The organism is Lentzea sp. NPDC058436 (genome assembly GCF_042721515.1).
GTDB lineage: Bacteria > Actinomycetota > Actinomycetes > Mycobacteriales > Pseudonocardiaceae > Lentzea.
Genome location: NZ_JBHXLF010000006.1, coordinates 57672 through 171447, shown reverse-complemented (window position 1 = coordinate 171447; position 113776 = coordinate 57672). Strand labels below are relative to the sequence as shown.

Below are 113776 nucleotides of genomic sequence, written 5' to 3'. Positions count from 1 at the left end.
CGGCACGGCCACACGCCGCCACAGCACCTCGCAGCCGACGAGCCCGAGGATGTCGCGATACAGCGTGTATGCGGTCCGCACACAGGGCCTGGACGCCGGCGACAGCATCCCGATGCCCGGTTCCGCCGACTGATATATCGCATATGAGTGCGCGACGAGGTCGTCGAGCACCCGCCGCACCCGGTCGTCCGCGCGACGATGACGCCGGCACCACAGCAGGAGGTCGCGGTCGACGCCGTGCGCGCCGAGGACGTCCTGCGGCAGGTACACGCGGCCGCGGTCGAGGTCCTCGCCGACGTCGCGCAGGAAGTTCGTGAGCTGGAACGCCACCCCGAGCCGGGCCGCGTGCGGTGCGGCCTCCTCGCGGGGCACGACGGTGCCGAGCACCGGCAGCATCTGCAGCCCGATGACCTCCGCCGAGCCGTGCACGTAGACGCCGAGCGCGTCGAGGTCCGCGTACTCGGTGACGTCGAGGTCCATCCGCATCGACGCGAGGAAGTCGGCGAACAGCGCCCTGTCGATGTCGTAGCGGCGCATCGTGTCCGCCAGCGCGTGCAGGATCGGGTTCGACGGCGCCTTCTCCAGGAGCCGTTCCAGCCGGTCTAGCTCACCCGCCCGGTCGGTCACCCCGGCCGCGTCGACGATCTCGTCGGCCCACCGCGCGAACGCGTACAGCGCGTGCACCGCAGGCCGCTGATCAGGCCGCAGCAGTGTCGTCGCGAGGAAGAACGTCCGCCCGTACCGGGCGTTCACCCGGCGGCAGGCGGCATAGGCGGAGCCCAGGTCCACTGTGGCGGGGCTCATTCGTAGCGGGAGGACAGGCCGAACGGGTCCGGCTTCACCAGCGACCGCGCCGCGAGTGCCGACACCAGCAGCGCGAAGAACAGGTAGCCCCACGAGTACAGCGCCGTGTCGCCGTTCGGGAACGTCACCAGCAGCAGGAACAGCGACGCGACCGTCATCGTGACCAGACCGGCCGTGCTCCACGCGAACCCGGCGGCGAGCGCCAGCGGCCAGCTGAAGTACCAGGGCAGCGTGGCGGGTGACAGCAGCGCCACGGCCAGCATCGTCAGCGCGCCACGCCGGATAGCGTCGCGCACCTCGCCGTCACGCGACGCCCACCACTGCGTGTACGCGATCCAGATCAGCACCACGGAGCCCAGGGCCCGCGCGACGCCGATGAAGATGCCGCCGTCGACGTAGACGAACCAGTTCACGATCATGCGCACGAAGTCGCCGACCGCGCTCGGCACCGACAGCCAGTTGATGATCATCGACGAGCTGCGCAGCGCCGGGATCCAGCCGAGGTTCACCCCGGCGACCACGGTGCACACGGCGAACGTCCCGAGGAACGCGGCGAGGCCCGGCAGCAGCGCCTTGCGGAACTGGGCGCGCTTGTCGCCGTCCAGGCGCGCAGCCCAGATCCAGACGAGGAACGGAACGACCACGACCGCCGTCGCCTTCACCGAGAACGCGAGGGCGAGCAGCACGAACCCGAGCACGTGCCTGCGGTCGAGCACCAGCAGCACACCGGCCGCCATCAGCCCGACCATCAGCAGGTCGTTGTGCGCCCCGCCGATCAGGTGGATCAGCACCAGCGGGTTCGCCGCGACCAGCCACAACGCGATCGCCGACTTGCCGCCCAGGTGCCTGCTCAGGCCGGGCAGCGCCCAGCACAGCAGCACCAGCCCGCCCGCGAGGGAGAAGCGCATGGCGACGACGCCGAGGATGACGCTCGCGTCCGTGATCCACACGATCGCCTTGGCGACCAGGATGAACAACGGCCCGTACGGCGCCGGCGTGTGCTGCCACACCCAGCTGACGTTCTCGGACAGCGTGCTCTGCAGGACGGCGGGCCCGACCGTGTACGGGTCGTAGCCGCTCAGCGCGAGCTGGCCCTGTGCCAGGTAGCTGTAGATGTCCTTGCTGAACAGCGGTGGTGCGAACAGCAGCGGCAACGTCCAGACCGTCACCGCGACCAGCACCGCGAAGTCGCCGATCTCGCCCCACCGCACGAGGCGGCCGAGCCGGATCCACGCCCAGATGACGAGGCCCAGCCCCAGGTACAGGACCATGCTCGCGAGGTCGCGGCCGTGGCCGTAGCGCAGCCAGCTCAGGCCCACCTGGGCGAGCAGCGGGTCGCGTTCGAGGATCGCGCCAGCGCCCATGCCCCCGAGCGCGATCAGCGCCACGCCCAGCAGACCGAGCATGGTCGTGCGGATGGGGATGGCGTAGGTGTTCGCGCGCACGACTGGTTGAAGCTCCTGTATCGACGCCTCGGAGCTCGTGCGGGGGAGGGACGGAGTTGCTGACATCGCCCGAACATCGTTGCACAAGGCGCGGAAGCGTCAGCAGGCAACGGGCCACACGGTGACGAGGAGTTAACCAACTCTCAGGAACCGGGAGTGGCGCCCGGAGCGGGGCTCGCGGTCACGACCGGCGTGATGATCGACTTCAGAAGGTCCGCTTCGTCGAGCTGATCGCGAGGTCGGCGAGCTTGGTGGCGGCCGGCTCGGCCACGGGGGCGGCGTCGAGAGCGGCCAGCGCGCTCTTCGTCAGCTCCTCGATGCGCTCCTCGACGGCGTCGACGGCGCCGACCTTCACGAGCGTGCGGCGGACCTCCTCGACGGTGTCGAGGTCGAGGTCGGGCTTGCCGAGGGCGATATCCAATATATCGGCGCCGAACTGCATTCCCAGCGCCACGAGCAGCGTGCGCTTGCCCTCGGCGAGGTCGTCACCCGCAGGCTTGCCGGTGACCTCGGGGTCGCCGAACACGCCGAGCAGGTCGTCGCGCAGCTGGAACGCGACGCCGATGTCGGCGCCGAACGCGCGCAGCCCGCCGATGAGCTCGGGGGAGCCGCCCGCCATCGCCGCGCCCATGTGCAGCGGTCGTTCGACGGTGTAGGCGGCGGTCTTGAGCCGGTCGATGCGCAGCGCGGCGTCGGTGGACGAGTCGCCCCGCGCCTGCGTCAGCACGTCGAGGTACTGGCCCGCGAGCATCTCGGTGCGCATGTCCCGCCACGGCTCGCTCATCCGCCGCAGCACCTCCGGCGGCAGCCCGGCGGCGAAGAGCATGTCGTCCGCCCACGCCAGCGCGACGTCGCCGATCAGCACGGCCGCCGACATGCCGAACCGCTCCGACGAGCCCAGCCAGCCCTGCTCGCGGTGCCGCGCGCCGAACGCGATGTGCACGGTCGGCTTGCCCCTGCGCACCGACGAGGCGTCCATCAGGTCGTCGTGGATCAACGCGCACGCCTGGATCAGCTCCAGCGAGCTGACCGCCGTGAGCACCTCGTCCGCGAGCTCGCCGTCGGGGTCACCCCCGGCCGCGCGCCAGCCCCACCACGCGTAGGTCGGGCGGATGCGCTTGCCCCCGCCCAGCACGAAGTCGGAGAGCGCGTCGACCGCGCTCGCGAAACTCGGGTCCATCGCCTCGCCGGACGCGCGCCGGGAGGCCAGATAAGCGGTCAGAGCTTCTTCGACGTGCTGGGGCAGGGCGACGTCGATCGGGTGGTGGGACACACGTCCATGGTCCGCTGTGTCCGGGGCCACCCGCATGTCGGGGCATCCGTACCACATGGTGAGCGCGTGTCCCACCTGGCGGACCTACCACTAGGCTTGGCCCCATGACGTCGGTGGTCGAACGGCTCCAGGGTGAGTCGCCCAAGTTCTCGGTGGAGTTCCTGCCACCCCGGGACGCGGAGGACGAGAAGATCCTCTGGAGGGCCGTCCGCGAGCTGGAGGGCCTCGACCCGGCGTTCGTGTCGATCACCTACGGCGCCGGCGGGTCGCGCCGCGACCGCACGATCCGCGCCACGGGCCGCATCGCGCAGGAGACGACGCTGCTGCCCGTCGCGCACCTCACCGCCGTCGAGCACTCGGTGGCGGAGCTGCGCAACGTCATCGGCTGGTACGCGGCGATCGGCGTGCGCAACGTCCTGGCGCTGCGCGGCGACCCTCCCGGCGACCCGATGGGCGAGTGGGTCGCGCACCCCGAGGGCCTCAGTTACGCCGACGAGCTGGTGCGGCTGGTCCGCGAGCTCGGCGACTTCTGCGTCGGCGTGGCGGCGTTCCCGTACGGGCACCCGCGCTCCGGCGACCTCGACACGGACCTGAAGTACCTGCTGCGCAAGCTCAACGCGGGCGCGGACTACGCGGTGGCCCAGCTGTTCCACGCGCCGGAGCCGTTCCTGCGGATGCGCGACCGGGTGGCGGAGGCGGGCTGTCCCGCGGCGATCCTGCCGGGGATCATGCCGATGCTGTCGCCGCGCGGCCTGTCCAAGATCGTGGAGCTGTCCGGTGCCGACCTGCCGCTCGACGTCTCGCGCAGGCTGGAGCCGTACGCGGACGACGTCGCGGGGTTCCGGGCGACCGGCATCGACATCGCGACCGAGATGTGTCAGCGGCTGCTCGACGAGGGCGTTCCCGCGCTGCACTTCTACACGATGAACAGGGCGAAGGCGACGCGGGAAGTGCTGGGGCGCCTGGGTCTGGTCACCCGCGCCTAGGCCCTGTCCTAAGCAAGTGCACTGCGTTTGTGCGCGATGAGGGCGAGCACGACGACGATCAGCGCGGCACCGCCGGTGAGCCCGGCGACCAGCAGCGCCCAGCCGAAGAACGACTGGGAGTTCTCGCCCGCGTACTGCACGGTGGCCTGCAGCATCGACGCCTGACCGGGCTTCGGAGACCACGCGATCGTGTTGTTCTCCTCCTCGCGGCCGTTGCTGTTCACGATCTGGCCGGGGAAGCTGACCTTGATCTGGATGTCCGCGCGTTCCACCGGAACCTGGGTCAGGTCGACCGACCCCGACAGCGTGACAAGATCACCCGACCGGCGGAAGTTGAGGCTGTAGCGGCTGTTCGACGAGCTCGTGGCCATCGACAGCGTCCGCATCTCGTCGAACGTCAGGCCGTTGAAGAACAGCTGCGTGCCCGCGTACGACTCCACCCGGTACGGCTTGGTGGTGACGCGGCTCTCCAGCTCCGGCGGCACCTTGAGCTGCGGGCCAGGGTCGTTGTCCTGCGTCGGCGGTGTGGCCGCGACGATCTCGCCGGAGATTCTGTCGTCCTCCGAGACGGCCATGGCGGCGTAGACGCGAACGCAGCCGCTCAGCGAGAACAGGGTGAGCAGCAAGAAGACCGGCAGCAGAAGTGCCCGGGAACGACGCACGGCGGACATCCTGCCAGCACGGCCCGGACGACGCAGGTCCCCTCCGAAGGTCGTGAGCTTGACTAACTACCTTTTGGCGCCGAGAAGCGCGAGGTAGCGTCACGAAACATGGCATCCGTGCACGACATCAGCAACAACTTCGTCCGCGACTACGTCGCGCTGGACCCCATCGTCGCGACCAGTCTCGGCTTCCCGGGAGCCGACGACAAGCTGACCGACCTCTCGCCGGAAGGGCACGCGGCGCGCGACGAACTTGCCGTCCGCGCTCTCGCCGCCATCACCGCCGCGCAGCCCGCGGATGCCTCGGAGGAGGCGGCGCGCGCCGTCTTCCTGGAACGCACGGGCCTCGAACACGAGCTGTACGAGGCGGGGGAGACCGAGTCCTCGCTGAACGTCATCGCGAGCCCGATCCAGTCCGTGCGCGACATCTTCGACCAGATGCCGACCGACACGCCCGAGCAGTGGGCCACGATCGGCAGCCGCCTCGCCGCCGTGCCCGCCGCTCTGGACGGCCTGCGCGCTTCTCTCTCGCACGCGGCCTCCCGCGGCAACGTCTCCGCGCTGCGTCAGGTCACCAAGGTCGCCAAGCAGTGCGACACGTTCGCCACGACGTTCTTCGGCCCGTTCGTCGCGTCCGCCGACGTCGACGGCTCCGTGCGTTCCTCTCTCGACACCGGTGCCGCCGCCGCTTCCGCCGCGTACGCGGACTTCGCGTCGTTCCTGCGCACGACCCTGGCTCCGCAGGCACCGGAGAAGGACGCGGTCGGCGAGGAGCGCTACCGCCTCGGCTCGCGCTACTTCACCGGTTCGAAGCTCGACCTGGCCGAGGCCTACGCGTGGGGCTGGGAGGAGTTCCTCGGCATCGAGGCCGAGATGAAGGAGATCGCGGGGCGGCTCAGGCCGGGCGCCTCGCTGAAGGAGACCGCGGCGTTCCTCGACGAGAACCCGCGCTACCACGTGCACGGCCAGGACGGCCTGCAGGCGTGGATGCAGGAACTGTCCGACAAGGCCCTGCTCGACCTGCGCGACGTGCACTTCGACCTGCCGGACGCGCTCATGAACCTCGAGTGCAGGATCGCCCCGCCCGGTGGTGCCGTCGGTGCCTACTACACGCCGCCGACCGCGGACTTCTCCCGCCCCGGCCGCATGTGGTGGTCGATCGCCGAGGGCAAGTCGGTGTTCCCGACGTGGCGCGAGACCTCGACGGTCTACCACGAGGGCGTGCCGGGCCATCACCTCCAGTGCGCCACGGCCGTGCACCAGTCGGGGACCTTGAACGACTTCCAGAGCCTCATGTGCTGGGTGTCGGGCCACGGCGAGGGCTGGGCGCTCTACGCGGAACGCCTCATGCGCGAGCTCGGCTACCTCGAGGACGACGGCGACCTGCTCGGCATGCTCGACGCGCACCTGTTCCGCGCGGCCCGCGTGATCATCGACATCGGCATGCACCTGGAGCTGGAGATCCCGGCCGGCACCGGCTTCCACCCCGGCGAGCGCTGGACCCCCGAGCTCGGCCTCGAGTTCATGCTGACCCGCACGCTGTCCGAGGCCGCGCACGTCCACGACGAGATCGACCGCTACCTCGGCTGGCCGGGCCAGGCGCCGTCGTACAAGATCGGCGAGCGCCTGTGGCTCGCCGCCCGTGAGGACGCGCGGGCCCGCAAGGGCGCCGACTTCGACCTCAAGCGCTTCCACAAGGAGGCGCTGGAGATGGGCGCGATGGGTCTCGACACCCTGCGCGAGCGGCTTGCCGCCCTCTGATCCCCAGGCTGATATGCCAGACAGCTGATATATCGGGCAGCTGATATATCGGATATCAGTGGCGTGGCCGCCGTCGGGCGGTCACGCCGGATCGGCCCACCGGACGCGCACGCGGTGCGTGATCGGCTCGGGGTCGTCGGTCCGCACGAACTCGAGCCACGGTCCCGGTTCGGGGCGGACCGACGCGAACCGCTCGTCGCCGCGCACCACCGGGTGCCCGGTCGCGCGGGCCGACTCCAGCGGGTCACGCGAGTCGACGACGACGGCCGCGATCACACCTGGGTACTCGGGGCGGGGTTCGAGGACGCAGAACTCGTTGCCCTGCGGGTCGCGCAGCACCACCCACGGCACGTCGGTCTGGCCGACGTCGGCGTGCTCGGCGCCGAGCTTCAAGGCCCGCGCGACGATGTCGGCCTGGTGCTCGGGCGAAGTCGAGGCCAGGTCGACGTGGACCCGGTTCTTCTCGATCTTCGGGGCGTCGCTCCACACGAACGTCAGCTCGATCTCGTCGCCGGCGAACTCGGACCAGAACGCGGCCAGCGCCGGGGGATCTGCCGACTCGAACGTGATTTCCACCCGTGCGAGGGTACTGTCTCGCGCGTGGCGAAGCTGGTGCTCGGACCTCTCCTCAGGTATGTCGACGACACGTCCGCGACGTTGTGGGTCGAGACGGACGCCTCCTGCGAGGTGAAGATCGCCGGGAACACGGCGCGCACGTTCCAGGCCGGCAACCAGCACTACGCGCTCGTGCGGCTCGAGAACCTGGGCCCCCGCACGGAATACGACGTCGAACTCGACGGCGAGAAGGTCTGGCCGGAACCCGGCAGCCGTTTCCCGACACCGGTGATCCGCACCGGTCAGGTCCGCCGGATCGCCTTCGGGTCGTGCCGCGCCGCCCCGGACCAGCCGCTCGGCCCCGACGCGCTCGACGCCTTCGCGCAACGGCTCATGGCCGTCCCGGAGGAGGAGTGGCCGCAGGCGATGATCCTGCTGGGAGACCAGGTCTACGCCGACGAACCCACCGAGTCCACCAAGGAGTGGCTGCGCGACCGCAGGAAGGACACGGACGAGCCCGACGGCGAGGTCGTCCACTTCGGCGAGTACGCCCGGCTCTACCACGAGACCTGGGGCGACCCGGAGATCCGCTGGCTGCTGTCGGTCGTGCCGACGGCGATGATCTTCGACGACCACGACGTGCGCGACGACTGGAACACCTCCGCGGTGTGGCGCGCGGAGATGGCGGAGAAGCCGTGGTGGCGCGACAGGATCCGCGGCGCCATCTCGTCGTACTGGGTCTACCAGCACCTGGGCAACCTCAGCCCGGCCGAGCTCGCCAAGAACTCCTTGTACGCCAAGGTGAAGGCGCAGGGCACGGACGTGCTGCCGATGCTGCTGGAGTTCGCCGAGGCGGCGGACAGGGAGACCGCGGGCAGCAAGTCGACGTGGTGGAGCTTCCGCCGCGAGTTCGGCCGCATCCGGCTGCTCATGGTCGACACGCGCTCCGGCCGCATCCTCGAAGAGGGCAAGCGGCAGATGATCAACGACGCCGAGTTCGACTGGATCGAGCAGAACGTCGAGCAGGCCGACGAGTACGACCACCTGCTGATCGGCTCGTCACTGCCGTGGCTGATGCCGCACGCGCTCAGCCACTTCCAGTCCCTCAACGAGATCGGCGCGAACAAGCCGGGCTGGCAGGGCAAGGCCGCCGAGGGCATCCGGCAGGCGGTCGACCTGGAGCACTGGCCCGCGTTCCGCGAGTCGTTCGACCGGCTCTCGCGCATGATCGAGAAGGCGGGCAACAACGGCGCCGCGACGGTGTGCGTGCTGTCCGGCGACGTCCACCACAGCTACGTCGCCGAGGCCGAGTTCCCCACGCCCACCAAGGCGGTGGTCGCGCAGCTCGTGTGCTCGCCCATCCACAACGAGGCGCCGAAGGTGCTGCGGCCGGCGTTCCGGTTCTCGTGGTCGCGCGTGGCGTCGAAGATCTTCCGACGCCTCGCGACGATGGCCGGTGTGCCGCAGGACCTGGTGCACTGGCGCAAGACCAGCGGCCCGCACTTCGGGAACTCCATCGCGTTGCTGGACGTCGACGGCCGCCTCGCCCGCTACCGGTTGTTGTCGGCGACGGGCGAGGAGACCACGTCCGTCCTACTTGGTCGCGAGACGGAGTAGGGCCCACAGCTGCGCGATCGCGTCGTCGTCGCCGACGGTCGTGACCATGCGGTCGGGCAGCCGTCCCCACAGCCAGCGGTACATCGTCATCGGGCTCGCCGACACCTGCGCGTCGGCGGCGTGCGCGTCCTCCGGGTCGACCACGCGCCACGCCGACGCGCCGTGCGGGCCGCAGCGCGTGAGCCACAGGTGGTCCTCGACCTGGATGGCGACGAGGCTGTCCCGCGACCCCCGCACCCCGAGCACGTCGAGCTTGTGCCCCAGCCACAACGTGAGCACCTCGTCGACGCCGTCGACCGCGATCTCGTCGTCGACGGCACCGACCTCCATGCCCGCGGCGCCCTGCACGTCCATGCGGTGCACCGTCGTCTCGTGCGCGAGCCTGCGCCGCCAGAACCCGAAGTCCTGCCGGTCGGGCCACCACGTGGCGCACGGCTCGTCCTCGTCGTGCGCTTCGAGCTCCGCGATCACGGCCTCCGCGCCCGACCTCATGAACGCGAGCGGGTCCTCGTCCGGCGCCGGGTAGTCCTTCCACTCCCCGGCTTCCGGTTCGCGGCCGAGCCTGATCCAGGCCAGCGCGCCGCGATAGCCACCGCCGACGTGCCGCACGGTCTCCCCGAGGTTCAGCCCGGGACAGGCGGGCACGCCTTTGTGCGGTGGCTGGCCGATCGCGGACATGGCGAGCAGGTCCGCCTCACGGCGCAGTACGTCGAGCAGGTTCACCGCCTCGCCTCGCTCATCACGCGGTCGACGAGCGTCACGAACAGATGGGTCTGGCGCACCAGGTCGTCTGCCGTGCGCGCGTTGACGTGCCTGGTGATCCCCGCGAGCACAGCGGCCCTTGTGGACGACCACGACGCGAAGAAGGCGGCCCACTCACTCATCTCCGGCGCGATCGCGCCGAGCAGCACCCACGCGCTGGTCGGCCTCGACCGCCCGCGATGGGGCCGTCCGCGCAGGGCGAGCACCGCGGCGGCGGCGCGCAACGCGGCGAGGTAGGCGGTCGCGAACCGCTCCGGTGGCTCGGGTGTGCGCTCCGCCTCGGCGAGCGAGTCCCGCGCCTGCCGCAGCAGGGCGAGCGCGGACGCGGGTGGCAGCGGACTCGGGATGGGGACGGGGAAGGCTGCCGGATTCGAAAGATCGGCTGTCATCTCGGCCTCCTCGTGGCGTCGGTGAACGACGTCACCGCCGAGGGGAAGCCGGCGGCTCTCGGAGGTGGGGTGCTTCCCCCACCCCACCTCCGAGGCATGGTGAGACTCGAACACGTGTTCGAGTCCCCGCTAGCGTAGCTCCCGCCCGATGGATTCCTCAACCCGCCCCACCACGTGGGCGCGAGTCGTGGTCTGATGGAGACGTGAGCTCGCTCGAACACCCCGGAATCCGCAAGGTCGCGGAGGCCTTGCCGCCCGCCACCGCCGCGCGCATCGTCGTGCTGCCGGACGCGGTGCGGACCGCGGCGGCCGCGGCGCAGGCGGTGGGCGTGCAGGTCGGCGCGATCGCGAACAGCCTGGTCTTCGCCGCCGTGCGCGACGGCGAGGCGGCCCCGCTGCTGGTGCTGACGTCGGGCGCGCACCGCGCCGACACGTCGCTGATCGCCGAACTGGTGGGCGCGGACGCGGTCAAGCGCGCCGACCCCGAGTTCGTCCGCGAGCACACGGGCCAGGTCATCGGCGGTGTGTCCCCGGTCGGGCACCCGGCGCCGATCGAGACCGTCGTGGACGAGTCGCTGTCCGGGTACGAGGAGATCTGGGCGGCCGCGGGCCATCCGCACGCCGTGTACCCCACGACCTTCGCAGACCTGGTGGCGCTGACGGGCGGACGCGTCGCGGCGGTGGCGTCATGACGGCCGCGCCGCGCCTGGAGCGCATCGTCGAGATGACGGCCCCGGAACTGAACGAGCGGCTGGGCGAGGCGCTCGCGCTGTACGTGACGGCCATGAACTACCCGCCCGCCACCGTCGAGCAGCGCGCGCCCATGTGGCTCGCGCACATGATGCGTGAGGACTGGCGCTGCGTCGTCGCGCTGGGGGAGCAGGACGAGCTCGTCGGCATCGGCTACGGCTACCGCGGCGCGGCCGGCCAGTGGTGGCACGAGCAGGTGCGGCGCGGGCTGATGCAGGTGTCGCCGCCCACCGTCGTCGACGAGTGGCTCACCGACTACTTCGAGCTGACCGAACTGCACGTGCTGCCGCGCGCGCAGGGCCGTGGGCTCGGTGAGGACCTGCTGCGCGGGCTCATGGAGGGCGTGCCGTCCTCCCGCGTGCTGCTGTCCACGCCCGAGGGTCCGAGCAAGGCGTGGAAGCTCTACCGCCGCGTCGGCTTCGTGGACGTGCTGCGGCACTACCAGTTCACCGGCGACCCACGCCCGTTCGCGGTCCTCGGCCGCACGCTGCCGGTCACCTGATCTCATAGCTGAACTTCCGGCCTGCTCGACGCTGTCGAGCAGGCCGTTTTCGTTCGTGGACGGTTGCGATCACCCGACCTCGCCCCTACGCTCGCCAATATGCAATATATTGGATATGGGTCACTGAAGGAGCGGGCCGCGGCCGAGATCCGGTCGGCGATCGTGCGCGGCGACCTCGAACCGGGCACGCCCATCAAGGACGTCGAACTGGCGGAGCGGCTCGGCCTGTCCCGTACCCCGGTGCGCGAGGCGCTCGCGACGCTGACGGAAGAGGGCCTGGTCGAGACCAAGCCGCACGCCTACACCCGTGTCACCGCGCTGGAAGCCGAGCCCGTGCGCGACGCCCTCGTCGTCGTGCAGTCCATGCACGCCCTCGCCGCCGGCATCGCCGCGCCGCAGATGTCGGCCGAGGACATCGCGTCGATGCGCGCCGCGAACAAGGCCTTCAAGAAGGCGCTCGACGCCAACGACGCCGTCGCCGCGCTGGCCGCCGACGACGAGTTCCACGCCGTGGCCGTCCACCGCTGCGGCAACTTCGCGATCGCCGCGACCATCGACCGCTTCACCCCGCTGGTGCGCAGGGCCGAGCACAGCCGGTTCTCGTCGCCGAACGCCCGCCACTCCGTCACCCAGCACCAGCAGATCATCGAGGCCTGCGAGAAGGGCGACGCCGCGCAGGCGACCCTCCTGGTCGACGAGAACTGGAGCACCCTGAAGGAGGAACTGTGAACAGATTCCCGCTGCTCTTCGGACCGTCACCGGTTCACCGCCTCGACCGCCTCACCACCCACCTCGGCGGCGCCGCGGTCTGGGCCAAGCGCGAGGACTGCAACTCCGGCCTCGCCTACGGCGGCAACAAGACCCGCAAGCTCGAGTACCTGGTCGCCGACGCGCTGGCCACCGGCTGCGACACCCTCGTGTCGATCGGCGGGATCCAGTCCAACCACACCCGCCAGGTGGCGGCCGCCGCGGCCAGGGCTGGCCTCAAGGCCGTGCTGGTGCAGGAGAGCTGGGTCGACTGGGCCGACGTGGGCAGCGACCGCGTCGGCAACATCCTGCTCAGCCGCATGATGGGAGCCGACGTCCGCCTGGTGAGCGCCGAGTTCGGCATCGGCGTCAAACCGGCCTGGGAACAGGCGATCGAGGAGGTCCGCGCCAACGGCGGCAAGCCCTACCCGATCCCCGCCGGCGCCTCCGACCACCCGCTGGGCGGCATGGGCTTCGCGAACTGGGCCGACGAGGTCCGCCTGCAGGAGTCCCAGCTCGGCGTCTTCTTCGACACGATCATCGTCTGCTCGGTCACCGGCAGCACCCAGGCGGGCATGGTCGCCGGCTTCGCGAACGACACCGGCCGCCGCGTGCTGGGCATCGACGCCTCCGCCAAGCCGGCCGAGACCCTCGACCAGATCACCCGCATCGCGCACAACACCGCCAAGCTCCGCGAGGTCACGGTGTCCGAAGAGGACATCCTCCTAGACGACCGCTTCCACGCCGGCACCTACGGCATCGCCGACGAGTCCACCGTGGACGCCATGCGCCTGGGCGCGAGCCTCGAAGGCATGATCACGGACCCGGTCTACGAGGGGAAGTCGCTGGCGGGGCTCATCCACCTCGTGTCGTCGGGGGAGATCGGCCGCGACTCCACGGTGCTCTACGCGCACCTCGGCGGCCAGCCGGCGCTGAACGCCTACAGCTCGCTGTTCCCGCAGTAGAGGAGCAGTAGAGGAAAGGAAGGCGGGGGAGCGCGAGGAAGGCGGGGAAAGCGGGGAAGCTGCGGGAAGGCGGGAAGTCACGGGGGAAGGCGGAGCGGAGCGGCGAGGCGAGCTGGTTCGGGCGCGGGGCACAGCGGTTCGGCGCGCTGGGGTGGAGCTGTCGCACCGGGTGTGGCGGGACTGGATGTCGCGGCTGGGACGGGCGCCTCGCAGCGGAGGCGCCTCCTAGCGGATCTGACAGGTCGGGCGCGTGGGCACCCCGTCGAGTCCGCCGGGCCTGGCGCGGTGAGTGGAGCGGGTCCGCCGTGGCCGCCAGGCCAGGTCCCGCCCGAGTCCGCCGCACCACGTTCGCCGTGCCGAACCACCGCACCACGTTCGCCGTGCCGAATCTGTCGCGTCGAACCGTCGTACCGGGTGCGGTGTGGCCCTGCCCTGGCCCGAAGGCCCCGGTCACGCCCGCAGGCGCAGGCCCTTCGGGGTGGCGCGGAAGCCCGCCTCCTGCAGGACCGTTGCCAGGTGCGAGGTCAGCGCCACCTCGCCGTCGGCGCGCTGGACCGCCAGCTGGCCCAGCCAGCCGTCGCGGACGGCTCGGCTCAGGGCGTTCGCGGCGGTGCGGAGGGTCGGGTCGTCGTCGGTGAAGGACAGGAGGGACTTGCCTCCTCGTTCCACGTAGAGCGCCGGGGTGCCGTCCACCAGCACCGCGAGCGCGCCGGCTTTGCGGGCCGGTCTGTGCTTGCCCTCGCCCAGCGGGTCCGGCCAGGCCAGTGCGGCTCCGTAGGGCTGGGCCGGGTCGGCCGCGGCCAGCACGACCGCGGCCTGGTCGGTCTGTGACGGCTGGCCGGGTGGGCGGGACAGCGCCCTCAGGCGGTCGACCGCTCCTCGTGCCGCGAACTGGGCCGCGCCCAGGCCCTCCACCACGTAGCCGCGGATCACCTGGCCCGACTCCTCCATGGCCCGCAGCACCTTGTAGACGCCGCTGAACCCGCCCGTCACGCGCTCGGTGTCGAGGGCACCTCTGGTCAGCACGCCGTGGCGTTCCAGGAAGGCCTCGGCTCGCGCGTGGGCCCGGCGCGTCGGGTCCTCGGCCGGTGTCACCGCGAGCGACCAGCGGCCGGCTGCGGTCGGCGGGCCTGTTCGGGACGGCATATCCGGGCGGGAGCGCAGGCGGGCGTAGCGGCCTCGGGGGGCGCTGCGGCGGGGTTTGTGGGCCGCGCCGCCACCGGACACGAGTGCCCGCAGCGGTGACAGCGTGTCGTTCGTGATGAGGCCTGCCCACACCAGGTCCCAGAGCGTGCCGACGACCTCGGCGTCCGTGCACGTCACGGTGAGCGAGGCCCGGTCGACCACCTGGCGGAAGAACAACGCCCCGCCGGACAACGCCTCCAGTACCGCCGTGTGCAGCGGTGACTCCGGGATCGACTCCGGCACCAGGTCGGGCAGCAGCAGGTCGGCCACGTCCGTCGGGGCGAGCGCGATCCAGCCGTCGCCGCCGGCCAGCGCGCCGCAGCCCGTCCACGTCACCTCGCCGGACGCCGTCAGCTCGTCCAGCAGTGCCGGGTAGTAGCCCGGCAGCCGGGACGGCAGCAGCAGCGACTCCAGCGCGCTGGCCGGGAGCGGTGCTCCGGCGAGCTGCTCCACGACCGAGAACACGTCGTCGACCGTCGGTGCCGCGCGCAACCGGCGGCCCAGCCCGTGCCACTGCGGCAGGAACCGGCCCAGCGCGGCGGGTTCGACCGGCTCCACCTCGGACCGCAGCCGCGCCAGCGAGGCCCGGCGCAGGCGGCGCAGCACGTCCGCGTCGCAGTACTCGGTGTGCGTGCCGCCGGGACGGAGCTCACCGCGCGCCAACCTGCCCGTGGCGGCCATGCGTTCGAGCACACCCGTCACCACGGCCACGCCCAGACCGAAGCGGGCGGCGGGTTCCGAGGCCGGGAACGGCCCGTGCGTGCGGGCGTAGCGGCTCAGCAGTTCGCCCAGCGGATCCGCCACCGGTTCGGTGAACGCCTCCGGCACGCCGACCGGGAGGGCGACACCGAGCGCGTCGCGGACCTTGCCCGCGTCCTCGATCGAGATCGTGCGTTCCTCGCCGGCGATCCGGACCCGGATCACCCGGCGCTGCGCCAGCAGCTCGTCCAGCCACTCGCGGGGAACACCGCGTTCGAGCGCCTCCGCGTCCGAGAGATCTCCCAGGAACCGCACCAGGTCCGCCGCGTCCTCGGCGTGGCGCGGGCGGCGGTCCTCGGAGAGGCGTTGCAGGCTCTGCTCGACCTCGGCCACGACCTCCGGGTCGAGCAGCTCGCGGATCGCCTCCGAGCCGAGCAGCTCCGCGAGCAGCGTCGAGTCGAGCGACAGCGCCGCCGCGCGCCGTTCCGCCAGCGGGGCGTCCGCCTCGTAGAGGAACATGCCCACGTACCCGAAGAGCAGGCTGCGGGCGAACGGCGACGGTGACGGCGTCTCGACCTCGACCACGCGCACCTTGCGCGCGCGGACGTCCGCCATCAGCTCCTTGAGGCCGGGCACGTCGTAGACGTCCTGCAGGCACTCGCGCATCGCCTCCAGGACCACCGGGAAGCTCTCGTACTTCGCGGCGACCGACAGCAGCTGCGCCGACCTCTGGCGCTGCTGCCACAACGGGGTGCGCCGCTTCGGGTCACGCCGGGGCAGCAGCAACGACCGGGCCGCGCACTCGCGGAACCGGGCCGCGAACAACGCCGAGCCGCCCACCTCCGCGACCACGATCTGCTCCACCTCGTCGGGGTCGAGCAGCACGTCCTCCGCGCCCGCCGTCACCTCCGCGCCCTCGTAGTCGAGGGCGTCGGGCAGCCGCAGCACGATGCCGTCGTCGGAGTGCGCCGCCTGCACCTCGACCCCGCGCTTCTCGCGCAGCCTGGCCGCGATCGCCAACGCCCACGGCGCGTTCACCTGGGCGCCGAACGGGGAGTGCACGACGAGCCGCCAGTCGCCCAGCTCGTCGCGGAACCGCTCCACCAGAACGGTCCTGTCGTTCGGCACGTGCCGGGTGGCCTCCCGCTGCTCGCCCAGGTACGCGAGCAGGTTGTCCGTCGCCCACGCGTCGAGACCGGCCGACACCGCTCGCTCGCGCGCCGCCGAATCCTCCATCGTGGACACTTCGCGCAGGAACTTCCCCATCGCACGGCCGAGTTCCAGCGGACGGCCGGGAGCGTCGCCCTTCCAGAACGGCATCCGCGCGGGCTGCCCCGGCGCGGGCACCACGATCACCCGGTCGTGCGTGATGTCCTCGACCCGCCACGACGACGTGCCCAGCAGGAACGTGTCGCCGACCCGCGACTCGTAGACCATCTCCTCGTCGAGCTCGCCGACGCGCGAGCCGGGGCCGTTCTCCGACGGCGGCGTCATGACGGTGTACATCCCCCGGTCGGGGATCGTGCCGCCGGACGTGACCGCCAGCCGCTGCGAACCCGGCCGGCCGCGCAGCTCGGAGTTCACCCGGTCCCAGGTGACCCGCGGCCGCAGCTCGCCGAACTCCTCGGACGGGTACCGGCCCGACAGCATGTCGAGCACCGCGTTCAGCGCCGAGTCCGGCAGCCCGGCGAACGGCGCCGCCCGCCGCACCAGCGCCGTCAGCTCCTCGACCGTCCACGACTCCATCGCGACCATCGCGACGACGTGCTGCGCCAGCACGTCCAGCGGGTTGCGCGGGAACCGGACGGCCTCGATCGCGCCGTCCCGCATCCGTTCCGCCACCACCGCGCATGACACCAGGTCGCCGCGGAACTTCGGGAACATCACGCCCCGCGACACCGCGCCCACCTGGTGGCCCGCGCGGCCGACGCGCTGCAGCCCGGACGCGACCGACGGCGGCGCCTCCACCTGCACCACCAGGTCGACCGAGCCCATGTCGATGCCGAGCTCCAGCGACGACGTCGCCACGACGCAGGGCAGGCGCCCCGACTTCAGGTCCTCCTCGACGGAGGTGCGCTGCTCGCGCGACATCGACCCGTGGTGGGCACGGGCGACGGACGCGGTCTTCTGCACCGTCATCCCCGACTGGCCGATGGCCTCGGCGGGGAACGACTCCAGCTCTACAGCTTCTTCAGCGAGCTCGTTCAGGCGCGCGGTCAGCCGTTCCGCGAGCCGCCGCGAGTTCGCGAAGACGATCGTCGACCGGTGCGCCCGCACCAGCTCCAGCACCCGCGCCTCGACCGACGGCCAGATCGACGTGCGCTGCTCCGCTCCCGCCGCCGAGCCGGACACCTCACCGGTCGGCTGGCCGAGCTGCGCCATGTCCTCGACCGGCACCTCGACCTCGACCTCGATGACCTTCGGCGTCTTCGGCTGCACCACCGACACCGGCCGCCCGCCGGACAGGAACGTGCTGATCTCCTCGACCGGCCGCACCGTCGCCGACAGCCCGATCCGCTGGGCCGGCCGCTCCAGCAGCGCGTCCAGCCTTTCGAGTGACAACGCCAGGTGCGCGCCGCGCTTGGTGCCCGCCACCGCGTGCACCTCGTCGACGATCACCGTCTCCACACCGCGCAACGACTCCCGCGCCGACGACGTCAGCAGCAGGAACAACGACTCCGGCGTCGTCACCAGCACGTCAGGCGGGGTGCGCCCGAACGCCCTGCGCTCCTCCGGCGACGTGTCACCCGTCCTCATGCCGACCGCGATCGACGGCTCCGCGAGCCCCAGCCGCTGCGACGCCTGCCGGATGCCGGTCAGCGGCGCGCGCAGGTTGCGCTCGACGTCCACCGCCAGCGCCTTCAGCGGCGACACGTACAGCACGCGGCACCGCCGCTTCGGCTCCGACGGCGCGTCAGAAGAAGCCAGCTTGTCCAGCGCCCACAGGAACGCGGCCAGCGTCTTGCCCGAGCCCGTCGGGGCGATGACCAGCGCGTGCTCGCCCGCCGCCGCGGCCGCCCACGCACCTGTCTGAGCCTGGGTGGGCGCGGCGAAGGCCCCGGCGAACCACTGCCTGGTCGCCGGTGAGAATGCCTCCATCACGTCCATGGCGACCATCATGACGCCGGGGTCCGACAATTTCTGATTACGCAGGTCCGAGCACCCGGCGAACCCCTCTGTGGCACGATCACCCGGTACGTCCTTCGAGGGGAGCACGGTGCGCGTCCTGTCCGTCGACCTGGGCACCGCCAACACGGTTGCGGTGCTGTCCGACCACGGTGTCGTGGATGTGGACGGAGGGCCGACGATGCCCTCGTCCGTCTTCCTCGACGAGGACGGCTCACTGCGCGTCGGCAGGGAGGCGGAGCGGCGTTCGCGCCAGGACCCGTCGCGCTACGAGGCGAACCCCAAGCGCCACATCGACAAGCCGACGATCAAGCTCGGCGAGCAGAACCTGCCGACCAACGACGCGCTCGCGGCCATCTACGCGCGCGTCATGGAGGCCGTCACGGCGCTGCTGAAGGGCGAGCACCTCGACGAGATCCGCCTGACGCACCCGGCCGAGTGGGGACCGTCGCGGCGCAACAGGCTGCTGTCCTCGGCCAGGCTCGCGGGCATGACCGGCGAGCTCGTCTGCGTGCCGGAGGCCATCGCGGTGGCCTCGCTCGGCGGCGGCCGCCCGCTCGCCGTCTACGACTTCGGCGCCGACACGTTCGACGTCTCCGTGCTCGACTCCGAGCACCGCATCCTCGCCGACGGCAGCCTCAGCGACGTCGGCGGTCTCGACGTCGACCAGGCGCTGCTGGAGCACCTCGGCCGCATGGTCTCGCACAAGGACCCCGCCGGCTGGCAGCGGCTGCTGCGCCCCACCACCGTCGACGACCACCGCGCTCGCCTGGGCCTGCGCGAGGAGCTGCGCCTCGCCAAGGAGGACCTCTCCGAGCTGCCCCAGGTCGAGGTGCTGATGCCGGAGCCGTTCGAGAAGGTCGTGATCACCCGCGCCGAGCTGGAGGCGCTGGTCCGGTCGAGCCTGATCCGCACCACCGAGGTCCTGATCTCCGCGGTCCGCAAGGCAGGGGTGACGCCCGAGCACGTCTACCTCGTCGGCGGTTCCTGCCGGATGCCGCTCGTCGCGCAGATGATCGCGGAGAAGGTCGGCATCGTCCCGACCAACCCCGACCACCCGGAGACGATCGTCGCGACCGGCGCGCAGGTCGTGGACCGGGAGACGATCACGCTCAAGGCCGAGGACGACAAGCCCAAGTTCGTCGAGCCGCCCACGGTCGTGACCGCGCCGGTCAGCCCCGCCGTGACCGGCCCGCACCCGGTGAACCCGAACGTCAGCGGCTCCTACCCGAGCGGGTCGTACCCCAGCGGCTCCTACCCCAGCGGTTCGTACCCGAGCGGCGCCTACTCCGCGAGCGGCACCTACCAGCTCACCAGCCCGTACCCGAACCCGAACGTCAGCGGCAGCTACCCCGCGAACTTCCCGCAGCAGCAGGCGCCGAAGAAGGACAACAAGAAGGTCCTGATCGGTGCCGGCGCGGCGGTCCTCGTGGTGGCGGGCATCGTCGGCGCGGTCTTCGCGCTGTCCGGCCCGAGCCTGCCCAGTGCCGACGAGTGCAAGGACGACACCTCGCAGGACGGCCAGGGCTTCACGAAGTGCCTGCGCCAGCTCGCGGGCCAGGTGCCGGACGGCGGCGGCTGCGAGAAGGCCGACTCCGCGCAGATCACCGGCATGGAGGAGATCAAGGGCACGGTCGTGAGCTGCACGATCCGCGACGGCTACGCGGTGCAGTACATCCTCACCGACAGCGTCACGGGCGCGGAGAACAACGCCGACGCCATCGCGAAGTCGTTCCAGACCGACCGCGTCGAGGCCGACTGGACCGGCAACGGCCTGCAGGGCGCCTACCGCGTCGCCACCTCCAGCGGCACGGGCGTGCTCGTGTTCACCGCCAAGGACCGTCCCATGTTCGGCATCCTCACCAAGACCGCCGAGGAGAACGCGGACGAGCTCAAGGCCGACGAAATGGCCGATTTCTTCGAGAAGTCCGTGCAACCGGGGGAGTAACCACCCCTGATGGACCTGTCGGCGCGAGGTCCGGCCGTGCCACGATCGCGATCATGGTGACCGTCGCGCCGCAGGTCGAACGCGTGCAGCGCAAGGTCGTCCGCGTCCTGACCGGCACCCAGGTGCTGGGGTCGGCCGCGGTGACGATCGGCCTCGCGTTCAGCACGCTGATCGCCGCCTCGCTGTCCGGGTCCGAGGCCGTCGGAGGGCTCGCGCAGACCGCGGCCGTCGCCGGTGCCGCCGTGCTCGCCCTGCCCGGTGCCCGCCTCGCGCAACGCGGCGGACGCCGTCCCGCGCTCGTCCTCGGCTACGGCATGGGCGGACTCGGCGCTCTGGTCGCCGCCGTCGCCGTGGGCCTCGGCCTGTGGCAACTGCTGCTGGTCGGGCTCCTCCTGTTCGGAGGGGCGTCCAGCGCGAACTACGCGGCTCGTTACGCCGCAACGGATCTGGCGCATCCTCACCGCCGTGCGCGTGAGCTCTCGCGCGTGGTGTGGGCGGCCATGATCGGCGCCGTCATCGGACCCAACCTCGCCGACCCCGCCGGACGGGTGGCCGCCTCCCTCGGCCTGCCCGCGGGCGTGGGGCCGTTCCTGCTGGCGGCCGTCGTGCTCGCCGTCGCGGTGCTGGTGATCCAGTTCGGGCTGCGGCCGGACCCGCTGGTCGTCGTGAAGAGCACACGACCGGTTGAACCTTCGCACTGCGCGGGCGGGTCCGGCGCGACTCCCGGTGGCCTGAAGGTCTGGGGAACGCTCGGTCCCATGGCCAGACTTGCACTCGTTGGTGTGATGTTGTGCCACACCGCGATGGTCGGCCTGATGTCGATGACGCCCGTGCACATGAACCACGCCGGGTCGTCGTTGCGCGTGGTCGGCGTCGTGATCAGCCTGCACGTCGCCGCGATGTACGCCGCGAGCCCGCTGTTCGGGTGGATGGCGGACCGGCTGGGCCGCGTGCCGGTGCTCGCGCTCGGCGCGTCGCTCGTGGTGGCGGCGTCCGGGGTCGCGGGGATGGCGCCCTCGCACGACGCTCCGCAGCTCGCGGTCGGGCTGGCGCTGCTCGGGTTCGGCTGGTCGGCGGGGCTGGTGGCGGGCTCGGCGTTGCTGACGGAGTCCGTGCCGGTGGACGACCGCCCCGCCGCGCAGGGACTCTCGGACCTGGTGATGAACGTCGGCGCCGCCATCGGGGGAGCGGTCTCCGGGATCGTCGTCACGGCGTGGTCGTACGCCGCGCTCGGGCTGATCGTCGGGTTCACCGCGCTGCCGCTGCTCGTGGTGTGCCTCTTCGCGTCGCTGCGCAAGCCCGTTCGTTAGGGTCTGCCGGTGCGCATCACCATGTTCCGCAAACTCATGGCAGGGGAGTTCGGCCAGGTCAGGGCCGAGATGATCGCCCACGACCACGTGCTGTCGTCGCTCGGCGGCCGCACCGCCGACCAGGCACTGGAGGCCGGAATCGGCGCCAAAGAGGTCTGGATCGCGGTCTGCGAGGCGTTCGAAGTTCCCGGAAATCGCCGCTGAAGTGGCGGTTCGGAGTGTCACGTGTGCTCGAACACGTGTTCGGCTACAGTGGCCGCGACCCCCGGCTTCGCAGAATTGTCAGACCCCGCCAGTAGCGTCAGGTCCAACATGACGAAGCAACGGCAGCAGACGACAAAAGGTGGACCCAAGATGGCACCCGCAGCACCCGATCGGGACAAAGCGCTCGAGCTGGCCCTGGCGCAGATCGACAAGCAGTTCGGCAAGGGCTCCGTGATGCGCCTCGGCGAAGAGGGCCGTGCCCCGATCGAGGTCATCCCGACCGGCGCGATCGCGCTGGACGTGGCGCTCGGCATCGGTGGTCTGCCGAGGGGTCGCGTCATCGAGATCTACGGTCCTGAGTCCTCCGGTAAGACCACCGTCGCCCTGCACGCCGTCGCCAACGCCCAGAAGGCCGGCGGCATCGCCGCGTTCATCGACGCGGAGCACGCCCTCGACCCCGAGTACGCGAAGCGGCTGGGCGTCGACACCGACGCGCTGCTGGTCTCCCAGCCCGACACCGGTGAGCAGGCGCTCGAGATCGCGGACATGCTGGTCCGCTCCGGCGCGCTCGACATCCTGGTCATCGACTCGGTCGCCGCCCTCGTGCCGCGCGCCGAGATCGAGGGCGAGATGGGCGACAACCACGTAGGTCTGCAGGCCCGCCTGATGAGCCAGGCGCTGCGCAAGATCACCGGTGCGCTCAGCAACTCCGGCACGACCGCGATCTTCATCAACCAGCTGCGCGAGAAGATCGGCGTGATGTTCGGCTCCCCGGAGACCACGACCGGTGGTAAGGCGCTGAAGTTCTACGCCTCCGTGCGTCTGGACGTGCGCCGCATCGAGACCCTGAAGGACGGCGGCGAGCCCGTCGGCAACCGCACCAGGGTCAAGGTCGTGAAGAACAAGGTCGCGCCGCCGTTCAAGCAGGCCGAGTTCGACATCCTCTACGGCAAGGGCGTCAGCCGCGAGGGCTCGCTCATCGACATGGGCGTCGACCAGGGCATCCTGCGCAAGTCCGGTGCCTGGTACACCTACGAGGGCGACCAGCTGGGCCAGGGCAAGGAGAACGCCCGCAAGTTCCTGCTGGACAACCCGGACATCGCCAACGAGATCGAGAAGCGCATCAAGGACAAGCTCGGCATCGGCGCCACCCTCGACGCCGAAGAGGCCGCTCCCGCCGCGCCGGTCGAGTTCTAAGAGGTAGTGGGGTTTGGACGAGGCTGAGGAGCAGCGCAAGGCGCGGGACATCTGCTACGCGCTGCTCGCCGCCAGGGCCCGGTCCCGGCAAGAGCTGTACGACGCGTTGCTGCGCAAGGAGATCAGCGCCGGTGTCGCCGAGATCGTTCTCGGCAAGTTCGACCGCGCCGGCCTGATCGACGACGCGCAGTTCGCCGAGATGTGGGTGCGTTCCCGGCACACGTACAACGGTCTGGGCCGTCGTGCCCTGGCCATGGAACTGCGCCGCAAGGGCGTGGCGGACGAGGTGGTGGCCGAGGCCGTCGCCGCGGTCGACGGCGAGGCCGAGGAAGAACGGGCCCGCGAGCTCGTCCGCAAACGCCTGCGCACCCTGTCCGGCGTGGACGAGACGACGAAGATCCGCCGGCTCGTGGGTGCGTTGGCGCGCAAGGGTTATGCGGAAGGCCTCGCCTATCGCGTGGTGCGCGCCGAGCTGCGCGACGCGGGAGACGAGGCATCGGCACTGGACGAGCCCTGGTCGTAGGCCAGGGCCGGCCCTGTTCGCCGTGGCGCGCTCGATCACGCCGTCCCGCGGGTGCGCGCCGAGTAGCCTGAAAAGCGTGAGCACTACTCCCGACGCGCCGTCCGCCGTGACCCCCACGGTCTCGGACCTGCTCTGCTTCGACCTCTACACGACGTCGCGGGCGGTCACCGGTTTCTACCGCCCGATCCTCGACAAGGCGGGCATCACCTACCCGCAGTTCCTGGTGATGCTGCTGCTGTGGGAGCGGGACTCGCGGCCGATCCGGGAACTCGTGCGCGAGCTGGACCTCGAATACAGCACCCTCTCGCCGTTGATCAAGCGGCTGGAGAAGAGCGGTCTGCTGGTGCGCGTGACGCACCCCGACGACGAGCGGTCCGTGCTCGTCCAGCTCACCGACAAGGGTCGTGACCTGCGCTGGATCGGCGCCGAGATGTTCAACCAGCTCGGCGCGGCGCTCGGCATGACGCTGGAGGAGATCGCCATCCTCCGCAAGGCCCTGCAGCGGGTGAAGCACGGCGCCGAGCGCGAGGCGTGACGGCGCCGGTCATCTGAGGCCTGCCGTCGCCCTGCGACGAACGCCATCCGGCCCGCTGACCAGCGCGGATGGCGGCAACGTCCACGGTGCGGCTTCCCGGCTCCCGCCACCAGTGGCCTGAAACACATCGCGCGCGAGGTAACTCGTCGGGTAATTTACATCGTGAACGACCTAATCGAGCACGATGCACCACCGCCACGGTGCCCGACGAGAGAGTGAGAGACCGATGCGAGTTCGTAAGGTGTTCGCGGTTCTGGGGACGCTGCTGGCGCTGGCCGCCGTCGTTCCGTCCGGTGCGGGCGCCGCGGAGGACGCCGAGAAGCAGGACACGGGGAAGCAGGGCGCCAAGAAGCCGACCGTCGTGCTGGTGCACGGGGCGTTCGCGGACGCGTCCAGCTGGAACGGGGTCGTGGAAAGCCTGCAGCGCAAGGGGTTCCCGGTGGTCGCGGTGGCGAACCCGCTCAGGTCCGTGACCGGTGACGCGAACTACCTCAGGCAGGTGCTGGCCACGATCGACGGCCCGATCGTCCTCGCCGGACACTCCTACGGCGGCATGGTCCAGTCGCAGGCGGCGCTCGGCAACCCGAACGTGAAGGCGCTCGTCTACGTCGCGGCGTTCGCGCCGGAGAAGGGCGAGAGCGCCCTCGAACTGTCGAACAAGCTGCCCGGCAGCACGCTCGGTGAGGCGGTGCGGCCCATCGCCCTCGGTGACGGCACCACCGACCTGGTGATCGCACAGGACAAGTTCTGGCAGCAGTTCGCGGCCGACGTGTCCCGCAAGGACGCGACCCTGGCGGCGGCGACGCAGCGCCCGATCAACGACACCGCGCTCAACGAGAAGGCCGGCGAGCCCGCGTGGAAGACGATCCCGTCGTACTTCGTGGTGGCGGGCAAGGACAAGAACATCCCGATCGCCACGCAGAAGTGGATGGCCGAGCGCGCCCACGGCCGTGCGGTCGTCGAGGTCAGGGGAGCCTCGCACTCGGTGGCGGTGTCGCACCCGGACACCGTGGCCGACCTGATCGTGCGCGCTGCCCGGTAGTCGGGAAGCAGGGGAGTCGGGAAAGACCTGGGGAGTCGGGAAACGCCAGGGAAGCCGGAAAGCCCAGGGGAGTCGGGAAAGACGGAGGAGCCGGGACGCGGGCAGGGGCGTCCCGGCTCCTTCGCGTTCTAGGGCTTCGCGACCTCGCAGCCGGGAAGCGCCAGGTCCAGCCTGCTGCCGGGGCCGAAGCAGGCGACGAAACCGTAGGTCTGCTGGCCGTAGTTGACGCCCTTGCGGACGGTGATCCCGCCGGCGGCGTCGACCTCGCACGGGTTGTTCATCGTGCAGCGGCCGCCGCTCTCGTTGCCGGTGTTGTTGACGCCGACGACCTTGCCGCTGGCGTCGTCGACGATCGGCGAGCCCGACGTGCCGCCGATCGTGTTGCACGAGGGCGTGTAGCGCAGCGAGTCGCGCCAGGTCCAGCTCGCTTCCCTGACCTGGTGGACGAATCCGTCGACCTGGCAGGAGTAGATCTTCTTCCAGTAGCCGGAGACGATCCGGATCTCCGACTTCGCGACCGGACGTGCGGCCGAGAGTTCGAGCGCGCGGCTGCCGTGCTTCTCCTGGATCTGCCGGTAGGACTGGTCCAGCCGGTAGAGCGCGGCGTCGGTGCCGGTCATCGTCGCGTAGACGAGGCGGGTGCTCCGCAGCGTCGCGATCTGCGAACCGGATCCGCCGAGCAACGTGAAGGTGCGGTCCGACGGCTGGTCGACGAGCACCTGGCCGGGCTTCATCAACTCGACGCAGTGGCCGTTCGTGAGCACGAGCGCCTTGTCCGCGGGGGCCGAGGACGGCAGGCGGACGAGGGAACCGGAGCAGTTGCTGAGTTTCACCGCGCCGCCGAAGTCGACGGCGGCCTGCGCGGGTGCTGTTGCCACACCGAGAGAGGTGATCGCGGCCAGCAGGGTTCCGACGAGTCGACGTGCCATGCACTGATCGTAGTCAGTCAACTACCTTCGGCAGTCGGCCACCTGGCGGCATGTACTTCATTCGGGTGATGCCGTCGGATGGTGCTAACGGGTGAAGAGGACCAGTCGACGTGGTGGTCACATGTCGCCGCCGACAGGAGCCGTGATGACCTACCCGCCGCCCGTCTACGCCCAGCCCCCGGTCGCGCCGCCGAGGCCAGCGAGATTCGGTGCGCTCGCCTGGACGGCGGTGATCCTCGGCATCGTCGGCGTGGTCGGCTCGTGGGTCATCCTCCTCAACAACCTCACCGCGATCGCCGCGTTCGTCGGGATCGTGCTCGGTGTCATCGCGTTGTTCGGCACCCGCAAGGTTCTCGCGATCATCGGTGTCGCCCTGTGCGTCCTGGCGATCGTGCTGACGGTGGTCGCGCAGCAGGCCGCGGTGAAGGAGCTCGACAAGATCCTCAACGGGGACGTGAACCAGGGCCAGGTCGGCGCCCCCGCTGAGACCGCCAAGCAGAACGTGCTGGCCGAGAACCCGACCTGGGGCAAGAAGTACTCGTGGGAGAACGGCCTCTCGGTCGACGTCGCCACGCCGGTCGCGTGCACGCCCGGCCGGTTCGCGTCGCCGACGTCCATCGTCCGCGCGGTGAAGTTCGAGATCACCATCACCAACGGCACCACCGCGGCGTTCGAGACCGCGCTGATGTCCATCGGCACCGACGCGCAGTTCAACGGGCGCAAGGCCGACATGGTGTTCGACAGCGGCGGCGACTGCAACAGCACGTTCGACTCCGCGACCGTGTTGCCGGGCAAGACCTACACGTTCCACATCGCGTACTCGGTCGGCGCGCAGCCCGGTGAGATGCAGCTCGTGTTCGAGCCGACCTTCAACGCGGACAAGGCGGCGTTCGTCGGGCAGGCGTAAACCGTTCGCCTGCGGAGGCGCGGACGGGTTACAAATCGGGGCATGTTGCGCAAGTACCCGCGAACGCCCCACCTGGAGGGCTCGCGCCTGCAGCCGGGCGACGAGGACCTCGACCAGGTGCCGTTCCGCGCGATCGCGGGGCGGCACCTCGTCGTCGAGGAGAAGCTCGACGGCGCCAACTCGGGCATCAGCTTCAACTCCGGCGGAGTGCTGAAACTCCAGTCACGAGGCCACTTCCTGGCGGGCGGGCCGCGGGAACGGCAGTTCGCGCCGTTGAAGGCGTGGGCCGCGACCCATCAGGGCGTGCTGTGGGAGAGGCTCGGCACGCGGTACGTGCTGTACGGGGAATGGTTGTACGCCAAGCACACCGTGTTCTACGACGCGCTGCCGCACCACTTCTGCGAGTTCGACGTGCTCGACCGCTCGACCGGCGAGTTCCTGTCCACACCGGAACGTCGCCGGCTCCTCGAAGGCACGCCGGTGGTGTCCGTGCCGGTGCTGCACGAGGGGCCGTTGCGCCGCCTGAAGGACCTGACCGCGTTGATCGGCCCGTCCACGTGCCGCACCTCCGGCTGGCGTGACGCGCTGGTCGAGGCGGCACGTGTGGCCGGCCAGGACCCGGAAGTCGTTGTCGCGGAGACGGATTCCGACGACGACATGGAAGGCCTCTACGTCAAGGTGGAGGAGGACGGGCGCACGGTCGAGCGCTACAAGTGGGTGCGGCCGACGTTCCTCACCGCCGTGCTGGACTCGGGCAGCCACTGGCAGGACCGCCCGATCCTGCCGAACCAGGTGGTGGCCCGTGTTTGAGCGACTCTGCCCCTCCGGTCCGGAGTGGACGCTCGACTGGGACGCCGTGCGTTCGGCGTTCCCGTGGGTGCGGGCGATGGAAGGTGTGCCACAGGATCCGGTGCACCACGCCGAAGGTGACGTCGCCACGCACACCCGGATGGCGTGCGAGGCCCTGGTGTCGTTGCCTGAATGGCGTGCGCGTCCTCTCGCGGATCGTGTGCGGTTGTTCGCGACGGTGCTGCTGCACGACGCCGCGAAGCCGTTCCGCACCCAGATCGCCGACGGCCGTGTGACCGCGCACGGCCACTCGCGCGCCGGCGACCTGCTGGCGCGCAGGCTGTTGTGGGAGATGGGAAGCCCGATCGCCTGGCGCGAGCACGTCGCCGCGCTGGTGCGGCACCACCAGGTCCCGTTCTGGGCGCTGGAACGGCCCGACCTCGACCGCATCGCGTTCCGGGTGAGCCTGCTCGCGCGCAACGACGACCTGGCGACCCTCGCCCGCGCCGACATCCTCGGCCGGATCTGCGGCGACGCGGACTCCGTGCTGGAGAACATCGCGCTGTTCGAGGAGTACTGCCGCGAACGGTCGTGCCTGGACCGCCCGCGCGCCTTCCCGTCCGACCACGCCCGCTTCCAGTACTTCCGCACGCCCGGCCGCGATCCGGAGTACGCCGCCTACGACGACACGCGCGTCGAGGTGACCGTCCTGTCGGGCCTGCCGGGCGTCGGCAAGGACCACTGGATCGCCGCCCACCGGCCGGGCTGGCCGGTGGTGAGCCTCGACGCGGTGCGGTCCCGGCTCGGCATCGCGCCCGACGGCGACCAGCGCGCGGTGGCCGCCGCCGCGTTCGAGGAGGCCCGTGTGCTGCTGAGGGCGGGGGAGCGGTTCGTGTGGAACGCGACCAACATCTCCCAGCAACTCCGCGAGCGCTGCATCGGACTCGCCGCGGACTACCACGCCCGCGTCACCCTGGTCGGGCTCGAAGCACCGAGGAACGTGATCCACTCCCGCAACCGCGCCCGCCCGGAACCGGTGCCGACTGCCGTGATCGACCGGCTCGTCGGCAAGTGGGAGGCGGTCGACCCCACCGAGGCGCACGTCGTCGAACGCGTGGACACGGCACCTCCGACCCGCTAACGGCGGTGTTCGCCGTGGTGGCCCACCGCGCGGACGAGCCACAGGGTGCCCGCGCCGGCGACGACCAGGACGGCGATGCCGGTCAGGAAGCCGACGCTCGTGAACGAGTCGTCGGGCTGGGGTGGCGGGCTGCCGCCGGGGTTCGACTGCGCGATGGCGGGCACGTTCGTCATCTGCAGCGAGTTCGCCTTCACCAGGCCGGTGCTCTCCAGCAGGAGCATGTGCTTGAGCAGGAGGGTCAGGGCGGTCTGCGAGGCGATGCGCGAGGGCAGGTTCTTGGTCGTCGCGCGGGCGTGGGCGACCTGTGTGATGAGCGAGCCGTCGGCGGCGCGGGACAGGTTCGCGTACATGCTGTCGAGCTCCTCGCCCGAGCTGGACGAGATGGCGTTCGCCCACGACTTCTGCTCCGTCGTCGGTTCGGACGGCAGGTCCACGCCGATCTGCCAGGCGGCCTCCGCGACCGCCTGGGTCAGCTGCGTGTGCTCGGCGGCGAGCTGGCCCGCGACCCTGCGGACCTTCGCGTCACGGGCGCGGTCCGAGCTCTCGCGGCTCGCCGGTTTCTGCCACAGAGAATGCTGGGTGAGCAGCACGAGCAATTCCCGGTCCGACGGTTCGACGTTCTGACCGATTACCCGGACCGGGTTCACCTGCGCTTTGGCGGTCACGAGTTCGAGTGCGGAGGGGTCGACCTTGCCGGTGTTCTCCAGAACCGTCATTGTGCGAATCAGCGTCTGAACCGTCTGGTGGGAAAGCGTGCGAATTGCGGTGTTCTGTGTTGTGGCGCGCGTTTGCACGGCCATTGTCAGAAGGCTGCCCTGTGCCTGCCGGACGATCGTCGCGTAGGCGCGGTCGTGGTTGTCACCGGTGCGTTCCGCCATCTCGTCGATGAGTGACTGGTGTTCACCGCTGACGTCGTTCGGCATGACGACGCCGAGTTCCTGAGCGGATTTCCGGAGATCGACGTCGAGCCGGGAATGTCCCTCGAAGATGTCCCGCCCGGCATTGCTGATGCCCGCGTCGGTCGTGCGTGAGGGAACTTCTTTGCTCACCGGGAGGAGCCAGGAGTTCGCTTGGCGCAAAGTGACCAGAAAAGAACGGTCGGACGGTTGCGGATCAGTTGATTGTGCACTGGCCGGCACGGCTCCGATGAATGCCCCCAGAAATACGACAGACAAGGTGGTGAACAGCGCCGCGCGCTGCCCCAGCGTGCCCAGACGGTGACGCATAGTGCCCGTTCCTCCCCGCGATCGAGCTGCCTTCGAAGGTGATACGTGCAGGTGGGGTCGGGGTTCACGGCACCTCTGCACGGGTCGATGTGATGTGGATCACAGCACATTCCGCGAACCATTCGTCGTCGATTTACGTACCCGAGAGGTTTTCGCGTTCGCGCTGTACTATCTGGTGGATTCCACGCTCGGCCACCGAGTCGCTAGGACTGCCGCCCGAAGCGAACCCGTCGCCGATATCTGGGGAGGTCGTCAGCTTCATGGGTGATCAGGGCAAGGTCGCGCAAGCCCATCAGGACGAAGAATTGCTCGCGCTGCTCTACGGGCAGTTTCAGCGGATGCTGTTCTCGCAGGTCCTGTGCCTGACCAACTACGACCGCCAGTGGACGGAAGACGTCGTCCAGGAGACGTTGATCAGGGCTTGGCAGAACTCCGCGAATCTCGTCCGTGAACCGGGGATGTTGCGCGGCTGGCTTTGTACTGTGGCTCGTCGCATTGTGATCGACGGATGGCGCAGTCGTCAGGCGCGCCCGCAGGAAGTGGAATTGTTGCGACCGGACATCGCCGAATCTCCGGACGACACCGAACAAACACTTTCGGTGATGGTCATCACCGATGTAGTACGCCAATTGAGTGATGAACACCGTTCAGCTATCTACGAAACGTATGTCATGGGACGAACGGTGAAGGAGGCCGCGATCGTTCTCGGAGTCCCGGAAGGAACCGTCAAGTCCCGGTTGTACAAGGCGATGCACACGATCCGCCGGGCGCTGCAGGACAGGAGCTAGTGATGGTGATCCGTCAACCACATCACGGGCACGCGGAGCAGGACCAAGATCAGGAGAACCGCACGGGCCAGGAAGGTCCGTGCGGTGATGTGGCGGCGTTCGCGCTGGGTGTGCTCGACCCGGCGGAGCACGTTGGCTTCTCCCGGCACCTAGCCGGGTGTGAGAACTGCAGGCGGGACGCGGCCGACTTCGGCATGTTCGCGCCGGTGCTGAGGCCGGTGCTGCGCGAGAACCCGCCCGGCACGCGCCGGCCGTGCTCGATCGCTCGCAGCGTCCTGGTGGTGGCGGCGGGCGTGGTGGTGGCCATCGCCGCGGTGCTGTCGGTCGTGGAGTCGCTGGCCTCGCACGCCGATCCCGTCGACGTCAGCACCCTCGTCCGTGCCGCGCCCGTCCACGACGAGTGGTTTCCGCTGCTCGAACGCGGGTGAGTCCTGGTGAGAGGCGGAGAGCAGGCAGGCGAGGCGCAGCCACGCGCGCACCAGCCCGGCGAAGATCATCGCTCGCCCTCACCCTTCGACCGCGAACAGCTCACGGTTTCGTCGACCGTTACCTGTGGGTAAGTTTGCCCGACCACGAAGCGCAGGTCTCTACGGTCGCCACCGAAGGAACACCGGCACCTCCGGCCTGCGGTCCTCTCGGTACCGAAGGCAGGGAGTAGACAGAGGTGACATCTCCACTACTCGGCCGGGACGCGGAACTCGCGACTCTCGGACGCTTGCTCGACGACGCGGTCGCGGGAACCGGCTCGTGCGTCGTCGTCACCGGCGGGTTCGGCATCGGCAAGACGGCGGTCCTCGACGCGCTCGCCGCCGAGGCCCGCGACCGCGGCTTCACCGTGCGCCTGGCCAAGAGCGCCCGCCTCGAAAGTCACCTCCCCGGCGCGGTGGTGCGCCAGCTCGCGCCGTGCCTCGCGAACGTGCACGACCTCGAAGAGCTGTACGCGCGCGCCGCGAACTCCTCCCGCAAGGCGCCGATCCTCATGGTCATCGACGACGTGCACGTCGCCGACACCTTCTCCAAGCGCGCGCTCGCCTACCTGCGTCCCCGGCTGCGGCACATGCCGGTGGTCATCGCACTCGGCGCGTCCCAGGGATATCTGGCCACGGACGAGGTCACGCTGCCCGAGATCGCCGGTTCCCACCCGAACCGCCTCGACCTCGACGGCCTCGACGTCACCGCCATCGGCGCCCTCACCGAGAACCTCCCCGGCCGCGACCCTCAGCGCTGCCACGAGCTCACCGGCGGCAACCCCTATCTGCTGCAGGCGTTGCTGCGCGAGGAGGGCGAGGGTTCCGCGTCGGTCGGCGAGCTGATCGGCATGCGCCTGCGCGAGTACACGGGCGCTGCGGAGGTAGCGCGGTCCGCGGCCGTTCTGGACGGTGACGCCGGACTCGAACTGCTGTCCGCGCTCACCGGGTTCGACGCGCTGCCCGCCGTGGACATGCTCGTCCGGCTCGGCGTGCTGGCTGACACCGACCCGCTGACGTTCCGGCATCCGTTCGTGCGCAACAGCATTCTCGCCGACATGCCGATCGCGGTCCGCTCCGCCGCGCACGCCCGCGCCGCCCGGCTGCTGTTCGACTCCGACGCACCGGACGAGCGCGTCGCCGAGCACGTGCTGAAGGCCAGATCCGTGCGCTTACCGTGGTCCGTCGGCCTGTTGCGCGAGGCCGGCGGCGTGGAACACCTGGAACGAGCGCTGGAAGAGCATCTGTCCGAAGAGGACCGGCTCTCGATCGAGGTCGAGCTCGGACACACGGAACACCTGCAGGACAGCGCTTCGGGACGCGATCGGGTCCGCGACGCACTGATGCGGTGCGAGAACCCGCAGCTCGCCGCGAACGTCGCGCTGGCGTTGATCCAGCGCATGTGCACGGGCACGGACGCGCACTTCGCCGTGTCGCTCGCGATCATGGTCGTCGCGCGGCTGCTGCCGGAGGACCGCGACACGGTCTGGAACCTCGTCTGCACCACGTACCTGCTGGCCGCCAACCGCGACGCGCGCATGGCCAACTGCGCCGGCAAGTACTTCGAGGACCTCGTCGGCGAAACCCCGCGGGACCCGAACCTCCAGCGCGCCCGGTCGGCGTTGCTCGCGGTCGGCAACGCCCGCAGCGGCGACTCCTACGCCGAAGCCGTCGAGAACGCGCTCGAAGCACTCGAAGGCGACTGGGTCGACGTCTTCGGCGAGGCCTACCTCTTCACGTTCCTGGTGCCGGTGCTCGGCGACAACCCCGAGCACATCACCAAGTTGTGGCTCTCGCACAGCACCGCGCCCGTCTCGCACGACCCGCACCTGCGCCGCGGGATGCTCAGCATGATCGCCCGCGCCTGCGCGTTCCACAACGGCGGTGACCTGGCGCGCGCGTACACGTTCCTGACGCCGCCGGTGTCGACCGGCAACATGGACTGCCCCGCCGTCGTGCTCGCGACCGCGAAGCTGGCCGAGGTGTGCATCGAGATGGGGCAGTTCGACGAGGCGGCGCCGCTCGTCGCCGAGGACGGCACCCTGTTGCAGCACATCAACATCGTCTACGCCCGCGGCCGGCTCAAGCTCGCGTCCTGCCACGCGGAGGGCGGGCTGGAGGACCTGCTGGAGGCGGGCAGGCGCCTCGCCACGCGCGAGATGCCCAACCCCGCGCTGATGCCGTGGCGCCACCACGCCGTGCGCGCCCACCTGGCACTGGGCAACCGCGACGACGCGGCACGGCTCGCGCACGAGGAGCTCGACCTGGCCAAGCGGTGGGGTTCCCCGCGGGTGATCGGGACGGCGTTGATGAGCGTCGGCATCAGCACCGACGACGTCGACGTCCTCGCCGAGGCGGAGCAACTCCTCGCCTCGACACCGCACCGGCTGCTGCACGCCCAGTCGTCGTACTGGCTCGGTCACCACCTGCGCCGCAAGGGCCGCGCCGAGGAGGCGGCGGGGCACCTGCGGCAGTCGTTCGACCTGGCCCGGCACCTGAGCGCGCACCCGCTGGCCAAGCTCGCGGGCGACGAGGTCCGCGACGGCGACGACCAGGTGCAGGGCCTGACCAAGCAGGAGAACCGGGTCGCGCGGATGGCGGCGCAGGGCCTCACGAACCGGCAGATCGCCGAAGCCCTGCACCTCACCCGGCGGACCGTCGAGCTCCACCTGTCGAGCGCCTACCGCAAGCTCGGCATCACGGGACGCGCCGAGCTCGTCGCCGCCCTGTGGTCCTGAGCAGCTGGGGTCTTGAGCAGCTGTGGTTTCTAGCCGAGCTGGGACGCCTCGCGGGCGAGCGTCTCGATGCGATCCCAGTCGCCGGCCTTGAGGGCGTCCTTCGGGGCCAGCCACGAGCCGCCGACGCAGCCGACGTTCGGCAGCGCGAGGTAGTTCGCCGCGGTCTGCGGCGTGATGCCGCCGGTCGGGCAGAACCGGATGTGCGGGATCGGCCCGCCGATCGACTTGAGGTAGTCGACCCCACCCGCCGCCTCGGCCGGGAAGAACTTGAGCGCGTCGAGCCCGCGCTCGGCCAGCCGCATCACCTCGGACACCGTGGCCGCGCCCGGCAGGTACGGCAGCCCGGTCGCGTCGGCGGCGTCGAGCACGCGGTCGGTCGTGCCGGGGGTGACGAGGAACGCCGCCCCGGCCTTCGCGGCCTGCTCGGCGTGCTCCGGCGCCGTGACGGTGCCGGCGCCGATCACGATCTCCGGCACCTCGCGCGCGACGTTCTCGATCGCGGCGAGCGCGGCGGGCGTGCGCAGCGTGAGCTCGATGACGCGGACGCCACCGCGCAGCAGCGCCTGGGCGAGCGGCACCGCGTGGTCGGCGTCGTCGACCACGACGACGGGGATGACGGGCGAGAGCGCGAGCAGGTCGGCTCCGGTGGTCGCGCCGTGGGTCACTGGTCAACTCCTTGATCGAAAACCGATATATCGCATACTGCTCGGCCGCTCGGGGCGGCAGCCTGGGCCTTGCTGGGCGGGCCTTGCTGCGGTCCGTCGCACCGAGCCCGACGACTTCGTCGCACCGAGCCCGACGACTTCGTCGCACCGAGCCCGACGACTTCGTCGCACCGAGCCCGACGACTTCGTCGTGCAGGTCTGTCGTCGTCGAACCGCCCGCACCTGTGCGACGAGTTCGTCGCAGCCGCGTGAGGAGTCCGTCGACCTCGTCGTCAGACGGGCTCGCTCACGTGCGGCTCAGCGGTCGTTCCGGTGGCCAATATATTGCTCGTGGCCGCCGGGACTAGTGGTGTGTGACCGGCGCGAAGTGGTCGGCGGTGATGGGACCGAACACCGTCGCCCCGCGGTCGGCGGGCCCGACGCTGCGGCGCAAAGCCGCGAACAGCTCGCGACCGGTGCCCATCCACTCGCGGCTCGTCGGCGGGAAGTCCACCAGCGGGCGGGCGGCCAGCTCGTCCGCGGCCACCTGGACCTCCAGGGTGCCGGCGGTGGCGTCCAGACGCACGACGTCGCCGTCGCGGACCCGGCCGAGCGGGCCGCCGACCGCCGCCTCGGGGGTGAGCTGGATCGCGGCCGGGATCTTGCCCGACGCGCCGGACATGCGTCCGTCGGTGACGAGGCCGACCTTGTAGCCGCGGTCCATCAGCACGCCGAGCGGCGGGGTGAGCTTGTGCAGTTCGGGCATGCCGTTGGCCTGCGGGCCCTGCTGCCGGACGACGACGACCACGTCGCGGTCGAGCTCACCCGCCTTGAAGGCCTCCTGGAACGCCTCCTGCGTGGTGAAGACGCGGGCGGCGGCCTCGACGACGTGGTTCTCCGACGCCACGGCCGACACCTTGATGACCGCGCGGCCGAGGTTGCCGGAGAGCATGCGCAGGCCGCCGTCGGAGGCGAACGGGTCGGAGGCGGGGCGCAGGACCTCCAGGTCCAGGGAGCGGCCGGGGCCGTCGACCCAGGTCAGCTCGCCCTCGACGAGCTTCGGCTCCTGGCGGTAGAGGTCGAGGCCGAAGCCGGCCACGGTGGTGACGTCGGCGTGGAGCAGGCCGGAGTCGAGCAGGGTGCCGACGACGAACTGGACGCCGCCCGCCGCCTGGAAGTGGTTGATGTCGGCGCTGCCGTTCGGGTAGACCCGCGCGATCAGCGGCACGATCGCGGACAGGTCCGAGAAGTCGTCCCAGCTCAGCTCGATGCCCGCGGCGGCGGCGATGGCGACCAGGTGCATCGTGTGGTTCGTGGAGCCGCCGGTGGCCAGCAGGGCCACGACGCCGTTGACCACGGCCTTCTCGTCGACGACGTGCGCGATCGGCGTGTAGCCCTCGCCCTTGGCCATCTCGACGGCGCGGCGGCCGGCGTGCTCGGTCAGGGCGCGGCGCAGCGAGGTCCCCGGCGGGACGAACGAGGCGCCGGGCAGGTGCAGGCCCATGACCTCGACGACCATCTGGTTCGAGTTCGCGGTGCCGTAGAACGTGCAGGTGCCGGGGGAGTGGTACGAGGCCGCCTCGGCCTCCAGCAGGTCGTCGCGCGACGCCTTGCCCTCCGCGTAGAGCTGCCGGACGCGGGCCTTCTCCTTGTTCGACAGGCCCGACTCCATCGGGCCCGCGGGCACCAGGATCGACGGCAGGTGCCCGAACGACAGCGCGCCGATCAGCAGGCCCGGCACGATCTTGTCGCACACGCCCAGCAGCACGGCGGAGTCGAACATCTCGTGCGACAGGGCCACAGCGGTCGACATGGCGATGACGTCGCGGCTGAACAGCGACAGCTCCATGCCGTCACGGCCCTGCGTGACGCCGTCGCACATGGCGGGCACTCCGCCCGCGAACTGGGACACGCCGCCGACGGAGCGCACGGCGTCCTTGATCCAGGCCGGGTACTCCTGGAACGGCTGGTGGGCGGACAGCATGTCGTTGTAGGACGAGACGATCGCGACGTTGGACTTGCGCAGCGCGCGCAGCGCCGCCTTGTCGCCGCCGGTGATTCCGGCGAAGCCGTGCGCCAGGTTGCTGCACGCGAAGCCGGACCGGGACGTGCCGTCCTGTGCGGCGGCCGCCACTCGTTCGAGGTACGCACGGCGGGAGTCGGCGCTCCGGGCGGCGATCCGGCGTGTCACCTCGGTCAGGACAGGATGCGGTTCGGTCATGGGGGTCTCCGGGTCATCACGGGCCGTGGTGGGGCCCTCACGAGACGACAACGGTGGCGTCCCACGGACGGGCGTGACGCCACACACAGTAAGTCATGGCTGGTCGCAAGCACAAAAACGATTCAGTAGCTGGGAGGTGGCCAGTTTTGAATCTTGGCGTGTGGTGCTTGTCACATGGCTTGAGATTGGGCAGAGTGCGGGGCACGACCTTGGAACGGAGGTGTCCCATGAACTCCACGGAGATCGTCGAGCTGCGCCGGGTCATCGGTCAGATGCGGCACGCCGTCAGCAACCTGCGCGCCAGGTATGGCGACGTGGCGGCCGTGCAACGGCTGGCCAACGACGTTGAGCGCATGGACATCGACGCCACCGAACTCGTCGACCTGAGCACCCCGAGGCAGCGCGAAGCGCCTCAAGTGGAACGCGAGGTCGTGGTCGTGCCCGACACGCCCTACGACGAGTCGCTCTGGAAGGACGCGGACGACGAAGGACTCGGTGGGTACCGGCACCGGACCTGACCCAGCCCTACCTCACGGCCCTCGCAGTCAGCGGGGGCCGTTACGCGTTTCCTCCACAACGACGTGGACCCCCGGAAAGGTGACCAATGGCGAGGGCAGAGATCGCCGCCAGGACTCTGCGCACGGACCGATGGTGGCTGCCACCGCTGACGACGTTCGTCGGCCTGCTGCTCATCTCGATCTACGCGGCGTTCCGCACGTTCCAGGGGAACTACTACTGGGTCGACCAGTACCACTACCTCACACCGATGTACTCGCCGTGCCTCACCGAGGAGTGCGTCCCGGCGGCGAGTCACTTCGGCCAGTGGTTCCCGGCGCTGCCGGGGTTCCTGACACCGCCGCTGCTGATCATCCCGTTCCTGCTGGGATTCCGGATCACCTGCTACTACTACCGCAAGGCCTACTACCGCGCGGCCTGGGCGTCGCCGCCCGCGTGCGCCGTGGCCGAGCCGCACAGCAAGTACACCGGTGAGACCAGGTTCCCGCTCATCGCGCAGAACCTGCACCGCTACTTCTTCTACGCGGCCTCGCTGCTGTTGCTGGTCAACATCTACGACGCGGTCTCGGCGTTCAGCACCGGCCTGGGCCTGGGCAACATCATCCTGCTCGTGAACGTGAGCCTGCTCGCCGCCTACACGCTGAGCTGCCACTCGTGCCGCCACATCGCGGGCGGGCGGCTCAAGCACTTCTCCAAGCACCCGGTCCGGTACTGGACGTGGACGCAGATCTCGAAGCTCAACAACCGGCACATGCAGCTGGCCTGGGCGTCGCTGATCTTCGTCTGCCTCACGGACCTGTACGTCGCGCTGGTCGCCTCGGGAACGATCTCCGACCTCCGCTTCATCAACTAAGGAGTGGTTTTGCCCGAGCTGGAAAGGCATTCGTTCGACGTTCTCGTGATCGGCGCGGGTGGCGCCGGTCTGCGTGCCGCGATCGAGGCCCGTGAGCACGGCCTGCGCGTCGCCGTTCTCTGCAAGTCGTTGTTCGGCAAGGCCCACACCGTCATGGCCGAGGGCGGCATCGCCGCGGCCATGGGCAACGCGAACGAGAGCGACAACTGGCAGGTGCACTTCCGCGACACCATGCGCGGCGGCAAGTTCCTCAACAACTGGCGCATGGCCGAGCTGCACGCACAGGAGGCGCCGCAACGGGTCTGGGAGCTGGAGACCTACGGCGCGCTGTTCGACCGCACCAAGGACGGCCGGATCTCGCAGCGCAACTTCGGCGGCCACGAGTACCCGCGCCTCGCGCACGTCGGCGACCGCACCGGCCTCGAACTGATCCGCACGTTGCAGCAGAAGATCGTGTCGTTGCAGCAGGACGACTTCAAGGAGTTCGGCGACTACGAGGCACGCCTGCGGGTGTTCCAGGAGTTCACCGTCACCGAACTGGCCAAGGACGGCGACAGGGTGGCCGGCGCGTTCGGCTACTGGCGCGAGTCCGGCCGGTTCGTCCTCTTCGAGGCGCCCGCCGTGATCCTCGCGACCGGCGGCATCGGCAAGTCGTTCAAGGTCACCTCGAACTCCTGGGAGTACACCGGCGACGGCCACGCGCTCGCGATGCGCGCGGGAGCCTCGCTGATCAACATGGAGTTCATCCAGTTCCACCCCACGGGGATGGTCTGGCCGCCGTCGGTGAAGGGCATCCTCGTCACCGAGTCCGTCCGCGGTGACGGTGGCGTGCTGCGCAACTCCGACGGCAAGCGGTTCATGTTCGACTACATCCCCGAGGTGTTCAAGGACAAGTACGCCGACAACGAGGACGAGGCCGACCGCTGGTACACCGACCAGGCGAACAACCGGCGCCCACCGGAGCTGCTGCCGCGTGACGAGGTCGCCCGCGCGATCAACTCCGAGGTCAAGGCGGGCAGGGGATCGCCCCATGGCGGCGTCTTCCTCGACGTGTCCACGCGTCTGCCGGCCGAGGAGATCCGCCGTCGGCTGCCGTCCATGCACCACCAGTTCAAGGAACTGGCCGACGTGGACATCACCGCGCAGCCGATGGAGGTCGGCCCGACCTGTCACTACGTGATGGGCGGCGTCGAGGTCGACCCGGACACCGGATCCTCTTCCGTACCAGGGCTCTACGCGGCCGGTGAGGTCTCCGGCGGCATGCACGGATCGAACAGGCTGGGCGGCAACTCGCTGTCCGACCTGCTGGTGTTCGGGCGCAGAGCGGGCGCCGGAGCCGCGGAGTACGTGCGAGCGCTCAAGGAACGTCCCGCCGTCTCGGAGGACCTAGTCACCGAGGCACGGGCCACGGCGCTCAAACCGTTCCAGCAAGAGGGCGGCGAGAACCCGTACACGCTGCACATGGAGCTGCAGCAGTCGATGAACGACCTCGTCGGCATCATCCGCCGCGCCGGTGAGATGGAAGAGGCGTTGCAGCGGCTGGAGAAGCTCAAGGAACGCGCGCGGTCGCTGACCGTCGAGGGCCACCAGCAGTTCAACCCCGGCTGGCACCTGGCGCTGGACCTGCGCAACATGCTGCTGGTGTCGGAGTGCGTGGCGAAGGCGGCGTTGCTGCGCACCGAGTCCCGCGGCGGTCATACCCGCGACGACCACCCCGTGATGGACTCGGAGTGGCGCCGGAAGCTGCTGGTGTGCACGACTTCCGCCGAGGGCGTCGACGTCGTGGAGAAGCCGCAGATCCCGATCCGGTCCGACCTGCTGGATCTGTTCGACCGCACCGAGCTGGAGAAGTACCTCACCGCGGAGGAGTTGTCATGAGCTACCAGGGGAAGTTCCGGGTGTGGCGCGGTGACGACTCCGGCGGCGCGCTGGAGGACTTCACCGTCGAGGTCAACGAGGGTGAGGTCGTGCTCGACATCATCCACCGGCTGCAGGCCACGCAGGCGCCGGACCTCGCGGTGCGGTGGAACTGCAAGGCCGGCAAGTGCGGTTCGTGCTCGGCGGAGATCAACGGCCGCCCGCGCCTGCTGTGCATGACCCGGATGTCGACCTTCCAGGAGGCGGAGACGATCACGGTCACGCCGATGCGGACGTTCCCGATCATCCGCGACCTCGTGACCGACGTGTCCTTCAACTACACCAAGGCGCGCGAGGTCCCGTCGTTCACACCGCCGAAGGACCTGGCACCGGGCGAGTACCGGATGCAGCAGGTCGACGTCGAGCGCTCGCAGGAGTTCCGCAAGTGCATCGAGTGCTTCCTCTGCCAGAACACCTGCCACGTGGTGCGTGACCACGAGGAGAACAAGGAGGCGTTCTCGGGGCCGCGGTTCCTCATGCGGGTCGCCGAACTGGAGATGCACCCGCTCGACACCGCGGACCGCGTCGACCAGGCGCAGGACCAGCACGGTCTCGGGCTGTGCAACATCACCAAGTGCTGCACCGAGGTGTGCCCCGAGCACATCCACATCACCGACAACGCGCTCATCCCCATGAAGGAGCGCGTCGCCGACCGCAAGTACGACCCGATCGTCTGGCTCGGCAACAAGCTGTTCAAGCGGTCCTAGCGACCGCCTGCGGAACGACCAGCCGGGACTCGTAGGCCATCACCACGGCCTGCGCCCGGCTGGTCAGCCGCAGCTTCGTCATCACGCGGTTGAGGTGCGTCTTCACCGTGCCCTCGGTGACCGACAGCCGGGCCGCGATCGCCGTGTTCGTCAGCCCCGTGCCCACGAGCCTGAGCACCTCGCGTTCGCGGTCCGTCAGCTCGTCCAGCCCGACCGAACGCCACGGCGAGGCGTCCGCGTCGCCCCTCAGATAGGCCGCCACGAGCCTGCGCATCACCGTGGGGCTGAACTGCATCTCCCCGGACGCGACGGCGTTGATCGCGGCGATCAGCCTGGCGGGCTCGGACTCCTTCAGCACGAACCCGGCCGCGCCCAGCCGCAACGCCTCGTGGACGTGCTCGTCCAGGTCGAAGGTCGTCAGCACCAGCACCCGCGAGGACGCCGCCACGCGTTTGAGCGCGGCCAGCCCCGGCAGGCGGATGTCCAGCAGGATCACGTCCGGCCGCGACGACTCGGCCAGCGCGGAGGCGGTGTCGCCGTCCCCGGCCTCGCCGACGACGGTCAGATCAGGTGAAGCGTTCAGCAACGCGACCAGGCCCGCACGGAACAACGGCTGGTCGTCGACCACAAGCACGCGCGCCACAACGTCCCTCATTCAGTGACGTCACCGCGGAAGTTCCCCCACCAGGAGCGTACCGCGAAAGTTGACGGGAGATCCACTCTTCGTGAGACGACCGGGTTCCGCTCACGCCGCTACGTTCCGCTTCATGCACACAGCGTCGGCCGACCTGCTCGCCGTGCGGACGATCACCGTCGACGGCTCGGAAGTCTGGCTCCGGGTCACGGACAGCGCTGCCGATCTGGAGATCCGGTGGGCGGGCGCCGGGGAGCGCGGGGGAAGCCTCGTGCTGTTCCCCGCGGGCGATCGCTCACGCCGGCTGCTGGGCACCGGCCTCGCCGCCGGCACCACGTTCTGCCTCGACGTCGCGGGGGAGTCCGGGCAGGACTGGAGCGGCGTCGTGGACTGGAACGTCTGAGAACGCCGAACGGGGCGTGTCCGATGTGGACACGCCCCGTTCGACAGCCGGTGCCGGTCTCAGATCCCGCCCGCGCCGGACGCGTGAGCGAGCTGGACGTCCTTGGCGTCGTCGTTGTCGAGCTTGATGACCTTCTTGTTGCGGCGGTTGCGCTTCTCGAGGTAGTTCGCGAACCACGTGAGCAACAGGCACAGTCCGATGTAGATCAGGGCGACCACGATCATCACCGAGATCATCGGCCGACCGAAGTTCACCGCGTCACCACCGATGCGCGTGCCCCACCGCAGCAGCTCCTCGAACGTGATGAGGAAGCCGAGCGCGGTGTCCTTCAGCAGCACGACGAGCTGGCTGATGATGGTCGGCAGCATGGCCCGCAGCGCCTGCGGCAGCAGCACGAACGTCATCACCTGCGTCTTGCGCATGCCCAGGGCGTACGCGGCCTCGCTCTGGCCCTTCGGCAGCGAGTTGATGCCCGCGCGGAAGATCTCCGCGAGCACCGAGCCGTTGTACAGCATCAGGCTGATCACGACCGCCGTGAACGCGCTCAGCTTCACCCCGGCCACGGGAAGGCCGTAGTAGAAGAAGAACATCATGATCACGAGCGGGATCGCGCGGAAGATCTCGACGATCACCGCCGCGGGACCGCGCACCCACGAGTGGTCGGACAGGCGCGCAGCCGCGAAGATCGCGCCGAACACGAGCGCCAGCACGGCGCCTGCGCCGAACGCCGACAGCGTGTTGCCGATCGCCTCGACGAGCGAGAGCTGGATCTGCTTGTAGTTGATCCAGTCGAGCCTGCGGGCGGTGAACTGGTCGGTGGCGACGAACCGCATGACCACGTACGCGATCGCCGCGAGCGCCGCGGCGATGCCGACGACGGCCATGATCTTGTGACGGACGCGGGCCTTCGGGCCCGGGACGTCGAACAGCACCATGCTCATCGGGCCACGCTCCACCGCTTCTCGAAGACCTGCTGGACGTACGTCAGCGGCATCACCAGGACGACGAAGCCGATCGCCACCCAGAGGAGTCCGAACAGGACGTTGTCACCCTGCTCCGACAGCGCGTCGCGGATCGAGCCGGCCTGCGGGACGGCGAAGCCCGACGCGACCGTCGTGTTCTTCAGCAACGCGATCATGGTGCTCGTCATGGGCGGCACCACCGAGCGCAGCGCCTGCGGCAGCACGACGTTGCCGAGCATCTGCGTGAACGTGAGACCGAGCGCGCGGGACGCCTCGGCCTGCCCGACCGGCACCGTGTTGATGCCCGAGCGCACGACCTCGCAGACGAAAGCCGCGGTGTAGAGCGACAACGCGACCACGGCCGCGGTGTAGGGCTCGATCTTCACGATCTCCAGGAGCGGGTACGCGAAGAGGAAGAACACGAACACCAGCGTCAACGGCGTGTTGCGCAGCACCGTCACGTAGGTCGCCCCGATGCTCCGGAAGACCGGAACGGGGCTGACCCGCAGGGCGGCGAGGAGCGTGCCCAGCACCAGCGACAGCACCGCGGAGATCGCGAAGAGCTGCAGGGTCTGGCCAAAGAGCCGCAGGAAGAGATCTAGGTTGTTGGTGAGGACGCTCATCGGTTTCCTTGCCGTCCGTCCGCCTTCAAAGGAACGGCCGGTGGACCCACGCGGGATCCACCGGCCACGTGATCAGCCGTCAGTAGCGGTCGATCGTCGGCTTCTGGGCCGCCGAACCCGACTTGCCGAGCGTGCCGTCGTAGATCTTCTGCCAGTCGCCACCGTCGAGAGCGGCCTGCAGGACGTCGTTCACCTTGTCGCGCAGGGCCTTGTCGTCCTTGGGCAGGCCGATGCCGTACGGCTCGCTGGAGAACGTCTTGCCGACGACCTTCAGCTTGCCCTCCTCGGCGGCCGCGTAGCCCTTGAGGATCGCGTCGTCCGTGGTGACCGCGTCGACCTCACCGTTGAGCAGCTTCGTGACGCACTGCGAGTAGCCCTGGAACTCCAGGATGTTCTCGGGCTCGGTGTAGTTGTTGTCGCGGATCTTCTTGATCGGCGTCGAGCCGGTGACCGAGCAGACCTTCTTGCCCTTGAGGGTCTCCGGGCCGGTGATCGTCGACTCGTCCTTCTTCACCAGCAGGTCCTGACCGGCGACGAAGTACGGGCCGGCGAACGCGACCTTCTCCTTGCGGCCGGCGTTGATCGTGTAGGTGCCGACGTAGTAGTCGACGTCACCGTTGATCAGCGCCTGCTCGCGGGCGGCGGACTGGATGGTCTTGAACTGGATCTTCTCGGGGTCGAAGCCGAGCTTCGCCGAGACCAGCCGCGCGATGTCGATGTCGAAACCGCTGTACTTGTTCGTCGTCGGGTCCTTGTAGCCCAGACCCGGCTGGTCCTCCTTGACACCGACGATCAGCGAGCCGCGCGTCTTGATCTTCTCGAACGTGGGCGAACCGTCGACCTTGACGTCCTTGGCGACCTCGAACAGGCCGGCGGGCGCCGCCGTGTCGGTCGGGCTGCCCTCCTTGCCACACGCGGTCAGGGCCAGTGCGCCCGTGAGCAGCACCGCCGCAAGGGTGCGAACCCTCATCGTCCTTCTCCTGCCATTCGTTCGAAAGTGGGCTGACTACTAGTGAGTCAGGATCTTGCCAAGGAAGTCCTTCGCGCGGTTGGACTTCGGGGCCGAGAAGAACTCTTCCGGGGTCGAGTCCTCGACGACCTCGCCGTCGGACATGAAGATCACCCGGTCCGCGGCCTTGCGGGCGAAGCCCATCTCGTGCGTGACGACGAGCATCGTCATGCCGTCCTTGGCCAGGCCCGTCATGACGTCCAGGACCTCCTGGACCATTTCGGGGTCGAGAGCCGAGGTCGGTTCGTCGAACAGCATCACCTTGGGCTTCATGGCGAGCGCGCGGGCGATCGCCGCGCGCTGCTGCTGCCCACCGGAGAGCTGAGCCGGGAACTTGTCGGCCTGGTTCGCGATCCCGACGCGCTCCAGCAGTTCCATCGCGGTCTTGCGCGCTTCGGCGGCAGGGGTCTTGCGGACCTTCACCGGCGCGAGCATGACGTTCTCGACGATGGTCTTGTGTGCGAAGAGGTTAAAAGATTGGAACACCATGCCGACGTCGGCACGCAGGCGAGCCAGTTCTTTTCCTTCGGCGGGAAGCGGCTGCCCGTCGACCTCGATGACACCGGAGTCGATCGGTTCGAGGCGGTTGATGGTCCGGCACAGGGTCGACTTACCGGAACCCGACGGCCCCAGCACGACCACGACCTGCCCCTTCGGCACTTCCAGCTGCACGTTCTTGAGCACGTGCAACGGGCCGAAGAACTTGTCCACACCCGCCACACGAATCATCGGCGGTGCAGAGGCGGCAGTCATCCAGTCCTCCATTTGGGGTCGTCGGCGTTGGCGGAAACCTAGGTGTCCGCCACCACACCAGTCCAGGACATTGAGCAAGACTTAGGGTCTCAACTCTGTCACAGGCAGACATCGGTTGCCCGGGAGGTAGCGAAAGTGCGCGTGCTGCTCGTCGAGGACGACGACAGGGTCGCCGAGGCCTTGGTCCCCGCCCTGACCAGGCGGGGTTTCCACGTGGACCGGCAGGCCACTGGCCGCGGCACGCTCGACCGCCTCGCCGGCGTCGACGTGGTGCTGCTCGACCTCGGACTGCCCGACATGGACGGTGTGACGCTGTGCCGTGCCATCAGGGCCGCCTCGGACGTCGCGATCATCGTGGTGTCGGCGCGAGGTGAGATCGACGACCGGATCCTCGGCCTGCACGCAGGGGCCGACGACTACCTGGTCAAGCCGTACGACGTGGGCGAACTGGTCGCCCGCGTGCACGCCGTCCGACGCCGGCGCGGCGCCGATCCCGTGGGGGTGGGCGCGGTGTCGACGGAGGTGTTCGAGACCGGCGACGTGCGGGTCGACCTGGGGCGTCACGAGGTCACGGTCGCGGGGGAGTCGGTCGCTCTGTCGCGCAAGGAGTTCCAGGTGCTCGCGCTGGTGATGGCGGCCGGTGGCGCGGTGTGCACGCGCGAGCGGATCCTCGCCGAGGTGTGGGGACGCACGTGGTCAGGCGCGAACAGGACGCTGGACGTGCACGTGGCGACGTTGCGGACCAAGCTCGGCAGGCCCGCGTTGCTGGAGACGGTGCGCGGCGTCGGGTACCGGCTGGGGCAGGTGTGATCTCGATTGGGTGATCATGGTTCGGCGTGTCGTGATCGGGTGGGGTGAGGGCCGGTGAGGTCCCGGTTGCTGGGCGTGGTGCTCGCCCTGGTCGTGCTGGTGCTGGTGGGTCTGGGCGCGCCCCTGGGCCGCAACGTGGCGGCCGCGGAGCAGCAGGAGATGTTCCTCGACCGGCTCACCGACACGAGCCGGTTCGCCTCGCTGGCGGCGCGGCCGCTGATCGACGACAAGCCGGACCTGCTGCGGCCGGAGCTGCAGCGCTACGACGAGATCCACGACATCGGCGTGGCCGTCGTGGCGCGCGACGCCCCGACGGTGCCGCTGGTGGCTTCCCGCAACGACCTCGCGCTCGGCGAGAGCGGTGTGCAGGACCTGGTCAGCAAGGCACTGGCCGGGCGGTTGCCGGAGGCGCCGCCGCTGTTCATGCCCTGGAACGAGTCGCGGCTCGTGCTCGCCGAACCGATCCTGGTCGACGGCGAGGTGCGCGGCGCGGTGATCACGTTCTCGCCCACGACGAAGACCCGCTTCGAGGTGCTCGCCTGGTGGGCGCTGCTGCTCGCGGCGAGCCTGCTGGTGCTGGCGCTGGCCGTCCTGCTGGCGCTGCCGGTGGTGCGCTGGACGTTGCGCCCGGTGCAGGCGCTCGACGACGCGACGGGCAAGCTGCTCGCCGCGGTGGTGCGGGGCCGGCCGGTGCCGCCGGTCGGCGCGGAGAGCGGGCCGCCGGAACTGAGGCAGCTCAGCCGTTCCTTCGACCAGATGGCGGCGAACGTGAGCGACGTGCTCGCGTCCCAGCGGGCCTTCGTCGCCGACGCCTCGCACCAGCTGCGCAACCCGTTGACCGCGCTGAAACTCCGTCTGTCCAACCTGGAGGGTCACGTCGACTCCGAGGCCGAGGTGCACCAGGTCGAGGCGTTGAGCGAGACCGACCGCCTCAACCGCATCCTGGACGAGCTGCTCGCCATGGCGCGCGCGGAGTCGAGCTCCGTGGATCCGGTTCCTGTCGACGTCGACAGGTCCGTGGCGGCGCGGCTGTCGGCGTGGCAGTCGGCCGCGGCGGCGAAGGAGGTGCACCTCGTGCTGGACGGGCAGAAGGTCGGCATGGTCCTGGCCCCGCCGCGCGGGGTCGAGACGATCCTGGACGCCCTGCTGGACAACGCGCTGAAGTTCACCGCGGAGGGCACGCTGATCGTGGTCGACGCGCGCAAGTCCGACGGGATCGTCCGGCTCTCGGTCGCCGACCACGGACCCGGTCTGCAGCCCGACGAGCTCGAACGGGCCACCGACCGGTTCTGGCGCAGTCCCGCCCACCAGAACGTGCCGGGATCCGGGCTGGGCCTGTCGATCGTGCGGCTGGTCGTCGAACGCGTCGACGGCGTCGTGCGGCTGGAGTCGCCAGAGGACGGTGGGCTGAAGGTCGTGGTGGAGCTTCCGGCCGTTTAGGTCGCTAGACCTTGTTCTCGCGGTAGTAGCGCATCGCCCCGTTGTGCAGCGGCACCGGTGACGTCTCGATCGCGGACCGCTGCTCGATGGTGCGCGCGGCCGAGTGCGCCTTCACGAGTTCCGGCTGCCCCTCGAACAGCTGCCGCACCAGCGCCTCGGCCACGTCGTCGGGCATCTTCTCGTTGACGAGCAGGAAGTTGCGCACGACGAGCGTGATGACCGGCCCGACCGGGTCGGACTGCAGGTTGTACGTGGACGCGGGCAGCGTCGCCGAGCCGTAGACGGGCTTCTCCTGCCGGAACTTCGCCAGCACGTCGCTCAGGTCGAGCATCCGCACCCCGAGCCCCTTGGTGAGGTCCGTGATCGCCTTGGTCGGCAGGCCTCCCGACCAGAAGAACGCGTCGAGCCTGCCCTCCCGCATCGCCTGGGTGGAGTCGTTGAGGTTGAGGTTCACCGCCTGGGGCGTGACGCCCGCCGACTTCAGCAGCGCGCTCGCGATGATCTCGACACCCGACTCCCGCCCGCCGATCGACACGCGCAACCCGGAGAGCTGGGAGATCTTCGTGATCGGGAGGTCGGCGCGGACGATCACCTGCAGGTAGTCGTCGTGCATGCGGGCCAGCGCGCGCAGCTTGTCCGAGCCGGGGACGCCGTCGAGCGCGTCGGCCTGCGAGAAACCGACCTGGGCCTGGTCGTTGATCAGCCGGGTGACGTTGTCCTTGGAGCCGGCCGTCGCCACGACCTGGGGCTTCGTGATGCCGAGCCGCCCGCTCCAGATGTCCGCGAGACCCTTGCCGAGCGCGTAGTAGACGCCGTCCTCGCTGCCGGTGGCCATCGTGATCTTGACGTTCTCGACCGTGCTGCCGCAGCCCGTCAGGACCGTTGCGGCGGTCAGCAGGCTCACGGCGACATGCACTCGTCCCAGCACCAGCGCATCGTGCCACGGGGCCAGGCGGTGATTGCACCCGACGAAGGTCTCGCCTGGTCACGGCGCACGTCGGCGCCGCTTTGTCCGGTCCGCGCGACTCGGGCGTTTGACCAGGGGTTATCGTGTTGGGCGTGAGTACCGCGCAGGTTCGCAAGAGCTTCCAGATCCGCACGTTCGGGTGTCAGATGAACGTGCACGACTCCGAGCGGCTCGCCGGACTGCTCGAAGACGCCGGCTACGAGCGGGCCGCCGGTGACGAGCAGGCCGACGTCGTCGTCTTCAACACCTGCGCGGTCCGCGAGAACGCCGACAACAAGCTGTACGGCACGCTCGGCCACCTCGCCCCGCAGAAGGCGGCGCGGCCCGGCATGCAGATCGCCGTCGGCGGCTGCCTCGCGCAGAAGGACCGCAGCGAGATCGTCCGGCGCGCCCCGTGGGTGGACGTCGTGTTCGGCACGCACAACATCGGTTCGCTGCCGGTGCTGCTCGAACGCGCGCGCCACAACGAGGAGGCGCAGGTCGAGATCCTCGACGCGCTGGAGACGTTCCCGTCGTCGCTGCCTGCCGCGCGCGACTCCGCCTACTCGGGCTGGGTGTCGATCTCGGTGGGCTGCAACAACACCTGCACGTTCTGCATCGTGCCGTCGTTGCGCGGCAAGGAGAAGGACCGCCGTCCCGGCGACGTGCTGGCCGAGGTGCAGACCCTCGTGGACGAGGGCGTGCTGGAGGTGACGTTGCTGGGCCAGAACGTCAACTCCTACGGCGTCGAGTTCGGCGACCGGCTCGCGTTCGGCAAGCTGTTGCGCGCCACCGGGGAGATCGACGGCCTGGAGCGCGTGCGCTTCACCTCGCCGCACCCCAAGGACTTCACCGACGACGTCATCGCCGCCATGGCCGAGACGCCGAACGTGTGCCACAGCCTGCACATGCCGCTGCAGTCCGGTTCGGACCGGCTGCTCAAGGCGATGCGCCGCTCGTACCGCACCGAGAAGTACCTGGGGATCATCGACAAGGTCCGCGCCGCCATGCCGGACGCCGCGATCACCACGGACATCATCGTCGGGTTCCCCGGCGAGACCGAAGAGGACTTCCAGGGCACGCTCGACGTGGTGCGCCAGGCCCGTTTCTCGTCGGCGTTCACGTTCCAGTACTCGAAGCGCCCGGGAACGCCCGCCGCCGACCTGCCGGACCAGCTGCCGAAGGCCGTGGTGCAGGAGCGCTTCGACCGGCTCGTGGCGCTGCAGAACGAGATGACGCACACGCTGAACAAGGAGCAGGTCGGTCGCACGGTCGAGGTCCTCGTCGCCACCGGCGAGGGCAAGCGCGACGCCGAGACCCTGCGCATGAGCGGCCGTTCCCGCGACGGCCGGCTCGTGCACTTCACGCCGGGCGCCACGGTTCCGCGTCCCGGTGACGTGGTGCAGACCGTCGTGACGTACGCGGCCCCGCACTACCTCGTCGCGGACGGCGAACCGCTGTCGTGGCGCCGCACCAAGGCCGGTGACCGCTCCGAGGCCGGCATCAAGCCCAAGACCGCGGGCATCGGCCTCGGTCTGCCGTCGTTCGGAGCACCCGCGCCGCTGCCCGCCGTGTCGGGGTGTGCCGCACAGTGAGTGATGAGGACTTCTTGCGCAACGAAGTGGACGAGGTCGAGCGCCAGGCCGCGAAGAGGATCGATCCCGGCACGGGAGCGCTGACGATCTCGATCGCGGTGCTCGCGATCCTGGTGTCGCTGATCCTGCCGTGGGTCGGCGAGCACACGGGCCTGCAGGTCGTGCTGGGCGAGTCGGAGCTGTTCCTCCCGACGCTGTTCTCGTACCTGGCCCTCGCCGTCGGCGTGGCCGGCTCCGGGATCACGCTCGCGGTGCGGCGCTGGGTGCTCACCTGGGTGTGCTCGCTGGGGCTGTTCGCGGGGTCGATCATCGGGGTCCTGTCGATCTGGACGCAGCAGACGACGACGAGCAACAAGACCATCGGGCCCGGCCCCGGCATCGGTCTGGTCATCGCGGTGATCGCGGTGGTCGTCCTGCTGGTGAAGTGGGTGAAGATCGCGGCCTCACGCCCGCCGCAGCTCTGACGTTCGGGCTGTAATGAATTCCGGCGCGCCCTCGATTCGCTGGGCGTGACGGATGCGGTGGACGGCAACGCGAACACCATTCAGGGCGACAACAAGGGCACGTCCGTGCAGGCGCAGACGATGCGGGACGTGTACCTGCCCGGTTCCGGGAAGAAGTCGTCACTCCTGGCCCGCGCCGCCATCGTCCTCGGAGTGGTGGCGGCGCTGACCGTGGCCGTCGCCGCCGCCGTGTACCTCAAGAACGACGACCAGCCGGCCGCCCCGGCGACCACGGTGGTGTCCGCCCCGCCGTCGCTCGCCACGACCACCCCGGCGCCGTCCCCGCCGACGTCGACGTCGGACGTGACGACGGGCACCGTGCCGACGGGCGTTCCGCGCACCACCGCACCGCCGCCGCGTCCGACGACCGTTGCGCAGCCGGCACCTCCCGCGCCCCAGCCGGCGCCCGTGAAGCCCGCGACCGACGGACCGGGTTACCTGGTGCCCGCCGGCAACGCCCAGCGCGCCGCGGACTTCTACCAGAACAGCTGGAACGACGTCGTCATGTGGGAACGGCACCCGGCGAGCGACGGCACCAGCTTCCAGCCGTTCTGGGCGCGCGAGTTCCCGGACGCGAACCCGTCCGTCTTCCGCATCCGCAACCAGCGCGGAAATCTCTGCATGGAGCCGGTGTACCAGGAGAACTTCGGCGAGCACATCAAGGCGAACGCGTGCTCGTGGGGCAACGACGCGCAGCTGTGGCAGACCGTGAACACCAGCCAGGTCGCGCACGTGGCCTCAGGTCGCTGCCTGGGCACCGCCAACGGCTCGTACGACAACGGCACCTGGCTGATTGCCTCGCTGTGCACGGGCAGCGACGACCAGAAGTGGCGCATAAGCCGCTAGGGCGTGTCCCGGACGTTCATCTGGGACACGCCCTGGAACGTCCAAGAGCACCTCTCCCGGGTGGGAGAGGTGCTCTTGGACGTTAGAACCTCTAGCGGGTCGCCAGCGCCTGCTCGGCGGCGGCGAGCCACTCGCGCCACTGGGCGGCCTGCGCCTCGGCCTGCTCGGTGCGGCGCTTGTCGCCCGCGGCACGGGCCTTCGCGGCCTGAGCCTCGAACTGCTCCACGCGCTCGCGGAACTGCGCCACGCGGGCCTCGGCCTCGGGGTCGGAGCGGCGCCACTGGGCGTCGACCGCGCCGCGGACCTTCTCCTCGATGGAGCGGAGCTTGCCCTCCAGCTCGCGGATGCGCTCGCGCGGCACCTTGCCGATCGCGTCCCAGCGCTCCTGGATCTTGTAGAGGTGGTTGCGCGCCGCTTCGAGGTCGCCCGACGGGTCGATGCCCTCGGCCTCGGCGAGCAGCTCCTCCTTCAGCTTCGCGTTGGCCGAGAACTCGGCGTCACGCTCGCTGAACGCCTCGGAACGCTTCTGGAAGAACGCGTCCTGCGCGGCGCGGAACCGCTGCCACAGCGCGTCGTCGGCCTCCTTGGGCGCACGCCCGGCGGCCTTCCACTCGACCATCAGCTCCTTGTAGCGACCGGCCGTGGGGCCCCAGTCGTCGGAGTCGATGAGCTTCTCGGCCTCTTCGACCAGCGACTGCTTGGACGACTTCGCGACCGAACGCTGGCGGTCGAGGTCCGCGAAGTGCGAGCCGCGACGGCGGTTGAACGCGTCACGGGCCTTCGAGAACCGGCGCCACAGCTGCTCGTCGGTCTTGCGGTCGACGCCGCGGATGGTCTTCCACTCGTCGAGGATCTGACGCAGGCGGTCGCCCGCGACCTTCCACTGGGTCGACTCGTTCGCGATCGACTCGGCCTCGTCGACGAGCGCCTGCTTGCGCGCCACGGACTGGGCTCGGGCGGCCTCCTTGGCCTCCTTCGCCTTCTCCATGCCCGCCTCGGCCCGCTCCAGCACGTGCTCGACACGGGCGGCCAGCGCCTTCAGGTCGCCGACGACGGCGGCCTCGGCCAGCTGCTCCTTGACGTGCTTCGCGCTGGTCAGGGCGTGCTTGGGGTCGCCGGCGCCGGACTTGAGCCGCGACACGAGCAGCTCGACCTCGGTGCGCAGGTCGTCGAAGCGCCGCGCGAAGTGCGCGAGACCCTCGACCGGCTCGCCCGCCTGCCACGACCCGACAGCGCGTTCGCCGTCCTCGGTCTTCACGTACACGGTGCCGTCGGCGTCCACGCGCCCCCAGCGGTCAGGGTGGTCCGACGCCACGGGGACGGCCGGAGGCGTCGCCTGCGCCGCGGTCTCCTTCGGCGTTTGTTCGACCCCGCCCTCGGCTGCACCCTCGACCGGTGCGGTCTCCGCCGCGGTCTGCGGTGTGCTGTCCTGCTCCGACATCGCCGGTTCCTCCCATCTGACGCCCGTGCCTGCCACGGGCGCCCCGCCGTTGGCGGGGCCGATGCAATACGGGCGCTGGAGGGTCTCCCGTCCCCAGTTCCCCGCGCGCATTCAAACAGGTCAGAGCTCGACTCGGTACTGGGAGTCCACGATAGGTAGCCTCGTTCGTTGTGATCACCCGCGCTGCGGTGGTGCCGCACCCACCCCTCCTGGTGCCGGAACTGGTCTCCGGCGCCGCCGCCGAAACCGAGCCCGTACGCGCCGCAACCCTTGCCGCAGCAGGAAAACTGCCCGGTCCGTGGTTGGCGGTGGCGGTCGACGACAGCGGCCCCTCGACGTTCGTGCCGCCGCTGTCGGGAACTTTTCTCGGTTATGGGGTCGATGTGCCCGCGTCACTCGGCGGTGACCTGCCGCCGGACGCCACGATTCCGTTGCCAGTGCTAATCACCGCGTGGCTGCGGGAACGCTGCGCAGTCGAGGTGTCACGCGTTGAACTCGTCCCCCGTGACCTGCCCACTTCCGACTGTGTCTCGTTTGGACAACAACTCGCCGCCGAGTCCGGGGACGTCGGCCTGCTGATCCTCGGTGACGGCTCGACCCGGCACGGCCCGCGCTCGCCCGGTTCCGACGACGAGCGTTCGGGACCTTTCGACGACTCGGTCCACCGTCTGCTGGCCGCCGCCGATGTGGACGGCCTGCTCGACCTCGACCCCGGCCTCGCCCGCGAACTGGGCGCGCAGGGCCGTGCGGCGTGGCAGGTCCTCGCCGGAGTACCCGGCCCTTGGCGCTGTTCGGGCGCTGAGTTCTTCGCACCGTTCGGCGTGGGCTACCACGTCGCCGTCTGGGAGCGCCCGTGATCACGCCCATCGCCGTTGTCGGACCTACTGCTACCGGCAAGTCCGACCTGGCCGTCGCGCTCGCCGAGCGGTTCGGGGGAGAGGTCGTCAACGCCGACGCCATGCAGCTCTACCGCGGCATGGACATCGGCACGGCGAAGATGCCCGTGCAGGAACGCCGTGGCGTGCCCCACCACCTGTTCGACGTGCTGTCGGTCACCGAGACCGCTTCCGTCGCCGCCTACCAGCGCGAGACGAGGGCCGTGATCGAGGACCTGCTCGCCGCAGGGCGCCCGCCGGTCCTCGTCGGAGGTTCGGGACTTTACGTCCAGGCGGTGCTCGACGACCTGAAGTTCCCCGGCACGGACGACGCGGTCCGCGAGCGCTTCGAGGCCGAACTGGCGTCGGTGGGCCCGGAGGCGTTGCACCGCCGGTTGCAGGAGCTCGACCCGGCCGCCGCGATCGCGATCCTGCCGTCCAACGGCCGCCGCATCGTGCGCGCGCTGGAGGTCATCGAGCTGACGGGACAGCCGTTCTCCGCGAACCTCCCCAAGCCCGGCCCCGCGCGGTACGGCACCGTCCAGATCGGTGTCGACCGCGAGGTGTCCGAACTGGACTCGCGCGTCGACCAGCGGGTGGACGTGATGTTTTCGTCGGGGCTTGAGGCCGAGGTGCGCGCGCTGGTCCGGATCGGTCTGCGCGACGGCAAGACGGCGTCGCGCGCACTGGGCTACCAGCAGGTGCTGTCCGCAATGGACGGAGCCTGCACCATCGACTTCGCCGCCGAGGAGACCAAGCGCGCCACCCGCCGGTTCGTGCGCCGGCAGCGGTCGTGGTTCCGGCGTGACCAGCGCATCACCTGGCTCGACGGTGCTCGGCCGGATCTCTTGGACGCCGCCGGTAACCTTGTCCCGTGGAGTTCGTGAAGGGGCACGGCACGGAGAACGACTTCGTCGTCCTGCCCGACCTCGATGACCAGCTGGACCTGACCGTCGCGCGCGTCCAGGCGCTGTGCGACCGGCAGCGCGGCCTCGGCGCCGATGGCGTGCTGCGCGTCGTGCGCACCGCGACTCCTTCTGGTGGCAAGTGGTTCATGGACTACCGCAACGCCGACGGCTCCATCGCCGAGATGTGCGGCAACGGCCTCCGCGTCTTCGCCCGCTACCTGGTCGACGCGGGCCACCAGCCGCAGGGCGAGTTCGTCGTGGGCACTCGCGCGGGAGACCGCACGGTGACGACGCACCCGGACGGCTCCGTCACGAACGACATGGGCCCCGCGCGGGTCACCGGCACCTCCATCGCGGCGGTGGACGGCGCCGGCATCGGCGGCTTCGCGGTCGACGTCGGCAACCCGCACCTCGCGTGCGTCACCGACGTCCCGGTCGAGAGCTTCGACCTCACCGTGCCGCCCGGCTTCGACCCGGTGATGTTCCCGCACGGCGTCAACGTCGAGCTCATCAACGTCATCGGCGACAACGCCCTGCGCATGCGCGTCTACGAGCGCGGCGTCGGTGAGACCCGGTCGTGCGGCACCGGCACCGTCGCGTCCGTCGCCTCGTGGCTCTCCGGCCAGGGGCGCACGACCGGCGAGGCCACCGTCGAAGTCCTCGGCGGCCGGGTGCGCGTGACGATCGAGCCGACGACGTCGACGCTCACCGGACCTGCCGTGCTCGTCGCGCGCGGCGAGCTCGACAAGTCCTGGTGGGACGCCCTCGTCTGACCTTCAGCCGATATCCGATATATCAGCTGCCCGATATCAGTTGCCCGGTATCAGCTGTTCGGCACATCAGCCCAGGTCGTAGACCTCGATCTTCCCGAGCCGGTCGGGCTTGACCACGGACGGGTTCGAGTCGGGCGCCGTCAGGCACACGAGCTTGTCGCCGACGACGGCGACGGCGAAGCACGTCTGCGTCGTCTCGACCCTGTGCGTCACCTTGCCGCCCTCGGCGATCCGGAACACGGCGGGCTGCAACGCCGGCGCCACCCACACGCCGTCGCCGTCGCCCGCGATGCCGTCCGGTGCGATGCCGAGCTCCTTGACGTCGGCCCACACCCTGCGGCCCCGCAGCGACCCGTCGAGGTCGACCGAGAACGCGGTGAGCTTGAACGCGACGGTCTCGGCGACGACGAGGACGTTGCCGCTCTCGGACTCGCCGCTCGGGTCGGGCAGCAGCGCCATGCCGTTCGGGAACTTGAGGTCCTCGGCGACGACGCGGACGGACCCGTCGGGCCCGACGAGCGCTAGCGACGCGCCCAGCGGGTCGAAGTCCGGTTCGAGCAGGCGGGGGATGCCGACCTCGTCGATCAGGCCGTGCAGGTCGAAGCCGAAGTTGCCGACGTACGCGCGGCCCTCGCCGTCGACGAGCAGGTCGTTGGCGTGGAACGTCGCGATATCCGATATATCGGCGTGGACGACGAGGTCGTCGCCGACGAGCTTGCGGACCGTGCGGTCGAGCATCGACACGACGAGCAGGGTTCCGTCGGGCAGCCAGCCGAGACCGGAGGGCTGGCCGTCGAAGGCGGCGACGACCTCGTCGGCACCGCTGGTGAGGTCGAGGGCGTGCACTTCGCCCGCGTAGAAGTCGGAGTAGTAGAGGCGGCCGTCGGGACCGCGTCGCGGCCCCTCGCCGAAGTGGAGACCGTCCCGCAGCACCGAGGTATCAGCCATGGGCCTCGACGCTAGACGTGGTCGGCAGGTCGCGCATAGACCGCAACGGCGAGAACAGCACCCACAGCATCCCGCCCACCGAGCCGGCGAGCGACACCCACAGCGTCGGCACGATCCCGATCCACGACCCGAGCCCGCCGCCGAGCAGCGCGCCCAGCGGCGTCGCGCCCCACACCACCCAGCGGATCGAGGCGTTCATCCTGCCGAGCAGGTGATCGGGGCAGATCGCCTGCCGGTAGCTCACCTGGCCGACGTTGTAGACGACGATCCCGAACGACGTCACCGCGAGCGCGACCATCGGGAGCACCAGCCCCAGGCCGTCCGAGATGAACGGCAGCGCCAGGGTGAACGGCCAGGTCAGCAGCGGGATGAGCCAGATCATCCTGGCCTGCCCGACGAGCAGGCCGATCCGGTACGCGAACGCCGCGCCCAGCACGCCGCCGACCCCGCCCGCGCTGAGCACCAGGCCCGCGGTTCCCTCGCTCAGGTCCACGGTCTGCAGCAGGAACAGGATCATCACGGCGTTCTGGATGCCGTGGAAGAAGTTCGACGTGCCGGTGCAGGCCACGATCGAACGCAGCGTGGTGTTGCCGAAGACGAACCGCAGGCCCTCCATGATCTCGCGGCGCAGGTGCGGGTCGGGGTGGCGTTCCGGCACGGGCTCCACCGTCCGGATCCGCGCGAGGAAGAACGCCGAGCTCAGGTAGCCCAACCCGGTCGCGAGGACGCTGTTGGCCGCGCCGAGGAACTGGGCCGCGTAGCCGCCGATGGCCGGTCCCGACACCTCCGCGACCGACAGGCTGGCCTGCAGCTTCGAGTTGCCCTCGACGAGCTGGCCGCGGCCGACCAGCGACGGCAGGTACGACTGGTAGGCGACGTCGAAGAACACCGTGCACACGCCCACCGCGAGACTCACCACGACGAGCTGCGTCAGTCCGAGCACACCCAGCCACCACGCGAGCGGCACGCTCAGCATCAGCGCCGCGCGGACGACGTCCATGGCGATCATCAGCGGCTTGCGGCGCATCCGGTCGACCCACACGCCCGCGGGCAGGCCGATCACCAGGAACGCCATCGTGCTCGCCGCGGCCAGCAGACCCATCTCGAACGGTGTCGCGTCGAGCACGCCGGCGGCCAGCAGCGGGATGACCGTCATGCCGACGGTCGCGCCGAACTGGCTGATCGTGTCGCCCGTCCATAGCCTGCGGAAGTCGGGGTGCCCCCAAAGCGCCATGCCGAGGAGTCTGCGCTGAGTGATTGGAAACTGTCAATCACTTAGACTGGGCTCGTGTCACTCCCCAGGAAGCGACGGCCCGCGACGAGCGACGAAGCCGCCGCGCTGAGCTCTGACCTGCGGCTGCGGATGATCCGCATGACGTTCGACCGCCCGCTCACCAACAAGGAGCTGGCGCAGCGCCTGGGCAAGGACCCGGCCACGACGCTGCACCACGTGCGCAAGCTCGTCGCCGCCGGATTCCTGGAGGCGATGCCTCCCCGCGCGGGCAACAGGGGTGCGAAGGAGATCCCCTACCGGTCGACAGGGCTGTCCTGGCAGCTCGACAACAGCGAAAATGCGCTCGCCGTCGGCGAGGCGATGCTGCACGCTTTCCTCGGCGAGGTCGCCGACATCGGGCTCAGTGACGTGGATCAGAGCCGTCTGGTCGTCACCGTCGACCCCGAGGAACTAAAGCAGCGGCTCGCAGCGTTGATGGATGAGCTGGCCGCGCAACCGGTCAATCCGGATGTTCCCCGTGTGGCGATCTACCTCGCGGTGTATCCGGGGGACTGACCAAGTCCGTGGGACGATGAAGGGCAAATGACGGAAAACATCCAGAGCACAGAGTTCGACCCCCAGTTCGACGACGAGTCGTGGGAAGACGACTTCTCGACGGGTGACTACGAACTCGCCGAACGCGCCGCATTGCGCCGTGTCGCGGGGTTGTCCACCGAGCTCGAGGACATCACCGAGGTCGAGTACCGGCAGCTTCGCCTGGAGCGGGTCGTGCTCGTCGGGGTGTGGACCGAGGGCACGGCGGCCGACTCCGACGCGTCGATGGCCGAGCTCGCGCGCCTCGCCGAGACCGCGGGTTCCGAGGTCCTCGAAGGTGTCGTGCAGCGGCGGGACAAGCCCGACGCGGCGACGTACATCGGCTCCGGCAAGGTCTCCGAGCTGCGCGACGTCGTGCAGTCGACCGGCGCGGACACAGTGATCTGCGACGGTGAGCTCTCGCCCGGCCAGCTGCGTCAGCTGGAGGAGAAGCTCAAGGTCAAGGTCATCGACCGCACCGCGCTCATCCTGGACATCTTCGCGCAGCACGCGCGGTCCAAGGAGGGCAAGGCGCAGGTCGAGCTGGCCCAGCTGCAGTACCTGATGCCGCGCCTGCGCGGCTGGGGTGAGACGTTGTCACGGCAGGCCGGTGGTCGTGCCGGAGGCGGCAACGGCGGTGTGGGTCTGCGCGGTCCCGGTGAGACCAAGATCGAGACCGACCGCCGCAGGATCCGCGCGCGCATCGCCAAGCTGCGCCGCGAGATCGCCGCGATCGGCGTCATCCGCGAGACCAAGCGGGGCCGCCGCACGGCGAACGAGATCCCGAGCATCGCCATCGCCGGCTACACCAACGCGGGCAAGTCGTCGCTGCTCAACGCGCTGACGGGCGCCGGAGTCCTGGTGGAGGACGCGCTGTTCGCCACCCTCGACCCGACGACGCGCCGCGCGCTGACGCCGGAAGGCCTGCCGTACACGCTGACCGACACGGTCGGCTTCGTCCGGCACCTGCCGCACCAGCTCGTCGAGGCGTTCCGCTCCACGCTGGAGGAGGTCGGCCAGTCCGATCTGCTCGTGCACGTGGTCGACGGCTCCGACGGCATGCCGGAGAAGCAGGTCAAGGCCGTGCGCGAGGTCCTCGCCGAGATCAACGACGAGTCCGGCACGCCGATGCCGCGCGAGCTGCTCGTCGTGAACAAGATCGACGCGGTGGGCGACCTGGGCATGGCCCGGCTGCGGCACCTGTTCCCGGACGCGGAGTTCGTGTCGGCGCACTCGGGCCTCGGCATCGAGGAACTGCGGGTCCGCATCGCCGAGCTGATGCCACGGCCCGAGGTCGTGGTCGAGGCCCTCGTCCCGTACGCGCGCGGCGAGGTCGTCGCCCGCGTGCACCGCGACGGCGAGGTGCTGTCCGAGAAGCACACGGAGTCGGGCACGCTGCTCAGCGCCCGCGTGCGCCCGGACCTCGCCGGCGTCCTCGGGGAGTTCGCGACGAACGGGACGCCTGCTTGATCCTCCCGCCTCCACCGGTGGACGTGTGCCCGGTAGCCATGCAGGAGCTCTCCGGGCTCACGTCCAACGGCAACGAACTCTTCGCCGTGAGCGACAGCGACAACGGCACGCTGCGCATCCAGGTCATGGGCCGCGACTGCGTCGTGAAGCGCACGATCACCGCGCCCGTCGACCCGTACGACGTCGAGGACCTGGCGATGACACCGGACGGCACCCTCTGGGCGTCCGACACCGGTGACAACAACAAGTCCCGCTCCACGGTCGCCCTGCACAAGGTCTCGCCCTCGGGCGCCGTGGAGCGGTTCCGCGTCACGTACCCGGACGGCAAGCACGACGCCGAGGCGCTGCTGATCGACAAGTCCGGGACGCCGTACATCATCACCAAGGAACCCCTGGGTTCCGCACTGGTATATCGCCCGGCGGCTCCGCTGCGAACTGATATATCGGTGCCGTTGGAGCAGGTCACCCGCGTGTCGCTGTCGTCGACCGACACCCCGGGAGGCCCCCTGGAGGGCACCCTCGACTCGCGCCTGGTGACCGGCGCGGCCTCGACGGCCGACGGCTCCGTCATCGCCCTGCGCACCTACACCGACGCGTACCTCTACCCGGTCCCCGACGGCGACGTCGTCAAGGCGCTGTCCGGCGACCCGGTCCGAGTGCCGCTGCCGAACGAACCCCAGGGCGAGGCCATCGCCTTCGACCCGGACGGCACCCTGCTCTCCGCCTCCGAAGGCGCCGGCACCCCGATCCGCGCCGTGGCGGGCGCCGCCGCACTGGCCCAGCCACCCGCGCCGACGACCACGACCCCGCCACCGGTCACCGACGAGCAGCAGTCCGCACCCGCGGATCCGTCGAGCGGCTCCTGGCAGAACTGGCCCCTGGCACTGACCCTGGGCGGTCTCATACTCGTCGCCGCCCTCGTCATCGGTCTGCGCTTCCGCAGACGCGCCTAGGGAGTCTTCGGAAGATCGGCGAGGAACGCGGCCATCCGGGGCAGGTCAGCCGCACGCACACGACCGGTCAGGCGCCCGACGATCGACCCGCCGGTATTCCGCTGAACGACGTCCACCTCCACCTTGCCGTCGTCGCCCGGCTCGCGGAGCACGGTGAACTCGCCATCGCCGATACACCGCCTGGTCTCGCCGTCGTGCAGACCAAGGGCCCGCTCGAGCACCGCGACGAGCCGGCCCAGATCCGCCTCCGGCTCTCGGTGCTCGAACGTGACGTGCTGCTGCATGGCCAGGCCGATCATGTCCGGCGGCAGCTCGCTCGTGGTCAGCCGGGGAGTGCGGCTCAGCAGGACCGGAATGACCTTCTTGTCGTGTGCCAGCGCCTTGGTGATCTCGGTGCGCACCCAGTCCTCCTGGGCGTCGTCGTGGGCCGCGAGCTCGTCACGCCAGGTGGGGCCGATGATCACCAGCATCACCCGGCAGCTCTCCAGCGCTCCCATGATCGCTTTGTCGTAGCTCTCGCCCGGTGCCACCGATCGAGTCGCCCGGAACACGGTGTCGCGCCCGAACAGCTGGGAGAGCTTCTCGTCGAGGTACGCGGCCACGTAGGCGTCGTGCGCCGAGCGATAGCAGAGGAAGATGCTCGTCACCAGCGCCTCTTCAGGTCGGTGGGGGAGGCGCCCGGCAGGGGACCACCGGAGGTGGGCACCAGCGCCGCGGACAACTTGGGCGCGAGCTCGCGCACCGCTGGGTCCGAGTTCCAGCGGTTGAGCATCCTGGCCAGCTGGCGCAGATCGCTGCGGATCGTCGCGGAGTGAGCCACCGCGGACACCTGGAGGATCTCCTCGGTCAGGGCGCAGACGCGACCGATCTCGCGCAGGCTCGCCAGTGCCAGCGTGAGACGGGCGGCGATCTTCGCCCACGCCCTGCCGTTCGTCTTCTGGTCGTCGTCCAGTTCCGGGGCGAGGACCTCGACGGCCTCGGCGGGCATGCCCAGGTCGTAGAGCGACCAGCCCTCGGCCAGTTTCAGGGGATTCAGGATTCGCGTCGGGCCGGCGACCGGGCCGCTCTTCGCCCGCCGCTCTCTCTCGGCGAGCGCGTCCTGCTCGATCGCGCGATCCATGCAGGTGCGGAAACTCCGGAAGTCACCCGCGAGCGCGTGCCCCTGGGCCTCGCGGGACAGGCAGGAACTGAGCCTGCGCGGAGTGCGCGCGAACCTGCTCGCCTGTTGGGCGGCCGTGATGGTGCCGTAGGCGTCCTGCTGGTACAGCGAGATGTTCGCCTTGCGCACGTAGGCGTGGGCGATCATGTCGTTGTCCCCGACGACTCGCGCGAGTGCCGCGCTGCGGTCGATCCAGGCGCGCGCGGTGATGTCGTCTCCCGCCTCCTGGGTCATCCAGCCGGCGAAGTCGGTGAGGTGCGCGGTCAGCCGCAGGGCGTCGTTGCGCATTGACCCGTGCAGAGCGTCCGCGAGCGACTCCAGCGCGGCGATGTGGGGAACGAGCATGCTCGCCACCACCGACGGGTTGAGCGTCTGACCGAGCTTGCGGACCTCGTCGTACATGCTTTCGAACGCGGACAGCGTCTGCTCGGCCTCGGTGTCGTCGAGCAGACGCGGCGTCTCGGCCGGAACGTCCTCGGGGACGGGCCGGCCAGGTGGAGGCGAAGCCGGAGGTTCGGCTCGCGGCACGAAAGGTTTCTCGTGCAGCGCGATGAGCTGCCCGTCCGCTTCGAGAACGGCATCGGCGATCCGCGCGAACTGGGTGCTCGGCGCCTTCTTGCCGGTCTCGATCTTGCTCACGAAGCCCTTGCTGTAGCGGACGCGCGCGGCGAACTCGGTGGCCGTCAGGCCGGCGGCGGCGCGGCGACGCCGAAGCTCGGCCCCGAACTCCTCTGATGTGTCCATTGCTCACCTCGTCCAAGTCAACACCCTGGACCAGTATGCATCATGAGCAGCGGGTTTCCCAGTTGGGAAACTCCTGAATAGGACGACCTATGCTGGTGGTGATCCGCCAAGCCACGGCACGACAGCCGTACGCGGAAGCTGATCACCAGGCGAGTTCGGTTCGCGGACGGGGTGGATGCGATGACAAGGGCGAAACGGCCGGTGCGGGCCAGACTCACGGTGGCAGAGCCCAGCGAGCCGCCGAGCAGGTGGAGCAGTGCGGTGGCCGCGGTCGCGGACGGGACCACGCAGATCGCGGTGGGTGGTGTCCTGATGGCGACCTTCGGCGGTGAGGTCACCAAGTGCTTCGTGACCGGTGAGGTGGGAGGGCGCTGGTGGTTCCTGGCGCTCGCGATCGCGGGCCTGGCGATCCTCCTGTTCGGCGTGTGGCAGCGGGTGACGGCGGGCAGTCGGACGCAGACCGGAATCGTGGCGGCCTTGACCGGTCCCCGCGGCGGACACGCCCGGATCCGTCAGTTGGAGCAGCGCGCGGACAAGGTCAGCAAGTCGCTGTGCGAGTACACCTTGAAGGTCAACGTCGACCTGGAACCGGACAGCGCGGGCGAGCGCGGTGTGCTGGACGACTTCGCCGACAAGACCGCGGAGGGTTCCGCGTGGGTGCAATGGGCCGCCCCGGACGCCACGGCGATCAACCTGTTCCCGGCGATGGCGGAGAATGTCGCCTTCGTGTTCGGAGCCAAGATCTCGGACTACCCCTTCGCCCGCGAGGTGGTGGTGCACGAGATCGGGCCGGGCGGGACCTCCGCGAGTGTTCCGCTGCTGTCGCCGCGCACCTTCGACAGCGAGGAGACATCGCATTACGGCCGGGTCAGGCCCCTCGAGACGGGCGACCTGACCCGCGTCGCCATCGCGGTAGACCTGCACGGCGCGGGCGACCAGTACTTCGACCAGGTCAAGGCCACGTGCAGGCGCGACGGGATCGGCCTGTTGCTGATGATCACGCCGCCGCCCGCGTTGCGGAACGGGAGCGCGTCGGCACTCGCGGGCGTGGTGGACCTGGTCTGCCGGGAGTGGCAGGGGGCCTCGCTGAACGAAAACGCGCGCACCGGGCAGCACGCGATCTTCCTCGGGGGCTCGCTCTCCATGGCCGTCGCGCTGGGCGCCCGTCTGGCCGCACGGGACCACGGCCGCTGGATCGCCTACGCGCAGGACCCCGCTGGCAACACCTATGAGGCCTTCCCGTCCGTGTGAGACGGCTCGCCGTCCAGCTGACTCGAGCCGGACGGCGGGCCGCTGAAAACTACGGAAGACGCCTGAGCACGGTCACGACCTTGCCCAGGATGGTGGCCTCGTCGCCGTTGATCGGCTGGTAGGCCGGGTTGTGCGGCATCAGCCACACGTGCCCGTCCTTGCGCTTGAACGTCTTCACGGTCGCCTCGCCGTCGATCATGGCGGCGACGATCTCGCCCTGGTCGGCCGTGGGCTGCTTGCGGATCACGACCCAGTCGCCGTCGGTGATCGCGGCGTCGACCATCGAGTCACCGACGACGCGCAGCAGGAACAGCTCACCCTCGCCGACGATCTCGCGCGGCAGCGGGAACACGTCCTCGATCGACTCCTCGGCCAGGATCGGGCCACCGGCCGCGATCCGGCCGAGCATCGGCACGTACGCGGGCGTCGGCTTGGACATCGGGTCGAGACCGGCGTCGATCTCGTTGGGCAGCATCCCGACCGCGCGCGGGCGGTTCGGGTCGCGGCGCAGGAAGCCCTTCCGCTCCAGCGCGCGCAGCTGGTACGCGACGGACGAGGTCGACGTGAGGCCCACGGCCTCGCCGATCTCGCGCACGCTCGGCGGGTAGCCGAAGCGGTCGACCCAGTCGCGGATCACGTCGAGCACCTTGCGCTGACGCAGGGTCAGGCCGGCGTTCCCCGCGATCTCATTCAACTGTGTCTCCACAAGAGCGGGATCCGGGTCGATCGTCTTGCCTGCCACGGTCGCTGTCCTCCTCGCCGCCCCCAGTTCGAATGGGATTCCGGCCTCCGTCGATCTTCGTGCTCGACGGTAGTCGTGTTTGCTGCACAGATCAAACACCTGTTCGAGGTATTTCGGCGCGTGTTGTGGCGTTCGGAGTGCGGGTCTGGTAGAAATTCGCACGGACGTTCGATCGAACCCCTGTTCGATCAAGGTGGTTGACCTGCGATGGAGGTCGTGATGGCGGTGCTCGTCGAGAAGCGGTTGCGCGTTGTCGAGGATGCGGATGTCGCAGCGGGGCGTCCGCTCCGTTCGGGTCCTCGGGTCATGCCGCGCCGCCCGGCGACGAGGCCGCACCCCGTCGTCGTGCCCGCCACGCGCGAGTCGAGTTCGTGCGAGGTCCGGCCGAAGCGCGAGTCGTTGTTCGAACTGATCGCGGTCGGCGTCTTGAGCGCACTCACGGTGGTCGCGCTCGGCGTGCTCTACCTACAGCAGGCGGGGGTCACCCCGTAGGTCTGCCCCTGCATCTTGTGTTTTCGCTGCCCGCCGTGACGTGGACCCTCCGTCACCGGCGGGCTTTTTTGCGTAATCACCGCTGATCGTCGGCGGTTCGCCCAACAGGGTGACACGCGACGCGCCGTGTCGAGTTGCGCCGGGCGTCGGTTGCGATCTAGGTTCTACCCCTACATCTAGTGGTTGCACCGTTGTAAGTAGTCCACAGGTTGTGGGTAACCCGACCAGTGAGGCTGCTGCGATGGATGCTGCGCGGGGAAGGGGTGAGGTGGCGTGCGGTGTCCGTTCTGCCGCCATTCGGACTCGCGGGTGGTCGACTCCCGCGAGGTGGACGAGGGTCAGGTGATCCGTCGTCGCCGCTCCTGCAACAGCTGCAGCCGAAGGTTCACCACGGTCGAAGAAGCGGTTCTCGCCGTGGTCAAGCGCTCCGGAGTGACGGAGCCTTTCAGTCGCGACAAGGTGGTCGTCGGCGTGCGCAGGGCGTGCCAGGGCCGCCCGGTCGACGAGGACGCGTTCCAGGTGCTCGCGCAGCAGGTGGAAGAGTCGATCCGGTCGACGGGGTGTGCGGAAATCGCCAGCCACGAGGTGGGGCTCGCCATTCTCGGCCCCCTGCGCGAACTCGACGAGGTCGCGTATCTGCGCTTCGCGAGCGTTTACAGGTCCTTCTCGTCCGTCGAGGACTTCGAGAAGGAAATTCTTGATCTTCGCACTGCGAGAGCCGAGGAAGCACCGGCCGAGCAGTGATCCGCGTGCCGTGAAGCGCGCGAAGCAATCCTTCTTTTTCCTAAGCACCAGCACGAGGGAGATCCACCGTGACCGAGACCGTCGGCGGCTCAGCCAAGAAGACAGCCGCACGGGCGGCTGCCAAGCCTGCCGCGCTGAAGGTCCAGCGCGTCTACACCACCGAAGGCCGCCACCCCTATGACGACGTCACGTGGGAGCGCCGCGACGTCGTCATGACGAACTGGCGCGACGGCTCGGTGAACTTCGAGCAGCGCGGTGTCGAGTTCCCCGAGTCCTGGTCGGTGAACGCCACGAACATCGTCACCAGCAAGTACTTCCGCGGTGCCGTCGGCAGCGACAAGCGCGAGCAGTCGCTGCGCCAGCTGATCGACCGCGTCGTGAAGACCTACGTGGGCGCCGGCAAGGACCACGGCTACTTCACGGGTGACGCCGACGCCGAGATCTTCGAGCACGAGCTCACCTACATGCTGTTGCACCAGGTGTTCAGCTTCAACTCGCCGGTGTGGTTCAACGTCGGCACCAGCTCGCCGCAGCAGGTCAGCGCGTGCTTCATCCTCGCGGTCGACGACACGATGGAGTCGATCCTCAACTGGTACCGCGAAGAGGGCCTGATCTTCAAGGGCGGCTCCGGCGCCGGCCTCAACCTCTCGCGCATCCGTTCCTCGAAGGAGCTGCTGTCCTCCGGCGGCACCGCGTCCGGCCCCGTGTCGTTCATGCGCGGCGCCGACGCGTCCGCGGGCACCATCAAGTCCGGTGGCGCCACCCGCCGCGCGGCCAAGATGGTCGTCCTCGACGTCGACCACCCGGACGTCGAGGAGTTCATCGAGACCAAGGCGAAGGAAGAGAACAAGATCCGCGCGCTGCGCGACGCCGGGTTCGACATGGACCTCGGCGGCGCGGACATCGTGTCGGTGCAGTACCAGAACGCGAACAACTCGATCCGCGTCTCGGACGAGTTCATGCACGCCTACGAGGCCGGCAACGACTTCGGCCTGCGCGCACGCCAGACCGGTGAGGTCATCGAGCGCGTCGACGCCAAGGGCCTGTTCACCAAGCTCGCCAAGGCCGCGTGGGACTGCGCCGACCCCGGCATCCAGTACGACGACACGATCAACGACTGGCACACCTGCCCCGAGTCGGGCCGCATCACCGCGTCCAACCCGTGCTCCGAGTACATGCACCTCGACAACTCGAGCTGCAACCTCGCGTCGCTGAACCTGATGAAGTTCCTCGGCACCGACGGCAAGTTCGACGCCGTCACGTTCGCCAAGGCCGTCGAGCTGATCATCACCGCGATGGACATCTCGATCTGCTTCGCGGACTTCCCGACCGAGCCGATCGCGGACACCACCCGCAAGTTCCGCCAGCTCGGCATCGGCTACGCGAACCTCGGCGCGCTGCTCATGGCGACCGGCCACGCGTACGACTCCGAGGGCGGCCGCTCGCTCGCCGCGACCATCACCTCGCTGATGACCGGTGTCTCGTACCGCCGTTCCGCCGAGCTCGCGGGCATGGTCGGCGCCTACGACGGCTACAAGCGCAACGCCACGGCGCACCAGCGCGTCATGCGCAAGCACGCCGCCGCGAACGACCTGATCCGCACCTACCACGCGAACGACTCGTCGGTGCACAAGGTCGCGACCGAGGCCTGGCAGCAGGCGCTGGAGATCGGCGCGAAGAACGGCTGGCGCAACGCCCAGGCGTCCGTGCTGGCCCCCACCGGCACCATCGGCCTGATGATGGACTGCGACACCACCGGTATCGAGCCGGACCTGGCCCTGGTCAAGTTCAAGAAGCTCGTCGGCGGCGGCTCGATGCAGATCGTCAACCAGACGGTGCCGCGCGCCCTCAAGTCCCTCGGCTACCTGGACGAGCAGATCGAGGCGATCGTCGAGTTCATCGGCGAGCACGGCCACGTCGTCGACGCGCCGGGCCTGCGCCGCGAGCACTACGAGGTCTTCGACTGCGCCATGGGCGAGCGCTCCATCGCGCCCATGGGCCACGTGCGGATGATGGCGGCCACGCAGCCGTTCTTGTCCGGCGCGATCTCCAAGACGGTCAACATGCCGGAGACGGCCACCGTCGAGGACGTCGAGGAGATCTACTACCAGGGCTGGAAGCTCGGCCTGAAGGCGCTCGCGATCTACCGCGACAACTGCAAGGTCGGCCAGCCGCTGTCCGCCGGCAAGGGCGCCAAGGCCACCGAGGAGAAGAAGGCCTCGGACACGGTCGTCGAGTACCGCCCGGTCCGCAAGCGCCTGCCGAAGAAGCGCCCGTCGCAGACCGTGTCGTTCACGGTCGGCGGCGCCGAGGGCTACCTGCACGCCGGCTCCTACCCAGACAACGGCCTCGGCGAGATCTTCGTCAAGCTGGGCAAGCAGGGCTCCACGCTCGCCGGCGTGATGGACGCGTTCTCCATGTCCATCTCCGTGGGCCTGCAGTACGGCATCCCGCTGGAGTTCTACGTCTCGAAGTTCCAGAACCTGCGCTTCGAGCCGGCGGGCATGACCGACGACCCGGACGTCCGCATCGCGACCTCCGTGCTCGACTACCTGTTCCGCCGCCTGGCACTCGACTACCTGCCCTACGACAAGCGCGCGCAGCTCGGCATCTTCACCGCCGACGAGCGTTCGGCGCAGGTCGCGGGCGAGTACGGCGCCCCGGCGACGTCCGACGTGGACCTCGAGGGTCTGCGCGGGTCGGTGGAAGCGGTGGAGTCGGCGCCGAAGCAGGTCGAGGCCGCCGTCGAGACGCCGAAGCACGTCGGCAGCTCCACCGAGCTGCTGGAGCTGCACCTGGGCAAGGCCGCGGACGCGCCGCTGTGCATGACCTGCGGCACGAAGATGCGTCCGGCCGGCTCGTGCTACCTGTGCGAGGGCTGCGGCAGCACGTCCGGCTGCAGCTGAGTTCTGAGAGAACAGGTGGGGCCTCGACGCCGTCGTGCGTTCGGGGCTCCACCTGTTCTCGGAGGCCAGACCCTCTAACAGAAGTTGGGGTCCGTCACGGCAGTGTGATGCCGTGACGAACCGCCAGCTTCTTCTCGATCTCCGCGATCACGCACGCGATCGTCGACGGGTTGAGCCGCCCCTCCCCGAAACGGACGACGGTCTTCGCGAACTCGTCCGCCGCCAGCGCCCGGCACTCCGCGTTCAACGAGCGGTGGTCGACGGGCGCCCCCTGGAAGCACTCCAGCGGCTTGCGGCCGAAGATGACCTCGAACTCCTCCCAGCCCCTCAACGTCCAGTAGGTGTCGTTGACCGCCACGGACGTCGCGCGCAGCCAGCGCCACAGGTACTGCGGATCCACGTGGCTCGGCGACTCGCTGACGCATCGCCCGCACAGCAGCACGACGTTCTCCGTGGCGCGAACGCCACCCATCGACGCGGGCACGACGAGGTGTTGCTCCAGTGAGGACCTGTAACCGCAGCGCCAGCACCGTTCGTGGGCGGTGCTCCAGTCGATGACGAGGTCGACCTCGTGCTCGACCCAGTACGCGACGATCTGCCGGTTGGTGATGCTCAAGTGGTCCTCCCCAGTCGTTGCCTCCCCTGTCGGTCGTGAAGGCGATTCTGTTTCGCCCACTCGCAACTGATAGAACATCTCGCATTAAGGGGGAGAGATGCCTTCGTTCGACGACTTACGCCGTTACCTGCTCGGACAGCTCAACGCCGCTGTCCGGCGTCCCGGCATGTACGGCGGTGAGGCGGTGATCCTCACGTTGCTCGACGCGCTGGCGTTCGCCGACGACCGCACGGAGCGGTGGCAGAACGAGCTCGAGGTGTTGGTCAAGCGCGGCGCGGCGAACGCGGCCATGGTCAGCGGCGCCGTGCACGAGGCGCTCGGCCACCGCAGCGAGGACGTCATGGCGTCGGTATACGCGGATCTCGCGCACCGGCAGGGCTGGCTCAGCCTCGACGCGGACAGCCGCATCCCCGGCGTGCTGAGCGAGCACGACTGCCTGCTCGACGACGTGATCGCCGAGTACGGCGAACCGCCGTTGTGGCTGGGCGGCACGAACCCCAAGTACTCGAAGACCCTCGGCTACCCGGACAGGTCGGGGTCGCTGGTGTTCTTCCACTTCATGCCCGAGATGCGGCTGATGGCGACGAGGCGCGGCGACGGCGGATTCCGCGACAGCTTCGTCTTCACACCGGCCGGGCTGTCGCGCTGAACGCACGCGTCCACCACGAGACAGCGCGTCCAAATCCACGCGACCAGCGCAGGCCGAACCGGTAAAATCGCAGGTGATGCGCATAGTTCTGCACACTCGTGCGCGCCTGGACCTCGCATACGCCTCGCTCGACGGCCTCTCCGTCGGCGACGCTCTGGGCGCACAGTTCTTCATGGTCGGCCGCTCGTTGCCCGACCTCGTGGCCGGCAAGCCGCCACGGGGCCACCACGTGACCTGCTCGGCGCCGTGCTCGACCACCTCGAAGACTCGTTCGTGCGCAAGGGGATCGAGAAGGCACGCAAGATCGGCAACGCCGAGGAAGCGGCTTACGTGCTCGGCAACGGTTCGCGCGTGACGGCGCAGGACACCGTGCCGTTCACGCTCTGGGTCGCAGCCCATCACCTGGACGACTACGAAGCGGCGATCACGGCGTGCGTCCGGGCCGGGGGAGACGTCGACACCACGGCCGCGATCGTCGGCGGCATCGTCACGGGCCCGCCCGACGACTGGCGGCGCGCCCGCGAACCCCTCCCGGACTGGGCACGCCGCTCTGATCAGCTTCTTTGACTCGGCGGAGTGATTTATTCATCACGTGTTGAGTTTTTGGCCGAACGCTCGTAACCTCCTCTTCAGGCGGAACCTGGAGGGGTAACCATGGCGCTCACCATCGGCTTCAAGTCCATCGATGGCACGATGCTCGCCACCGTGGGCGGCAAGGCCGCGAACCTCGGTGAGCTCACCAGGGCCGGCCTGCCGGTGCCGCAGGGCTTCTGCGTCACTACGGACGCCTACCGCGCCGTCGCGCAAGCCGACGAACTGGCGGGCACGACCCCGGACAACGCCCGCAGGACGTTGCTGGAAACCCCTGTGCCGCAAGAGATCTGGGACGCGATCGTCGCTGAGTACCGCGCACTCGGCGACGACACGCCGGTCGCCGTGCGGTCCAGCGCCACGGCCGAGGACCTGCCGTTCGCGAGCTTCGCGGGCCAGCAGGACACGTTCCTCAACGTCGTCGGCGAGGACGCGGTGGTCGACGCCGTGCGCCGGTGCTGGGCCTCGCTGTGGACCGACCGCGCGGTCAGCTACCGCGAGACCAACGGCATCGACCACACCACGACCTACCTGGCCGTTGTCGTGCAACGGATGGTGCAGTCCGCGGTGTCCGGCGTGATGTTCACGGCGAACCCGTCACCGGCACGCGCGACCAGATCGTCATCGACGCGAGCCCCGGACTCGGCGAGGCCGTCGTGTCCGGCGCGGTCAACCCCGACCACTTCGTCGTCGACGGCGGCGAGATCGTCGAAAAACGGCTGGGCGACAAGAAGTTCGTCATCCGCTCGCTGCCCGGTGGCGGCACCGAGCACCTCGAGGTCGGGGAGTCCGACGAACAGTGCCTCACCGACGGGCAGATCCACGCGCTCGCCGTCCTCGGCCGCAAGGTGCAGCGGCACTACGGCTCACCGCAGGACACCGAGTGGGCGATCGACGACGACGGCGAGCTGCACCTGACGCAGACGAGGCCGATCACGACGCTGTTCCCGTTGCCGGACAACGTGGACGGTGGCGCTCACGCGTACTTCTGCTTCAGCCTCGCGCAGGGCCTCGAACGCCCGATCACGCCGATGGGACGCGCCGCGTTCCGGGAGATCGCCAAGTCCGCCTTCGAGATCGTGATCGACGACCCGCAGAGCCAGTCCTATGTGGAGAGCGGCGAGCGCATCTTCTTCGACGTCACCAAGGTGTTGCGGAGCAAGGTCGGCCGCGAGTTCGTCACGCGCCTGCTCGGCGTGATGGAGGCGCGCTCGTCGGAGGTGCTGCGAGGTCTGTTCGACGACCCGAGGTTCGCGATCAGGAACTCCTCGCCCGCACCCGCGTTGAAGCGCGTCTTCAGGCTCGCGCGCCGGTTCCACGTGCCCGTCACGGCGGTGAAGGCACTGGTGAACCCCGAAAAGGCCGTGCGCACCGCGTTGCGGATGGAGCGCGACGTGTTGGAGAAGTCCGCCGGACTCTCCATCGAACAGGCGCTGCGGCAGTGCACCGTGCCGGTGCTGCCCAGGCTCGCGCCCACCGCGCTGATCGGGTTCGCGATGCTCGGCCTGGTCGGCAAGGTCGTGCGGACGAAGCCGGGGGAGCTGCAGACCGTCCTGCGCGGCCTGCCGAACAACATCACCACCGAGATGGACATGGCGATGTGGGACCTGGCGCAGGAGATCCGGCACGACCCGGTCGCGCTGCGGCAGTTCCGCAACGGCGAACGCCCGGCCGCGCTCGACCGCTTCCTCACCCGGTGGGGCCACCGCGCCGTCGCCGAGATCGACCTGGGCCTGCCGAGGTGGTCGGACGACCCGGCGCACGTCGTCGGCGTCGTGAAGAACTTCCTTCGCCTGGAGGACGACCAGGCCCACCCGGACGCGGTCTTCGCACGCGGCGCCGCCGAAGCCGAGGCGATGATCGAGACGCTCGCCCGGCGTGCGCGGGGACGTGGCTGGTTCGTGCGCTTCGCGTTGCGCCGCACCAGGTTGCTCGCCGGCCTGCGGGAGTACCCGAAGTACCTGATCATCACCCTGTTCGGCGCGTTGCGGAAGCGCCTGGCCGAGATCGGCGCCCAGCTCGCCGCAGACGGTCGTCTCAATGCCGCGGACGACGTGTTCTTCCTGAACTTCGAGGAAATGCGCTCCCCGCAAGGAGATCTGCGCACGCTCGTGGCCGGGCGCCGTGAGGTCTACGACCGCGAGATGCGACGCAGGCACATCCCGCGCGTCCTGCTGTCGGACGGCACGGAACCCGAAGCCGTGCACCACGGCACGCCGGTCGAGGGCGACCTGGTCGGCACGCCGGCGTCGGCGGGCACGATCACCGGCATCGCCCGCGTCGTCATGGACCCCGTCGGCGCGCACCTCGAACCCGGCGAGATCCTCGTGGCGCCGTCGACGGACCCCGGCTGGACACCGCTGTTCCTGACGGCGGGCGGCCTGGTGATGGAGATGGGCGGCGCGAACTCGCACGGCGCGGTCGTGGCCAGGGAGTACGGCATCCCGGCGGTCGTGGGCGTGCGCGAGGCCGTGACCCGGATCAGGACGGGGGAGCGGATCACCGTCGACGGCAGCACGGGCGCGGTGACGACGCCCGACTCCCCGGTTGAGGTCTCACCGCGCCCGGTGGACGCGTAATGTCGGGATTGTGGCTGAGTCCAAGGGTGAGCTGAACAAGGTTCAGCAAGGCATCGCCGACTACCTGCTGCGCGCCGGTGTGGACGGCTTCGGCCCGTTCAAGAGCGCCCGCGAGTCCGCGTCCGACGCGCTGGTCAAGAGGGGTGACGAGACCGCCGCGATCAAGCACCTCATCCGCACGCACGTCGCGCTGGCGGGTGCGCAGGGGTTCGTCACGAACCTCGGTGGCCTGATCACGCTGCCGGTGTCGCTGCCGTCCAACGTCGCGGCCACCTACGTCATCCAGACGCACCTCATCGCGTCCATCGCGTCGTTGCGCGGCCACGACGTGGACAGCGACGAGGTGCAGATGGCCATCCTGCTGTGCCTGCTCGGCAACGCCGGAACCGAGCTGTTCAAAAAGGTCGGCATCAAGCAGTTCACGAAGAAAGCCGCGTCGGCGCTCATCACGAAATACGGCACGAAGAAACTCGGCACGGTCGTGGCGAAGGGTGTTCCGCTGCTGGGCGGCGTCATCGGCGGTGGCGTCGACGCCGCCTCTACCAGAGCGGTCGGCTCATTCGCAAATCGCTACTTCACTTCCACGAACCCCTTGCCGAACGTGATCGATGGCGAAGTGCTGTCCGTGCAGATCGAGGAATCGGACGGAACGACCGATTCGCGCTAACTCAGCCTGTCCAGCGCGGAGCTGAACGCGTCCGACGGGATGAGCACGCCACCGTCGAACGGGTTCTGCAGCTGATGGATCGCGAACAGCAGCAGGACCAGCGTCGAGGTCAGCGTGACGGTGATCAGCAGCTGTGAGGTCAGGGTCGGCCCGCCGAACAGGTACGGGAACAGCAGCGACAGGCCGGTCCCGATCAGCAGCGCGAGCCATACGACCGGGTTGACGCCGTTGTCGGCCGCGTCCAGTCGTTCCTGCCTGGCCTGGTAGACCGCCCAGAGCTGGTTCGCGGCCTCGGCCTTGCGGTCCTCCTGCCAGCCACCGTTCGGCGCCGCCGCCGAGATCGTGTCCCTGAGCCGGTTCAACGTGGTCCAGCCCTGGTTGTCCACGCTCTCGCCGTCACGCATGCGGGGCCATTCGTCCTGCACGACGGTCGACACGTAGTCGCGGATCAGTTCGTCGACGGTGGACTTCGCGGGCTCGGGCAGCGAGTCCGACGCCCAGTCGACCGCGACCAGCGCGTTGGCCTCCTTCTGCACCTGCTCCTCGGCGCCGTTGGCCGCGTCGAACAGGGAGATCAGGATGAACGCGGCGAGCACGACGTGCAGGCCGGCGACGATGCTGAACACCGAGCCGCCTGCGCCGAGGTTCTTCTCGCCCACTTCCTCCGAGCCGAACCGGCGGGTGATGACGACGAGAACGGCGGAGATGACCGCGGCGCCTAGAACCCAGAGTGCGCCGCTGACGTAAATGCTCAATTCGGCTCCTTTCTGGTGTGGGATTAGACCACGGTCTACTGTGACCGGTACAGCACGGTCTGGTTAACGAGCAATGGTCAGGTGGGAATGCGCGGCGACGGCAAAAATACCCGGTTGTCGTATTGGGCTGCTCCATTCCGGTTGCGACGGAATACGTTCGCGCTGGGTGGGGTCGCGTCCCTGCTGGCGCTTTCCGCGCCGTTCACCAGCGCCGTTGCTCATGCCGCCGCGCCGAACTGTGACGCTTATCAAGTGCGTTCATCCCATCGTGGAGAACTCTCGATGTTCACGAAAGTGGACGCGTCATCCGGTGGGGTGACAGAAATAGCCCGCCTGGGCTACGCGGTGAACGCACTGGGGTACTCGGCCGCGCTGGGCCGGCTGGTCGGCATCACGTCGAAGGGGCATCACTGGTGGAAGAACCCCTCACACGTCGTGCTGATCGACACCAAGGGCGTGGTCAACGACCTCGGACCCGTTGACGCGCACTGGTTCCGCACCGACGACGTGTCGGCGGGCGCGGTCGTCGGCACCACCTTCTACGTGCGCGACTACGCCCGGTTGCACGCCATCGACATCGACCCCGCCAGCCCGTCGTACCTCAAGATCGTGCGGACCGTCGTGCTGGACTGGCCCGCGCTCGCGCTCGACGACTTCGCCGTCGACCCCCAGACGGGAGGGCTGACCGGGGTGTCGGCCGCGGGCTGGGGACCGGCCGAGGTCGTGTCGTTCGACCCGTCGACCGGGCGGGTGCGGAGCAGGACCGAGATCGCCGGACTGCCCGGCAGGTCCACCTACGGCGCCGTGGTGATTGACGCGGTCGGCACCGTCCACGCCATCAACAACGGCTACCAGGGCAGCAGCCGCTTCTACCGCGTCACGGGCACCACGGCCGTCGAGCTGTCGACGGGTCCGCAGATGGGCCTGATCGACGCGGCGGGCTGCCTGCCGAACCCGATGCCGCCCCGCGTCGAACCTCCCGCCCCGCGTCCCGAGGTGCCGGCGCCCCCGCCTCCCGCCCCGCCCGGCTCGACCCCGGCTCCAGCTCCGGCGCCCGTGCCGGGGCCTCTGTCGGTCGTGCAGCAGCCTTCGGTCGCCACTCCCACGCCGCCTGACGCTTCGCCGCAACCGGTGCCGGCACGCGTCGCGAGGCAGAAGACCCAGGTCCGCCAGGAACTCGCGCTCGACCCGGAGACCACACCGATGACCAAGTCCCGCAAGTGGGCGATGGTCACCGTCATCATCGTGATGCTCGGTGCCGGTGCGGCCGCCGCGCGCGCACGGGGGTAGTTGTCGCCGGATTAATTCGGTTGGCGTGAGGCGGCGACGTCGCTAGCGTTGCGGGCATGTACTTCATCTGATGAAGCCTTGCAGCGCTCTCGACGCTGCCCTCGCGACCTCGTCGTCGCGCTCCACTCCGGGTGACCCACGCGCGGGTCAATCTCTCACGGCCGTCGTCGCGCCGTGCCCTTTGCACACCCTCTTCGCGAGGAGGCTTTCGCATGCCTGACAGCACCCAGCCCGATACCACCCAGCCCGAGCCGGGCAACCGCGCCGCGCGCCGTGCGCAGAAGCGGGGCAAGCAGGACCAGAACACGCACTTCCAGCTGCCGCAGCAGCGCGTGCCGGTGGTCCAGCCGCGCCAGTTCGCGACCCGTCGCCGCGGGGGAACCGCGTAGCCGACGCCGAACCAGGCGCGACACCAGCAGGGGACGTGGTCTTTCGACCACGTCCCCTGCTCTCTTCGTGGGTTCGATCTCCCGTTCTGTCCGAATCCGATCTAGCCTGAGTTGCTACCGGACCGACAGGATCGGAGGCGCCAGATGAGGATCACTGACGTTTTGCGCACCAAGGGATCGGCGGTCGCGACGATCGCACCGGACGTCCCGGTGTCCGAACTGCTCAGAGCGCTCGCCGAACACAACGTCGGCGCCATCGTCGTCGTCGGCCCTGCCGGCGTGGAGGGAATCGTGTCGGAGCGCGACGTCGTGCGCCGACTGCACGAAACGGGTGTCGACCTGCTGTCCTCTCCCGTCTCGGCGATCATGACCGCCGACGTCTTCACGTGTTCCCCGTCGGACACGGTCGACAGCCTCACCGTCGTGATGACCGAACGGCGCTTCCGCCACGTGCCCGTGCTGTCCGACGGGCGACTGGTCGGGATCGTCAGCATCGGCGACGTGGTGAAGAGCCGGATCGGACAGCTCGAACAGTCGCAGGACCAGCTGCAGGCCTACATCGCCCAGGGCTGACCCACACCCGCCACGACGCTGGATCGGGTGAATCTTCTTCTGGACGGCACCTCGTCCACCGAGGCACGCGACCGCGTCGCTCGCCTCGGTGGCGCCGGTGTCCTCTTCGGACGGCCCGTTCGGACTGCCTGTTCGGACTGCCTGTTCGGACTGCCTGTTCGGACTGCCTGTTCGGACGGCCCGTTCTGACTGCCCAGCCGATCGGGCAGGTCAGACGGCCCGGTCGATGCCGGGCGGCTCGGGGACGTTCTCCGTCTTGGTGCCCGCCGGCATCGCCCACATGAACGTGCGCATCATCGCGTACTGGACCTTCAGGCCATTGCCGACGTCGCCGGACTCCACGACCTGCTTGAGCGCGGCGAGAATGCCCTTCCAGGTCGCGTCGACCTTGTCGAGCCGCTTGACGCCCTCGGGCCAACCGGTGTTGCGCAACGTCACGCGCGTGCCACCGTCGACCTCTTCGAGCTCCCACGAGACGACGGTCCACGGGTCGTCGCGCATCGTGAGCCGCTGCGTGTGCGAGAGCAGCCGCGGCGGATCGACCTCGACGACGCGGCCGACGACGAAGACCCGTTTCCCGTCGGTCGACCGGTAGTACAGCGGCGCGCCCGGTTCGAGCGCGGAGTCGAGAATCGCGTCCATCATGGCGCGCTGCTTGCCGTCGAGTCTGGTGATCTCCGCCCACACCTTCTCGATGGGCGCGGCGATCACGATGCTGTGCAACAGCTCGGTGCCGGGGTCAGCCAACGTCCTCATCCTCCTGTTCGGCGCCCTCGACCGTCAGCTTCAGGCCGACCAGCGCCGCTGCCCAGTTCTGCTCGTAGTGCGTGACCCACCGCTGATGGATCTGCTGGATGGGCACGGGATTCAGGTGGTTGACCCGCTTCCGGCCCCGCGGCTCCACGAGCACCAGATCGGCCTCGCGGAGCACACCGAGGTGCTGCATGACGACGTGCCGGCTGGTCTCCAACGCCTCGACCAGCTCGCCCGTGGTGCGCGGGCCCGTGCGCAGGACGTCGAGGATCGCGCGCCTCAGCGGGTTCGCGAGGGCGCGCCAGACGGCGTCGTCATCATGTGGCAACTTCATTACGTAAGGTTTTTAACACCCGTGGACCTCCGTGTCGAGCACCTGTCACAAGTCGACGCCGTACGTCGTCCGTAGCGACATGAGCATTCTTCGCGGAGGTCTCGTGTTCCTCGCCCTGGTCCAGGCCGTGCAGGGCGGGTGGCCGCTGTTCGCGCCTCAGGGCTTCTACGACAACTTCCCACTCCCGTCGAACCCCTGGGTGGCGTACTTCCCGCCGTTCAACGAGCACCTGCTCCGGGACTTCGGCGCCCTCAACCTCGCGTTGTGCGCGGTGTTCGTGTTCGCCGCGGTGACGATGGAACGCAGGCTCGCCCAGGCGGCGCTGGTCGCCTACCTCGTGTTCGCCGTCCCGCACCTGGTCTTCCACCTGAACCACCTGTCGCACATGCCGTTCGTCGACCAGGTCGGCAACGTCGTGTCGCTGACCGCCGTCGTCCTGATCCCGCTGGCGCTACTGCCTCTGACGCGGAAGGTCGGCGTCGTCGCCACCCGGTGACGGTTCTCGGCTGCTGCACGCCGTTAAGGCCTATAAGTTCGAACGATGCTGCACGACGTCGCCGACGCCACGCGCCAATATATTAGTTTGCTCGCCGGTGACCAGCGCGAACAGGCGATTCGCGCGGTCACCGACGACGACCTGAGGCACCGCTGGTCGTATACACCCGGTACACGCGCTGGACTCGTGCTCGGCGAGCTCCAGCGAGAACAGCGCAAAGCGGTGCACGGCATGCTCGCGACCGTCCTCAGTCCGCACGCCTATGCGCAGGCCGCGGCGGTCATGGCGTTGGAGGACGTCCTCGACCACCGCGAAGGCGGCAACCGCGACCGCCACAACGGCGACTACTGGACCGTCCTCTTCGGCAAGCCCGGCGGCGACGACCCGTGGGGATGGCGCATCGAAGGGCACCACCTGTCCGTCAACGTCGTCGTCGCCAACGGCCGCGTCTCGGCGACACCGTTCTTCCTGGGCGCGAACCCCGCCCGCGTCACCTACCGCGGCCGCGTCGTCGGCCAGCCGCTGAAACTGGAAGAGGAACTCGCCCGCGAACTCCTCGACCGCATGGGCCCGACCGCCCGCCGCCTGGCCGTCGTCGCCGACACCGCCCCGCACGACATCCGCACCGGCAACGCGCCACGCATCAGCCCGACCGAACCCGTCGGCGTGACGCCGGCCCAACTCGGCAAGCCCGCAGCCGAGCTGCTCGTCGACATCGTCCGCCTCTACCTCGACCGGCTCGCCTACGAACTGGCCGACGAGGAGTTCGCCCAGATCGACCAAGAACGACTGCACTTCTCGTGGGAAGGCTCGCTGCGCCGGGGCGAGGGCCACTACTACCGCGTCCAAGGACCCGATCTGCTCATCGAGTACGACAACACCGCCAACGAGGCCAACCACATCCACACGGTCTGGCGTCGCCATTCAGGTGACTTCGGCGACGACCTGCTCGCCGCCCACCACGACGCGTCACGGCACACTGTCGCCCGTGGAGTGGCCCAGAACGGTTGACGACGCCGTCGCACTGCAAGAACGCCTGCGCACCCAGGTGATCACCACCAGCGCGCCCGACCTGCGCATCGACACCGTCGCCGGCCTGGACGTCGGCTACCGCGACAACGACAGTGGCGACGGCGGCGGCGACGACACCGTCGTGGGCGTCTGCGTGGTGTTCGACGCGACGACGCTGGCCGTCCTCGACGAGGTCGTCGTCGAGGACACGACGGACTTCCCCTACATCCCCGGCCTCTTCGCGTTCCGCGAGATGCCCGTCCTGCTGCGCGCACTCGATCGCGTGACCGTCGCGCCCGACCTGCTCGTCGCGGACGGCCAAGGGCTCGCGCACCCGCGCCGGTTCGGACTGGCGTGTCACCTCGGCGTGCACACGGGCATCCCGAGCATCGGCGTCGCGAAGAACGCGATGGGCACGTTCGAACAGCCCGGCCACGCCCGAGGATCGACGACCGACCTCGTCATGGAAGGCGACGGCGACGACGTCGTCGGCAGGGCACTGCGAACCCAGGACGGCGTGAAGCCCGTCTTCGTGTCGGTCGGCCACAAGGTCGACCTCGACCGCGCGTGCGCCGAAGTGCTGCGCCTGGCTCCGCGCTACCGGCTGCCCGAGACGACCCGCCGCGCCGACACGCTCACTCGGCAGGCTGCTTCGTCGGGGTGAAGCTCATCAGCACGAGCAGGATGGCGCCGCCGACGAGCGCGATGTCCGCGACGTTGCCGACGAACCAGCCGTTGTAGTCGATGAAGTCGACGACGTGCCCGCGCGCGAAGCCCGGCGGCCGGAACAGCCGGTCGAGCAGGTGCGTCGTCGCACCGCCCAGCATCAACGCGAGCGCGGCCGCCCTCAGCTTCGTCTGCGGCTGCAGGCCGTACCGGGCGAGCAGCACGACCGCGACGGCGGCGACGATGGTGAAGATCCACGTCGACCCCGCGCCGATCGAGAACGCGGCACCGGGGTTGTAGAGGAGCCTGAACTGCAGGAACTCCCCGAGCACGGGAATGGGCGCGCGGCCGGTCAGCGCGCTCTCGGCCCAGAACTTCGTGGCCTGGTCCAGCAGCAGCACGAGCACGGCGATGCCCATGACGAGTGGCACGCGGCGAGAGGTGGTGGTGTCCATTTGCGGTCGAGCGTAGTTAAGAACACCGCCGCTCGGCATCAGACCCTCGTCACTCCTTGAACGCGTCGACGTCGTCGATGTCGATCGCCGCCACAAAGTCCTCCTCCAGCGCCGCCGGCCGTTCGTCGGTGTCATGGTCGACGAAGACGCGCCACCGCCCGTCGGTGCGTCGCGAATACGTGTGGAAGCGGCCGTAGAACGTGCGCCCGTCGCCGTCCGCACGCGTCGACACGAGCCGGAAGAGACCCCGCTCGCTCGCGACGTCGTCCGCCGCGATCCGCTCGACGAACCGGAACGAGATGCTCACCGAACTGCCGCGGCCGGCGAGCTCGGCGAACCACTTCTCGATCTGGTCCGCGTACTCGGAGAACCTGATGAGCTGCTTCGCCGGCCCGCCCGCGCGGATCAGCTCCGGCGAGTGCAGCGCCAGGAACGCCGGCGCGTCCAGTCGTGAGTAGGCGAGCGCGAACGGGTGCCAGACGTCGTCGTTGAGCTGCCGCAACAGGTCGGTGTCCACGACCTCAGAAAGTAGCGCGGAAGACTCCCGCCAGGAGCGGATGTGAGTCAACGATCTTGCGGGCGACGCTGACGGAGTCGACGAGCGGGTGCAACGCGAGCGCCTTCACCGCGTGCGCACGCTCGCCGCTGATGGCGGCCTTGATCGTGGCGCGTTCGACGACCTTGAGCGCGGTGACGAGCCCGACGCCCTCGTCCGGCACCTGACTGACCGACAGGGGCCGCGCGCCGTTCGCGTCGACAAGGCTCGGCACCTCGACGATCGCGTCGGCGTCGAGGCACGACAACGTCGTCCCGTTCGGCACGTTGAGGATCAGCGTGGCCCGCTTGCCGGACGCGATCGCGTGCATGAGATCGAGGGCGACCCGTTCGTAGCCGCCGCCGTCGAGGTCGTCGGCGTCGCGTTCGTCGTCGCGGGTCTCCGCCATGTAGGTCTGCTCGCGTTCGAGGCGGGTCCGCTCCCAGCTCTCCCACGACGGCGCCGCGTAGAACCGCTTCTGCTGTTCCAGCAGGAACGCCCCGCGCGACGCGCCGGACTCCACCGCCTCACGCGTGAAGTAGTAGTAGTGCAGGTACTCGTTCGGCACAGCACCCAACGTCCGCAGCCAGTCCGCGCCGAAGAGCTTGCCCTCCTCGAACGACTCGAGCCGCTCGGTGTCGGCGAGCAGGTCCGGCAGCACGTCCCGCCCGCGCACGTGGACACCGCGCAGCCAGCCGAGGTGATTGAGCCCGGCGTAGTCGAGCCAGGCGTCCTCGGGATCGGCGCCGGCGGCACGGACGACGCGCTTGCCGAGGCCGACGGGGGAGTCGCAGATGCCGATGACGCGCCTGCCGAGATGCGCCGACATCGCCTCCGTGACCATGCCGGCCGGGTTCGTGAAGTTGATGACCCACGCGTCCGGCGCGTGCACTGATATACGACGTGCGATGTCGAGCGCAACCGGCACGGTACGCAGCCCGTATGCAACCCCGCCAGCGCCGACGGTCTCCTGGCCGAGCACACCGCATCCCGCCGCGACGCCCTCGTCGGCCGCGCGCCCGTCGAGCCCGCCGACGCGGATCGCCGAGAACACGAAGTCCGCCCCGCGCAACGCCTCGTCGAGGTCGGTCGACGACGACACCGCCGGCGCGTCCGGCACACCGGCCGCGAGCTCGGCGAGCACACCACCGATCGCCGCGAGCCTGGCGGCGTCGACGTCGTGCAGCACGACCTCGGTCACGCGGCCGGGCGAGCGATCCGTGAGCAACGCGCGGTAGACGAGCGGTACGCGGAAGCCGCCCCCGCCCAGGATGACCAGCTTCATGCCTCGACCACGCCCATTCGGCCCTCTTCCGCAGTGCGACCCGCTCCGCCGATCCTACATTTCCAGGTGCGGTGAACGGCGAATTGCCGGGGTGGCGCCACAGAGCTGCCGGGATTCTCTCGCGGATCGACGCAAGCCTGTGCGCGGAATGAGCACGACGGATGCCGCAGACTGCGTCGTAGCAGATCAAGACGTGCTCGACGGTGTGGTCCACGCTTCGTCACGGGATCTCCCGAGGGGTTCCGCGTGCGACCGAAGCGTGATACAAAGAATGGCTTTGCATTTTCGGAATGAATTTTCCGGGAAGACAGAATTATTGTATCACAGGGGGCAAGGTGTTGGCGAGCGAACAGGCACGGATCACCTCTCTGTATGAAAAGCTCGACAAAGAACGGAACAAAGCGGCCGCCGATCTCGCGGCCGCGCTGCGGGACACCGTCACCCAGCGGCTGGACCGCGAGGCCTTCGTCGAGGTGCTGACCAGGGAAGTCGGCAAGTACCGGGCAGCGGAGGAAGGGCTGTGCTTCGGCCGCATCGACTCGGAGCAGGGCGACCGCGCCTACATCGGACGCGTCGGGCTGTTCGACGACGACTTCGAGCCGCTGCTGCTGGACTGGCGCGCTCCGGCGGCACGGCCGTTCTACACGGCGACCGCCGCGAATCGGGAAGGCGTCGTGCTGCGGCGGCACTTCCGCGTTCGTGACCGGGAGTTGCACGACTTCCACGACGACGAACTGCTGACCGACGCGACCGCACTGCTCGACGCCCTCAACGCGCCGCGGACGGCGACGATGCGCGACATCGTCTCGACGATCCAGGCCGAGCAGGACGAGATCATCCGCTACTCGGGTTCGGGTGTGCTGGTGATCGAGGGCGGACCGGGCACGGGCAAGACCGCCGTGGCACTGCACCGCGTCGCATACCTGCTGTATACGCGTCGTGAACGCCTGTCGCGGCACGGTGTCCTGATCGTCGGCCCGAACACCGGCTTCCTCCACTACGTTGGCGACGTCCTGCCGTCGCTGGGCGAGACCGACGTCGTGTTCGCGACTCCCGGTGAGCTGTACCCCGGCGTCGTGACAGACGTGGAGGACACCCCGTCGTTGCAACGGCTGAAGGGCCACACGTCGGTTCTGGACCTGCTCGCCGTCGCCGTCGCCGACCGGCAGGAACTTCCCGACGAGCCCGTCGAGATCGAGCTGGAGGACGTCGTCGTCCCGCTCGATGCCCACATCGCCGCCGTCGCCCGGGAGAAGACGCGCTACTACGGGCTGCCGCACAACGCCGCCCGCAAGTACTTCTTCCTCGCGCTCGCCGAGGAGCTCGTCGCGCCGGCGATGCGACTGATCGGTGTCGACTGGCCGGAGATCGAGGAGGACGTCCGCCACGAGCTCCGTCACAGCTCCGCGTTGCTCGACGCCGTCAACAGGCTGTGGCCGCTCCTCACGCCCCAGCAGCTGCTCGCGGACCTGTACGGAGGCCGCTGCTTCCGGATCGGCGCACCGGAGCTGTACCGGCCCGACGCCGAGGCGTGGACGGTGTCCGACGTGCCGCTGCTCGACGAACTCGCCGACCTGCTCGGGTCTGACGGCTCCGCGGAGCGCGCTGCGATGCGAGAGGAGGAGGAACACCTCGAATACGCACGCGGCGTCATGGACGTCCTGTCGATCGACAAGCGAGCCGACTCCGACGAGTACATCGTCACGGACTTCGTCAACGCCGAGGTCCTGGCGGCCCGGCACGAGGTTCGCGACCGGCGCACTCTCGCCGAACGCGCCGCCGACGACCGGACGTGGACCTACGGCCACGTCGTCGTGGACGAGGCGCAGGAACTATCCGCGATGGACTGGCGCGTCCTGCTGCGCCGATGTCCCAACAAGTCCATGACGGTCGTCGGCGACCTGGCCCAGCGCCAGGCGGCCGGCGGCATGCGGAGCTGGGGATCGGTGTTCGAGCGGTTCACCTACCGCAGGCTGGAGGTCAACTACCGCACTCCCGGCGAGATCATGGCGGTCGCCACCCCGGTCCTGAAGCTCGTCGACCCCGACGCGTCGGCACCGGTCTCGGTGCGCGAGGCCGGCGTCCGCCCCTGGGCTCGCCGCGTCACCGACATGTCAGCGGTAGTGCGCGACGAACTCGACGCCCACGCGAACTCAGGCGACGACCGCACGATCGCCGTCATCGGCGAAGGCTGGATGCCGCCGCGCGCGTCGAAAGGACTGGAGTTCGACGTCGTCCTCGTCGTCGAACCGCAACGCATGTCGCCCAGCGAGCTCTACGTGGCGCTGACGAGGGCGACACAGCGGCTCGGCGTCCTGCACACCGAACCGCTGCCGCGTCACCTACGAGGTCTCCTCTGAGACCCACGCGAGGTAGTCGTCGTTGCCTCCGGTCACGGGGGTGACGACGACCTCGGGCACGTCGTAGGTGTGCTGAGCCTTGATGTGCGCGACGAGTTCGTCGACGCGGATGGTGGACGTCTTCACGACGCACTGCCATTCCGCGTCGACGCGCACCTCGCCATCCCACCGGTAGACGCTGCGGATCGGCACGATCTGCACGCAAGCGCCCAACCGGGCCTCGACGATGCCCTTCGCCAACGACTCCGCGACCTCGGCTGAGTCCACGGTCGTCGTCACCACACTCGCACCACTCACAGCGCGTCGATCTCCTTCAACAGTCGGTCCTTCAGTTCGGCCGGCGCGTACGACGCCCGCACCGCCGCTCGCGCGAGGCCGGCGAGCTCGCCGCGGCCGAACCCGAAACGCTCGTGGCACAGCAGGTACTCGCGGTCGAGATCGGTGTGGAACATGCCGGGGTCGTCGGTGCTGATCGTCACCGCCACCCCGCCCTCCACGAGCCGCGGCAGCGGGTGCTCGTCCAGCGACGTCACCGCGCCCGTGCGGATGTTCGACGTCGGGCACACCTCCACCACGACGCCTTCGTCGGCGAGACAGCGCACCAGCTTGGGGTCCTGCACCGCGCTCACGCCGTGCCCGATCCGTTCGGCACGCAGATCCCGCAGCGCGGCCCAGATCTCGCTCGGCGGAGTGGTCTCACCGGCGTGCGGCACCATGTGCAACCCGGCGTCGCGCGCCACCGCGAACGCCTCCCGGAACCTCGACCTCGGCGAGTCCGACTCGAACCCGCCCAGCCCGAACCCGACCAGCCCCTCCGGCCGGTGCCCGGTCGCGAACCGCGCACTCGTCATGCCCCAGTCGCGGTCCCACACACCGGGAACGTCGAAGATCCACTGCAGCACCACGCCGTGCTCGGCGAGGGCCTCGTCCCGCCCCGCCTTCAACGCCGCGACGAGTTCGTCGGGCTCGATGCCGGCACGCAGGTGGCTGGTCGCGCTGATCGTCAGCTCCGCATAGCGGACGTTGGTCCGTGCGGCGTCGCGCGCGTATCCGACGACGAGCGTGCGGACGTCCTCACCGGTCGTGACGAGGTCATTGACGATGCCGTAGACGTTGATGAAGTGCCGGAAGTCCCTGAACTCGTAGAACTTCCGCAACGCGGCCTCGTCGACCGGCACCCGCCCGCCGGGGTGGTTGCGCGCGAGCGCGAGAACCGTCTCGACGGAAGCCGCGCCCACGAGGTGGACGTGCAGCTCGGCCTTCGGCAGTGCGTGGACGAAGTCGGAAATGTGCACGGTCCATGCTCTCAGGTCAAGGGCCATTCGACGGGTGACATGTCTTGCAGTCAAAGGAGAGGGTGCAGGCGAATCCCTGTCTCTGGCTTCCGCATTGGGGGTGCCTCGTGAGGGGCGCACGAAGAGTTGCACTGCTGACAGCGGTGCTGGTTCTGCCATTCCTGCCCGCCACGGCCCAAGCCGCCGAGGGGCCGGTGTTCCAGGACGGCGAGGCGCAACCCGTCTTCGATCCGAAGGACGTGGTGAAGGAGAGCCTCTGGGTCCGGGCGCCGGTCGACAGCGACCGCGACGGCAAGGACGACGAGGTCTACACCGAGGTCGTCCGCCCGCGTGCCACCGAACGCGGCCTCAAGGTCCCCGTCGTCTACATGGTCAGCCCGTACTTCTCGGGCGGCAACGACGTTGCCAACCACAACGTCGACGTCGAGCTGTACGTGCCGGACAAGCGCAACGGGCGTTTGCTGAAGTCCTCCGCCGACGAGCGCATGACCGCCGCCCTCGGCCCGAACCCGATCACCTCGGGCCGTTACGAGGCCTACTTCATCGCACGCGGATACGCCGTCGTGTACGCCGAATCCCTTGGTACCGGCAAGTCGACGGGCTGCCCGACGACGGGCGACGTCAACGAGACGATCGGCGCGCGTGTCGTCGTCGACTGGCTCAACGGCCGTGCGTCCGCACGCACCGCCACGGGCGAGGCCATCAAGGCGACCTGGTCCACCGGCAAGACCGGAATGATGGGCGTCTCCTACAACGGAACGCTGCCCAACGCCGTCGCCTCCACGGGTGTGCGCGGCCTCGAAGCCATCGTGCCGATCGCCGCGATCTCCAGCTGGTACGACTACTACCGCGCGGACGGCGCCGTCGTCGCACCCGGCACCTTCCAGGGCGAGGACGCCGACGTGCTCGCCGAGTACGTCTACACGCGCGCGGACCGGGAGATCTGCAAGCCGATCCTCGCCGAGATCGCGAGGGACCAGGACCGCGTCACCGGTGACTACAGCCGGTTCTGGGACAAGCGCAACTACCTCAACGACGTCCGCAAGGTCCGCGCGGCCGTGCTCGCGGTGCACGGCCTCAACGACTGGAACGTCAAGATGACGCACGTCGAGCAGTGGTACTCGGCGTTGAAGAAGGTCGGCGCGCCGCACAAGATCTGGCTGCACCAGTCCGGGCACACGGACGCCGACACGCTGCGTTCGGTCGAGTGGCGGCGCACACTCAACCGTTGGTTCACCCAGTACCTCTGGGGCCACCGCAACGGTGTCGACAAGGAGCCGAAGGCGACGATCCAGCGCGAGGACAAGACGTGGGTCGACGAGAAGGACTGGCCGGCGCCCGGCACGTCCGACGTGCGACTGCGTCCCTCGGCCGGCGGGTCCGAGAAGGGCGGCCTCGGGGTTCTGCCCGGTCGCGGTGTCGAGAAGCTGACCGACGACGCGACCAAGACCGCTGAGTCGCTGATCGACCTGGCGACGTCGCCGAACCGCCTCGCCTACAGCTCGGCGCCGGCGAAGAAGCCGCTGCGGTTGTCCGGCAAGTCGACGGCGAACCTGCGGATCGCGTTCGACCGGCCCGCGGCCAACGTGACGACGTTGCTCGTCGACCGCGCGCCGGACGGCAGGTCGCACGTCATCACACGTGGCTCGACCGACCCGCAGAACCGGGAGCGTCCCGACAGGACGTCGCCGATCAAGCCCGGCAAGTTCTACGACGTCGAGGTGCCGATCGTGCCGGACGACTACGTTCTGCAGACCGGTCACCGGCTCGAGTTCGTCGTGATCTCCAGCGACTACGACTACACGCTGCGCCCGAAGCCGGGTGCCGGCCTGTCGCTGGACCTCACCCGGACCTCCCTTGAGCTGCCGGTCGTCGGCGGCTGGCGCACCGTGCTCCAGACGTTCTGACGTGGTGCCGCGCTTCGGTCCGCCGGGCCGAAGCGCGGCAACCTAGCACCCACCCCCGACAGAACACCGCTCCCGAGCGGCCCAAGATCTCAACCTGTCCACAACCGCCGAGTTGTCCACAACTTCGCGGCCACCCCGCCTCACCACCGCGCCCACCGTCCACAGTGGGCCCATGCCCTCAACCCTCTCGAAGCCGATCCGGGTTCGGGACGCCGGCGATCTCTACGCCGCGATCCCGCACCTGATGGGCTTCCACCCAGCCGACTCACTGATAGTGCTGGTGCTGAAAGACCATCTGGTCAGCATGACCATGCGCGTCGACCTTCCACGCCCACGACATAGAGGCCTGCTCGCGGCCCAGTTGGAAAGTCCGCTGCTCGAACAGGACGCGACAGAAGTGATCCTCGTGGTCGTGTGCGCGCCAACAGAGCACATGCCCGAGGAACTGCCACACGCGTCACTGGTCACCATGCTCAACCTCCGGCTGGGCGGCGTCGGCATCGACGTCCTGGAGGCCGTGTGGCTGCCCTCGTGTCAGAAGGACGCGCAGTGGCTCTGCTACCTCGACGTGGACTGTCACGGCACGTTGCCGGATCCCCAGCTGTCCGCTGTCGCCGCAGCGTCGGCACACGAGGGCAACGTGACGTTCGAGTCGCGGGCCGCCATGGCGGCGATCGCCGCGCTGGACCCGCCTGACGCGCTGGAACGCAGGTCCACGTTGCTCGACGAGCTCATGACGGCCACGGCCGACCCCGACCCGCGAACCGAACTACGTCGGGTCAGCGACGCGATCGATGCCGTGGAACACCGCAAAGGATCCTTGCCGGACAAGGACGTCGTCGCTCTGGCGAGGGCGTTGGCGGTGCCCGAGGTGCGCGACGCGAGCATGGGGTTCGCGGTGCAGCCCAGATCCAGGCTCGCCGAACGCCTGTGGCTCGAGCTCGCCAGGGCCTGCCCCGCGCCGGAACGAGCGGAGCCCGCGTGCCTGCTCGCGTTTTACGCCTACCAGCGTGGCGACGGCGGGATCGCGTCGATCGCGCTCGACGCCGCCGAGGACGCCTGTCCCGGCCACATGCTGAGCAAGCTGATCCGTTCCGCCGTCAGTGCCGCTTTCCCGCCGTCGGAGATGCGGGCGCTGGCCGTGAAGTACCTGACCAGCGCCCATGAGCTGCTCGCCGGCACTCAGAGCAGTTCGGGCCGCTCCCAGTCCTGATCCAGGACGTGCTTGGCCAGGAACGCCCACACCGTCTCGTACCAGACCTGAGAGTTGCCGGGGGTGAGGATCCAGTGGTTTTCGGTTGGGTAGTAAAGATATTTCGCCTCGACCCCGTGTCGGACGAGGTCGAAGTACAGGCGATGCCCCTCACCGATGGGAACCCGGTAGTCCTTGTCCCCGTGGATGACGAGCATCGGCGTCTTGATGTCCGCGACCCGCAGGTGCGGGGAGTTGGCCAGGACCCGCTCCGGATGCGTGAGGGGATCGCCCATCTCCCGCATCCAGAAGTAGGAGCTGTCGGTGCCGCCGGAGAAGGCGTCGAGGTGCCACAGGGACGCGTGGGTGACGATGGCGCGGAACCGGTCGGTCTGGGTGGCGATCCAGTTGGCCATGTAGCCGCCGAACGACCCGCCCATCGCGGCGGTCCGCGTGGCGTCGATGTCGGCTCGCTCGACGGCGACGTCCGTGATGGCCATGAGGTCCGTGTAGGGCTCAGCGCCCCAGCGGCCCCAGCCGGCCTTGATGAAGTCGGGTCCGTAGCCGGTCGACAGTGCGGGGTCGGGCAGCAGGACGGCGTAGCCGCGAGCCGCCATGAGCCACGGGTTCCAGCGCCAGGTCCAACCGTTCCAGCTCATGACGGGGCCGCCGTGGACCCACAGGAGCAGGGGCGCGGGCGAGTCGGCGGACACGCCTTCCGGCAGCACGAGCCACGAGCGGACGGTCCTGCCGTCGGCGACGACCGTGGAGATCTCGGTGAGCGTGCCAGGCACCGACGGGAGAGCGCCGGGCGCGGGAAGCCGTTCGGGATCCTGGTCGGATCCGGTGACGGAGAGCCGCACCGGCTGAGGCGGGTGGTCGACCGAGTTGCGCAGCGCGTACAGCGTCTCGCCGTCCGGGCTCACGACCAGATCGCTGTAGTAGCCGGACACCGTCAGCTTCGTGATCTCGCCGGTCGCGAGGTCGAGCCGCCACAACGGCTGGTGGCCGAGATGGCTCGCGGTGAAGAAGACCGCCGACCCGTCCGGGCTCACCACCGGATGGTCCGGCGCCTCCTGGAAGTCGGGCGCCAGTGGCGTGATCGAACCGTCCGCCAGTTCAACGCGCACCAGGTCGCGCCGGAAAGGCGAGTCCAGAGTGGACTCACGCGTGCGGATCGCGATCACGGCGGACGAGTCCGGCGTGAAAGTGGCGCCGTGGAAGGAGAAGCCGTCCTCGGAGGCGATGACCCGCGGTTCGCCGCCGCTCGTGGCCACGACCCGCAGTTCGGTCCGGCGGCCGTAAGCGGCGCTGACGTCGACGGCGTGGCCGTGGACAGCCCACTTGCCGTCCGGGCTCAGCTCGACGTCCTCGTCGCTGAGCCGGCTCGCGGAGTCTTCACTGAGAGCGGTGACCGCGGAGACATCGGCGAGAGGAGCCGCGAACAGGCGCGGGTAGGCCGGACCCAGGTCCGCGTCCCAGTACCTGATCGGGTACGACTCGTGCAGGATCGCTGTCACGCCTGCATCCTCACGGGCCTTGCGCTTGGCGTCGTCCTCGTCGCCGAACTCCGTGAAGCGGTACGCGGACGACGTGAACAGCACCGTCTCGCCGGCGACGCGGACCTGACCGACTCCGCCACCGGGCCGGAGCACTTCGGCGGCCTCACCGCGGACCGGAAGCCGCCACAGCGCCTTCTTGTCCTTGGACTCGCCCGGCTTCGCGAGCGGGTCCGGGCGGGCCGACAGGAACAGCAGCGACCCGTCCGGTGCGAACACGGGGGAGGAGTCGCCCTTGGCGGAGCGGGTGAGCCGGACGGCCTCCCGTTCCCCGGTGGGATCGACCTCCCAGAGAGCGCCCTGCCACGTCTTGCCGTCCGGGGCGAGAGTGGACACGACCGTGACGAGCCGGGTGCCGTCCGGGGACAGCGCGAGCGACGCGAGCCGCGGGGTGGCGTTGTAGCTCTCGAAGGAGGCGAAGTCGGTCATCCCGGCTCAGGCCCCGTGCCGGGCGCGGGTGAACTCCCACGCGTCGCGGACGATGCCGGTGATGTCGGCGCGCTCGGGCTTCCAGCCGAGGTCGGCGCGGGCCCGCTCGGCGGAGGCGACCAGGACGGCCGGATCGCCGGCGCGCCGGGGGGCGACGACGGCGGGGATGGGGTGGCCGGTGACCTCGCGGCAGGTGTCGATGACCTGCTTGACCGAGAAGCCGGTGCCGTTGCCCAGGTTGTAGATCCGGTGCTCTCCGGCGGTGGCGTTCTCCAGCGCGAGGAGGTGGGCGTCGGCGAGGTCGAGGACGTGGATGTAGTCGCGGACGCAGGTGCCGTCCTCGGTGGGCCAGTCCTCGCCGTAGATCGAGATGTGCTCGCGCTGCCCGAGCGCGACCTGCAGCACGAGCGGGATGAGGTGGGTCTCGGTCGCGTGCCGCTCGCCGATGCTGCCGTAGGCGCCGGCGACGTTGAAGTACCGCAGGCTCGTCGCCGCCAGGCCGTGCGCGGCGGCGTACGACGTGATCGCGTGGTCGATGGCCAGCTTGGTGGCGCCGTAGGTGTTGGTCGGCGCGGTCGGGGCGGTCTCGGGGATCGGTACCTCGCGCGGCTCGCCGTACGTCGCGGCAGTCGAGGAGAAGACGAGCTTCGGCGTGCCGTGATCCTTCATCGCGTCGAGGAGCTGAATCGCGGTAAGGACGTTGCCCGTCCAATACTTGCCGGGGTCCTGCATGGACTCGCCGACGAGGGACTTCGCCGCGAAGTGCAGAACTCCGTCGAATCCTTCCGCGAGGACATCGCCGATCACCTCGGCGATGTCACCCCGGATGAAGCGCGCTCCCGCGGGGACGGCGTCCTCGTGCCCGGTCGAGAGGTCGTCGAGTACGACCACCTCGTGCCCGGCTTCGAGCAGCCTGGCAGCGCACACGCTGCCGACGTATCCGGCCCCGCCCGTGACGAGCAGCTTCACCACAGTCCTCGCATTCCTGGTCAAGATCGTTCTTGGCTACCGGTCCCTGCCCGCACCCGCGGACGGAACCGCCGTGAAGAGCCTCGGCCGCGTGAGCGAGCGCGAGGAGAAACCGGCGAGCACGGACCGCTCGACCTCGTCGTGCCGTTCGACGGGCACGAGGGCGATGGCCGAGCCACCGAAACCGCCACCGACCATCCGGGCGCCCAGAGCGCCGGCCGCCATCGCGGAGTCGACGGCGACGTCGAGCTCGGGGCACGAGACCCGGTAGTCGTCCCGCAGGCTGGCGTGGGAGCCCGAGAGGAGGGGGCCGACCTCGGCGAGCGCGCCCTTGCGGAGCAGCTCGACGGTGCGCAGGACCCTGTCGTTCTCGGTCACGACGTGCCGCACCAGCGGACGCAGGTCTTCGGGCAGCCGGACGAGCGTCTGGTCGAGCTCGGCGATGTCGACGTCGCGCAACGCGGGGATGCCGAGGATTCCGGCCGCGCGTTCGCACCCCGCCCGCCGGGCGCCGTAGCCGCCGTCGACGAGCGCGTGGCTGGCGCGCGTGTCGATGACGAGGACCTCGAGCCCGCTGGCAGCCGCGTCGAACGCGACCTGCTCAGACTTGCCGGAGCGCACGTCGTAAAACAGGGCGTGCGCTTCGACGCAGCACAGCGATGCCGTCTGGTCCAGGATGCCGGTCGGCGCGCCCACGAAGTCGTTCTCGGAGCGCTGCACCCAGCGCGCGATGTCCGGCCGCTCGGCGTCGACGCCGGCGAGGCCGAGCAGGGCGAGCGCGACAGCGCACTCCAGGGCGTGCGAGGAGGAGAGACCGGCCCCCGCGGGCACGTCGCCCGCGATGACGAGGTCGGCGCCCGCGATGACGTCGATCCCCTGCTCACGCAGCGCCCAGGCGACTCCACCGGGGTACGCGGCCCACCCCTTGACGGTGCCGGGGACTAGGTCGGCCACCACGACCGGGTCCGCTGCCTGCAGCCCGCCGTCGTCGCCCATCGTGCTGACGGTCATGACACCGTCGGTGCGGGGCGACGCCGCGACCGCGATGCGGTGAGGCAACGCGAACGGCAGCACGAAGCCGTCGTTGTAGTCGGTGTGCTCGCCGATGAGGTTGACGCGGCCTGGGGCCGACCAGACTCCCTCGGGAGCGCGTTCGTGCAGGCGCTCGAACGCCTCTGCCGCCTTCGCGGCCGGTGTCGTCGCCTGGGTCACCGGGCGAGCACCAGGACGGCGTGGGCGACCGCGGGGTCGAGCTCTGCCGTGTTGCCGTTGCCGCCGCGCACCTGGATGACCTTGGCGCCACCGAGCGCCTCGACCTCCACGGTGCCGCCCGGCACCACGCCGGCGTCCTTCAACTCGGCCATGAGGTCCGGGTCGAGCTGGACGTGCTCGGCGATGCGGCGGATCTCCACGCGGCCACCACCGCGGCGGGCCACCTCGTCCACGCGCACCAGGTCCGCCTCGGCGGGCGGGGCGGGCTCGCCGTCACCCAGCTTGTCGAGACCGGGGATCGGGTTGCCGTAGGGCGAGGTGGTGGGGTTGCCGAGCAGCTTGATGAGCTTGCGCTCGACCGCCTCGCTCATCACGTGTTCCCAGCGGCACGCCTCGCTGTGGACGTGCTCCCACTCGAGCCCGATGATGTCCACGAGGAGGCGCTCGGCGAGCCGGTGCTTGCGCATGACGGCGATCGCGAGGTTGCGGCCCTGCTCGGTGAGTTCGAGGTGGCGGTCCTCCGCCACGACGACCAGGCCGTCGCGTTCCATGCGGCCGACGGTCTGGCTCACCGTCGGTCCACTTTGGCCAAGGCGCTCGGCGATGCGGGCGCGCAGTGGCACCACGCCCTCTTCTTCGAGCTCGTAGATCGTGCGGAGATACATCTCCGTGGTGTCGATGAGGTCGTTCACACCCGCTCCCCTTCGTATGGCGTCAATGGTAGTCGTGCCGGGGGACACAGGTGTCCGCGCGGGTGCAGGATGTGAGCCGTGCATCCCTTGATCACTCCTGAGGCCCTCGCCGACGCGCTGGGTACGCGTTCGGCCACCGTCGTGCTGGACGTCCGGTGGCGTCTCGGTGGACCACCCGGACGCCAAGACTACGAGGTCAGCCACGTGCCCGGCGCGGTGTACGTGGATCTGGACACCGAGTTGTCCGCTCCACCCGGCGTCGGGGGCCGTCATCCGCTGCCGGATCCGGAGCGGTTGCAGGCGGTGCTGCGCCGCGCGGGCGTGCGTGAGGGTGGCCGGGTTGTGGCCTACGACGCGGGGGACGGGTCGGTCGCCGCTCGGGTGTGGTGGCTGCTGCGGTGGGTGGGGTTCGGCGAGGTCGCGGTGCTGGACGGCGGGTTCGCCGCCTGGGAGGCCGCCGGGTTGCCGGTGACCGCGGACGTGCCGGCTGCGCCTGCCGGCGGTGCGGACGGTGGAGTCGCCGCTGGGGACGTGGTGGTGCGGCCTGGGCAGATGCCGGTGCTGGACGCGGACGGTGCGGCGGCGCTCGCTCAGGACGGCGTGTTGCTCGACGCTCGGGCGGCCGCGCGGTATCGCGGGGAGACCGAGCCGGTGGATCCCAGGGCCGGGCACGTTCCGGGTGCGGTCAACGCGCCGACCACCGGGCACGTCGGTGCGGACGGGCGGTGGCTCGGGGCGGAGGAGTTGGCCGCGCGGTTCGCCGGGCTCGGGGTGTCGGGTGGTGTGGCTGTCGGCGCGTACTGCGGGTCGGGCGTGACCGCCTCGTCCGTCGTGCTCGCGCTGGAGGTCGCGGGGGTCACGTCGGCCGAGAAGCCGGCGGCCCTGTACGCCGGCTCGTGGTCCAACTGGTGTGCGTTGGACCGGGAGGTCGCTACCGGCGGCTGACGGCCGCCGCCGGTGCGGGGCAGGCGCGGCGCTGGGAGTCAGGCGCTGGGGATGCGGTTGAAGCCCTCGGTGGCGAGCTTGAGGGCCGTGGCGCAGGTGTCCAGGTCGTCGATCGCCAGGACGCTCACCGAGAAGGCCGGCGTGATGACGTTCGGGTCGTCGGTCAGCATGACGGTGACCTGGCAGTCCTCCTTGGAGGCGCTGACCTGCCAGGCGGTGTTGCCGCCGATCTCGATCTGCTTCTTGTCGCCTTCCTGGTCCGCCACGTCCGGGACCGTCACCATCTGGGTGATCACGGTCGACGGGTTGGTGGTGGTGTGGATGCAGCCGCCGTCCGCCGAGGACTTGCCGCCGGTGGCGGCCTCGATGTCCGCCGACTTGAGGACGCCGCAGGTCTCCAGGCCCGTCGCCTTCTTCTTGGTGCCGATCTTCACGTCGCCCTGCTTCTGGGCGGTGGTGGGGCTCGCCGGTTTGGAGGCGGGGGTGCTGGCGGAGGGTTTCCGCGAGGTCGTGGTGGGGTCGGCGGGTTCTTGGACCGCGTTGGTGTCGGCTGTCGCGTTGCCCTTGACCTGCTCGGCGCAGCCCGTGACGGCGGCGAGGGTCAAGCCCAGTGCGAGGAGGATGGCCGCTGGTCTCAGGTGCATGTCGCCTCTGACCCCTGTTCGGTGAGATCGGTTCCGCGTCCGCGACTGTAGGTTGCAAGGCATGGGTAAGCCAGCCGCTGTTGTCTGGGACGGGTCCTTCCTCGGGTACGACCTCGGTGGCGACCATCCGCTGAACCCGGTCCGGCTCGACCTGACCGTCCGGCTCGCGACGGCGCTCGGGGTGCTGGACGGCGTCGAGTTGCGGGAGCCGGTGGCGGCCAGTGACGAAGAGATCGAGTTCGTGCACAAGCCGGGGTACCTGAGTGCTGTGCAGGCGGCGCCGACGGCCGGGTGGGACGTCGGGCACGGGCTGGGGACGGCGGACAACCCCGTGTTCGAGCGGATGCACGAGGCTTCGGCGTTGGTGGTCGGCGGGTCGCTCGTGGCGGCTCGGGCCATCGCGTCCGGTGAGGTGGACCGGGCCGTCAACATCGCCGGTGGGTTGCACCACGCGATGCCGGACAGCGCGGCCGGGTTCTGCGTCTACAACGACTGCGCGGTGGCTATCGAGTGGTTGTTGCGCAGCGGGGTGGAGCGCGTCGCGTACGTCGATGTCGACGTGCATCACGGGGACGGGGTGCAGACGGCGTTCTGGGACGACCCGCGGGTGCTGACGATCTCGCTGCACCAGCACCCGCTGAGCCTGTGGCCCGGTACCGGGTGGGCCGGTGAGGTCGGCGGCGCCGGGGCCGAGGGGAGCGCGGTCAACGTGCCGCTGCCCGCGGGGACGCGGGACGGTGGGTGGATGCGGGCGTTCCACGCGACCGTGCCGTCGCTGTTGCGGGCGTTCCGGCCTCAGGTGCTGGTCACGCAGTGCGGTGTCGACACGCACAAGGAGGACCCGCTCGCGGACCTGTCGCTGAGCGTGGACGGGCACCGGGCGATCTACCAGGCGTTCCGGGACCTGGTGAACGAGCACGGGTACAAGTGGCTCGCGCTTGGGGGCGGCGGGTACGAGCTGCTCAGGGTCGTGCCGCGGTCGTGGACGCACCTGCTGGCGACCGTGCTGGACCGCGACGTCGACCCCAACCGGCCGTTGCCGGCGGACTGGGTGGCCCATGCGACGCGCATCGCACCCGAGTGGCCTTTGCCCGCGTCCATGACCGATGGATGCGACCCTGGACACCAGCCGTGGGGCGGGGACGCGGAGGAGCCGGTCGACAAGGCGATCCGCGAGACGCGCCGGGCTGTGTTCCCCTTGCACGGACTTGATCCCGACGACCCCAGGGACTGACACCGGTGCCGGACAGCGGTAGTGATTCCAGCGCGAGAGATCCGAGGGCGCGAGACTCGTTCGACTTCCCCCGGCACTGGGAGGCGGACGTCGTCCTGAGCGACGGCGGCACCGTCCACCTGCGGCCCATCACGCCGGACGACGGCGAGGAGCTGCGCGAGTTCCACGGGCGGCTGTCCGAGCGGACGCGGTACTTCCGCTACTTCGGGCCCTACCCGCGGATTCCGCAGCGCGATCTGGAGAGGTTCAGCACGGTCGACCACCACGACCGGGTGGCGCTCATCGCGCTCCTGGGCGACGACATCGTCGCGGTCGGGCGGTTCGACCGGCTCCACGGTGATCACCACCGGGGGGACAGCGCCGAGGTCGCGTTCGTCGTCGAGGACGGTCACCAGGGGCGCGGGCTGGGCAGCATCCTGCTCGAACACCTCGCCGCGGCCGCCAGGGAGGTCGGGCTGGCCCGGTTCGAGGCCGAGGTGCTCGCCGAGAACGGGCAGATGGTCCGGGTGTTCCGCGACGCCGGCTACCAGGTCAGCAGGGCGTTCGAGGAGGGCGTGCTGCACCTCGAGTTCGCGATCGACCCCACCGACGAGTCCGTCGCCGTCGCCAGGGCCCGCGAGCAGGCCGCCGAGGCCCGCAGCGTGCACAACCTGCTGCACCCGCGCAGCGTCGCCGTCATCGGCGCTTCGACCGACCCGACGAAGATCGGGCACGCGGTCCTCAAGAACCTTCTCGAAGCCGACTTCAACGGGCCCGTCTACCCCGTCAACGCCGAGCACCGCGCGGTCAGGGGCGTCCGGGCCTACCCGACCGTGCTCGACATCCCCGACGACGTCGACCTCGCCGTCGTCGCCGTCCCCGCGGCCAGCGTCGACGAGGTCATGGACGGCTGCCTCGCCAAGGGCGTGAAGGCGCTCGTCGTCGTCAGTTCGGGCTACGGCGAGACGGGACCGGACGGTCTGTCGGCCGAACGCAGGCTCGCGGCGGAGGCCAGAGCGCACGGCATGCGCGTCGTCGGTCCGAACGCGCTGGGCGTGCTCAACCTCGACCCCAAGGTCCGCCTCAACGCGAGCCTCGCCCCGAAGCTGCCGTCACGGGGCCGCGCGGGCTTCTTCTGCCAGTCCGGCGCCCTCGGCACGGCCATCCTCGCCAACGCCGCCGGCTGGGGCCTCGGCCTGTCCACGTTCGTCTCGGCGGGCAACCGCGCCGACGTCTCCGGCAACGACCTGCTGCAGTACTGGGAGACCGACCCGTCCACCGACGTCGTGCTGCTCTACCTCGAGTCGTTCGGCAACCCGCGCAAGTTCGCGAGGCTCGCGCGCCGGCTCGGCCGCACCAAGCCCATCGTCGCGGTGAAGTCCGGCCGGCACGCCGTCGTCCCCGGCCTCGCCGCCACCGCCGCGGACGTCGACGAGGCGAGCGTGCAGGCCCTGTTCGAGCAGGCCGGCGTGATCAGGGTCGACTCGCTGGCCCAGCTGTTCGACACCGCGCTCCTGCTGGCCCACCAGCCCCTGCCCACCGGCAAGCGCGTCGCCGTCGTCGGCAACTCCACCGCCATCGGCCTGCTCGCCGCCGACACGCTGCTGGCCCAGGGCCTCGACCTCGCGGGCGAACCCGTCGACGTCGGCGCCCAGGCCACCCCTGAGGAGTTCGCGAAGGCGGTCGAGCAGGCCCTGGACCGCGCCGAGACCGACGCCCTCGTCGTCGTGTTCGTGCCCCCGATCGCGGTCCCCGGCGCCGCCTACGCCCGCGCGCTCAAGGAGGCCGCACACCGCACGAAACCGATCGTCAGCACGTTCCTCGCGGTCGAGGGCATCCCCGACGAGCTCAGGATGCCCGGCAAGGGCTCGATCCCCAGCTACGCCAGTCCCGAACGCGCCGTGCTCGCCCTGGCCCGCGCCGTCCGCTACGCCCGCTGGCGCGCCGCACCGCAGGGCACCTTCGTGCGTCCTGAAGGCATCGACGCCGACCGGGCGCGATCCATTGTGGACAACCCCGAGGTCGAGGTCCGGCTCGACGACCTCAAGGCCGTCGAACTGCTGGAGTGCTACGGGATCGACGTCGTCCCGTTCCGCATCGCCCACAGCGCCGAAGAAGCCGCGCTGGCAGCCGAAGAACTCGGTTATCCAGTGGCGATGAAAGCAACCAGCGAACGACTGCGCCACCGCACCGACCTCGTCGGCGTCAGGCTCGACATCGCCCAGCGCGAGTCGGTCATGGCCGCCTACCACGACCTCGCCGCCCTCTCCGGGAAGCCGGGCGTGTACGTGCAACGCATGGCGCCCAAGGGAGTCAGCTGCGTCCTGGGCCTGCAGGACGACCCGAGCTTCGGCACGCTGGTCTGGTTCGGACTGTCGGGACTGGTCAGCGACCTGCTCGGCGACCGGGCCTACCGGGCGGTACCCCTCACCGACACCGACGCGGCGGAACTCGTTGCGGCACCGAAAGCAGCGCCTCTGCTCACCGGTTACCGCGGCGACGAACCCGCGGACCTGAAAGCACTTCAGGAACTGGTACTCCGTTTGGCGGCGCTGGCAGAGGACCTTCCGGAGGTGCGGTCACTGAAGCTCGAGCCCGTTCTTGCTTCTGCCGCAGGCGCTTTCGTGAGCAGCGCGCGCGTTGTCATCGGACCGCCGCCGTCCCGGCACGACGCCGGACCGCGCCGCTTGCGCTGAACTGAACTGTTACCGCACCGATTCCGTTGTTTCCATTCGGTTCTGGGTATGGACATGCGTCCTGCCGCCGCTTAGGTTTCCCGCATCGCCGAGCACGCCGACCCAGGTGCGCAGGCGCATGCCCGTGGAATATCGCTGTAGTGCAACCGCTGTAGAGGGACGAATGACGCCGAGAGCACTTCTCCGCCTGGTGGCGACCTTGAGCGCGGCCGTGCTCCTGCTCGCCTCGTGCGCGGGTGGTGGCGGGTCCGGCATGGCCAGCAAGGTCAGCGCGAACGACCGCATGGTCATCGCCGTGTCGTACGACCAACCGGGACTGTCGGTGCGCAGGCTCGACGGCAGCTACCGCGGGTTCGACGTCGACGTCGCCAAGTACATCGCGAACGAACTGGGCGTCAAAGAGCAGAACATCACCTGGCGGGAAGCGCAGCCGGGCAACCGCGAGACGCTCCTGACCAGCGGTGAGGCCGACATGGTCGTCTCCACCTACTCGATCACGGACAAGCGCAAGCAGATCGTCGAGTTCGTCGGCCCGTACTTCGTCGCCGGCCAGGACCTGCTGGTGCGCATGAACGAGAACCGCATCGACGGCCCCAAGTCGCTCAACGCCACCCTCCGCCTGTGCTCCACCGCCGGGTCCACGTCGGCCGAGTACGTCCGCGACCAGTTCGCGAAGGACGTGAAGATGGTCGAGTACGCGAAGTTCAGCGACTGCGTCACGGCGCTGCTCGCGGAGAACGTCGACGCCGTCACCACCGACGACGTGCTGCTCGCGGGCTACGCCGCCCAGAACCCCGAGCTCCTGCGGGTCGTCGGCGACCCGTTCAGCAAGGAGGAGTACGGCGTCGGCCTGCACCGCGACGACCCGAACAGCAAGGCGAAGGTCCAGGCGGCGCTGCAGAAGATGATCGACACGGGTGCCTGGCGCAAGTCGCTGGAGGCCAACATCGGATCTTCCGGCTACAAGATCCCCGACCCGCCGCTGCTGGCCCCGTGATCACACGGGGCGTAACGTAGGCTCACGCCACGTGAACCGCGTCCCGCCGCACCGCGCTGATCGTCCTGTTCGCGCGGGCATCCCAGAACACGGCCGAGTCCCGCGCTACTACGCGGTCAAGGCCGAGCTCTTCGACCTCGTCGAGAACCTCGGCGAAGGCACCGTCCTGCCGTCCGAACGCGAGCTCGCCGAACGGTTCTCCGTCTCGCGCGTCACGCTCCGCCAGGCCGTCAGCGAACTCGTGCTCGAAGGCAAGCTCATCCGCCGCCAGGGCAGCGGCACGTTCGTCGCGCCGCCGAAGCTCGTTCAGCCGTTGTCCCTGGTCAGCTACACCGAGGGCATGCGCCGTCAGGGCGTCGAACCGAACCGCACCGTCATCACGGTCGAGGAGCTCGGCGCCGACGAGGGCCTGGCCCGCGACCTGGCGATCGAGCCCGGCGACCCGATCGTGCACCTCGAACGCGTCCTGCTCGCCGACGACGAGCGCATCGGCCTCGAGTCGACGTACCTGAGCCTCGGCCGCTTCCCCGGCCTGCTGGAGAAGCTCGACCCCGCCGGGTCGCTCTACGCGTGCCTCACCGAACGGCTCGGCGTGCGTTTCGCCGAGGCAGAGGAACGCGTCGAGACGGTGCTCGCCACGCCCCGCGAGGCACTGCTGATCGGCACCAACCCGGCGCTGCCGATGCTGTTGCTGCACCGCGTCTCCTACGACGTCGAGGGCCACCCGATCGAACGCGCCCGATCGCTGTACCGGGGTGACCGGTTCAGCTTCGTGGCGAGGCTGCACGCCGAGCGGTAGGAGTCGAAGCGACCGTCCAAGATGGACGGAACGCACGCGGTCGCCGGCCGCGGAGCGGATTCCTTTCGGGCCCCAACGGAAACGTTCTCACGAGCCCGCGCACTTTGAGTGACTCTCCAGGCGCGTCCGGGAGGCTGACGGCGAACGGGGCCGTGCGGGCTGTGCGTCCGGGACCGGCCGGGCCGGTGGGTTGGCCGCCGTTCGGATCGTCAAGCCGTACAACGGTTTCCCGCGGCTCCGTTACCCGTTGTACGGGTGCGCGTGACCATCGGGTGACGTGACTGCGGGTCACCGGATCCCGTGCGGGAACAGGAAGATACCGCCCGTTCGCACTCGTTCCCCGCTCAAGGCGCGGAGGTACTGTTGACGGTGAGAACTTCAGTGTCCGCAACGGTGCGGAGGAGCGGGGGTGTGCCGTGTCCTTCAAGGCGGAGTTCCTCGCAGAACTCGAGGACTGTCTGCGCGGCTACGGCGCTGTCCCGGTGAGCAATCCCGACGCACTCGCGTTGTTCATCGAGTTCGTGCGAGCCCTTCCGGAGACCGATCAGAGGCTGCGCTGCCTCGAAGGTGTCGACCAGGGTTCCGGCTCGTTCTGGAACAACCCCGCGGTGTGGTGGGAGCAGGTGCCGAGGTTCGGCGCGGGGCTGCCGCGATGCGGATCGGCGGAGTGCCGCAAGCTGCTGGACGACATGCTCGACGAGGCGATCAGCGACGAGATCGACGTGCTCGAGATGGAGATCCGCGAACTTCCCAGCTAGTCCGGACATGCCTGCCGGCGCCGCCACCTGTTACGGCCGCGGCGCCGGGGCTTCCAGCACTTATTTGACGGCGACCAGCGACTTGAACAGTTCCCGATAGCGGTGGAGGGCCAGTCGCAGGTCCTCGGTCTGTGGATCACTGTTTCCCTCGAGCTGCTTGGTGAGGGAGCGGTGCCGGGTGGTGAGCTCTTCGAGTGCGCGCGTCACGAGCGCGTCCGCCTTGCTGACGGCCGACTTCGGGTCGTCGACGAACTCGTACTGCACCGCCTGCCACTCGTCCTCGAGCCTGCCGGCCGAACGCTGGTCCGTGCGCTGCGGCTCGGTGTGGCGCTGCTCGGCAGGGCGCTGGTCAGCAGAACGCTGGTCAGCAGGGCGCTGCTCGGCGCGGTGCTGCTCGGCACGGTGCTCGCCGCGCTCGTGGTCCTGGCGCTGCGGTTCGGTGCGCTGGTGCTCGGCGCGCTGGGCTTCCGTGCGCTGGGCTTCAGTGCGCTGGGCTTCAGTGCGCTGAGCGTCGGTGCGCTGAGCCTCGGTGCGCTGCTGGGTGTCCGTGCGCTGGCCGTCGGCGCGCTGCGCCTGTTGCGGCCGGGCCGGAGTCGGAACCCCGGCGGAGTGGGTGGGGGCCTCAGACATCGGTCTTCTCCTTCCGCACGGCTTCTCGTTCCTTGCTCGGCGTCGTGCCGTGTTCCAGCAGGTCGGTGAACAGCTCGCGGTAGTGCACCATCGCGGTGCGCAGGTCCTCGGTGCTCGCCTCGCCGATCTCCTGGCGCTCCGAGATGTCGTGCGCCTTGCGGTAGTGCTCCAGCGTCCGCGCGTGCTCGACGGACAGAACGCTCAGCTGCGCCTCGTACCCCTCGGTGGGGTACCCGCGCTCGGCCATCAGATCGGTCACGAGGCGGTCGGCGTCGGAGATGGCGCTCTCCGGCGAGTCGACGAACTTCGCCTGCACGGTCGCCCAGTGCCGGCGGTAACTCTCCTGCGCCGTCTGCGAAAGCGGCTTCAGGTCGAACTCGCTGTGGCGGTGCTCCCGCTCGGCGAGCTCCTTCTCCGCGGCCGATCTGTTGTCGCTGTGCTCGACCACGCGGTCGTATTCAGGGCCGAAGCGGTCACGAAGCTTCTTGCGCTGCATGGCGGGCCTCAGCACGATCGCGAGGATCACCAATGCCGCGACGATCGCGACCACAACGCCGATGATGGCGCCCGTTGACATGGAAAAACCTCCAAGACAGGCAAACTCTCTGGCTGTCCGGAGGCTTTCCCGTTCACTCACAAGGGAAACATCAACCCTTGATACAAACCACTTGCTTGAGCTTCGCGACCACCTCGACCAGGTCGGACTGGTTCGCCATCACCGTGTCGATGTCCTTGTAGGCGCCCGGAATCTCGTCCACGACGCCGGAGTCCTTGCGGCACTCGACACCACTTGTCTGGTCGGCGAGATCCTGCGTCGTGAACGTCTTGCGGGCCTTGTTGCGGGACATCCTCCGGCCGGCGCCGTGCGACGCCGACTCGAACGAGTCCGGGTTCCCGAGACCGCGCACGATGTACGACCCGGTGCCCATGGAACCCGGGATGATGCCCAGCTCACCGCGGCCCGCGCGGATCGCACCCTTGCGCGTCACCAGAACGTCCTCGCCGAAGTGGTTCTCCTCCGACACGTAATTATGGTGCGCCGAGATCGGCTCCTCGAAGACGATCTGCGGGAACTCGGCGCGCAGCACGTCGCAGACCAGGCGCAGCATGACCGCGCGGTTGCGTCGCGCGTAGTCCTGAGCCCAGTACAGGTCGTGGCGGTACGACGCCATCTCGGGCGTGCCCGAGAGGAACACGGCCAGGTCCGGGTCCGGCAGCTCGGAGTTGTGCGCGAGCGTGCGCGCCACCGCGATGTGGTGCTGCGCCAGCTCGTTGCCGATGCCACGCGACCCGGAGTGCAGCATGACCCACACCTGCTGGTCGCCGTCCAGGCAGACCTCCAGGAAGTGGTTGCCGCCCCCGAGCGTGCCCATCTGGTGCATCGCCTTGTCGGCGCGCGCCTTCACGACGGGCGTGAGGTCGTCGAACTTCTTCCAGAACGTGCCCCAGTCGGACGCGTCCCTCTCGGTGAACGCGGTCGCCCTGTGCTGACCGAACCCGACGGGGACGACGGCCTCCATGCGGGACCGCAGCCCGCGCAGGGTCGCCGGCAGGTCGCTCGCCGTGAGCGAGGTGCGCACGGCGGTCATGCCGCAGCCGATGTCCACGCCGACGGCCGCGGGGGAGACGGCGTCGCGCAACGCGATCACCGAACCCACCGTGGCGCCCTTGCCGTAGTGCACGTCCGGCATGACCGCGATGTGCTTGAACGCCCACGGCAGCGAGGAGATGTTCTGCAGCTGCCGCATGGCGAACTCCTCGACCTCGTCCGGTCGAGTCCACATGCGAATGTCCACGTTCTGGCCGCGGACCAGGGTTGCTGCCATGCCCACGAGGTTAGGCGGCGCTTCGCCCGTTCCACAAAAGAGTTTCCGCGCCGACGAACTCCCACGTGCCCTTGCGGAACTTCGCCTTGCGGAGGTCACCGCCGATGTTCGTGACGAACGCCCGCACGGTGGGCAGGTCGTCGACGGACGCGATGAGGATCGCCTTGCCCTGCAACGTGACGCTGCCGCCGCCGAGCTTCTCGCGCGCGACCGCGTCGTTGAGCAGGCCGGTGCGGACCTGCTGTGCGGTGAGTCCGTCGACCTCGACCTGCACGGCGTCGACGGCGGGCGAGTTCGCGGGCAGGAACCGGAACGTGAGCACCGACTCCTGCCGGAACTGCTTCGCGATCGCCGAAGCGGTGTGCCGCAGGCTCTCCGCGTTCAGCGTGACGTCGAACCTGCGCGAGCGTTCGAACGTCGTCTGCTGCAGGTCGCTCGACCAGAACACGCCGTCGAGCAACGTCGACCGCGTGGTGTGGCCGCCGTTCGCGCGCACGATCCCGCGGACCTCGCGGTCGAACCTCACCAGTCTGTCCTGGAGCCGCGGATCGGCGGGATCGGTGATGATCGCGGTGTTGTTCGTCGCGAAGATCTCCGGGGACGGCAGCGGGGTGCCCGCCGCCGTCCCCGCGGAGACCGCGACCGCCAGTACCGACGTGACTGCCACGAGAAGATTTCGCATGGCGCACAACGTATGGCGCGAACCCCGTCGGGCGCACCCCGTCCCACTCAGCGGGCCACCGCGCGCTTGTACTGGTAGTTGGCCAGCGGGACGAAGATCAGCAGGAAGATCACCACCCACGCGAGCGACGCGACGACCGGGTGCTGCAATGGCCACGCGTCCGGCGCCGGTTGCAGGGGAGAGGTGTTGCCGAACAGCTCGCGGGCGGCCAGCGTGACGGCCGAGACCGGGTTCCACTCCGCGACGTGGCGCAGGCCCGCCGGCAGGTTCTCCGACTGCACGAACGTGTTCGCGATGTAGGTGATCGGGAACAGGAAGATGAAGCTCGCGTTGTTGAACACCTCGGGACTGCGCACCAGCAGCCCGATCCACGCCATCGCCCACGAGAACGCGTACGCGAACAGCAGCAGGATCCCGACCCCGGCCAGGGCCTCCAGCGGCGACGAGTGGACGCGCCAGCCCACGATCAGGCCGGTGACCATCATGATGACGACGACCAGCGCGTTGTTGACCAGGTCGGACGTGGTGCGCCCGACCAGGACGGCCGAGCGGGCCATCGGCAGCGAGCGGAACCGGTCGATGATGCCCTTGGTCATGTCCTCCGCGAGACCGCTGCCGGTGATGGTCGCGCCGAACAGCACCGTCTGCGTGAAGATGCCCGCCATCAGGAACTCGCGGTAGTCCATGCCGGGGATCTGGATCGAGCCGCCGAACACGTAGGCGAACAGCAGCACGAACATGATCGGCGCCGCGGTGGAGAACACCAGCAGGTCCGGCACCCGCTTGATCTTGATCAGGTTGCGCTTGGCGACGACCCCGCCGTCCGCAAGCGCTTGCAGCAGCTTCACTTCTCGTCCCCGCCTTCCGCACGGTGGCCGGTCAGGGCCAGGAACACGTCGTCGAGCGTCGGCCTGCGCAACCCGATGTCGAGCACCTTCACCGACTCCGCGTCGAGCAGCCGGATCGCCTCCATCAGCACCGAGGACCCGCCCGCGACCGGCACGGTGAGGTGGTGCTGGCGGTCGTCGGCGCCGATCGGCCCGACGGCGAGACCGGCCAGCGCGCTCCGTGCGGTGCCGAGCTCGGAGGGCGTGGCGACGGACAGTTCGAGGCGCTCCCCGCCGACCTGGTCCTTGAGCTGGTCGGAGGTGCCCTCGGCGATCACCACGCCGTGGTCGATGACGGCGATCTGGTCGGCGAGCCGGTCGGCCTCCTCCAGGTACTGGGTGGTCAGCAGCACCGTGGTGCCGCCCTGGACGAGCTCCTCGATCACGTCCCACATGCCGAAGCGCGACCGCGGGTCGAGGCCGGTCGTCGGTTCGTCGAGGAACAGCACGGACGGCTTCGCGACGAGCGCGCCCGCGAGGTCGAGCCGGCGCCGCATGCCGCCGGAGTACCCCTTCGCCGGACGGTCGGCGGCGTCCTCCAGGTCGAACCGGGCGAGCAGCTCGCGGGCTCGTTCCCGGCTCCGCACGCGGCCGAGGTGGTACAGACGGCCGACCATGTCGAGGTTCTCGAAGCCGGTGAGGTTGTCGTCGACGGCCGCGTACTGGCCGGAGAGACCGATCTTCGTGCGCAGCTCGTCCGCCTGCCCGCGGACGTCGAGCCCGGCGACGCGCGCCGACCCCTCGTCCGCTTCGAGCAGGGTGGTGAACACCCGCACCGCCGTCGTCTTGCCCGCGCCGTTGGGGCCCAGCAGACCCGTGATGGTGCCTTCGGGAACCCGCAGGTCCAGGCCGCCCAGCGCGACGACCGACCCGTAGCGTTTGACCAGGCCTTCAGCCACGATCGCGTCTGTCATGCGGGCATCATGAACCTCCGGTCCGACATTCTCGTCCGATTTCGGCCGGTGACCGGTGATTGACAGCCGCCGCGAACGTGAAAATACTTCGGTCGCATGGATCGCGTGTGCGTAATCGGGGCGGGCTCGTCCGGCATCGCCGCATGTCAGGTGCTCGGCGCCCGCGGCATCGAGTTCGACTGCTTCGAGACCGGCTCGGAGATCGGCGGCAACTGGCGCTACCTCAACGACAACGGCATGTCGTCGGCCTACCGGTCGCTCCACATCAACACCTCGCGGCAGATGATGGAGTTCAAGTCCTTCCCGATGCCCGCGCACCTGCCCGCGTACCCGTCGCACTTCCAGATCGCCGAGTACTTCGACGACTTCGTGAAGCACCACGGGTTCCGCGACCGCATCCGGTTCCGCACCGAGGTCACGTCGGTGTCCGTCGCGCCGGAGGGCTACTCCGTGACGACGCGCGACCGCGACACCGGTGAGGAGACCTCGGCCGTCTACCGCTGGGTGATCGTCGCGAACGGGCACCACTGGTCGCCGCGGCTGCCCGAGCCCGCGTTCCCCGGCTCGTTCGACGGCGAGGAGATCCACGCGCACTTCTACAAGACGCCGGAACGGTTCGCGGGCAAGAAGGTCCTGGTGCTCGGCATCGGCAACTCCGCCTGCGACATCGCGGTCGAGTCCTCCCGCGTCTCCGCGCGGACGTTCCTGGCGATGCGCCGGGGCGCGCACATCATGCCCAAGTACCTCTTCGGCATGCCGACGGACCACCTGACGACGTCGCCGCTCGCCCGGTTCGCCCCCTCGTGGCTGCAGGCCCTGTCGCTGGGGGTGATGCTGCGGCTGGCACGGGGCAAGGTCTCCGACTACGGGCTGCCCGAACCGTCGCACGGCATCCTCGGCGCGCACCCGACGGTGTCCGACGACCTGCTGACCAGGCTCGGCCACGGCGACATCACCGTGAAACCGAACGTCGAACGGCTCGACGGGGCCGGTGTCGTGTTCGCCGACGGGTCCCGCGAGGACGTCGACGTGATCGTCTATTGCACCGGTTACAGGGTGGAATTCCCGTTTCTGGATCAAACGGAGTTCCCGGCCGTCTCGTCGCCGGACAACGAGGTGTCGCTGTACCGGCGGGTCGTGGACCCGGCGCATCCCGGGCTGTACTTCCTCGGGCTCATCCAGCCGCTCGGGGCGATCATGCCGCTGGCCGAGGCCCAGGCCGAGTGGATCGCCGACCTGGTTTCTGGCCGGGGCGCCCTGCCGCCGGTGCCGGAGATGAAGGCCGAGATCACCACCTACCGGGAGAGGCTGCGGCGCAAGTTCGTGAAGTCGAAGCGGCACACGCTGGAGGTCGACTTCCTCGGCTACCAGCGCGAGTTGCTTCAGGAACGGCGGACGTGGGTACGGTCGGAACGTGCCATCTAGTGCTCAGGTGATCGTTCTCAACGGCGGGTCCAGCTCCGGCAAGTCCGGGATCGCGCGCTGCCTGCAGGCCGTGCTGCCGGAGGCGTGGCTGGCCATCGGAGTCGACACGCTGATCGACGTGATGCCCGCCCGGCTGCGGCTAGGGTCCGAAGGCATCGGGTTTGCGGACGGCGACGTCAGCGTCGGCGCCGAGTTCCGGGTGCTGGAGGACGCGTGGATGACGGGCGTCGCCGCCATGGTGCGCGCCGGGGCGCGGGTGATCGTGGACGACGTGTTCCTCGGCGGTGCCGAGTCGCGGCGGCGGTGGGAGACCGCGCTGACCGGCCTCGACGTCGTGTGGGTCGGGGTGCGGTGCGACGCCGAGGTCGCCGCCGGCCGTGAGCTCGCCCGCGGTGACCGCGTCGCCGGGATGGCCGAGACGCAGGCCGACCTCGTACACCGCGGCATGACCTACGACGTCGAGGTCGACACCGCGAAGGCCGAGGCGGTCGAGTGCGCGCGGGTGATCGCCGCGAAGATCTAGCGGCGGGTCATCAGGAAGCACGCGAAACCGCTGCCCCGCTTCGGTTCCGGGAGCCGCTCGATCTCGAAGGACTCCCCGAACAACCGCTGCTCGGCACCGGCCCCCAGACCGGGGAACCGGCCGCCACGACGCTTCCACCACGGGATCTCGTCGTAGAAGCACCACATCAGGAACACCGAACCGGGGTGCGACAGGCGGTGCACGGTCGCTGCCATCGCGTCCACGGAGGACCCACGCAGGTCGTCCAGCACGCTGTAGTCGACGAGCAGGTCGAACGTCCCGGACACGCCGGGGATCGCGGGCGCCGTCAGGTCGCCGTGCAGCCAGTCGACCGACAACGACGGAGGCGTCGCGCGCCGCGCCTTCTCCAAGCCGACGGGGGAGAAGTCCACGCCCGTCACGGCGAAACCGCGCTCCGCCAGGAAGATCGAGTTCGCCCCGCTGCCGCAGCCGAGGTCGATCGCACGGCCGGGCGGGATCCGTCCCGACGTCACCAGCTCGACCAGTTCGGAACGAGCCCCGCCCTCCCACGGCGCATAGGTGCGGTACATGAAGTTGTAGGCGCGACGACCGACCATCCCATGTCCTCCCAACGAAAACGGGGCCACCGACATCGTGTCAGCGGCCCCGTTCGCGGGACAGGTCTCAGTGGACGCCCAGCACGCCGTCCACCCGGCGGGGGATGCCGAGCGGGTTCGAGTCCTGGAGCTCCGCGGGCAGCAACGCGTCCGGCCACGACTGGTACGTCACCGGCGCGATCCAGCGGCGGATCGACGTCGCGCCCACCGACGTGTGCAGCGGGTTCGTCGTCGACGGCCACGGGCCGCCGTGGTGCTGGCCCCACGCCACCGCGACACCGGTCGGCCAGGCGTTGAAGATGATCCGGCCCGCCACCCGGCGCAGGACCTCGGCGACCTCACCGGCCTGCGCGTGGTCCGACTCGGCGGCGTGCACCGTGCCGGTAAGCGTGCCCGGCAGCTTCGCCAGCACCGAGTGCAGCTCGTCCGGCGACGAGTACGTCACGACCAGCGCGGCCGGGCCGAAGTGCTCCTCGGTCAGCTTCTCGAGGTTCTCCTCGAACACCTTCACCGACGTGCTGAACAGCAGCGGCGCCACGGCCCACGCCTCGTCCGGGCGGGTGCCCGTGGACACCACGGAGACGAGGTCCGACGCGGCCAGCGCGTCCGTGCCCGACTTGTAGGAGTCGCACATCCGCTCGTTCAGCATCGCGCCACCGGACGACGCGGCGACCGCCTCACCCAGCGCGGGCACGATCGACTCGGGTGCGAACACCAGCCCGGGGTTCGTGCAGAACTGCCCGACGCCCATCACCAGCGACTGCGCGAAACCGGCCGCGATGTCCGGCGTGGCCGCGCCCGGCAGGATCACCGTCGGGTTCACGCTGCCCAGCTCGCCGTAGAACGGGATCGGGTCCGGCCTGCCCTGCGCCAGGTCGAACAACGCCCGGCCGCCACCGGTCGACCCGGTGAAGCCGACCGCGCGCACCGCCGGGTGCTTCACCAGCGCGACACCGGACTCGGTGCCGTACACGATCCCGAACACGCCCTCCGGCGCACCGGCCTCGCGCAGCGCGTCCACCACGACCCGCGCGGTCTCGCGCGACGTCGACGGGTGCGCCGAATGTGCCTTCACCACAACGGAACAGCCGGACGCGAGCGCGGAGGCCGTGTCACCGCCGGCGACCGAGAACGCGAACGGGAAGTTCGACGCGGAGAACACCGCGACCGTCCCGAGTGGACGCAAGACACGGCGCAGCACCGGCCGCGGCGGGATGATGTCCGGGTTCGCCGAGTCCAAAGTGGCCTCGACGTAGCTGCCCTCGCGCAGCACCTCGCCGAACAGCCGCAGCTGGTTCGTCGTGCGCTTGAGCTCGGTCGTCAGCCGCGGCACGCCCAGCGCCGTCTCGCCGTCGGCCGTCTCGACGAGCAACGCCGACTCGGCGTCCAGCGCGTCCGCGACCTTCTCCAGCACCACGGCCCGGTCCGCCGCCGCGACGACCGACCACGCCGAGAACGCCGTGGCCGCCGCGGTCGCGATGCGGTCCACCTCGCTGTCGGGGGTCTTCGCAACCGGTTCGCCGTACGGCTCACCGGTGCGCGGGTTGTATCCCTGCACGCCGTGGCTCAACGCCCTGCCTCCTTGACTGCCGTGTCGAAGTCGGGGCCGCACCAGGCCCCGCCCAGGTACCTCACCGCGGGCGACGAGGGGTCTGGCTCACCGTGCTTTTCCAGAACCTCGGCCGCGTACACCTCGGAGTCGTCCTGAGGTTCGTACCCGAGCGCGCGGGCCTCGTCCAGCGAGAACCAGGCGCGCTTGTTGGCCGAGATGCCCCACACGAGGCGGAAACCCGGTGAGGGAAAGGAAAGGCACGCCTCGAACAGGCGCGCGCCGTCGTCCGGCGACATCCACGTCGACAGCATCCGCACGTCGCGCGGCTTCTCGAAGCACGACCCGATGCGGATCGCGATCACGTCCAGGCCGTAGCGGTCGGCGTACAGCGATCCCAGCGCCTCCATCGCCACCTTGGACACGCCGTAGTAGGTGTCCGGGCGGGGGAAGGCGTAGTCACCGGCCTCGCCGTCGGCCTGTTCGACGTAGCCGACGGCGTGGTTCGAGCTGGCCAGGATCACCCGGCGGACGCCCGCACGCCGTGCGGCCTCCAGGACCGTGTGCGTGCCGTCGATGTTGACGCGCAGGATCTTGTCCCACGACTCTTCGAGGCTGTGGCCGCCGAGGTGGATCACCGCGTCGACGTCCTGCAACGCGGCCTCCATCGCGGCCATGTCGGTCACCGACGCCTCGACGAGCTCGACGTTCTCGCCCTCGGCGGCCGCGGGCAGCTCCGCGATGTCCAGCAGCCGCAGGACACGGCCGTCGGCGGCGAGGCGGGTGCGCATGAGCGTGCCCACCCCGCCGCCGGCGCCGGTGATCAGGATGCGTGCGGTCACGGGTTGGAACCCTCCGTCTTGATGTTCAGGTGTACCGGGAAGTTCAGCGGCCGAACTGGCGGAGGAGCTCGGTGATCGTGCGGGCGGCGTCGAGCAGGGCGGAGATGACCTGCCGCTCGTGCTCCGGGGTCAGCCTGCCCAGCGGGACCGAGCAGCTCATCGCGTCCAGCACGGGGTTGCGGTAGGGCAGTGCCACCGCGAAACAGCCCAGGCCGGGCGTGTTCTCCTCGCGTTCGTGGGCGAAGCCCGCGTTGCGGAACCCGGCGAGCTGCTCGTGCAGCGCGGCCCTCTCCGTCACGGTGTTGGGCGTCAGCGGCGCCAGTTCGTCGGGGAGGATCTGGTCGACCTCCTCCGGCGTGCGCGTCGAGAGCACGGCCTTGCCCAGGGACGTCGAGTGCGCGGGCAGCCGGCGGCCGACGCGCGAGACGACGCGCAGGTGGTGCTCGGACTCGCGGCTCGCGAGGTAGACGACGTCCGCGCCGTCCAGACGGGCGAGGTGGACCGTCTCGTTGATGTCCTGGCGGACCTGTTCCATCACGCGGATCGCCGCCCGCACAACGGGGTCGTGGTCCAAATAGGACGTACCGACGAGCAGTGCGCGCACGCCGATGCCGTACGTGCCCCTGTCCGAGTCGACCTCCACCCAGCCGCGCGCCACCAGCGTCTGCAGCAGCATGTACAGGCTGGACTTGGGATAGCTGAGCTCGCGGTGCAGCTCGGTGAGCGTCAGCCTGCGGTCTGACGCGGACAGCACTTCGAGCAGCTCCACCGTGCGGTCGGCGGACTTCACCGCCCCGGGACGCGCTGTGCCCTTGTCGATCGGCGACGCCACCTGACCTCCTCGAAACAGTTAAGCAACTTGCCCTTGACACGTTGCTGCGCTGATTCTTACAGTCCTGCAGCAGGTTCACAAGTACGACCCAGGTTCATATATCTGAACGCGAAGGGCTCCGACGATGCGCCGTAGAACTGCCACAACACTCGCCACGCTGGGCGTGGCCGCGCTGCTCGCGGGATGCGGCAGCGGTGGCAGCACCGCGGCGTCGAACAAGGACCCGAACAAGCCCCTCGAGGTGTGGACCCGCTCGACGGAGGCGACCGCGAAGGTCTACGAGAAGATCTTCAAGTCCTTCACCGAGAAGACCGGGGTGCAGGTCGACTACAAGCCGATCTTCAACGACTTCGACAAGCAGGTGCAGCAGCGAGCCGCGTCGAAGGACCTCCCCGACGTCGTCATCACCGACACCGGCTCGCTCGGCAACTTCGTCAAGCAGGGCTGGACGACCGAGGTCGCCAAGGACGACGTCGCGGGTGCCGGCGACATCGTCGACCGCGCGTGGAACAACGGGAAGGGCGCGGACGGCAAGTACTACGCCATCCCGTACTCCACCCAGGCGATGGTCACGCTGATCCGCAAGGACTGGCGCGAGAAGCTCGGCAAGCCGATCCCCACGACGTGGGAGGAGCTCGACGACCTCGCGAGGGCGTTCACGCGCAACGACCCCGACGGCAACGGCCAGAACGACACCTACGGCATGCTCGTGCCGGGCACGACCGACCGCGGCTACCTCGCGTGGTGGGCGACCAGCTACATCTGGCAGGGCGGCGGCGACATCCTCGAGGACGAGGGCGACGGCAAGTTCCGCGTCGGCATCGACTCGCCGGAGTCGACCAGGGCCGTCGACCGGCTGCGCAAGTTGTTCTGCGAGGACAAGGTCATGCAGCCCGGCTCGCTGACGCTGGGTACGAACGACGCGCACCCGCTGTTCGAGTCGGGCAAGAGCGGCATCTACCTCACCGGCCCGTACATGATCGGCCGCTTCGACAAGTCGCTCGGCAAGGACAAGTACGAGGTCGTCGCGTCCCCGAAGGGACCTGCCGGCGCCACGGTGCTCGGTGAGGGCGAGAACATCTACCAGATGGCCGGCTCCGCGAAGACCGCCGACCAGAAGAAGCTCGCCGAGTACCTGATCACGCCCGAGGCGCAGCAGGCCGGCATGAAGGGCGACCCGCAGCCGGTCGTGCGCCTGCCCGTCAACAAG

The 113776-nt window shown here is 69.6% G+C and carries 110 protein-coding genes and 1 pseudogene (2 of these 111 only partly in view); 63 read left to right on the top strand and 48 right to left on the bottom strand.

Annotation, left to right across the window (positions count from 1 at the left end):
- The 3 genes from ACFWN2_RS24235 to ACFWN2_RS24225 form a co-directional block, all read right to left on the bottom strand.
- Window positions 1-804: the 5' portion of a phytoene/squalene synthase family protein gene (locus ACFWN2_RS24235; protein ID WP_382430873.1), read on the bottom strand. 132 nt of this gene lie to the left of the window's left edge; only the first 804 of its 936 coding nucleotides appear in the window; the start codon lies at window positions 802-804; its stop codon lies off the left edge, out of view.
- On the bottom strand, window positions 801-2249 hold the full coding sequence (gene mptB / locus ACFWN2_RS24230; RefSeq protein ID WP_382430871.1) for a polyprenol phosphomannose-dependent alpha 1,6 mannosyltransferase MptB: 1449 nt from the start codon (window positions 2247-2249) through the stop codon (window positions 801-803). Before mptB ends, ACFWN2_RS24235 begins: the two co-directional genes overlap by 4 nt.
- Window positions 2250-2454: 205 nt before the next feature.
- Window positions 2455-3558, bottom strand: a complete 1104-nt coding sequence (locus ACFWN2_RS24225) for a polyprenyl synthetase family protein (RefSeq protein ID WP_382430869.1) — start codon at window positions 3556-3558, stop codon at window positions 2455-2457.
- A 68-nt stretch (window positions 3559-3626) separates the two neighbouring features.
- Here ACFWN2_RS24225 and ACFWN2_RS24220 point away from each other — a divergent pair, with 68 nt between their 5' ends.
- Window positions 3627-4508 carry a methylenetetrahydrofolate reductase gene (locus ACFWN2_RS24220; RefSeq protein ID WP_382430867.1) on the top strand — a complete coding sequence of 294 codons (882 nt, stop codon included), beginning with the start codon at window positions 3627-3629 and terminating at the stop codon, window positions 4506-4508.
- Between the two features lie 8 nt (window positions 4509-4516).
- Here ACFWN2_RS24220 and ACFWN2_RS24215 read toward each other — a convergent pair whose 3' ends face one another.
- On the bottom strand, window positions 4517-5179 hold the full coding sequence (locus ACFWN2_RS24215) for a DUF3153 domain-containing protein (protein ID WP_382430865.1): 663 nt from the start codon (window positions 5177-5179) through the stop codon (window positions 4517-4519).
- Between the two features lie 99 nt (window positions 5180-5278).
- Here ACFWN2_RS24215 and ACFWN2_RS24210 point away from each other — a divergent pair, with 99 nt between their 5' ends.
- Window positions 5279-6931, top strand: a complete 1653-nt coding sequence (locus ACFWN2_RS24210) for a DUF885 domain-containing protein (protein WP_382430863.1) — start codon at window positions 5279-5281, stop codon at window positions 6929-6931.
- Between the two features lie 81 nt (window positions 6932-7012).
- Here the strand turns inward: ACFWN2_RS24210 and ACFWN2_RS24205 are convergent, their stop codons facing one another.
- Entirely contained in the window at window positions 7013-7507 is a 495-nt protein-coding gene (locus ACFWN2_RS24205) for a VOC family protein (protein WP_382430861.1), read from the bottom strand.
- 24 nt (window positions 7508-7531) lie between these two features.
- On the opposite strand from ACFWN2_RS24205, the gene ACFWN2_RS24200 reads away from it, so the two are divergent.
- A complete protein-coding gene (locus ACFWN2_RS24200; RefSeq protein WP_382430859.1) occupies window positions 7532-9103 on the top strand; it encodes an alkaline phosphatase D family protein in 1572 nt (523 codons plus the stop codon).
- Here ACFWN2_RS24200 and ACFWN2_RS24195 read toward each other — a convergent pair.
- Window positions 9080-9826: a maleylpyruvate isomerase N-terminal domain-containing protein gene (locus ACFWN2_RS24195; RefSeq protein WP_382430857.1), complete on the bottom strand. Its 747-nt coding sequence runs from the start codon at window positions 9824-9826 to the stop codon at window positions 9080-9082. The genes ACFWN2_RS24200 and ACFWN2_RS24195 overlap by 24 nt on opposite strands.
- Window positions 9823-10254, bottom strand: coding sequence for an SAV_6107 family HEPN domain-containing protein (locus ACFWN2_RS24190; RefSeq protein WP_382430855.1), 432 nt, complete (start codon window positions 10252-10254; stop codon window positions 9823-9825). The genes ACFWN2_RS24195 and ACFWN2_RS24190 overlap by 4 nt, the downstream gene beginning before the upstream one ends.
- Before the next feature lie 203 nt (window positions 10255-10457).
- Here ACFWN2_RS24190 and ACFWN2_RS24185 point away from each other — a divergent pair, with 203 nt between their 5' ends.
- The 4 genes from ACFWN2_RS24185 (at window position 10458) to ACFWN2_RS24170 (ending at window position 13218) form a co-directional block, all read left to right on the top strand.
- Complete coding sequence (locus ACFWN2_RS24185) at window positions 10458-10946, top strand: YbaK/EbsC family protein (protein WP_382430853.1); 489 nt, start codon at window positions 10458-10460, stop codon at window positions 10944-10946.
- Entirely contained in the window at window positions 10943-11506 is a 564-nt protein-coding gene (locus ACFWN2_RS24180) for a GNAT family N-acetyltransferase (protein WP_382430851.1), read from the top strand. Before ACFWN2_RS24185 ends, ACFWN2_RS24180 begins: the two co-directional genes overlap by 4 nt.
- Before the next feature lie 99 nt (window positions 11507-11605).
- Window positions 11606-12235, top strand: coding sequence for a GntR family transcriptional regulator (locus ACFWN2_RS24175; protein ID WP_382430849.1), 630 nt, complete (start codon window positions 11606-11608; stop codon window positions 12233-12235).
- Window positions 12232-13218: a 1-aminocyclopropane-1-carboxylate deaminase gene (locus ACFWN2_RS24170; RefSeq protein WP_382430847.1), complete on the top strand. Its 987-nt coding sequence runs from the start codon at window positions 12232-12234 to the stop codon at window positions 13216-13218. The genes ACFWN2_RS24175 and ACFWN2_RS24170 overlap by 4 nt, the downstream gene beginning before the upstream one ends.
- A 450-nt stretch (window positions 13219-13668) precedes the next feature.
- Here ACFWN2_RS24170 and ACFWN2_RS24165 read toward each other — a convergent pair whose 3' ends face one another.
- On the bottom strand, window positions 13669-18210 hold the full coding sequence (locus ACFWN2_RS24165; protein WP_382430845.1) for an ATP-dependent helicase: 4542 nt from the start codon (window positions 18208-18210) through the stop codon (window positions 13669-13671).
- 109 nt (window positions 18211-18319) lie between these two features.
- Here ACFWN2_RS24165 and ACFWN2_RS24160 point away from each other — a divergent pair, with 109 nt between their 5' ends.
- The 7 genes from ACFWN2_RS24160 to ACFWN2_RS24130 all read left to right on the top strand — a co-directional run bounded on the left by ACFWN2_RS24160 (window position 18320) and on the right by ACFWN2_RS24130 (window position 24987).
- Window positions 18320-20176, top strand: coding sequence for an Hsp70 family protein (locus ACFWN2_RS24160; RefSeq protein WP_382430843.1), 1857 nt, complete (start codon window positions 18320-18322; stop codon window positions 20174-20176).
- Window positions 20177-20229: 53 nt separating this feature from the next.
- Window positions 20230-21486 carry an MFS transporter gene (locus ACFWN2_RS24155; RefSeq protein ID WP_382430841.1) on the top strand — a complete coding sequence of 419 codons (1257 nt, stop codon included), beginning with the start codon at window positions 20230-20232 and terminating at the stop codon, window positions 21484-21486.
- Between the two features lie 9 nt (window positions 21487-21495).
- A complete protein-coding gene (locus ACFWN2_RS24150; protein ID WP_382430839.1) occupies window positions 21496-21690 on the top strand; it encodes a DUF3046 domain-containing protein in 195 nt (64 codons plus the stop codon).
- Window positions 21691-21840: 150 nt separating this feature from the next.
- Complete coding sequence (gene recA / locus ACFWN2_RS24145) at window positions 21841-22887, top strand: recombinase RecA (RefSeq protein ID WP_191303231.1); 1047 nt, start codon at window positions 21841-21843, stop codon at window positions 22885-22887.
- Between the two features lie 13 nt (window positions 22888-22900).
- The gene (locus tag ACFWN2_RS24140; RefSeq protein ID WP_382430837.1) at window positions 22901-23410 is read left to right on the top strand and encodes a regulatory protein RecX; all 510 of its coding nucleotides are present in this window, start codon (window positions 22901-22903) and stop codon (window positions 23408-23410) included.
- A 76-nt stretch (window positions 23411-23486) separates the two neighbouring features.
- The gene (locus ACFWN2_RS24135) at window positions 23487-23945 is read left to right on the top strand and encodes a MarR family winged helix-turn-helix transcriptional regulator (RefSeq protein WP_382430835.1); all 459 of its coding nucleotides are present in this window, start codon (window positions 23487-23489) and stop codon (window positions 23943-23945) included.
- A gap of 226 nt (window positions 23946-24171) precedes the next feature.
- Entirely contained in the window at window positions 24172-24987 is an 816-nt protein-coding gene (locus ACFWN2_RS24130) for an alpha/beta fold hydrolase (RefSeq protein WP_382430833.1), read from the top strand.
- 128 nt (window positions 24988-25115) lie between these two features.
- Here ACFWN2_RS24130 and ACFWN2_RS24125 read toward each other — a convergent pair whose 3' ends face one another.
- Window positions 25116-25916, bottom strand: coding sequence for a serine protease (locus ACFWN2_RS24125; protein WP_382430831.1), 801 nt, complete (start codon window positions 25914-25916; stop codon window positions 25116-25118).
- 145 nt (window positions 25917-26061) lie between these two features.
- Here ACFWN2_RS24125 and ACFWN2_RS24120 point away from each other — a divergent pair, with 145 nt between their 5' ends.
- From ACFWN2_RS24120 to ACFWN2_RS24110, 3 genes are read left to right on the top strand one after another with little or no spacing between them, the layout of a single operon-like run.
- The gene (locus tag ACFWN2_RS24120) at window positions 26062-26823 is read left to right on the top strand and encodes a hypothetical protein (protein ID WP_382430829.1); all 762 of its coding nucleotides are present in this window, start codon (window positions 26062-26064) and stop codon (window positions 26821-26823) included.
- Window positions 26824-26865: 42 nt separating this feature from the next.
- Entirely contained in the window at window positions 26866-27633 is a 768-nt protein-coding gene (locus ACFWN2_RS24115) for an RNA ligase family protein (RefSeq protein WP_382430826.1), read from the top strand.
- Complete coding sequence (locus ACFWN2_RS24110; protein WP_382430824.1) at window positions 27626-28753, top strand: AAA family ATPase; 1128 nt, start codon at window positions 27626-27628, stop codon at window positions 28751-28753. Before ACFWN2_RS24115 ends, ACFWN2_RS24110 begins: the two co-directional genes overlap by 8 nt.
- On the opposite strand, the gene ACFWN2_RS24105 is transcribed toward ACFWN2_RS24110, so the two are convergent.
- Window positions 28750-29979, bottom strand: coding sequence for a DUF4142 domain-containing protein (locus ACFWN2_RS24105; RefSeq protein ID WP_382430822.1), 1230 nt, complete (start codon window positions 29977-29979; stop codon window positions 28750-28752). The two genes, ACFWN2_RS24110 and ACFWN2_RS24105, sit on opposite strands and share 4 nt — an antisense overlap.
- Window positions 29980-30239: 260 nt before the next feature.
- Here ACFWN2_RS24105 and ACFWN2_RS24100 point away from each other — a divergent pair, with 260 nt between their 5' ends.
- From ACFWN2_RS24100 to ACFWN2_RS24090, 3 genes are all read left to right on the top strand, one after another.
- Window positions 30240-30767, top strand: a complete 528-nt coding sequence (locus tag ACFWN2_RS24100; protein ID WP_191303239.1) for a sigma-70 family RNA polymerase sigma factor — start codon at window positions 30240-30242, stop codon at window positions 30765-30767.
- A gap of 2 nt (window positions 30768-30769) precedes the next feature.
- Window positions 30770-31195, top strand: coding sequence for a zf-HC2 domain-containing protein (locus ACFWN2_RS24095; RefSeq protein WP_382430820.1), 426 nt, complete (start codon window positions 30770-30772; stop codon window positions 31193-31195).
- A 236-nt stretch (window positions 31196-31431) separates the two neighbouring features.
- Complete coding sequence (locus ACFWN2_RS24090) at window positions 31432-33972, top strand: LuxR C-terminal-related transcriptional regulator (RefSeq protein ID WP_382430818.1); 2541 nt, start codon at window positions 31432-31434, stop codon at window positions 33970-33972.
- A 29-nt stretch (window positions 33973-34001) separates the two neighbouring features.
- Here ACFWN2_RS24090 and eda read toward each other — a convergent pair whose 3' ends face one another.
- Both eda and edd read right to left on the bottom strand, forming a co-directional pair.
- On the bottom strand, window positions 34002-34637 hold the full coding sequence (eda, locus tag ACFWN2_RS24085; RefSeq protein ID WP_382430816.1) for a bifunctional 4-hydroxy-2-oxoglutarate aldolase/2-dehydro-3-deoxy-phosphogluconate aldolase: 636 nt from the start codon (window positions 34635-34637) through the stop codon (window positions 34002-34004).
- Window positions 34638-34980: 343 nt separating this feature from the next.
- Window positions 34981-36837 (bottom strand): phosphogluconate dehydratase, encoded by a 1857-nt coding sequence (gene edd / locus ACFWN2_RS24080; protein WP_382430814.1) that lies wholly within the window; start codon window positions 36835-36837, stop codon window positions 34981-34983.
- A 227-nt stretch (window positions 36838-37064) separates the two neighbouring features.
- Here edd and ACFWN2_RS24075 point away from each other — a divergent pair, with 227 nt between their 5' ends.
- The 4 genes from ACFWN2_RS24075 (at window position 37065) to ACFWN2_RS24060 (ending at window position 40830) form a co-directional block, all read left to right on the top strand.
- On the top strand, window positions 37065-37355 hold the full coding sequence (locus tag ACFWN2_RS24075; RefSeq protein WP_089924263.1) for a hypothetical protein: 291 nt from the start codon (window positions 37065-37067) through the stop codon (window positions 37353-37355).
- A gap of 86 nt (window positions 37356-37441) precedes the next feature.
- The gene (locus ACFWN2_RS24070) at window positions 37442-38206 is read left to right on the top strand and encodes a hypothetical protein (protein WP_382430812.1); all 765 of its coding nucleotides are present in this window, start codon (window positions 37442-37444) and stop codon (window positions 38204-38206) included.
- A gap of 9 nt (window positions 38207-38215) precedes the next feature.
- Window positions 38216-40084, top strand: a complete 1869-nt coding sequence (locus ACFWN2_RS24065; RefSeq protein ID WP_382430810.1) for a fumarate reductase/succinate dehydrogenase flavoprotein subunit — start codon at window positions 38216-38218, stop codon at window positions 40082-40084.
- Window positions 40081-40830 (top strand): succinate dehydrogenase/fumarate reductase iron-sulfur subunit, encoded by a 750-nt coding sequence (locus ACFWN2_RS24060; protein WP_382430808.1) that lies wholly within the window; start codon window positions 40081-40083, stop codon window positions 40828-40830. Before ACFWN2_RS24065 ends, ACFWN2_RS24060 begins: the two co-directional genes overlap by 4 nt.
- Here ACFWN2_RS24060 and ACFWN2_RS24055 read toward each other — a convergent pair.
- Window positions 40817-41485 (bottom strand): response regulator, encoded by a 669-nt coding sequence (locus ACFWN2_RS24055; protein WP_382430806.1) that lies wholly within the window; start codon window positions 41483-41485, stop codon window positions 40817-40819. The genes ACFWN2_RS24060 and ACFWN2_RS24055 overlap by 14 nt on opposite strands.
- Before the next feature lie 112 nt (window positions 41486-41597).
- Between ACFWN2_RS24055 and ACFWN2_RS24050 the strand changes: the two genes are divergently transcribed.
- The gene (locus ACFWN2_RS24050; RefSeq protein ID WP_382430804.1) at window positions 41598-41867 is read left to right on the top strand and encodes a hypothetical protein; all 270 of its coding nucleotides are present in this window, start codon (window positions 41598-41600) and stop codon (window positions 41865-41867) included.
- Window positions 41868-41926: 59 nt separating this feature from the next.
- Here the strand turns inward: ACFWN2_RS24050 and ACFWN2_RS24045 are convergent, their stop codons facing one another.
- The 4 genes from ACFWN2_RS24045 to ACFWN2_RS24030 form a co-directional block, all read right to left on the bottom strand.
- Window positions 41927-42808, bottom strand: a complete 882-nt coding sequence (locus ACFWN2_RS24045) for an amino acid ABC transporter permease (RefSeq protein ID WP_382430802.1) — start codon at window positions 42806-42808, stop codon at window positions 41927-41929.
- Window positions 42805-43452, bottom strand: coding sequence for an amino acid ABC transporter permease (locus tag ACFWN2_RS24040; protein WP_382430800.1), 648 nt, complete (start codon window positions 43450-43452; stop codon window positions 42805-42807). Before ACFWN2_RS24040 ends, ACFWN2_RS24045 begins: the two co-directional genes overlap by 4 nt.
- 79 nt (window positions 43453-43531) lie before the next feature.
- On the bottom strand, window positions 43532-44422 hold the full coding sequence (locus ACFWN2_RS24035) for a glutamate ABC transporter substrate-binding protein (RefSeq protein ID WP_382430798.1): 891 nt from the start codon (window positions 44420-44422) through the stop codon (window positions 43532-43534).
- Window positions 44423-44461: 39 nt separating this feature from the next.
- On the bottom strand, window positions 44462-45190 hold the full coding sequence (locus tag ACFWN2_RS24030; RefSeq protein WP_382431185.1) for an amino acid ABC transporter ATP-binding protein: 729 nt from the start codon (window positions 45188-45190) through the stop codon (window positions 44462-44464).
- Window positions 45191-45349: 159 nt separating this feature from the next.
- Here ACFWN2_RS24030 and ACFWN2_RS24025 point away from each other — a divergent pair, with 159 nt between their 5' ends.
- Together ACFWN2_RS24025 and ACFWN2_RS24020 are read left to right on the top strand one after the other, a co-directional pair.
- Complete coding sequence (locus ACFWN2_RS24025) at window positions 45350-46024, top strand: response regulator transcription factor (protein WP_319964593.1); 675 nt, start codon at window positions 45350-45352, stop codon at window positions 46022-46024.
- Between the two features lie 54 nt (window positions 46025-46078).
- On the top strand, window positions 46079-47464 hold the full coding sequence (locus ACFWN2_RS24020) for a sensor histidine kinase (protein WP_382430796.1): 1386 nt from the start codon (window positions 46079-46081) through the stop codon (window positions 47462-47464).
- A 4-nt stretch (window positions 47465-47468) separates the two neighbouring features.
- Here the strand turns inward: ACFWN2_RS24020 and ACFWN2_RS24015 are convergent, their stop codons facing one another.
- A complete protein-coding gene (locus tag ACFWN2_RS24015) occupies window positions 47469-48392 on the bottom strand; it encodes a TAXI family TRAP transporter solute-binding subunit (RefSeq protein ID WP_382430794.1) in 924 nt (307 codons plus the stop codon).
- A 131-nt stretch (window positions 48393-48523) separates the two neighbouring features.
- Between ACFWN2_RS24015 and miaB the strand changes: the two genes are divergently transcribed.
- From miaB to ACFWN2_RS24000, 3 genes are read left to right on the top strand one after another with little or no spacing between them, the layout of a single operon-like run.
- Window positions 48524-50005 (top strand): tRNA (N6-isopentenyl adenosine(37)-C2)-methylthiotransferase MiaB, encoded by a 1482-nt coding sequence (gene miaB / locus ACFWN2_RS24010; protein WP_382430792.1) that lies wholly within the window; start codon window positions 48524-48526, stop codon window positions 50003-50005.
- A 14-nt stretch (window positions 50006-50019) separates the two neighbouring features.
- Entirely contained in the window at window positions 50020-50469 is a 450-nt protein-coding gene (locus tag ACFWN2_RS24005) for a hypothetical protein (protein ID WP_382430789.1), read from the top strand.
- 45 nt (window positions 50470-50514) lie between these two features.
- Window positions 50515-51354, top strand: coding sequence for a ricin-type beta-trefoil lectin domain protein (locus ACFWN2_RS24000; protein ID WP_382430787.1), 840 nt, complete (start codon window positions 50515-50517; stop codon window positions 51352-51354).
- A 91-nt stretch (window positions 51355-51445) separates the two neighbouring features.
- Here ACFWN2_RS24000 and ACFWN2_RS23995 read toward each other — a convergent pair whose 3' ends face one another.
- Complete coding sequence (locus tag ACFWN2_RS23995; protein ID WP_382430785.1) at window positions 51446-52795, bottom strand: DUF349 domain-containing protein; 1350 nt, start codon at window positions 52793-52795, stop codon at window positions 51446-51448.
- Between the two features lie 170 nt (window positions 52796-52965).
- On the opposite strand from ACFWN2_RS23995, the gene ACFWN2_RS23990 reads away from it, so the two are divergent.
- From ACFWN2_RS23990 to dapF, 3 genes are read left to right on the top strand one after another with little or no spacing between them, the layout of a single operon-like run.
- The gene (locus tag ACFWN2_RS23990) at window positions 52966-53652 is read left to right on the top strand and encodes a class III extradiol dioxygenase subunit B-like domain-containing protein (protein ID WP_382430783.1); all 687 of its coding nucleotides are present in this window, start codon (window positions 52966-52968) and stop codon (window positions 53650-53652) included.
- A complete protein-coding gene (gene miaA / locus ACFWN2_RS23985) occupies window positions 53649-54557 on the top strand; it encodes a tRNA (adenosine(37)-N6)-dimethylallyltransferase MiaA (protein ID WP_382430781.1) in 909 nt (302 codons plus the stop codon). The genes ACFWN2_RS23990 and miaA overlap by 4 nt, the downstream gene beginning before the upstream one ends.
- The gene (dapF, locus tag ACFWN2_RS23980; RefSeq protein WP_382430779.1) at window positions 54545-55351 is read left to right on the top strand and encodes a diaminopimelate epimerase; all 807 of its coding nucleotides are present in this window, start codon (window positions 54545-54547) and stop codon (window positions 55349-55351) included. The genes miaA and dapF overlap by 13 nt, the downstream gene beginning before the upstream one ends.
- Before the next feature lie 66 nt (window positions 55352-55417).
- Here dapF and ACFWN2_RS23975 read toward each other — a convergent pair whose 3' ends face one another.
- A complete protein-coding gene (locus ACFWN2_RS23975) occupies window positions 55418-56299 on the bottom strand; it encodes an SMP-30/gluconolactonase/LRE family protein (RefSeq protein WP_382430777.1) in 882 nt (293 codons plus the stop codon).
- On the bottom strand, window positions 56292-57533 hold the full coding sequence (locus ACFWN2_RS23970; protein ID WP_382430775.1) for an MFS transporter: 1242 nt from the start codon (window positions 57531-57533) through the stop codon (window positions 56292-56294). Before ACFWN2_RS23970 ends, ACFWN2_RS23975 begins: the two co-directional genes overlap by 8 nt.
- Window positions 57534-57587: 54 nt before the next feature.
- Here ACFWN2_RS23970 and ACFWN2_RS23965 point away from each other — a divergent pair, with 54 nt between their 5' ends.
- The 3 genes from ACFWN2_RS23965 to ACFWN2_RS23955 are packed head-to-tail and all read left to right on the top strand — an operon-like array spanning window position 57588 to window position 60529.
- Window positions 57588-58088, top strand: a complete 501-nt coding sequence (locus tag ACFWN2_RS23965; RefSeq protein WP_382430773.1) for an ArsR/SmtB family transcription factor — start codon at window positions 57588-57590, stop codon at window positions 58086-58088.
- Window positions 58089-58115: 27 nt separating this feature from the next.
- Entirely contained in the window at window positions 58116-59576 is a 1461-nt protein-coding gene (gene hflX / locus ACFWN2_RS23960) for a GTPase HflX (protein WP_382430771.1), read from the top strand.
- Window positions 59573-60529 carry a hypothetical protein gene (locus ACFWN2_RS23955; protein ID WP_382430769.1) on the top strand — a complete coding sequence of 319 codons (957 nt, stop codon included), beginning with the start codon at window positions 59573-59575 and terminating at the stop codon, window positions 60527-60529. The genes hflX and ACFWN2_RS23955 overlap by 4 nt, the downstream gene beginning before the upstream one ends.
- Here ACFWN2_RS23955 and ACFWN2_RS23950 read toward each other — a convergent pair.
- Window positions 60526-61176 (bottom strand): toll/interleukin-1 receptor domain-containing protein, encoded by a 651-nt coding sequence (locus ACFWN2_RS23950; RefSeq protein ID WP_382430767.1) that lies wholly within the window; start codon window positions 61174-61176, stop codon window positions 60526-60528. The two genes, ACFWN2_RS23955 and ACFWN2_RS23950, sit on opposite strands and share 4 nt — an antisense overlap.
- Window positions 61173-62432, bottom strand: coding sequence for a helix-turn-helix domain-containing protein (locus ACFWN2_RS23945; RefSeq protein ID WP_382430765.1), 1260 nt, complete (start codon window positions 62430-62432; stop codon window positions 61173-61175). Before ACFWN2_RS23945 ends, ACFWN2_RS23950 begins: the two co-directional genes overlap by 4 nt.
- A 180-nt stretch (window positions 62433-62612) precedes the next feature.
- On the opposite strand from ACFWN2_RS23945, the gene ACFWN2_RS23940 reads away from it, so the two are divergent.
- Window positions 62613-63683 carry a hypothetical protein gene (locus ACFWN2_RS23940; protein ID WP_382430763.1) on the top strand — a complete coding sequence of 357 codons (1071 nt, stop codon included), beginning with the start codon at window positions 62613-62615 and terminating at the stop codon, window positions 63681-63683.
- Between the two features lie 49 nt (window positions 63684-63732).
- Here the strand turns inward: ACFWN2_RS23940 and lexA are convergent, their stop codons facing one another.
- Window positions 63733-64410 (bottom strand): transcriptional repressor LexA, encoded by a 678-nt coding sequence (gene lexA, locus ACFWN2_RS23935; protein WP_382431183.1) that lies wholly within the window; start codon window positions 64408-64410, stop codon window positions 63733-63735.
- A 222-nt stretch (window positions 64411-64632) separates the two neighbouring features.
- Between lexA and ACFWN2_RS23930 the strand changes: the two genes are divergently transcribed.
- The 3 genes from ACFWN2_RS23930 (at window position 64633) to ACFWN2_RS23920 (ending at window position 68567) form a co-directional block, all read left to right on the top strand.
- Window positions 64633-64917: a hypothetical protein gene (locus ACFWN2_RS23930; RefSeq protein WP_382430761.1), complete on the top strand. Its 285-nt coding sequence runs from the start codon at window positions 64633-64635 to the stop codon at window positions 64915-64917.
- Window positions 64918-65190: 273 nt separating this feature from the next.
- Complete coding sequence (gene nrdR / locus ACFWN2_RS23925) at window positions 65191-65661, top strand: transcriptional regulator NrdR (protein WP_089924179.1); 471 nt, start codon at window positions 65191-65193, stop codon at window positions 65659-65661.
- 68 nt (window positions 65662-65729) lie between these two features.
- Complete coding sequence (locus ACFWN2_RS23920) at window positions 65730-68567, top strand: vitamin B12-dependent ribonucleotide reductase (RefSeq protein WP_382430759.1); 2838 nt, start codon at window positions 65730-65732, stop codon at window positions 68565-68567.
- Between the two features lie 94 nt (window positions 68568-68661).
- On the opposite strand, the gene ACFWN2_RS23915 is transcribed toward ACFWN2_RS23920, so the two are convergent.
- The gene (locus ACFWN2_RS23915) at window positions 68662-69183 is read right to left on the bottom strand and encodes an HNH endonuclease (protein WP_382430757.1); all 522 of its coding nucleotides are present in this window, start codon (window positions 69181-69183) and stop codon (window positions 68662-68664) included.
- A 97-nt stretch (window positions 69184-69280) separates the two neighbouring features.
- Here ACFWN2_RS23915 and ACFWN2_RS23910 point away from each other — a divergent pair, with 97 nt between their 5' ends.
- From ACFWN2_RS23910 to ACFWN2_RS23890, 5 genes and pseudogenes are all read left to right on the top strand, one after another.
- Complete coding sequence (locus tag ACFWN2_RS23910; RefSeq protein ID WP_382430755.1) at window positions 69281-69832, top strand: hypothetical protein; 552 nt, start codon at window positions 69281-69283, stop codon at window positions 69830-69832.
- 33 nt (window positions 69833-69865) lie between these two features.
- Window positions 69866-70399 (top strand): ADP-ribosylglycohydrolase family protein, encoded by a 534-nt coding sequence (locus tag ACFWN2_RS23905; protein WP_382431181.1) that lies wholly within the window; start codon window positions 69866-69868, stop codon window positions 70397-70399.
- Window positions 70400-70486: 87 nt separating this feature from the next.
- Window positions 70487-71304 (top strand): annotated as a pseudogene (locus ACFWN2_RS23900) (PEP/pyruvate-binding domain-containing protein); the annotation flags it as partial.
- Window positions 71305-71454: 150 nt separating this feature from the next.
- Window positions 71455-73002, top strand: coding sequence for a PEP-utilizing enzyme (locus tag ACFWN2_RS23895; protein WP_382431179.1), 1548 nt, complete (start codon window positions 71455-71457; stop codon window positions 73000-73002).
- 10 nt (window positions 73003-73012) lie between these two features.
- The gene (locus ACFWN2_RS23890; protein WP_382430753.1) at window positions 73013-73669 is read left to right on the top strand and encodes an EcsC family protein; all 657 of its coding nucleotides are present in this window, start codon (window positions 73013-73015) and stop codon (window positions 73667-73669) included.
- Here the strand turns inward: ACFWN2_RS23890 and ACFWN2_RS23885 are convergent.
- Entirely contained in the window at window positions 73666-74424 is a 759-nt protein-coding gene (locus tag ACFWN2_RS23885; protein WP_382430751.1) for a hypothetical protein, read from the bottom strand. The genes ACFWN2_RS23890 and ACFWN2_RS23885 overlap by 4 nt on opposite strands.
- Before the next feature lie 282 nt (window positions 74425-74706).
- On the opposite strand from ACFWN2_RS23885, the gene ACFWN2_RS23880 reads away from it, so the two are divergent.
- The 3 genes from ACFWN2_RS23880 (at window position 74707) to ACFWN2_RS23870 (ending at window position 76676) form a co-directional block, all read left to right on the top strand.
- On the top strand, window positions 74707-75714 hold the full coding sequence (locus ACFWN2_RS23880; RefSeq protein WP_382430749.1) for a DUF6923 family protein: 1008 nt from the start codon (window positions 74707-74709) through the stop codon (window positions 75712-75714).
- Between the two features lie 212 nt (window positions 75715-75926).
- Window positions 75927-76103: a hypothetical protein gene (locus ACFWN2_RS23875; protein WP_382430747.1), complete on the top strand. Its 177-nt coding sequence runs from the start codon at window positions 75927-75929 to the stop codon at window positions 76101-76103.
- A gap of 144 nt (window positions 76104-76247) precedes the next feature.
- Window positions 76248-76676 carry a CBS domain-containing protein gene (locus ACFWN2_RS23870; RefSeq protein WP_382430745.1) on the top strand — a complete coding sequence of 143 codons (429 nt, stop codon included), beginning with the start codon at window positions 76248-76250 and terminating at the stop codon, window positions 76674-76676.
- A 210-nt stretch (window positions 76677-76886) separates the two neighbouring features.
- Here ACFWN2_RS23870 and ACFWN2_RS23865 read toward each other — a convergent pair whose 3' ends face one another.
- Together ACFWN2_RS23865 and ACFWN2_RS23860 are read right to left on the bottom strand one after the other, a co-directional pair.
- A complete protein-coding gene (locus ACFWN2_RS23865) occupies window positions 76887-77432 on the bottom strand; it encodes an SRPBCC domain-containing protein (RefSeq protein ID WP_382430743.1) in 546 nt (181 codons plus the stop codon).
- Complete coding sequence (locus tag ACFWN2_RS23860; protein ID WP_382430741.1) at window positions 77416-77763, bottom strand: ArsR/SmtB family transcription factor; 348 nt, start codon at window positions 77761-77763, stop codon at window positions 77416-77418. Before ACFWN2_RS23860 ends, ACFWN2_RS23865 begins: the two co-directional genes overlap by 17 nt.
- Before the next feature lie 79 nt (window positions 77764-77842).
- Between ACFWN2_RS23860 and ACFWN2_RS23855 the strand changes: the two genes are divergently transcribed.
- The 3 genes from ACFWN2_RS23855 to ACFWN2_RS23845 are packed head-to-tail and all read left to right on the top strand — an operon-like array spanning window position 77843 to window position 79934.
- Window positions 77843-78259: a hypothetical protein gene (locus tag ACFWN2_RS23855; RefSeq protein ID WP_382430739.1), complete on the top strand. Its 417-nt coding sequence runs from the start codon at window positions 77843-77845 to the stop codon at window positions 78257-78259.
- A 45-nt stretch (window positions 78260-78304) separates the two neighbouring features.
- Entirely contained in the window at window positions 78305-79270 is a 966-nt protein-coding gene (locus tag ACFWN2_RS23850) for a DUF3500 domain-containing protein (RefSeq protein ID WP_382430737.1), read from the top strand.
- A complete protein-coding gene (locus ACFWN2_RS23845; protein WP_382430735.1) occupies window positions 79248-79934 on the top strand; it encodes an endonuclease V in 687 nt (228 codons plus the stop codon). The genes ACFWN2_RS23850 and ACFWN2_RS23845 overlap by 23 nt, the downstream gene beginning before the upstream one ends.
- Here ACFWN2_RS23845 and lspA read toward each other — a convergent pair.
- The 3 genes from lspA to ACFWN2_RS23830 are packed head-to-tail and all read right to left on the bottom strand — an operon-like array spanning window position 79906 to window position 82211.
- Window positions 79906-80391: a signal peptidase II gene (lspA, locus tag ACFWN2_RS23840; RefSeq protein ID WP_382430733.1), complete on the bottom strand. Its 486-nt coding sequence runs from the start codon at window positions 80389-80391 to the stop codon at window positions 79906-79908. The genes ACFWN2_RS23845 and lspA overlap by 29 nt on opposite strands.
- Window positions 80392-80440: 49 nt before the next feature.
- Complete coding sequence (locus ACFWN2_RS23835) at window positions 80441-80908, bottom strand: YybH family protein (protein WP_382430731.1); 468 nt, start codon at window positions 80906-80908, stop codon at window positions 80441-80443.
- Window positions 80909-80912: 4 nt separating this feature from the next.
- Window positions 80913-82211, bottom strand: coding sequence for a 6-phospho-beta-glucosidase (locus ACFWN2_RS23830; protein ID WP_382430729.1), 1299 nt, complete (start codon window positions 82209-82211; stop codon window positions 80913-80915).
- A gap of 335 nt (window positions 82212-82546) precedes the next feature.
- Here ACFWN2_RS23830 and ACFWN2_RS23825 point away from each other — a divergent pair, with 335 nt between their 5' ends.
- The gene (locus ACFWN2_RS23825; RefSeq protein WP_382430727.1) at window positions 82547-84571 is read left to right on the top strand and encodes a UvrD-helicase domain-containing protein; all 2025 of its coding nucleotides are present in this window, start codon (window positions 82547-82549) and stop codon (window positions 84569-84571) included.
- On the opposite strand, the gene cutA is transcribed toward ACFWN2_RS23825, so the two are convergent.
- Together cutA and add are read right to left on the bottom strand one after the other, a co-directional pair.
- Window positions 84554-84850 (bottom strand): divalent-cation tolerance protein CutA, encoded by a 297-nt coding sequence (cutA, locus tag ACFWN2_RS23820; protein ID WP_382430725.1) that lies wholly within the window; start codon window positions 84848-84850, stop codon window positions 84554-84556. The two genes, ACFWN2_RS23825 and cutA, sit on opposite strands and share 18 nt — an antisense overlap.
- A gap of 14 nt (window positions 84851-84864) precedes the next feature.
- Complete coding sequence (gene add, locus ACFWN2_RS23815) at window positions 84865-85866, bottom strand: adenosine deaminase (RefSeq protein ID WP_382430723.1); 1002 nt, start codon at window positions 85864-85866, stop codon at window positions 84865-84867.
- Window positions 85867-85973: 107 nt separating this feature from the next.
- Here add and ACFWN2_RS23810 point away from each other — a divergent pair, with 107 nt between their 5' ends.
- Entirely contained in the window at window positions 85974-87773 is a 1800-nt protein-coding gene (locus ACFWN2_RS23810; RefSeq protein WP_382430721.1) for a Xaa-Pro dipeptidyl-peptidase, read from the top strand.
- Window positions 87774-87945: 172 nt separating this feature from the next.
- Window positions 87946-88986, top strand: coding sequence for a DUF4192 domain-containing protein (locus tag ACFWN2_RS23805; RefSeq protein ID WP_382430719.1), 1041 nt, complete (start codon window positions 87946-87948; stop codon window positions 88984-88986).
- On the opposite strand, the gene ACFWN2_RS23800 is transcribed toward ACFWN2_RS23805, so the two are convergent.
- The 4 genes from ACFWN2_RS23800 to ACFWN2_RS23785 are packed head-to-tail and all read right to left on the bottom strand — an operon-like array spanning window position 88956 to window position 93826.
- Window positions 88956-90953, bottom strand: a complete 1998-nt coding sequence (locus ACFWN2_RS23800) for a S9 family peptidase (RefSeq protein ID WP_382430717.1) — start codon at window positions 90951-90953, stop codon at window positions 88956-88958. The two genes, ACFWN2_RS23805 and ACFWN2_RS23800, sit on opposite strands and share 31 nt — an antisense overlap.
- A gap of 6 nt (window positions 90954-90959) precedes the next feature.
- The gene (gene galE, locus ACFWN2_RS23795) at window positions 90960-91922 is read right to left on the bottom strand and encodes a UDP-glucose 4-epimerase GalE (protein WP_382430715.1); all 963 of its coding nucleotides are present in this window, start codon (window positions 91920-91922) and stop codon (window positions 90960-90962) included.
- Window positions 91923-91958: 36 nt separating this feature from the next.
- Window positions 91959-93134 (bottom strand): galactokinase, encoded by a 1176-nt coding sequence (galK, locus tag ACFWN2_RS23790; RefSeq protein WP_382430713.1) that lies wholly within the window; start codon window positions 93132-93134, stop codon window positions 91959-91961.
- Window positions 93131-93826 carry an iron dependent repressor, metal binding and dimerization domain protein gene (locus tag ACFWN2_RS23785; RefSeq protein ID WP_382430711.1) on the bottom strand — a complete coding sequence of 232 codons (696 nt, stop codon included), beginning with the start codon at window positions 93824-93826 and terminating at the stop codon, window positions 93131-93133. Before ACFWN2_RS23785 ends, galK begins: the two co-directional genes overlap by 4 nt.
- Window positions 93827-93904: 78 nt before the next feature.
- On the opposite strand from ACFWN2_RS23785, the gene ACFWN2_RS23780 reads away from it, so the two are divergent.
- Window positions 93905-94771 (top strand): sulfurtransferase, encoded by an 867-nt coding sequence (locus ACFWN2_RS23780; RefSeq protein ID WP_382430709.1) that lies wholly within the window; start codon window positions 93905-93907, stop codon window positions 94769-94771.
- Between the two features lie 38 nt (window positions 94772-94809).
- Here the strand turns inward: ACFWN2_RS23780 and ACFWN2_RS23775 are convergent, their stop codons facing one another.
- The gene (locus tag ACFWN2_RS23775) at window positions 94810-95415 is read right to left on the bottom strand and encodes a hypothetical protein (protein ID WP_382430707.1); all 606 of its coding nucleotides are present in this window, start codon (window positions 95413-95415) and stop codon (window positions 94810-94812) included.
- Window positions 95416-95476: 61 nt separating this feature from the next.
- Between ACFWN2_RS23775 and ACFWN2_RS23770 the strand changes: the two genes are divergently transcribed.
- The 5 genes from ACFWN2_RS23770 (at window position 95477) to ACFWN2_RS23750 (ending at window position 101878) form a co-directional block, all read left to right on the top strand.
- On the top strand, window positions 95477-96649 hold the full coding sequence (locus ACFWN2_RS23770) for an acetoin utilization protein AcuC (RefSeq protein ID WP_382430705.1): 1173 nt from the start codon (window positions 95477-95479) through the stop codon (window positions 96647-96649).
- 5 nt (window positions 96650-96654) lie between these two features.
- On the top strand, window positions 96655-99324 hold the full coding sequence (locus ACFWN2_RS23765) for a GNAT family N-acetyltransferase (RefSeq protein ID WP_382430703.1): 2670 nt from the start codon (window positions 96655-96657) through the stop codon (window positions 99322-99324).
- 163 nt (window positions 99325-99487) lie between these two features.
- Window positions 99488-100321 carry a glutamate ABC transporter substrate-binding protein gene (locus ACFWN2_RS23760; RefSeq protein ID WP_382430701.1) on the top strand — a complete coding sequence of 278 codons (834 nt, stop codon included), beginning with the start codon at window positions 99488-99490 and terminating at the stop codon, window positions 100319-100321.
- A 31-nt stretch (window positions 100322-100352) separates the two neighbouring features.
- Window positions 100353-101120: a GntR family transcriptional regulator gene (locus ACFWN2_RS23755; protein WP_382430699.1), complete on the top strand. Its 768-nt coding sequence runs from the start codon at window positions 100353-100355 to the stop codon at window positions 101118-101120.
- A gap of 416 nt (window positions 101121-101536) precedes the next feature.
- Window positions 101537-101878: a hypothetical protein gene (locus ACFWN2_RS23750; protein WP_382430697.1), complete on the top strand. Its 342-nt coding sequence runs from the start codon at window positions 101537-101539 to the stop codon at window positions 101876-101878.
- 60 nt (window positions 101879-101938) lie between these two features.
- On the opposite strand, the gene ACFWN2_RS23745 is transcribed toward ACFWN2_RS23750, so the two are convergent.
- The 6 genes from ACFWN2_RS23745 to ACFWN2_RS23720 form a co-directional block, all read right to left on the bottom strand.
- Window positions 101939-102508 carry a hypothetical protein gene (locus ACFWN2_RS23745; protein ID WP_382430695.1) on the bottom strand — a complete coding sequence of 190 codons (570 nt, stop codon included), beginning with the start codon at window positions 102506-102508 and terminating at the stop codon, window positions 101939-101941.
- A complete protein-coding gene (locus ACFWN2_RS23740; RefSeq protein WP_382430693.1) occupies window positions 102501-103085 on the bottom strand; it encodes a hypothetical protein in 585 nt (194 codons plus the stop codon). The genes ACFWN2_RS23745 and ACFWN2_RS23740 overlap by 8 nt, the downstream gene beginning before the upstream one ends.
- A 70-nt stretch (window positions 103086-103155) precedes the next feature.
- Window positions 103156-104334 carry an RtcB family protein gene (locus ACFWN2_RS23735; RefSeq protein ID WP_382430691.1) on the bottom strand — a complete coding sequence of 393 codons (1179 nt, stop codon included), beginning with the start codon at window positions 104332-104334 and terminating at the stop codon, window positions 103156-103158.
- A 10-nt stretch (window positions 104335-104344) separates the two neighbouring features.
- A complete protein-coding gene (locus tag ACFWN2_RS23730; protein WP_382430689.1) occupies window positions 104345-105016 on the bottom strand; it encodes a hypothetical protein in 672 nt (223 codons plus the stop codon).
- 47 nt (window positions 105017-105063) lie between these two features.
- Window positions 105064-105864, bottom strand: a complete 801-nt coding sequence (locus ACFWN2_RS23725; RefSeq protein WP_382430687.1) for an ABC transporter permease — start codon at window positions 105862-105864, stop codon at window positions 105064-105066.
- Window positions 105861-106817 (bottom strand): ATP-binding cassette domain-containing protein, encoded by a 957-nt coding sequence (locus ACFWN2_RS23720; RefSeq protein ID WP_382430685.1) that lies wholly within the window; start codon window positions 106815-106817, stop codon window positions 105861-105863. Before ACFWN2_RS23720 ends, ACFWN2_RS23725 begins: the two co-directional genes overlap by 4 nt.
- Window positions 106818-106913: 96 nt before the next feature.
- Here ACFWN2_RS23720 and ACFWN2_RS23715 point away from each other — a divergent pair, with 96 nt between their 5' ends.
- Together ACFWN2_RS23715 and cpt are read left to right on the top strand one after the other, a co-directional pair.
- A complete protein-coding gene (locus ACFWN2_RS23715; protein WP_382430683.1) occupies window positions 106914-108242 on the top strand; it encodes an NAD(P)-binding domain-containing protein in 1329 nt (442 codons plus the stop codon).
- A complete protein-coding gene (gene cpt / locus ACFWN2_RS23710; protein WP_382430681.1) occupies window positions 108232-108765 on the top strand; it encodes a chloramphenicol phosphotransferase CPT in 534 nt (177 codons plus the stop codon). Before ACFWN2_RS23715 ends, cpt begins: the two co-directional genes overlap by 11 nt.
- On the opposite strand, the gene ACFWN2_RS23705 is transcribed toward cpt, so the two are convergent.
- The 4 genes from ACFWN2_RS23705 to ACFWN2_RS23690 form a co-directional block, all read right to left on the bottom strand.
- Window positions 108762-109343, bottom strand: a complete 582-nt coding sequence (locus ACFWN2_RS23705) for a class I SAM-dependent methyltransferase (protein WP_382430679.1) — start codon at window positions 109341-109343, stop codon at window positions 108762-108764. The genes cpt and ACFWN2_RS23705 overlap by 4 nt on opposite strands.
- A gap of 67 nt (window positions 109344-109410) precedes the next feature.
- Window positions 109411-110913: an aldehyde dehydrogenase (NADP(+)) gene (locus ACFWN2_RS23700; protein ID WP_382430677.1), complete on the bottom strand. Its 1503-nt coding sequence runs from the start codon at window positions 110911-110913 to the stop codon at window positions 109411-109413.
- The gene (locus ACFWN2_RS23695; RefSeq protein WP_382430675.1) at window positions 110910-111734 is read right to left on the bottom strand and encodes an NAD-dependent epimerase/dehydratase family protein; all 825 of its coding nucleotides are present in this window, start codon (window positions 111732-111734) and stop codon (window positions 110910-110912) included. Before ACFWN2_RS23695 ends, ACFWN2_RS23700 begins: the two co-directional genes overlap by 4 nt.
- A gap of 43 nt (window positions 111735-111777) precedes the next feature.
- On the bottom strand, window positions 111778-112566 hold the full coding sequence (locus ACFWN2_RS23690) for an IclR family transcriptional regulator (RefSeq protein WP_245786551.1): 789 nt from the start codon (window positions 112564-112566) through the stop codon (window positions 111778-111780).
- 124 nt (window positions 112567-112690) lie between these two features.
- Here ACFWN2_RS23690 and ACFWN2_RS23685 point away from each other — a divergent pair, with 124 nt between their 5' ends.
- Window positions 112691-113776, top strand: partial view of an ABC transporter substrate-binding protein gene (locus ACFWN2_RS23685; protein ID WP_382430672.1) — the 5' portion only. Its footprint extends 234 nt past the window's final position; 1086 of the gene's 1320 nt are visible here — the first part of the coding sequence; it begins with the start codon at window positions 112691-112693; its stop codon lies beyond the right edge, outside the window.

Excerpts from the sequence above, each read along its gene's own strand:
- ACFWN2_RS24225 (WP_382430869.1), bottom strand. The coding sequence starts at position 3,558 with ATGCGGGTGGCCCCGGACACAGCGGACCATGGACGTGTGTCCCACCAC.
- ACFWN2_RS24220 (WP_382430867.1), top strand. The coding sequence starts at position 3,627 with ATGACGTCGGTGGTCGAACGGCTCCAGGGTGAGTCGCCCAAGTTCTCG.
- ACFWN2_RS24215 (WP_382430865.1), bottom strand. The coding sequence starts at position 5,179 with ATGTCCGCCGTGCGTCGTTCCCGGGCACTTCTGCTGCCGGTCTTCTTG.
- ACFWN2_RS24210 (WP_382430863.1), top strand. The coding sequence starts at position 5,279 with ATGGCATCCGTGCACGACATCAGCAACAACTTCGTCCGCGACTACGTC.
- ACFWN2_RS24190 (WP_382430855.1), bottom strand. The coding sequence starts at position 10,254 with ATGACAGCCGATCTTTCGAATCCGGCAGCCTTCCCCGTCCCCATCCCG.
- ACFWN2_RS24180 (WP_382430851.1), top strand. The coding sequence starts at position 10,943 with ATGACGGCCGCGCCGCGCCTGGAGCGCATCGTCGAGATGACGGCCCCG.
- ACFWN2_RS24175 (WP_382430849.1), top strand. The coding sequence starts at position 11,606 with ATGCAATATATTGGATATGGGTCACTGAAGGAGCGGGCCGCGGCCGAG.
- ACFWN2_RS24165 (WP_382430845.1), bottom strand. The coding sequence starts at position 18,210 with ATGGACGTGATGGAGGCATTCTCACCGGCGACCAGGCAGTGGTTCGCC.
- ACFWN2_RS24155 (WP_382430841.1), top strand. The coding sequence starts at position 20,230 with ATGGTGACCGTCGCGCCGCAGGTCGAACGCGTGCAGCGCAAGGTCGTC.
- recA (WP_191303231.1), top strand. The coding sequence starts at position 21,841 with ATGGCACCCGCAGCACCCGATCGGGACAAAGCGCTCGAGCTGGCCCTG.
- ACFWN2_RS24130 (WP_382430833.1), top strand. The coding sequence starts at position 24,172 with ATGCGAGTTCGTAAGGTGTTCGCGGTTCTGGGGACGCTGCTGGCGCTG.
- ACFWN2_RS24125 (WP_382430831.1), bottom strand. The coding sequence starts at position 25,916 with ATGGCACGTCGACTCGTCGGAACCCTGCTGGCCGCGATCACCTCTCTC.
- ACFWN2_RS24120 (WP_382430829.1), top strand. The coding sequence starts at position 26,062 with ATGACCTACCCGCCGCCCGTCTACGCCCAGCCCCCGGTCGCGCCGCCG.
- ACFWN2_RS24115 (WP_382430826.1), top strand. The coding sequence starts at position 26,866 with ATGTTGCGCAAGTACCCGCGAACGCCCCACCTGGAGGGCTCGCGCCTG.
- ACFWN2_RS24105 (WP_382430822.1), bottom strand. The coding sequence starts at position 29,979 with ATGCGTCACCGTCTGGGCACGCTGGGGCAGCGCGCGGCGCTGTTCACC.
- ACFWN2_RS24100 (WP_191303239.1), top strand. The coding sequence starts at position 30,240 with ATGGGTGATCAGGGCAAGGTCGCGCAAGCCCATCAGGACGAAGAATTG.
- ACFWN2_RS24095 (WP_382430820.1), top strand. The coding sequence starts at position 30,770 with ATGGTGATCCGTCAACCACATCACGGGCACGCGGAGCAGGACCAAGAT.
- edd (WP_382430814.1), bottom strand. The coding sequence starts at position 36,837 with ATGACCGAACCGCATCCTGTCCTGACCGAGGTGACACGCCGGATCGCC.
- ACFWN2_RS24075 (WP_089924263.1), top strand. The coding sequence starts at position 37,065 with ATGAACTCCACGGAGATCGTCGAGCTGCGCCGGGTCATCGGTCAGATG.
- ACFWN2_RS24070 (WP_382430812.1), top strand. The coding sequence starts at position 37,442 with ATGGCGAGGGCAGAGATCGCCGCCAGGACTCTGCGCACGGACCGATGG.
- ACFWN2_RS24060 (WP_382430808.1), top strand. The coding sequence starts at position 40,081 with ATGAGCTACCAGGGGAAGTTCCGGGTGTGGCGCGGTGACGACTCCGGC.
- ACFWN2_RS24055 (WP_382430806.1), bottom strand. The coding sequence starts at position 41,485 with ATGAGGGACGTTGTGGCGCGCGTGCTTGTGGTCGACGACCAGCCGTTG.
- ACFWN2_RS24050 (WP_382430804.1), top strand. The coding sequence starts at position 41,598 with ATGCACACAGCGTCGGCCGACCTGCTCGCCGTGCGGACGATCACCGTC.
- ACFWN2_RS24045 (WP_382430802.1), bottom strand. The coding sequence starts at position 42,808 with ATGAGCATGGTGCTGTTCGACGTCCCGGGCCCGAAGGCCCGCGTCCGT.
- ACFWN2_RS24040 (WP_382430800.1), bottom strand. The coding sequence starts at position 43,452 with ATGAGCGTCCTCACCAACAACCTAGATCTCTTCCTGCGGCTCTTTGGC.
- ACFWN2_RS24035 (WP_382430798.1), bottom strand. The coding sequence starts at position 44,422 with ATGAGGGTTCGCACCCTTGCGGCGGTGCTGCTCACGGGCGCACTGGCC.
- ACFWN2_RS24030 (WP_382431185.1), bottom strand. The coding sequence starts at position 45,190 with ATGATTCGTGTGGCGGGTGTGGACAAGTTCTTCGGCCCGTTGCACGTG.
- ACFWN2_RS23995 (WP_382430785.1), bottom strand. The coding sequence starts at position 52,795 with ATGTCGGAGCAGGACAGCACACCGCAGACCGCGGCGGAGACCGCACCG.
- ACFWN2_RS23975 (WP_382430777.1), bottom strand. The coding sequence starts at position 56,299 with ATGGCTGATACCTCGGTGCTGCGGGACGGTCTCCACTTCGGCGAGGGG.
- ACFWN2_RS23970 (WP_382430775.1), bottom strand. The coding sequence starts at position 57,533 with ATGGCGCTTTGGGGGCACCCCGACTTCCGCAGGCTATGGACGGGCGAC.
- hflX (WP_382430771.1), top strand. The coding sequence starts at position 58,116 with ATGACGGAAAACATCCAGAGCACAGAGTTCGACCCCCAGTTCGACGAC.
- ACFWN2_RS23945 (WP_382430765.1), bottom strand. The coding sequence starts at position 62,432 with ATGGACACATCAGAGGAGTTCGGGGCCGAGCTTCGGCGTCGCCGCGCC.
- ACFWN2_RS23940 (WP_382430763.1), top strand. The coding sequence starts at position 62,613 with ATGACAAGGGCGAAACGGCCGGTGCGGGCCAGACTCACGGTGGCAGAG.
- ACFWN2_RS23930 (WP_382430761.1), top strand. The coding sequence starts at position 64,633 with ATGGAGGTCGTGATGGCGGTGCTCGTCGAGAAGCGGTTGCGCGTTGTC.
- ACFWN2_RS23910 (WP_382430755.1), top strand. The coding sequence starts at position 69,281 with ATGCCTTCGTTCGACGACTTACGCCGTTACCTGCTCGGACAGCTCAAC.
- ACFWN2_RS23895 (WP_382431179.1), top strand. The coding sequence starts at position 71,455 with ATGGGACGCGCCGCGTTCCGGGAGATCGCCAAGTCCGCCTTCGAGATC.
- ACFWN2_RS23880 (WP_382430749.1), top strand. The coding sequence starts at position 74,707 with ATGTTCACGAAAGTGGACGCGTCATCCGGTGGGGTGACAGAAATAGCC.
- ACFWN2_RS23875 (WP_382430747.1), top strand. The coding sequence starts at position 75,927 with ATGCCTGACAGCACCCAGCCCGATACCACCCAGCCCGAGCCGGGCAAC.
- ACFWN2_RS23870 (WP_382430745.1), top strand. The coding sequence starts at position 76,248 with ATGAGGATCACTGACGTTTTGCGCACCAAGGGATCGGCGGTCGCGACG.
- ACFWN2_RS23865 (WP_382430743.1), bottom strand. The coding sequence starts at position 77,432 with ATGAGGACGTTGGCTGACCCCGGCACCGAGCTGTTGCACAGCATCGTG.
- ACFWN2_RS23860 (WP_382430741.1), bottom strand. The coding sequence starts at position 77,763 with ATGAAGTTGCCACATGATGACGACGCCGTCTGGCGCGCCCTCGCGAAC.
- ACFWN2_RS23855 (WP_382430739.1), top strand. The coding sequence starts at position 77,843 with ATGAGCATTCTTCGCGGAGGTCTCGTGTTCCTCGCCCTGGTCCAGGCC.
- ACFWN2_RS23850 (WP_382430737.1), top strand. The coding sequence starts at position 78,305 with ATGCTGCACGACGTCGCCGACGCCACGCGCCAATATATTAGTTTGCTC.
- lspA (WP_382430733.1), bottom strand. The coding sequence starts at position 80,391 with ATGGACACCACCACCTCTCGCCGCGTGCCACTCGTCATGGGCATCGCC.
- ACFWN2_RS23830 (WP_382430729.1), bottom strand. The coding sequence starts at position 82,211 with ATGAAGCTGGTCATCCTGGGCGGGGGCGGCTTCCGCGTACCGCTCGTC.
- ACFWN2_RS23805 (WP_382430719.1), top strand. The coding sequence starts at position 87,946 with ATGCCCTCAACCCTCTCGAAGCCGATCCGGGTTCGGGACGCCGGCGAT.
- ACFWN2_RS23800 (WP_382430717.1), bottom strand. The coding sequence starts at position 90,953 with ATGACCGACTTCGCCTCCTTCGAGAGCTACAACGCCACCCCGCGGCTC.
- ACFWN2_RS23775 (WP_382430707.1), bottom strand. The coding sequence starts at position 95,415 with ATGCACCTGAGACCAGCGGCCATCCTCCTCGCACTGGGCTTGACCCTC.
- ACFWN2_RS23770 (WP_382430705.1), top strand. The coding sequence starts at position 95,477 with ATGGGTAAGCCAGCCGCTGTTGTCTGGGACGGGTCCTTCCTCGGGTAC.
- ACFWN2_RS23760 (WP_382430701.1), top strand. The coding sequence starts at position 99,488 with ATGACGCCGAGAGCACTTCTCCGCCTGGTGGCGACCTTGAGCGCGGCC.
- ACFWN2_RS23745 (WP_382430695.1), bottom strand. The coding sequence starts at position 102,508 with ATGTCTGAGGCCCCCACCCACTCCGCCGGGGTTCCGACTCCGGCCCGG.
- ACFWN2_RS23740 (WP_382430693.1), bottom strand. The coding sequence starts at position 103,085 with ATGTCAACGGGCGCCATCATCGGCGTTGTGGTCGCGATCGTCGCGGCA.
- ACFWN2_RS23735 (WP_382430691.1), bottom strand. The coding sequence starts at position 104,334 with ATGGCAGCAACCCTGGTCCGCGGCCAGAACGTGGACATTCGCATGTGG.
- ACFWN2_RS23730 (WP_382430689.1), bottom strand. The coding sequence starts at position 105,016 with ATGCGAAATCTTCTCGTGGCAGTCACGTCGGTACTGGCGGTCGCGGTC.
- ACFWN2_RS23720 (WP_382430685.1), bottom strand. The coding sequence starts at position 106,817 with ATGACAGACGCGATCGTGGCTGAAGGCCTGGTCAAACGCTACGGGTCG.
- ACFWN2_RS23715 (WP_382430683.1), top strand. The coding sequence starts at position 106,914 with ATGGATCGCGTGTGCGTAATCGGGGCGGGCTCGTCCGGCATCGCCGCA.
- ACFWN2_RS23705 (WP_382430679.1), bottom strand. The coding sequence starts at position 109,343 with ATGGTCGGTCGTCGCGCCTACAACTTCATGTACCGCACCTATGCGCCG.